At 69.6% G+C, this 115,343-nt stretch carries 87 protein-coding genes and 2 tRNA genes (1 of these 89 only partly in view); 42 read left to right on the plus strand and 47 right to left on the minus strand.

Annotated features, from left to right (window positions below; genetic code table 11):
* Window positions 1–497, plus strand: partial view of a hypothetical protein gene (locus H521_RS20530; RefSeq protein WP_156891223.1) — the 3' portion only. 25 nt of this gene lie to the left of the window's left edge; 497 of the gene's 522 nt are visible here — the last part of the coding sequence; its start codon lies beyond the left edge, outside the window; the stop codon is at window positions 495–497.
* A gap of 25 nt (window positions 498–522) precedes the next feature.
* On the opposite strand, the gene H521_RS0100280 is transcribed toward H521_RS20530, so the two are convergent.
* From H521_RS0100280 to H521_RS20535, 3 genes are read right to left on the minus strand one after another with little or no spacing between them, the layout of a single operon-like run.
* Window positions 523–1,320, minus strand: coding sequence for an amino acid ABC transporter ATP-binding protein (locus H521_RS0100280; RefSeq protein ID WP_022891031.1), 798 nt, complete (start codon window positions 1,318–1,320; stop codon window positions 523–525).
* A 10-nt stretch (window positions 1,321–1,330) separates the two neighbouring features.
* Window positions 1,331–2,137, minus strand: coding sequence for an amino acid ABC transporter permease (locus H521_RS0100285; RefSeq protein WP_022891032.1), 807 nt, complete (start codon window positions 2,135–2,137; stop codon window positions 1,331–1,333).
* Between the two features lie 44 nt (window positions 2,138–2,181).
* Complete coding sequence (locus tag H521_RS20535; RefSeq protein WP_169513951.1) at window positions 2,182–3,042, minus strand: ABC transporter substrate-binding protein; 861 nt, start codon at window positions 3,040–3,042, stop codon at window positions 2,182–2,184.
* A gap of 143 nt (window positions 3,043–3,185) precedes the next feature.
* Between H521_RS20535 and H521_RS20540 the strand changes: the two genes are divergently transcribed.
* The 3 genes from H521_RS20540 to H521_RS0100305 are packed head-to-tail and all read left to right on the plus strand — an operon-like array spanning window position 3,186 to window position 6,352.
* Complete coding sequence (locus tag H521_RS20540) at window positions 3,186–3,953, plus strand: FadR/GntR family transcriptional regulator (RefSeq protein ID WP_022891034.1); 768 nt, start codon at window positions 3,186–3,188, stop codon at window positions 3,951–3,953.
* Window positions 3,950–5,491 carry a gamma-glutamyltransferase family protein gene (locus H521_RS0100300; protein WP_022891035.1) on the plus strand — a complete coding sequence of 514 codons (1,542 nt, stop codon included), beginning with the start codon at window positions 3,950–3,952 and terminating at the stop codon, window positions 5,489–5,491. Before H521_RS20540 ends, H521_RS0100300 begins: the two co-directional genes overlap by 4 nt.
* 48 nt (window positions 5,492–5,539) lie before the next feature.
* The gene (locus H521_RS0100305) at window positions 5,540–6,352 is read left to right on the plus strand and encodes a sulfite exporter TauE/SafE family protein (protein ID WP_022891036.1); all 813 of its coding nucleotides are present in this window, start codon (window positions 5,540–5,542) and stop codon (window positions 6,350–6,352) included.
* A 25-nt stretch (window positions 6,353–6,377) separates the two neighbouring features.
* Here H521_RS0100305 and H521_RS0100310 read toward each other — a convergent pair whose 3' ends face one another.
* From H521_RS0100310 to H521_RS0100350, 9 genes are all read right to left on the minus strand, one after another.
* A complete protein-coding gene (locus H521_RS0100310) occupies window positions 6,378–7,817 on the minus strand; it encodes a rhamnulokinase (protein WP_022891037.1) in 1,440 nt (479 codons plus the stop codon).
* On the minus strand, window positions 7,814–9,850 hold the full coding sequence (locus H521_RS0100315) for a bifunctional rhamnulose-1-phosphate aldolase/short-chain dehydrogenase (protein ID WP_022891038.1): 2,037 nt from the start codon (window positions 9,848–9,850) through the stop codon (window positions 7,814–7,816). Before H521_RS0100315 ends, H521_RS0100310 begins: the two co-directional genes overlap by 4 nt.
* Window positions 9,847–10,761 carry an alpha/beta hydrolase gene (locus H521_RS20545; protein WP_022891039.1) on the minus strand — a complete coding sequence of 305 codons (915 nt, stop codon included), beginning with the start codon at window positions 10,759–10,761 and terminating at the stop codon, window positions 9,847–9,849. The genes H521_RS0100315 and H521_RS20545 overlap by 4 nt, the downstream gene beginning before the upstream one ends.
* A 113-nt stretch (window positions 10,762–10,874) precedes the next feature.
* Window positions 10,875–12,041: an L-rhamnose isomerase gene (rhaI, locus tag H521_RS0100325; protein ID WP_022891040.1), complete on the minus strand. Its 1,167-nt coding sequence runs from the start codon at window positions 12,039–12,041 to the stop codon at window positions 10,875–10,877.
* A complete protein-coding gene (locus tag H521_RS0100330) occupies window positions 12,038–12,451 on the minus strand; it encodes an L-rhamnose mutarotase (protein ID WP_022891041.1) in 414 nt (137 codons plus the stop codon). The genes rhaI and H521_RS0100330 overlap by 4 nt, the downstream gene beginning before the upstream one ends.
* A gap of 195 nt (window positions 12,452–12,646) precedes the next feature.
* Window positions 12,647–13,687 (minus strand): rhamnose ABC transporter substrate-binding protein, encoded by a 1,041-nt coding sequence (rhaS, locus tag H521_RS0100335; RefSeq protein ID WP_022891042.1) that lies wholly within the window; start codon window positions 13,685–13,687, stop codon window positions 12,647–12,649.
* Between the two features lie 65 nt (window positions 13,688–13,752).
* Window positions 13,753–14,817, minus strand: a complete 1,065-nt coding sequence (locus tag H521_RS0100340; protein WP_022891043.1) for an ABC transporter permease — start codon at window positions 14,815–14,817, stop codon at window positions 13,753–13,755.
* Complete coding sequence (locus H521_RS0100345) at window positions 14,817–15,842, minus strand: ABC transporter permease (protein ID WP_022891044.1); 1,026 nt, start codon at window positions 15,840–15,842, stop codon at window positions 14,817–14,819. The genes H521_RS0100340 and H521_RS0100345 overlap by 1 nt, the downstream gene beginning before the upstream one ends.
* Window positions 15,839–17,365, minus strand: coding sequence for a sugar ABC transporter ATP-binding protein (locus H521_RS0100350; RefSeq protein ID WP_022891045.1), 1,527 nt, complete (start codon window positions 17,363–17,365; stop codon window positions 15,839–15,841). The genes H521_RS0100345 and H521_RS0100350 overlap by 4 nt, the downstream gene beginning before the upstream one ends.
* Window positions 17,366–17,692: 327 nt before the next feature.
* Here H521_RS0100350 and H521_RS24750 point away from each other — a divergent pair, with 327 nt between their 5' ends.
* The 6 genes from H521_RS24750 (at window position 17,693) to gdhA (ending at window position 45,037) form a co-directional block, all read left to right on the plus strand.
* Window positions 17,693–23,803, plus strand: coding sequence for a family 78 glycoside hydrolase catalytic domain (locus H521_RS24750; RefSeq protein WP_022891046.1), 6,111 nt, complete (start codon window positions 17,693–17,695; stop codon window positions 23,801–23,803).
* Between the two features lie 77 nt (window positions 23,804–23,880).
* Window positions 23,881–30,504 carry a family 78 glycoside hydrolase catalytic domain gene (locus tag H521_RS24755; RefSeq protein ID WP_022891047.1) on the plus strand — a complete coding sequence of 2,208 codons (6,624 nt, stop codon included), beginning with the start codon at window positions 23,881–23,883 and terminating at the stop codon, window positions 30,502–30,504.
* 43 nt (window positions 30,505–30,547) lie between these two features.
* Window positions 30,548–35,191, plus strand: coding sequence for an SGNH/GDSL hydrolase family protein (locus H521_RS25305; protein WP_022891048.1), 4,644 nt, complete (start codon window positions 30,548–30,550; stop codon window positions 35,189–35,191).
* A gap of 47 nt (window positions 35,192–35,238) precedes the next feature.
* Window positions 35,239–42,426 carry a family 78 glycoside hydrolase catalytic domain gene (locus tag H521_RS24760; RefSeq protein WP_156891224.1) on the plus strand — a complete coding sequence of 2,396 codons (7,188 nt, stop codon included), beginning with the start codon at window positions 35,239–35,241 and terminating at the stop codon, window positions 42,424–42,426.
* Between the two features lie 136 nt (window positions 42,427–42,562).
* Window positions 42,563–43,576 (plus strand): LacI family DNA-binding transcriptional regulator, encoded by a 1,014-nt coding sequence (locus tag H521_RS0100375; RefSeq protein ID WP_026481725.1) that lies wholly within the window; start codon window positions 42,563–42,565, stop codon window positions 43,574–43,576.
* A gap of 102 nt (window positions 43,577–43,678) precedes the next feature.
* Window positions 43,679–45,037, plus strand: coding sequence for an NADP-specific glutamate dehydrogenase (gene gdhA / locus H521_RS0100380; protein ID WP_026481726.1), 1,359 nt, complete (start codon window positions 43,679–43,681; stop codon window positions 45,035–45,037).
* Window positions 45,038–45,068: 31 nt separating this feature from the next.
* On the opposite strand, the gene H521_RS25650 is transcribed toward gdhA, so the two are convergent.
* The 6 genes from H521_RS25650 to H521_RS20570 all read right to left on the minus strand — a co-directional run bounded on the left by H521_RS25650 (window position 45,069) and on the right by H521_RS20570 (window position 53,378).
* Window positions 45,069–45,959 (minus strand): hypothetical protein, encoded by an 891-nt coding sequence (locus tag H521_RS25650; RefSeq protein ID WP_156891225.1) that lies wholly within the window; start codon window positions 45,957–45,959, stop codon window positions 45,069–45,071.
* Complete coding sequence (locus tag H521_RS0100390) at window positions 45,949–46,506, minus strand: RNA polymerase sigma factor (RefSeq protein ID WP_022891053.1); 558 nt, start codon at window positions 46,504–46,506, stop codon at window positions 45,949–45,951. The genes H521_RS25650 and H521_RS0100390 overlap by 11 nt, the downstream gene beginning before the upstream one ends.
* Window positions 46,507–46,556: 50 nt before the next feature.
* A complete protein-coding gene (locus H521_RS0100395; protein WP_022891054.1) occupies window positions 46,557–48,026 on the minus strand; it encodes an MFS transporter in 1,470 nt (489 codons plus the stop codon).
* Window positions 48,027–48,031: 5 nt separating this feature from the next.
* On the minus strand, window positions 48,032–48,454 hold the full coding sequence (locus H521_RS0100400) for a MarR family winged helix-turn-helix transcriptional regulator (RefSeq protein WP_022891055.1): 423 nt from the start codon (window positions 48,452–48,454) through the stop codon (window positions 48,032–48,034).
* Between the two features lie 128 nt (window positions 48,455–48,582).
* Window positions 48,583–49,227 carry a hypothetical protein gene (locus H521_RS0100405; RefSeq protein ID WP_022891056.1) on the minus strand — a complete coding sequence of 215 codons (645 nt, stop codon included), beginning with the start codon at window positions 49,225–49,227 and terminating at the stop codon, window positions 48,583–48,585.
* A gap of 41 nt (window positions 49,228–49,268) precedes the next feature.
* A complete protein-coding gene (locus H521_RS20570; protein ID WP_022891057.1) occupies window positions 49,269–53,378 on the minus strand; it encodes an NPCBM/NEW2 domain-containing protein in 4,110 nt (1,369 codons plus the stop codon).
* Window positions 53,379–53,572: 194 nt separating this feature from the next.
* Between H521_RS20570 and H521_RS0100415 the strand changes: the two genes are divergently transcribed.
* The gene (locus H521_RS0100415) at window positions 53,573–54,421 is read left to right on the plus strand and encodes an alpha/beta hydrolase (RefSeq protein ID WP_022891058.1); all 849 of its coding nucleotides are present in this window, start codon (window positions 53,573–53,575) and stop codon (window positions 54,419–54,421) included.
* A gap of 131 nt (window positions 54,422–54,552) precedes the next feature.
* Here the strand turns inward: H521_RS0100415 and H521_RS0100425 are convergent, their stop codons facing one another.
* A complete protein-coding gene (locus tag H521_RS0100425; RefSeq protein WP_022891060.1) occupies window positions 54,553–55,197 on the minus strand; it encodes a histidine phosphatase family protein in 645 nt (214 codons plus the stop codon).
* 98 nt (window positions 55,198–55,295) lie between these two features.
* Between H521_RS0100425 and H521_RS0100430 the strand changes: the two genes are divergently transcribed.
* The 4 genes from H521_RS0100430 to H521_RS24765 are packed head-to-tail and all read left to right on the plus strand — an operon-like array spanning window position 55,296 to window position 58,050.
* On the plus strand, window positions 55,296–55,976 hold the full coding sequence (locus H521_RS0100430; protein ID WP_026481728.1) for a TetR/AcrR family transcriptional regulator: 681 nt from the start codon (window positions 55,296–55,298) through the stop codon (window positions 55,974–55,976).
* Complete coding sequence (locus H521_RS0100435; protein ID WP_022891062.1) at window positions 55,973–56,596, plus strand: hypothetical protein; 624 nt, start codon at window positions 55,973–55,975, stop codon at window positions 56,594–56,596. Before H521_RS0100430 ends, H521_RS0100435 begins: the two co-directional genes overlap by 4 nt.
* A gap of 10 nt (window positions 56,597–56,606) precedes the next feature.
* Window positions 56,607–57,656 carry a lipoate-protein ligase LplAB gene (gene lplAB, locus H521_RS0100440; protein WP_022891063.1) on the plus strand — a complete coding sequence of 350 codons (1,050 nt, stop codon included), beginning with the start codon at window positions 56,607–56,609 and terminating at the stop codon, window positions 57,654–57,656.
* 58 nt (window positions 57,657–57,714) lie between these two features.
* Window positions 57,715–58,050: a hypothetical protein gene (locus tag H521_RS24765; RefSeq protein ID WP_022891064.1), complete on the plus strand. Its 336-nt coding sequence runs from the start codon at window positions 57,715–57,717 to the stop codon at window positions 58,048–58,050.
* Window positions 58,051–58,055: 5 nt separating this feature from the next.
* On the opposite strand, the gene H521_RS0100450 is transcribed toward H521_RS24765, so the two are convergent.
* Window positions 58,056–58,667 carry a TetR/AcrR family transcriptional regulator gene (locus H521_RS0100450; protein ID WP_022891065.1) on the minus strand — a complete coding sequence of 204 codons (612 nt, stop codon included), beginning with the start codon at window positions 58,665–58,667 and terminating at the stop codon, window positions 58,056–58,058.
* Window positions 58,668–58,771: 104 nt separating this feature from the next.
* Between H521_RS0100450 and H521_RS0100455 the strand changes: the two genes are divergently transcribed.
* From H521_RS0100455 to H521_RS0100465, 3 genes are all read left to right on the plus strand, one after another.
* Entirely contained in the window at window positions 58,772–60,262 is a 1,491-nt protein-coding gene (locus tag H521_RS0100455; RefSeq protein ID WP_022891066.1) for an APC family permease, read from the plus strand.
* On the plus strand, window positions 60,259–61,962 hold the full coding sequence (locus tag H521_RS0100460) for an amidohydrolase (protein ID WP_022891067.1): 1,704 nt from the start codon (window positions 60,259–60,261) through the stop codon (window positions 61,960–61,962). Before H521_RS0100455 ends, H521_RS0100460 begins: the two co-directional genes overlap by 4 nt.
* Before the next feature lie 80 nt (window positions 61,963–62,042).
* Window positions 62,043–62,933, plus strand: coding sequence for a DNA-methyltransferase (locus tag H521_RS0100465; RefSeq protein WP_022891068.1), 891 nt, complete (start codon window positions 62,043–62,045; stop codon window positions 62,931–62,933).
* A 126-nt stretch (window positions 62,934–63,059) separates the two neighbouring features.
* Here the strand turns inward: H521_RS0100465 and idi are convergent, their stop codons facing one another.
* The 14 genes from idi to H521_RS0100530 form a co-directional block, all read right to left on the minus strand.
* The gene (gene idi, locus H521_RS0100470; protein ID WP_022891069.1) at window positions 63,060–63,617 is read right to left on the minus strand and encodes an isopentenyl-diphosphate Delta-isomerase; all 558 of its coding nucleotides are present in this window, start codon (window positions 63,615–63,617) and stop codon (window positions 63,060–63,062) included.
* Window positions 63,614–65,044, minus strand: coding sequence for an alkaline phosphatase family protein (locus H521_RS0100475; RefSeq protein ID WP_022891070.1), 1,431 nt, complete (start codon window positions 65,042–65,044; stop codon window positions 63,614–63,616). Before H521_RS0100475 ends, idi begins: the two co-directional genes overlap by 4 nt.
* Window positions 65,041–66,231, minus strand: a complete 1,191-nt coding sequence (gene eboE, locus H521_RS20580) for a metabolite traffic protein EboE (RefSeq protein WP_022891071.1) — start codon at window positions 66,229–66,231, stop codon at window positions 65,041–65,043. The genes H521_RS0100475 and eboE overlap by 4 nt, the downstream gene beginning before the upstream one ends.
* Window positions 66,231–67,109: a TatD family hydrolase gene (locus H521_RS0100485; RefSeq protein ID WP_022891072.1), complete on the minus strand. Its 879-nt coding sequence runs from the start codon at window positions 67,107–67,109 to the stop codon at window positions 66,231–66,233. Before H521_RS0100485 ends, eboE begins: the two co-directional genes overlap by 1 nt.
* Window positions 67,110–67,111: 2 nt before the next feature.
* A complete protein-coding gene (locus H521_RS26195) occupies window positions 67,112–67,768 on the minus strand; it encodes an EboA domain-containing protein (RefSeq protein ID WP_211215454.1) in 657 nt (218 codons plus the stop codon).
* Window positions 67,765–68,607 carry a sugar phosphate isomerase/epimerase family protein gene (locus tag H521_RS26200; protein WP_211215455.1) on the minus strand — a complete coding sequence of 281 codons (843 nt, stop codon included), beginning with the start codon at window positions 68,605–68,607 and terminating at the stop codon, window positions 67,765–67,767. The genes H521_RS26195 and H521_RS26200 overlap by 4 nt, the downstream gene beginning before the upstream one ends.
* Window positions 68,604–69,533 (minus strand): SCO3242 family prenyltransferase, encoded by a 930-nt coding sequence (locus H521_RS0100495; protein ID WP_026481731.1) that lies wholly within the window; start codon window positions 69,531–69,533, stop codon window positions 68,604–68,606. The genes H521_RS26200 and H521_RS0100495 overlap by 4 nt, the downstream gene beginning before the upstream one ends.
* On the minus strand, window positions 69,530–70,876 hold the full coding sequence (locus H521_RS20590; protein WP_022891074.1) for an inositol-3-phosphate synthase: 1,347 nt from the start codon (window positions 70,874–70,876) through the stop codon (window positions 69,530–69,532). The genes H521_RS0100495 and H521_RS20590 overlap by 4 nt, the downstream gene beginning before the upstream one ends.
* Window positions 70,873–72,054, minus strand: a complete 1,182-nt coding sequence (locus H521_RS20595) for a polyprenyl synthetase family protein (RefSeq protein WP_022891075.1) — start codon at window positions 72,052–72,054, stop codon at window positions 70,873–70,875. Before H521_RS20595 ends, H521_RS20590 begins: the two co-directional genes overlap by 4 nt.
* Window positions 72,055–72,400: 346 nt before the next feature.
* Window positions 72,401–73,417 carry a LacI family DNA-binding transcriptional regulator gene (locus H521_RS0100510; protein WP_022891076.1) on the minus strand — a complete coding sequence of 339 codons (1,017 nt, stop codon included), beginning with the start codon at window positions 73,415–73,417 and terminating at the stop codon, window positions 72,401–72,403.
* Window positions 73,418–73,443: 26 nt separating this feature from the next.
* Window positions 73,444–74,937 (minus strand): glycoside hydrolase family 1 protein, encoded by a 1,494-nt coding sequence (locus H521_RS0100515; RefSeq protein ID WP_022891077.1) that lies wholly within the window; start codon window positions 74,935–74,937, stop codon window positions 73,444–73,446.
* Window positions 74,934–75,764, minus strand: coding sequence for a carbohydrate ABC transporter permease (locus H521_RS20600; RefSeq protein ID WP_051159143.1), 831 nt, complete (start codon window positions 75,762–75,764; stop codon window positions 74,934–74,936). Before H521_RS20600 ends, H521_RS0100515 begins: the two co-directional genes overlap by 4 nt.
* A gap of 119 nt (window positions 75,765–75,883) precedes the next feature.
* Complete coding sequence (locus H521_RS0100525) at window positions 75,884–76,927, minus strand: carbohydrate ABC transporter permease (RefSeq protein WP_022891079.1); 1,044 nt, start codon at window positions 76,925–76,927, stop codon at window positions 75,884–75,886.
* An 80-nt stretch (window positions 76,928–77,007) separates the two neighbouring features.
* Entirely contained in the window at window positions 77,008–78,309 is a 1,302-nt protein-coding gene (locus H521_RS0100530) for an ABC transporter substrate-binding protein (protein ID WP_026481732.1), read from the minus strand.
* A gap of 251 nt (window positions 78,310–78,560) precedes the next feature.
* On the opposite strand from H521_RS0100530, the gene H521_RS0100535 reads away from it, so the two are divergent.
* The 3 genes from H521_RS0100535 to H521_RS0100545 all read left to right on the plus strand — a co-directional run bounded on the left by H521_RS0100535 (window position 78,561) and on the right by H521_RS0100545 (window position 82,130).
* Entirely contained in the window at window positions 78,561–79,370 is an 810-nt protein-coding gene (locus H521_RS0100535) for a M15 family metallopeptidase (RefSeq protein ID WP_245560907.1), read from the plus strand.
* Window positions 79,363–80,706 (plus strand): MFS transporter, encoded by a 1,344-nt coding sequence (locus tag H521_RS20605; RefSeq protein ID WP_022891082.1) that lies wholly within the window; start codon window positions 79,363–79,365, stop codon window positions 80,704–80,706. The genes H521_RS0100535 and H521_RS20605 overlap by 8 nt, the downstream gene beginning before the upstream one ends.
* A 200-nt stretch (window positions 80,707–80,906) precedes the next feature.
* Complete coding sequence (locus H521_RS0100545; RefSeq protein WP_022891083.1) at window positions 80,907–82,130, plus strand: amidase domain-containing protein; 1,224 nt, start codon at window positions 80,907–80,909, stop codon at window positions 82,128–82,130.
* A gap of 7 nt (window positions 82,131–82,137) precedes the next feature.
* On the opposite strand, the gene H521_RS20610 is transcribed toward H521_RS0100545, so the two are convergent.
* From H521_RS20610 to H521_RS20615, 4 genes are all read right to left on the minus strand, one after another.
* Complete coding sequence (locus H521_RS20610; RefSeq protein ID WP_022891084.1) at window positions 82,138–83,340, minus strand: MFS transporter; 1,203 nt, start codon at window positions 83,338–83,340, stop codon at window positions 82,138–82,140.
* Between the two features lie 225 nt (window positions 83,341–83,565).
* Window positions 83,566–85,194: a phosphoglucomutase (alpha-D-glucose-1,6-bisphosphate-dependent) gene (pgm, locus tag H521_RS0100555; RefSeq protein WP_022891085.1), complete on the minus strand. Its 1,629-nt coding sequence runs from the start codon at window positions 85,192–85,194 to the stop codon at window positions 83,566–83,568.
* 28 nt (window positions 85,195–85,222) lie between these two features.
* Complete coding sequence (locus H521_RS0100560; RefSeq protein WP_022891086.1) at window positions 85,223–86,521, minus strand: DUF445 domain-containing protein; 1,299 nt, start codon at window positions 86,519–86,521, stop codon at window positions 85,223–85,225.
* An 82-nt stretch (window positions 86,522–86,603) separates the two neighbouring features.
* On the minus strand, window positions 86,604–87,593 hold the full coding sequence (locus tag H521_RS20615; protein ID WP_022891087.1) for an LCP family protein: 990 nt from the start codon (window positions 87,591–87,593) through the stop codon (window positions 86,604–86,606).
* A gap of 65 nt (window positions 87,594–87,658) precedes the next feature.
* Between H521_RS20615 and pheA the strand changes: the two genes are divergently transcribed.
* Window positions 87,659–88,615 (plus strand): prephenate dehydratase, encoded by a 957-nt coding sequence (gene pheA, locus H521_RS0100570; RefSeq protein WP_022891088.1) that lies wholly within the window; start codon window positions 87,659–87,661, stop codon window positions 88,613–88,615.
* 28 nt (window positions 88,616–88,643) lie between these two features.
* Complete coding sequence (locus H521_RS0100575) at window positions 88,644–89,459, plus strand: hypothetical protein (protein ID WP_022891089.1); 816 nt, start codon at window positions 88,644–88,646, stop codon at window positions 89,457–89,459.
* Here the strand turns inward: H521_RS0100575 and H521_RS0100580 are convergent.
* On the minus strand, window positions 89,416–90,423 hold the full coding sequence (locus H521_RS0100580; protein WP_022891090.1) for a diacylglycerol/lipid kinase family protein: 1,008 nt from the start codon (window positions 90,421–90,423) through the stop codon (window positions 89,416–89,418). The genes H521_RS0100575 and H521_RS0100580 overlap by 44 nt on opposite strands.
* A 92-nt stretch (window positions 90,424–90,515) precedes the next feature.
* Here H521_RS0100580 and serS point away from each other — a divergent pair, with 92 nt between their 5' ends.
* The 8 genes from serS to H521_RS0100620 all read left to right on the plus strand — a co-directional run bounded on the left by serS (window position 90,516) and on the right by H521_RS0100620 (window position 96,844).
* Window positions 90,516–91,781, plus strand: coding sequence for a serine--tRNA ligase (serS, locus tag H521_RS0100585; RefSeq protein ID WP_022891091.1), 1,266 nt, complete (start codon window positions 90,516–90,518; stop codon window positions 91,779–91,781).
* Window positions 91,782–91,879: 98 nt separating this feature from the next.
* Window positions 91,880–92,683 (plus strand): HAD family hydrolase, encoded by an 804-nt coding sequence (locus tag H521_RS0100590; RefSeq protein WP_022891092.1) that lies wholly within the window; start codon window positions 91,880–91,882, stop codon window positions 92,681–92,683.
* 70 nt (window positions 92,684–92,753) lie between these two features.
* Window positions 92,754–93,989 (plus strand): LCP family protein, encoded by a 1,236-nt coding sequence (locus H521_RS20620; protein WP_022891093.1) that lies wholly within the window; start codon window positions 92,754–92,756, stop codon window positions 93,987–93,989.
* Between the two features lie 126 nt (window positions 93,990–94,115).
* Window positions 94,116–94,200, plus strand: a tRNA-Ser gene (locus H521_RS0100600).
* Window positions 94,201–94,282: 82 nt separating this feature from the next.
* The gene (locus H521_RS0100605; protein ID WP_245560908.1) at window positions 94,283–95,518 is read left to right on the plus strand and encodes an LCP family protein; all 1,236 of its coding nucleotides are present in this window, start codon (window positions 94,283–94,285) and stop codon (window positions 95,516–95,518) included.
* A 77-nt stretch (window positions 95,519–95,595) separates the two neighbouring features.
* A tRNA-Ser gene (locus H521_RS0100610) sits at window positions 95,596–95,684 on the plus strand.
* Between the two features lie 86 nt (window positions 95,685–95,770).
* Window positions 95,771–96,316 (plus strand): gluconokinase, encoded by a 546-nt coding sequence (locus H521_RS0100615; protein WP_051159108.1) that lies wholly within the window; start codon window positions 95,771–95,773, stop codon window positions 96,314–96,316.
* 99 nt (window positions 96,317–96,415) lie between these two features.
* On the plus strand, window positions 96,416–96,844 hold the full coding sequence (locus tag H521_RS0100620) for a hypothetical protein (RefSeq protein WP_022891095.1): 429 nt from the start codon (window positions 96,416–96,418) through the stop codon (window positions 96,842–96,844).
* An 80-nt stretch (window positions 96,845–96,924) separates the two neighbouring features.
* On the opposite strand, the gene ku is transcribed toward H521_RS0100620, so the two are convergent.
* Entirely contained in the window at window positions 96,925–97,875 is a 951-nt protein-coding gene (gene ku, locus H521_RS20625; protein WP_022891096.1) for a non-homologous end joining protein Ku, read from the minus strand.
* 67 nt (window positions 97,876–97,942) lie between these two features.
* Between ku and H521_RS0100630 the strand changes: the two genes are divergently transcribed.
* Complete coding sequence (locus H521_RS0100630; RefSeq protein ID WP_022891097.1) at window positions 97,943–100,387, plus strand: ATP-dependent DNA ligase; 2,445 nt, start codon at window positions 97,943–97,945, stop codon at window positions 100,385–100,387.
* 67 nt (window positions 100,388–100,454) lie between these two features.
* Window positions 100,455–101,885 (plus strand): NRAMP family divalent metal transporter, encoded by a 1,431-nt coding sequence (locus H521_RS20630; protein ID WP_169513952.1) that lies wholly within the window; start codon window positions 100,455–100,457, stop codon window positions 101,883–101,885.
* A gap of 16 nt (window positions 101,886–101,901) precedes the next feature.
* On the opposite strand, the gene H521_RS0100640 is transcribed toward H521_RS20630, so the two are convergent.
* Genes H521_RS0100640 through H521_RS0100650 form a run of 3 tightly spaced genes read right to left on the minus strand, consistent with a single transcriptional unit; the run spans window position 101,902 to window position 104,121 of the window.
* The gene (locus tag H521_RS0100640) at window positions 101,902–102,909 is read right to left on the minus strand and encodes a DNA topoisomerase IB (protein WP_022891099.1); all 1,008 of its coding nucleotides are present in this window, start codon (window positions 102,907–102,909) and stop codon (window positions 101,902–101,904) included.
* 9 nt (window positions 102,910–102,918) lie between these two features.
* On the minus strand, window positions 102,919–103,185 hold the full coding sequence (locus H521_RS0100645; protein ID WP_022891100.1) for a DUF7218 family protein: 267 nt from the start codon (window positions 103,183–103,185) through the stop codon (window positions 102,919–102,921).
* A gap of 51 nt (window positions 103,186–103,236) precedes the next feature.
* Window positions 103,237–104,121, minus strand: coding sequence for an SDR family oxidoreductase (locus tag H521_RS0100650; protein ID WP_026481736.1), 885 nt, complete (start codon window positions 104,119–104,121; stop codon window positions 103,237–103,239).
* Window positions 104,122–104,381: 260 nt separating this feature from the next.
* Here H521_RS0100650 and H521_RS26030 point away from each other — a divergent pair, with 260 nt between their 5' ends.
* Window positions 104,382–104,546, plus strand: a complete 165-nt coding sequence (locus H521_RS26030) for a hypothetical protein (protein WP_169513953.1) — start codon at window positions 104,382–104,384, stop codon at window positions 104,544–104,546.
* A gap of 74 nt (window positions 104,547–104,620) precedes the next feature.
* Entirely contained in the window at window positions 104,621–105,013 is a 393-nt protein-coding gene (locus tag H521_RS20635; protein ID WP_022891103.1) for a DUF7882 family protein, read from the plus strand.
* 17 nt (window positions 105,014–105,030) lie between these two features.
* Here the strand turns inward: H521_RS20635 and H521_RS20640 are convergent, their stop codons facing one another.
* Window positions 105,031–105,576, minus strand: a complete 546-nt coding sequence (locus tag H521_RS20640) for an SRPBCC family protein (protein ID WP_022891104.1) — start codon at window positions 105,574–105,576, stop codon at window positions 105,031–105,033.
* A 120-nt stretch (window positions 105,577–105,696) separates the two neighbouring features.
* On the minus strand, window positions 105,697–106,020 hold the full coding sequence (locus tag H521_RS0100670; RefSeq protein ID WP_022891105.1) for a DUF7882 family protein: 324 nt from the start codon (window positions 106,018–106,020) through the stop codon (window positions 105,697–105,699).
* Window positions 106,021–106,123: 103 nt separating this feature from the next.
* Between H521_RS0100670 and H521_RS0100675 the strand changes: the two genes are divergently transcribed.
* On the plus strand, window positions 106,124–107,299 hold the full coding sequence (locus tag H521_RS0100675) for an alcohol dehydrogenase catalytic domain-containing protein (RefSeq protein ID WP_022891106.1): 1,176 nt from the start codon (window positions 106,124–106,126) through the stop codon (window positions 107,297–107,299).
* A 42-nt stretch (window positions 107,300–107,341) separates the two neighbouring features.
* Here H521_RS0100675 and H521_RS0100680 read toward each other — a convergent pair whose 3' ends face one another.
* Both H521_RS0100680 and H521_RS0100685 read right to left on the minus strand, forming a co-directional pair.
* Window positions 107,342–107,566 carry a hypothetical protein gene (locus H521_RS0100680; protein WP_022891107.1) on the minus strand — a complete coding sequence of 75 codons (225 nt, stop codon included), beginning with the start codon at window positions 107,564–107,566 and terminating at the stop codon, window positions 107,342–107,344.
* Between the two features lie 92 nt (window positions 107,567–107,658).
* The gene (locus H521_RS0100685) at window positions 107,659–108,366 is read right to left on the minus strand and encodes a DUF6766 family protein (RefSeq protein ID WP_022891108.1); all 708 of its coding nucleotides are present in this window, start codon (window positions 108,364–108,366) and stop codon (window positions 107,659–107,661) included.
* 126 nt (window positions 108,367–108,492) lie between these two features.
* On the opposite strand from H521_RS0100685, the gene H521_RS0100690 reads away from it, so the two are divergent.
* The 6 genes from H521_RS0100690 to H521_RS0100715 all read left to right on the plus strand — a co-directional run bounded on the left by H521_RS0100690 (window position 108,493) and on the right by H521_RS0100715 (window position 115,330).
* Window positions 108,493–109,500, plus strand: a complete 1,008-nt coding sequence (locus tag H521_RS0100690) for a LacI family DNA-binding transcriptional regulator (RefSeq protein ID WP_022891109.1) — start codon at window positions 108,493–108,495, stop codon at window positions 109,498–109,500.
* 194 nt (window positions 109,501–109,694) lie between these two features.
* Complete coding sequence (locus tag H521_RS0100695) at window positions 109,695–111,377, plus strand: glycoside hydrolase family 13 protein (RefSeq protein ID WP_051159145.1); 1,683 nt, start codon at window positions 109,695–109,697, stop codon at window positions 111,375–111,377.
* A 76-nt stretch (window positions 111,378–111,453) separates the two neighbouring features.
* Entirely contained in the window at window positions 111,454–112,812 is a 1,359-nt protein-coding gene (locus H521_RS0100700; protein WP_022891111.1) for an ABC transporter substrate-binding protein, read from the plus strand.
* A 116-nt stretch (window positions 112,813–112,928) separates the two neighbouring features.
* Complete coding sequence (locus H521_RS0100705; RefSeq protein ID WP_022891112.1) at window positions 112,929–113,906, plus strand: carbohydrate ABC transporter permease; 978 nt, start codon at window positions 112,929–112,931, stop codon at window positions 113,904–113,906.
* Complete coding sequence (locus H521_RS0100710; protein ID WP_022891113.1) at window positions 113,906–114,868, plus strand: carbohydrate ABC transporter permease; 963 nt, start codon at window positions 113,906–113,908, stop codon at window positions 114,866–114,868. Before H521_RS0100705 ends, H521_RS0100710 begins: the two co-directional genes overlap by 1 nt.
* A 63-nt stretch (window positions 114,869–114,931) precedes the next feature.
* The gene (locus tag H521_RS0100715) at window positions 114,932–115,330 is read left to right on the plus strand and encodes an MmcQ/YjbR family DNA-binding protein (protein ID WP_026481740.1); all 399 of its coding nucleotides are present in this window, start codon (window positions 114,932–114,934) and stop codon (window positions 115,328–115,330) included.
* Window positions 115,331–115,343 lie beyond the last annotated feature (13 nt).

Below are 115,343 nucleotides of genomic sequence, written 5' to 3' on the forward strand. Positions count from 1 at the left end.
CCGGCCGAACGATGGAAGACGACGGCCAGGCCGTCAAGGAACGCGTCTACGCGGCGTACACGGGTCTGGCCATCGTGCTCGTGCAGCACTCGCACCTCGAACACATCGACGCGACCCGTGCGACGCTCACCCTGTTGATCGGCATCGTCGCGATCACGTCTGCGGGGTACGTCGCCGATATCGTCGCGCACCTCTCCGTGCGAGCGGCGTTTCCGAACCGCGTCGAGATGGGCCGCATGCTGCGGACCGCGGGCACGGCGATCGCGTCGGCGGGCGTACCGCTCGTGCTGCTCGCGCTCGCCGCATTCGGGGTGTTCAGCCTCAACGCCGCGCTGTGGGCGGCGTCGATCGTCTACGTCGCGACCCTCGGCCTGATCGGCTACCTCGCGGTGCGGCGCACCGGGGTGGTCTGGTGGCAGCAGGTGTTCGCCTTCGGCACCCTCGTCGCGCTCGGGCTCACGGTCGTGGTGCTGCAGCAGTACGCCCACGACGCGTGACCGGCCGCGCGCGGTCGCCGTCGTGTCACAGCACCTTCGACAGGAACTGACGTGTTCGCTCGTGCTGCGGCGCGGTGAAGACCTGGTCCGGATAGCCGGACTCGATGATCCGGCCCCCGTCCATCACGATCACCCGGTCGGCGACCTCTCGCGTGAAGCCCATCTCGTGGCTCACGACGATCATCGTCATGCCGGCAGCGGCGAGGTCGCGCATCACCGCGAGCACCTCGCCGACCATCTCGGGATCGAGCGCGCTCGTCGGCTCGTCGAAGAGCATCAGCGCGGGGCGCATCGCGAGCGCGCGTGCGATGGCGACCCGCTGCTGCTGGCCGCCCGACAGCGACCGCGGGCGAACGTCGGCCTTCTCGGCGAGGCCGACGCGGGCGAGCAACTCGTTCGCATAGGCGACGGCGGTGGCCTTCGGCTCGCGCTTGACGTGAACTGGGGCATGCCAGATGTTCTCGAGCACCGTCATGTTCGGGAACAGGTTGAAGTGCTGGAACACGAATCCGATCTCGGCCCGCTGCTGCGCGAGCTCGCGCACCGAGCGTTCCACGAGCCGCCCTCGCTGATTCGTGCGCTGCCCGATGCGCTCGCCGCGCACCGCGATCTCGCCGGCGTCGATGGCTTCGAGGCGGTTGAGCGTGCGCAGGAAGGTCGTCTTGCCCGCACCCGACGGGCCGACGAGCACGACCACTTCGCCGCGCGCGACCTCGAGGTCGACGCCGGTCAGGATGTGCTTGTCGCCGAAGGACTTGTGCACGCCGACGGCTCGCACGATGGGCTCGATGTCGATCGTGTTCGGGGCGGTGTAGAGAGTCATTGCTCGCTCCTCACGCGGCGTCGACGGGCTGGAGGACCGGGGCGGCCACGGCAGCGGCCCTCCGGCTGCGGAGGCCGAAGAGTCGCTTCAGCACTGGCTCGGCACGGGGAAGGCCGGCTTGGGCATTGAGCATGTTCTCGATTCCGGTCTGCGCCAAGGTCCACACGGTCGTGAGGAGCAGGTAGTAGAGGGCGACCACGATGTAGATCTCGAACACCTTGAAGGTCGAGGCGCTCATCGTGCTGCCGATCTGGAACATCTCGGCCACACCGATGATCGAGAGGATCGATGTGCTCTTCATGAGGCCGTTGAAGGAGTTGCCGAGCGGCGGCACCATCACGCGGATCGCCTGCGGCACGATGATCCGGCGCATCGCGCCAAGCGGGGTCATGCCGAGTGAGAGCGCCGCCTCGTTCTGCCCGCGGTCGACGGACTCGAGACCCGAACGGACGATCTCGGAGATGTACGCACTCTCGTTGAGCATCAGGCCGACGATCGCCGCTTGCACGGCGCCCTTGATGAGGGCCCCGAACAGGTCGACGTCCTCGAAGCGGAACAGCCCTGCTGCGGCGAATCCGGTGTAGATGATCACGAGCTGCACGAGCAGCGGCGTGCCGCGGATCACCCAGATGTACAGGCTCGCGAAGATGCGCAGTGGCAGGAAGCGACTGCGGCCCATGAGCGCGATGAGGAGTCCGACCACGAGGGCGAGCGCCATCGCCACCACGGAGATGACGACGGTCAGCGCGAGCCCGTTGAGGAACTGCGGGCTCGGCGTGAGCAGACTCTGCCAGAAGTACGTCCAGTCGAACGCCATGATGACTCCTTCGGTGTTCGGGTGCGGATTTCCGGGCGGCGCGACTATGCGCCGGCAGCGATGTCGGCGCTCTGCACGCCCCACTGCTCGAGAATCTCGTGGTAGCGGCCGTCATCGAGCACGGTCTGGAAGGCCTCGTCGAGCGCCTCGTTGAGCGCGGCGTTGTTCTTCAGGGTCGCCGCGCCGATCTCGATCTTGCCGAACGGCTCCCCGGTCATCTCGAAGTCCCCGTCGGATTCGCGGTGGTAGAAGTCGACGATCTCCGAGGTGTCGATGAATGCGTCGGCCTGTCCGGCGAGCACCTGCTGGATCGCGTTGGTGCCCTCGTCGACGAGCGTGATCTCGATCGGCGCCTCGCCGGAATCGGTGCACTCCTTCGACCGGTTCTCGGCCTCGACGGCGCCCGTGGCACCGGTGATGGCCACGACCTTCGTGCCGCAGAGCGACTCGTCGAACCCGCTGACGTTCTTCGGGTTCGCCTTCGCGACGCCGACCGCGGTGCCGGAGTAGAGGTACGGCACGAAGTTCGCGATCTCCTCGCGCTCGGGCTTGATGTAGAGCGAGCCCATGATCACATCGCACTGCTGAGCCTGGAGCGCCGGGATGAGGCCGGCGAACGCGTACTCCGAGAGCTTCAGTTCCAGGTCGAGCTCGGTTGCGAGTGCACCGGCGATGTCGATCTCGACGCCGGTCAACTCGTTGTTCTCGTCGTAGAAGATGTTCGGCGGAGAATCGCCGGTGCAGATCGTCAAGGCTCCGGGGGAGACGAGCTTGATCGAGTCCGCCGACGAATCCGTCGATCCGGCGCCGGAAGCGCCGGACCCCGCGCATGCGGCAAGCGAAAGAGCGACCGCAAGGGCCGCGGTCACGCCGATGGAACGGTGAAGATAGAACGAACGTGCCACGATCACTCCTAGGTTCGGGGGGTCACTGCGCTGTGTTCGGAGAGTTTGACAGCTGGTAGGACCAACTGTCAATCTGTTCAGTGGGAGGATTCTTCTCGCATCGAGAGACACTCCCGCTCAGGCATCCAACGAAGGGGCGCGACATGGAATGGGCATCGCTTCGGAGATCGGAATCGCTCTCCCTGCCCGATCGACTCTCCGTCGACCTCGAACGACTCATCATCGACGGGCAGCTGAAACCCGGCGATCGGCTCCCTCCGGAGCGCGAGCTCGGTGAGCTCCTCGGCGTCTCTCGCGTGTCGATCCGGCAAGCGCTGCACGAGCTCGAGAGCCGGGGCCTCATCGACCGGAGACCGGGTCGAGGCACGATCGTCGTTTCCGCGGCGTCTCGCGGCGGCCACGCCGGAGACGCGCTCTCGGCGCTCATCGATGCGACGGCGGCGGGCAACACCGAGCTCGCCCGCATCATGGAGCTGCGGGCGGTGATCGAGCCGCCGATCGCGGCACTCGCCGCGACCCGGGTCACCTCCAGAGACATCGCGCAGCTCCGCGCGCTCGTCGAGGAGATGGAGGTCGAGACCGACCTCGAGCACTACGCCGTGCTCGATCGCGCGTTCCACCAGGCCATCTCGCAATACACGCACAACCCCCTGCTCGCCCAGCTCACCGAGCTCATCGCCTCCGAGATCGCCCCGAGCCGGCGACGCGCCCTGCAGACCCCCGAACGACGGATCGCGTCGAGTGCGGCGCACCGTCGCATCTTCGAAGCCATCGCCGCGCACGATGGACCCACCGCGGAGTCGGAGGCGCGGGCCCACGTCGAGTCCGTGCTGCTGTCGGCACTGCGGGCTTCCTCGACGGATCCGGAAACCGCCGCCTCGTCGTCGGTCACCGAGTCGACGCCCGCATGACGCCCGAGAACACCGCCCGCGGCGCGGTGGCCACCTCTCACTACCTCGCCACCGAAGCCGGCGCCGATGCGCTGCGCAGCGGTGGCAACGCGATCGATGCGGCGATCGCCGCCGCGGCGATGCTGTGCGTCGTGTACCCGAACAACGTCGCCCTCGGAGGAGATCTCGTCGCCCTCGTGCGCAGCCCCGACGGCGTCGTGCGCTTCGTGAACGCGACGGGCCGGGCGCCATCGGCAATGAGCCTCGCCGAGCTTCGCGAGCGTCACGGTGACGCGCTACCCGCACGTGGTATCGACACGGTCACCGTGCCGGGTGGTGTTCGCGGCTGGCAGGCGCTCGCCGAACTGGGTGGCCGGCTCAGCTGGGAGCAGCGGCTCGACGGAGCGCGAGCCGCCGCGCGCGATGGTGTTCCGGTCGCACGATCCGTCGCACGTGCCGTGCGCATCGACCGGCGTGACCTGGCAGCCGATGCCGGCTGCCGCGGCCTCTTCCTTCCCGGCGGCTCGCCGATCGGCGAGGGTGACACGTTGCGCGAGCCTGCGCTCGCGCGCACGATCGCGCAGCTCGCCGTGCACGGCCCGGACGAGTTCTACACGGGTCGCATCGCGTCGCGATGGATCGCCGGGCTTCGTGCGCTCGGCAGCCGCATCAGCGAGGCGGATGTCGCCGCATACCGTGCGGTCGTCGAACGACCCGTCTCGATCGAGGCGCTCGGCGTCGAGGTGTTCACGAGCCCGCCGAACACGCAGGGCTTCTCGCTGCTCCGCACACTGCGCTTCCTTGCGCACCAGGGCGTCACCGACCCGCTCGGCGTCGACGCCGGACGCCTTGCGGCCGTCTTCGGTGAGAACAACCGCGTGCGCGCCCGTTGGCTGGCCGACCCCGACACCGCGCCGATCGGCGTCGACGAGCTCGTCGGCATGGATGCACCCGAGTTCATCGGTGCCGATTCGCGACCGGCATCCGGCGACACGGTCGGCCTCACCGCTGTGAGCGCCGATGGCTGGGCCGTCTCACTCGTGCAATCGGTGTACTGGGCGTTCGGAGCCTGCGTGCTCGAGCCCGAGACCGGCATCCTCTTCCAGAACCGCGGAACCTCGTTCTCGCTCGATGCCGCGCATCCCGCGGCGTTCTCGCCGGGCCGCCGGCCGCCACACACGCTCATGCCCGTGCTCGTGCAACGCGACGGCGAGCTGGCATTCGCCGCGGCGACCATGGGCGGGCAGGCGCAGCCGCAGATCCACGCGCACCTGCTGCTCAACTCGCTCGCCGGGGCATCCGCGATCGAGGCGACGAGCGCACCTCGCTGGGTGGTGGGCGTGCAGGACGACGGCGACACCGCGAGCACGGTCACGGTCGAAGCGGATGTGCCGAGGCGGGCGCAGGAGGCGCTTCGGGAGAGCGGGCTGCGTGTGAAGACCGTGCAGCCTCGTGACGAGGGGCTCGGCCACTCCAATCTGATCCGCGTTCTGCCCTCGGGTTACGACGCCGCCAGCGATCCGCGCTCCGATGGGTCCGCCGTCGTCGTCGCCGACTGACCGCATCCGCATCGAACACCTCCTGAACCGACGAACCGAGACCTGAAGATGACGCGCCACCTCGAATCCAACGCAACCCCCGCCGATGCCACGCGGTACCCGGCTGTCGCCCTGATCGCACTCGGTCTCGCTGCGGGATACCTCTCCGGCCTGTTCGGTGTCGGAGGCGGCATCGTCGTCGTGCCGGCGCTCATGCTGCTCGGCTTCTCCCAGCGCCTCGCTGCCGGCACCTCGGTCGCCGCGATCCTGCCGACCGCCGTGGTCGGAGCGATCAGCTACGCACTGTCGGGCAATGTCGACTGGATCGCCGGCGCCCTGCTCGCGGTCGGAGTTGTGGGGGGCGCGCAGATCGGCACCTACCTGCTCGCGAGGATCCCGAAGGGGCCGCTCTTCTGGTCGTTCATCGGGTTCCTCGTCATCACGGTCGTGAGCCTCTGGATCGTGGTGCCGCAACGAGACGACGTGATCGCGCTCAACCCGTGGACCGCCATCGCCCTCTGCGTCGTGGGCGTCATCACGGGCGTGCTCTCTGGCCTGCTCGGTGTCGGTGGCGGCATCGTCGTCGTGCCGGTGCTGATGTTCTTCTTCGGCGCCAGCGACCTCGTCGCGAAGGGCACATCGTTGCTCATGATGGTGCCGGGATCCGTCTCGGCCACCATCGGAAACGCACGCCGTCGGAACATCGACGTGCGGGCAGCCGCGTTCGTCGGCATCACCGCGTGCGTGGCATCTCCGCTCGGGTTGCTGACCGCGACGGCCATCACCCCGTTCTGGTCGAATGTCGCATTCTCGGTGCTCATCACGGGCGTCGCCATTCAGCTGCTTGCGAAGCACCTGAAGAGCCGGCGCGCGGCGGCCTGAGTGTGCCGATCGTCGCGCCTCCGGGTCAGCGCGCGCCGGGCTGGAAGCGCCGCGGTGTGAACGCCGCCGCGACGAGCGCCCGCAGCGACTCGAGGTCACCGCTCGCGAAGCCCTGAGCGCGAGCCTGCACGAGCACGTTGCCGATCGCGGTCGCCTCGACGGGGCCCGCGAGCACGGGGATTCCGGAGCGGTCGGCCGTGCGCTGGCAGAGCAGCTCGTTGAGCGCGCCGCCGCCGACGACGTGGATCGTCTCGACGTCGACCCCCGAGAGGATCGACGCCGTGCGCACGGCACCGGCGAAGGCCTCTGCCAGGCTCTCGATGATCGACCGGGCGAACTCGGCTCGCGTCGCCGGCGCGGTGACGCCGTGCTCGGCGCACCACTCCGCGATGCGACCAGGCAGGTCGCCCGGGGCCATGAAGCGCGGGTCGTTCGCGTCGAACACGGTGACGGGCGAGGTGACGGATGCCGCGGCAGCGAGCAGACTCGACAGGTCGATCGGATCGCCGTCGCGCTCCCACCACCGCACCGACTCCGACAGCAGCCAGAGCCCCATGACGTTGTGCAGCAGGCGCACGCGCCCGTCGACGCCGCCCTCGTTCGTGAAGTTCGCCTCGCGCGCGGCATCCGTCAGCACCGGTCGCTCGAGCTCGACGCCGACGAGTCCCCAGGTGCCGCACGAGATGTAAGCGGCGGACTCGGCGCGCATCGGCACCGCCACGACCGCCGAGGCGGTGTCGTGCGATCCCACGGCCACGACCTCGACGTGCTTCGGTGCGCCGAGCTCTGCGGCGGCACCGGCCCGCAGACCGCCGAGCGAGTCGCCGGGTGAGACGAGCGGTGCGAAGACGGATGCCGGGTAGCCGAGTCGCTCGATGAGCTCGTCGTCCCACTCCCGCGACTCGACCCCGACGAGTCCCGTCGTCGACGCGTTGGTGTACTCGGCGACGCTCGCCCCGGTGAGCTGGAAGCCGATCAGGTCGGGCACGAGCAGCAGGGAATCGGCGAGATCGAGGTAGCCGGCCGGGGCGTTCAGCTCGGCGGCCAGCTGGTAGACGGTGTTGAACGGCAGGAACTGCAGTCCGTTGCGCCGGTACAGCTCGCCGAACGGCACAACCTCATGCACGGACTCGACCGCTGCGGCGTTGCGCTCGTCGCGGTAGTGGAACGGCTCACCGAGCACCCGCCCGCCGCGCAGCAGCGCGTAGTCGACCGCCCACGAGTCGACGCCGATCGAGGCGACCGCGGCGTCGCGGCGGAAGGTCTCGGCGAGCCCGCGTGAGAGCGCGCCGTACAGGCCGGTGAGATCCCAGTGCAGGCCCGACGCGAGGCGCACCGGCTCGTTCGCGAACCGCGCGACCTGATCGAGCTCGAGGGTGCCGGCACGCTGGTCGACCCGGCCGAGGATGACCCGTCCGCTCGTCGCCCCGAGGTCGACCGCCGCGACCGAGCCGGCCCCGCTCATCGCAGGAAGGCCGCAGCGACGCCCGCGTCGACGGGGATGTGCAGGCCCGTCGTGTGCGAGAGCTCGGGGCCGGTGAGCACGATCACGGCGTTCGCGACGTGCTCGGGAAGCACCTCGCGCTTCAGGATCGTGCGCTGGGCGTAGAACTTGCCGAGGTCGTCCTCTTCGATGCCGTAGGTCTTGGCGCGGTTCGCACCCCAGCCCGACGCGAAGATGCCCGAGCCGCGCACGACGCCGTCGGGGTTGATGCCGTTGACCTTGATGCCGTACTCGCCGAGCTCGACGGCGAGCAGGCGCACCTGGTGCGCCTGGTCGGCCTTGGTCGCCGAGTAGGCGATGTTGTTCGGGCCGGCGAACACCGAGTTCTTCGAGGAGATGTAGATGATGTCGCCGCCGAGGTTCTGGTCGATGAGCACGCGGGCCGTGGCCTTCGACACGAGGAACGAGCCCTTGGCCATGACGTCGTGCTGCAGGTCCCAGTCGGCCTCGGTGGTCTCGAGCAGCGGCTTCGACAGGGAGAGCCCGGCGTTGTTGACGACGAGGTCGAGCCCGCCGAAGGCGAGCAGGGCGTCGTCGATCGCGCGCTGCACCGCCGCGGCATCCGTCACGTTCGCCTGAACGCCGATCGCGACATCCTCGCTGCCGAGTTCGGCTGCCGCCGCCTGTGCCTTGTCGAGGTCGAGGTCGGCGATGACGACGCACGCGCCCTCGGCCGCGAGGCGGGTGGCGATGGCCTTTCCGATGCCGGATGCCGCGCCCGTGACGAGCGCGATGCGGCCCGCGTGCGGCTTGGGCTTCGGCATGCGCTGGAGCTTGGCCTCCTCGAGCGCCCAGTACTCGATCGCGAACTTCTCGGCATCGCTGATGGGGGAGTAGGTCGAGAGTGCCTCGGCGCCGCGCATCACGTTGATCGCGTTGATGTAGAACTCGCCGGCGACCCTGGCTGTCTGCTTGTTCGCGCCGTAGCTGAACATGCCGACGCCCGGAATGAGCACGATGAGCGGGTCCGCGCCGCGGATCGCGGGGCTCGAGGCATCCGCGTGCGCGTCGTAGTACGCCTGGTAGTCGGCGCGGTAGGCCTCGTGCAGTTCCTTCAGGCGGGCGACGGATGCCTCGACGTCGGCGTCGGCCGGCAGGTCGAGCACCATCGGCTTGACCTTGGTGCGCAGGAAGTGGTCGGGGCAGCTCGTGCCGAGCGCGGCGAGGCGCGGGTGCTCGGCGCGTGCGAGGAAGTCGAGCACCTCGGGGGCATCCGTGAAGTGGCCGACCATGGGCTTGTCGTGCGACGCGAGCCCGCGGATCGTCGCCGCGAGCGCGGCCGCCTTGGCGCGCCGTTCGGATGCCTCGAGCGGCGCGTAGCCCTCGAGCTCCGCGCCGAACGGGTCGGCCGCGCCGTGCTCGGCGATGTACGCCGCGGCCGTGTCGATGATCCAGAGCGAGTTGCGCTCGGTCTCCTCCGACGTGTCGCCCCACGCCGTGATGCCGTGCCCACCGAGGATGCAGCCGATCGCCTGCGGGTGCTCCGCCTTGATCGCGGCGATGTCGAGGCCGAGCTGGAAGCCCGGGCGGCGCCACGGCACCCACACCACCTTGTCGCCGAAGATCTTGCCGGTCAGCTCTTCGCCGTCGGCCGCGGTCGCGATCGCGATGCCCGAGTCGGGGTGCAGGTGGTCGACGTGCGCCGCGTCGACCAGGCCGTGCATGGCGGTGTCGATCGACGGCGCAGCGCCGCCCTTGCCGTGCAGCGTGTAGTCGAACGCGGCGACCATCTCGTCTTCACGCTCGACGCCGGGATAGACGCCGACGAGCGCGCGCAGGCGGTCGAGGCGCAGCACCGCGAGGCCCTGCTCGGTGAGGGTGCCGAGGTCGCCGCCCGAGCCCTTGACCCACATGAGCTCGATGGGTTCGCCCGTGACCGGGTCGGTCTCGGTGCCCTTGGCCGACGTGTTGCCGCCCGCGTAGTTCGTGTTCTTCGGGTCGGCGCCGAGGCGGTTCGACCGCGCGATGAGGTCGGCTGCTGCCTGGTTCGTCATGATGGGAGTCCTTCGGTGGTGCGGAGGGTGGTCGGGGTGGTGGTCGGTGCCGCGTCGGGAATGAAGCCGCGCGCGATCCAGCGCATGATGCGCTCGATCGAGTCGGATGCCGCGCGCTCACCGGGCCGGTTCAGATGACCGTGCAGTGCGCCCGGCTCGGTGAAGAGCTCGAGCGGCACGCGGGCCTCGGCGAGCGTGTCGGCGAAGACCTCGCCGGAGACGCGAAGGTGGTCGATCTCGCTGTTGATCATGAGCACGGGCGGGAACTCGGCGAGGTCGGATGCCGCGGCGCGGCCGGGGGCGACATCGAGCGGGGCGTCGACGACCGGGGCTCCGAAGTAGTTCTCGTACATGTCGTGCACGTACGACGGGCTGCGGTCGGCCTCGGGGTTCGCGTCGAGCAGCGCGCGCAGCGAGGCATCCGGCGCCGGCTGTGCGTCGAGGAGGGTCGGGTAGGCGAGGAACACCCCCGCGGGCAGCGGCCGGATTCGCTCGGTGGTGGTGGTGGTGGCATCGGCGAGCAGACGCAGCACGGCGCCCGTCACGAGGTTGCCGCCGGCGCTCGCGCCGCCGATCGCGAGGCGCGCGGGGTCGATGCCGAGCTCGTCGGCGTGGTCGAGCGTCCACCGCCACGCGGTCAGCACGTCGTCGGACGGCACGGGGTAGCGGAAACCGTGTCCGGCGTGACGGTAGTCGACCGAGACCACCGTGATGCCGCGCTCGGCGAGGCTGCGCGCAACCCAGTCGGCCTCGGGCATGCCGAGGTCGCCCCCGGCGAAACCGCCGCCGTGCGCCCAGACGAGCGCGGAGCGCGGTGCAGCCTCGGCGGCGTCAGGCGCGGCATCCGTGCCCGCCGGGTACACCCGCACGAGGCCGTCGGCCGCTGCGTACGGCATGCTCACCTGCGACATCCGCTCACCTTCCCTGCTCGTTCATCGATCGGTCTCACGTCGAGTGGGCGATCCCGGCGCGGGTTCGGCTTCGTGTTCGCCATGTTCGCCCACTCGACCTCCGTGCGGAGATGTCAGGCGCCCCAGCCGGCCTGCACGCCGCCGACGCGATCGGCGGCGATCTTCGCAAGGTAGCCGGATGCCGCGAACGCCGCCATCGGGTCGGCGGGGAGGCCGCGCGACTCGCGCCATTCGGCGAGGGCCGGGCGCACATCGGTGTAGAACGCATCCATGAAGATGCGGTTGGCCTCGAGCACGTCTCCGCTGCGCTGGGCCGCGGCGAGGGCCGAACCGTCGACGAGCAGTGCGCGTGCCGTCATCTCCTGCACGTTCAGCACCGAGCGGATCTGGCCCGGCACCTTGTCTTCGACGTTGTGGCACTGGTCGAGCATGAACGCGACGTCGGGGTTGTTCAGGCCGCCGCCGCGGATCACCTCGAAGATGATGCGGAAGAGCTGGAACGGGTCGGCCGCGCCCACGATCAGGTCGTCGTCGGCGTAGAAGCGCGAGTTGAAGTCGAACGAGCCGAGCTTGCCGAGGCGCAGCAGCTGCATGACGATGAACTCGATGTTCGTGCCGGGCGCGTGGTGGCCGGTGTCGAGGCAGACCATCGCCTTGTCGCCGAGCGCGGCGACCTGCACGTAGCTCGTGCCCCAGTCGGGAACGTCGGTGTGGTAGAACGCCGGCTCGAAGAACTTGTACTCGAGCACGAGCCGCTGCTCGTCGCCGAGCCGCGCGTAGATCTGCTGCAGCGACTCGTGCAGGCGGTCCTGACGGCCGCGAAGATCGGCCTGGCCCGGGTAGTTCGAGCCCTCGGCGAGCCAGATCTTCAGGTCGCGCGAGCCGGTCGCGTGCATGATGTCGATGCACTCGAGGTGATGATCGATCGCCTTGCGGCGCACCGCGGCGTCTTCATGGGTGAGCGCGCCGAACTTGTAGTCGTCGTCTTGGAACGTGTTCGAGTTGACGGTGCCGAGGGTCACTCCGTGGTCTTCGGCGTGGGCGCGCAGCACGCCGTAGTCGTCGACCTTGTCCCACGGGATGTGGAGCGCCACGGTCGGCGCGAGCGCCGTGAACTTGTGCACCTGCGCGGCATCCGCGATCTTCTCGAACGGGTCGCGGGGCGTGCCCGGCGTCGCGAACACCTTGAAGCGGGTGCCCGAGTTGCCGAACGCCCAGCTCGGCAGTTCGATGGCCTGCTGCTCGAGTTGGCCGAGTGCTTCAGTGGAGAGGATGCTCACGATGGCTCTTTCTGGTTTCTGGTGCGTGTTCTGTCGTGCGTCGCGGAGTGCTCGGAGCCGAGCGCGGCGAGTTGGTCTTCGAGGTGGAACACCTCGGAAAGTCGTGGGGCGGACTGGTCGGGGCGACCGCCGAGTGAGACGAAGAACCGGGCCATGTCGGCCTCCCACGCTGCAGTGCGGGGGTCGACCTCGAGCGCGGCCTGCGACGCGGCATCGTCGTCGGTCTCGTAGTAGCCGATGAGCAGGCCGTCGGCGCGGAGGAAGAGCGAGTAGTTGCGCCGACCGGATGCCTCGATGGCACGCAGCATGTCGGGCCAGACGGCCTCGTGGCGGGCGCGGTACTCGTCGAGCCGAGCAGGGTCGACCTGCAGCTGGAAGCAGATTCGCCGAGTGGCGTTCATCTCGCTCATGGTCTGCTCCGGTCTCCAGCGATCCGCGGCTCTTCCCGCTGAATGAATCGTTTCAATACTAGATCTTGGCGTGAGATTCCGCAACTGCTGGAAGCAGGGGAACCGGCACTTCACCCGTTGCGGCGGTGGGGCTCGGGGCTCGGGGAAGGTATGGGGCTCTGCACGACGAACCGCCGCGCAGAGCCCCGCGAGCGACTAGAAGTCGAAGTCGCCGATGTTCTCCGCGTCGAACACGTAGGGGTCGCCGAGGAGCACGACGCCGTCGGCCCCGACCGTGTACTCGCCGAGCTTGCCGGCTTCGAAGGTGTCACCCTCGGCGCCGGTGATGTCGCCCTCGATGAGCGCCTTCGAGGCGAATGCGGCCAGGTAGCCGAGGTCGGCCGGGTTCCACAGGGCGAACGCCGTGACGGTGCCGTCCTCGACGTATTCGCGCATCTGGTTCGGGGTGCCGAGGCCGGTCAGTGCAACCGCGCCCTTGTACTCCGAGGTCTGCAGGTAGCGCGCAGCAGCGGCGATGCCGACCGTGGTCGGCGAGACGATGCCCTTGAGGTTCGGGTGCGTCTGCAGCAGCGCCGCGGTCTTGTCGAACGAGGTCTGGTCGTCGTCGTCGCCGTAGACGACCTCGACGAGCTCGATGTCGGGGTGGCTCGCGGCGAGCTCTTCCTTCATGAGCTCGATCCAGGCGTTCTGGTTCGTGGCGTTGGCCGAAGCCGAGAGCACGGCGATCTCGCCGGCTCCGCCGATCTGCTCGGCGATGAGGTCGACCTGCACCTTGGCGATGCCCTCGGAGTCAGCCTGGTTCACGAACAGGTCGCGGCAGTCGGCGTTGGTGTCCGAGTCGAACGTGACGACCTTGACCCCGGCGTCGCGCGCCTCGTTCAGTGCGTCGCAGATGGCCTTCGGGTCGTTCGCCGAAACGGCGATCGCACCGACGCCCTGCTGCGTGAGGGTGTTGATGTAGCTGACCTGGCCGTCGGGTGTCGCCTCGGCGGGGCCGACCTCGGCGAACGTGCCGCCGAACTCCTCGATCGCCTCCTCGCCACCGGCGTTCGAGGTGTCGAAGTACGGGTTGCCGAGGTTCTTGGGCAGGAAGGTGATCGACAGGTTGCCGCCGTCGCCCTCGCCTTCGCCGCCGCCGGAGCCCGAGTCGCCGGCAGCACAGCCGGTCGCCACGAGCGCCACGCTCACCGCGAGTGCAGCGAGTGCCGCGACGCGGGTCTTCTTGTGAAACAACATCGTTGTTCGTCCCTTCATATGGATGGCGTCGATGAGCTGTTCGCATCGACGGTGGTGCGGTCTGGTTATCCGGCTGCGCCGGATTCGGCGCTCGGCTTCACTGCCGGGGTCTGACGCTGCGTGCGCAGCCAGGCCAGGAGGCTCGAGGACACCACCGAGATGACGAGCAGGGCCCCGGTGATGATGTTGATGACGTCGGAGGTGACGTTGGCGAGGCGCAATGCGCTCGCGAGCACGCCGATGAGCAGCACGCCGGCGATGACACCGTGGAGCGCCCCGCGGCCGCCGAACACGCTCACCCCGCCGAGCACGACGGCGGCGATGACCTGCAGCTCCATGCCCGTCGCGTTGTCGCCGCGGGCGCTGCCGAAGCGCAGCGTGTAGTAGATGCCGGCGAGCGCGGACACCAGGCCGGCGAGCACGAACAGGATGAACTTCGTGCGTCCCACGTCGACGCCCGAGAACGCCGCAGTCTCCTTCGAGAGGCCGATCGCGTAGATGCCGCGGCCGAAGGGCGTGAAGTGCAGGAGCACTGCGAAGATCGCGAGCAGCACGAGGAACGGGATGATCGCGAGCGGGATGCTGGTGGCTCCGAGCTTCGCCTTGGCGAGGTCGGTCCAGAACTCCGGGAAGTCGGTGACCGCGGTGGTGCCGAGGAGACCCACGGCGAGGCCGCGGAACAGCGCGAGCGTGCCGATCGTGACGGCGAGCGACGGCAGGCCGACGACCGTGACGAGGAAGCCGTTGATCGCACCGCCGATGCCGCCGACGAGGAGCGCGACGACCGCGGCGATCTCGAAGGGGACACCGCCGTTGATGAGCACGCCGGTCACGACGCTCGAGAGCCCGACGACGCTCGCGACCGACAGGTCGATCTCGCCCGTGATCATGATGAGCGTCATGGGCAGCGCGATGAGGAGGATGGGCGTGACGTCGAGGATGAGGTACGTCAGCGTGATCGGCTGGCCGAAGCCGCGGATCGTCATCGTCGCGATGATCACGACGACGACGAGCAGGGCGATGATGGCCATCTCGCGCGTGAGCAGCACGCGCTTCCAGAGCGGCTGGTCGTAGTCGCGGTACCGCCGCACCGATGCCGGAGCGGGCGTGGTCTCGGTGATGCTCGACATCAGCTGTCGTCCCTTGCTTCGATGAGCTTGCGTTTCTGCCGCACCGCGAGCACGCGGTCGAGCACGATGGCGCCGATGATGAGCACACCCACCACGGCGCGCTGCCAGAAGTCGGGGATGCCGAGGATCGGCAGTGCCCGGTTGATCGTGAGCAGGAGCACCGCTCCGATGGCCGCACCCCAGACCGAGCCGACGCCGCCGACGATCGCGACGCCGCCGATGACGGCAGCGCCGACGGCGTCGAGCTCCCAGCCCGAGCCCGCCTGCGAGTTGATCGTGCCGTAGCGGGCGGCGTAGAGCACGCCGCCGAGGCCGGCGAGCGCCCCGGAGAGCACGAACGCGGTGAGCAGGCGGCGCGTGACCCTCAGGCCGTAGAGCTCGGCAGCCGCGGGGTCGGAACCGATCGCGTAGAACTCGCGTCCGCCGCGGGTGTTCTTCATGTACCAGCCCGCGATGACGAGCACGACGAGCGCGATGATCGTGAGGATCGGGATCGTGAGGAACTGCTCGGTGCCGAGCGCGAGGAAGCTCTTCGGCAGGTCGGAGGCGTTGACCCGGTCGCTGCCGGTCCAGAGCACGTTGATGCCGCGGTAGGCGTAGAGCGTGCCGAGCGTGATGACCATGGCCGGCACCTTCGCGAACGCCACGAGTGCGCCGTTGATGAGGCCGAGCGCTCCGCCGAAGGCCACTGCGATGACGAAGACCACGATGATCGGGATGCCGGGGAAGTCGATGAACAGTCGTCCGGTGAGGTACGCCGTCAGCCCGAGCACCGAGCCGACCGAGAGGTCGACGTTGCGGGTGATGAGCACGATCGCCTGGCCGACCGCCACGAGCACGAGGATCGACGGGGTCAGCAGCAGGTCGCGCCATCCGTCCGCGCTGAACAGGAAGTTCGGGTTCGCAGCGGTCGCCGCGATCACGACGATGACCAGCGCGAGCAGGATGCCGAGTTCGCGGGCCTTGCCGATCGCGCCGAGGCGCTTCGTGACGTTGGAGGTGGGGGTGGTGGTCGCGGTGCTCACGAGTGCTGCTCCTCGGCGTGGGTCGCGGCGAACATGACGTTCTCGGATGTCGCGTCGGATCGGTCGATCTCGGCGGTGATGCGTCCCTCGCGCATCACGAGCACGCGGTCGGCCATGCCGAGCACCTCTGGCAGTTCGGACGAGATCATGAGGATGCCCATGCCCTGCCCCGCGAGCTCGGAGAGGAGCCGGTGCACTTCGGCTTTCGTGCCGACGTCGATGCCGCGGGTGGGCTCGTCGATGATGAGCACCGTCGGCTCGGTCGCGAGCCACTTGCCGAGCACCACCTTCTGCTGGTTGCCGCCCGAGAGCGTGCCGGCCACCGTGCTGAGTGCGTTCGTCTTGACCTCGAGGCGGCTCGCCCAGACACGTGCGGCGCGGTTCTCGAAGCCCGAAGTGATGATGCCGAACTTCGCGAGCTGCTCGCGGATCGCCAGCGTCGTGTTGCGAGCGACGCTCGAGTCGAGCACGAGGCCCTGCTTCCGGCGATCCTCGGGCACGAGTGCGAGGCCGAGGCGCATCGCCGCGGTCGGGCTCTTCGCGGGAACCGGCTTGCCGTTCAGGTGCACCGTGCCGCTCTGGTAGTGGTCGACCCCGAAGATCGCGCGGGCGACCTCGCTGCGCCCGGCACCGACGAGGCCGGCGAGGCCGACGATCTCGCCGGATCGCACGGTGAGGGAGATGTCGTGGAAGACGCCGGCGCTCGTGAGCCCCTCGACCTCGAGCAGCGGGCCGCCGATCGTGGTCTCCTGTTTCGGGAAGAGCTCGGTCACGTCGCGGCCGACCATCTGCCGCACGATCTCGTCGACGCTCGTATCGACGATGCGGCTCGTGGAGATGTAGGCGCCGTCGCGCATGACGGTGACGGTGTCGCAGAGGTCGAAGACCTCGTCGAAGCGGTGCGAGATGAAGATGATGGCCCGGCCCTCGTCGCGCAGGCTCCGGGCGATCTGGAAGAGCCGGTCGACCTCGACGCCCGAGAGCGCGGCGGTCGGCTCGTCCATGATGAGCACCTTCGCATCGAGCGAGATGGCCTTGGCGATCTCGATGACCTGCTGATCGGCGATGGAGAGGCCGTCGGCCGGTCGATCCGGGTCGATCCGAACGCCGAGTCGCTGGAAGAGGCCGTCGACCTCCGTGCGCATGGCATTGCGGTCGATCCGGCCGAACCGCCCGGTCGGCTGACGCCCCATGAAGACGTTCTCGGTCACGGAGAGGTCGGGGAAGAGAGTCGGCTCCTGGTAGATGACGGCGATGCCCGCGGCCTTGGAGTCGGCGGTGGACGTGAAGTCGACATCTGCGCTCTCGAGCCGGAACTCGCCGGCGTCGCGGCGGTAGAGGCCGGCGATGATCTTCACGAGGGTCGACTTGCCCGCGCCGTTCTCGCCGACGAGGGCGTGGATCGAGCCGGCGTGCACCTCGATGGTGCCCGAGCGAAGGGCCACGACGGCGCCGAACGACTTGCGGATGTCGCGAAGCTCGAGCGCCGGAGCGCGGTCGGGAGCACCGGGGGGAATCGTCATTGATCTGGACCTCAATTGCGGCGAACCGCCGCATCGGGGAAGCGAATCGTTTGAATCGTTTCACGTGAACGTTAGAAAATGTACGTCCAAGGCGCGGTGGTGTCAAGTCGCGCCGGTTCCCGGCGAAGCCTCGGCAACGTCGCGTCGTCGACCCCGTGGACCGGCTCGCTGTCGACTGCAGATGAGCCGCCCGTGAGCCCGCCTCTCGCCGATGTGATAGATTTCTCGAACCGACACTTTTTGAATCGTTTCAAAACTTGTCGGGGTTCACCGGCGAACGGCGGGTGACACTTCACTGCCCTCTCAAAGACGAGACCGGAGACCTCAATGTCGCTGCCGAACCTCACCGGTGTGCGCCCGCGCCGCAACGCGCTCGACACGCGTCGGGTCGTGTCGGCCGCTCTGGCGTTCGCACTCGTGACGGGCTTCGTCGCGTTCGACGGCGCCATGACTCCCGCGTATGCGGCCGCGACCGCCGAGGTCACGGCGCTGAAGACCGACAGCACGGTGAACCCGCTCGGCATCACCTCCCTCGAGCCGAGCTTCAGCTGGCAGCTCGCCTCCACCGCACGCGATGTCATGCAGTCGAGTTACGAGGTTCGCGTCGCGGCCTCGGTCGACGAGCTCGGTTCGAACGACGTCTGGAGTTCCGGCGTCGTCGGCTCCGATCGCTCGATCGACGTCGCCTACGACGGTGCCGCGCTCGAGCCGTCCACCCGCTACTTCTGGCAGGTGCGCGTCACGACCGCCGATGGGGCATCCACCGACTGGAGTGCGGCGGCCTGGTTCGAGACGGCCCTCGCCTCCACCGACGACTGGGAGGCCGAGTGGATCGGCGTCGCGCCGCCGGCACCGTGGGGCGACTTCGAGGCCGAGATCGACTTCACGCTCAAGCCGGGATCGGCCTTCGGGGTCTACTTCCGGGGCGACGACGCCTTGCGCAACACCTACATGTGGCAGTTGAACGACGAGACGGCGGGAACGCCGAAGCTCCGCCCGCACGAGAACACCAACGGTTCGTACGCCGTTCTCGGCGAGATCCCGCTGCCGGCCGAGCTCGGCGCAGACGTGCTCAAGCAGCGCGGAACACTGCGCATCGTGGCATCCGGCTCGCAGATCACGACCTTCGTCAACGACGTGCAGGTCGACCGGCGCAGCGACTCGAGCTTCGCGACCGGCGGCTTCGGCATCCGCACGAGCGGTGCCGAGCAGGTCACGATCCACCGGGTCTCAGCCACCGCGGGAGAGGCGACCCTGCTCGACGCCGACCTCGCGGTCGACGTGAACCCGTTCACGGCGGGCACGAGCGTCGCCGGTTCGGGAGTCGTCGTCGCCGGCGGCACGAACGCCGTCATCCGCAGCGCAGCATCGTCACCGATGATGCGCGACGAGTTCACCGTCGACAAGCCGGTGGCGAGCGCCCGGCTCTCGGCATCCGCGCAGGGCGTCTACGAGTTCAGCCTCAACGGAGCGCGCGTCGGCGATCACGAGCTCGCGCCGGGCTTCACCGACTACAACCTCCGCACGCAGTACCAGACGTACGACGTCACCGATCAGATCCAGCAGGGCGGCAACGCGATCGGCGTGATGGCCGGACCCGGCTGGTACGCCGGCAACCTCGGCTGGTTCGGCCCGGGCCAGTACGGCTCGCTGCCGAGCGTCACCGCGCAATTGTCGGTCGACTACGAAGACGGCACTCGCGAGACCTTCGTCACCGACGACAGCTGGCAGAGTGCACCGAGCCCGATCATCTCGAGCGACCTGCTCATGGGCGAAAGCTATGACGCCCGCCTCGAGCAGGAGGGGTGGAACACCGCGACGTTCAGCCCGAGCGGCTGGAGCGACGTCGTCGTCGCCGACGGTGGCACCGAGACGCTGGTTCCCCAGGTCGACCCGCCGGTGCGAGTGACGCAGGAGGTCGTGCCGCTCAGCATGACCGAGCCGACGGCCGGCCGATACGTCTTCGACCTCGGCCAGAACATGGTCGGCAAGGTGCGCCTGCAGATCAGCGGCGTCGCCGGGCAGACCGTGACGCTGCGGCACGCGGAGGTCGTGCACGCCGACGGCACGATCGCCCCCGAGAACCTGCGGTCGGCCAAGGCCACCGACACCTACACATTCGCGGCGGACGGAACGATCAGCTATGAGCCGCGCTTCACGTTCCACGGCTTCCGGTACGTCGAGTTGAGCGGTCTCTCCGCACCGCCGACGACCGCTGCGGTGACGGGCCTCGTGATGAACACCGATGCCGAGTTCAGCAGCACTTTCGAGACCTCCGACAGCATGGTCAACCAGCTGCAGTCGAACATCGTCTGGGGGCAGCGCGGCAACTGGCTGTCGATCCCGACCGACACCCCCGCTCGTGACGAGCGACTCGGCTGGACTGGCGACATCAACGTCTTCGCCAGCACCGCGACCTTCAACATGGACTCGCAGACCTTCCTCACCAAGTGGATGAGCGACATGCGCGATGCGCAGCTGCCGAATGGTGCGTACCCCGAGGTCGCCCCGCAGTTCTGCAAGAACCCCGCCGTGCACTCCTCGTGCGGCGGCGGCTCCACCGGGTGGGCCGACGCCGGCATCACGGTGCCGTGGACCCTCTGGCAGAGCTACGGCGACACCGATGTGATCGAGGAGAACTACGACTCGATGGTCGACTACATCGACTACCTCGAGGGCATCGCACCCACCGGCATCCGCCCCGGGTACGGCACGTGGGGCGACTGGCTGAACCTCGGTGACCCGACGCCCGCCGACCTGCTCGGCACGGCGTTCTACGCCCAGAGCGTGAACCTCATGGCGCAGATGGCCGAGGCGATCGACCGACCGGGGGACGCCGCCCGCTACCGCGCGCTGTTCGACACGATTCGGGCCGCCTATCAGGACGAATTCATCGCGGACGACGGCAGCATCGCGGGTGACAGCCAGACGGCGTACACCTCGAGCATCGCGTTCGGCCTCGTGCCCGACGACCTGATCGACGAAGCGGGCGAACACCTGGCGGCTGCCGTCGCGGCCCGTGGCGGCCATCTCGCCACCGGCTTCCTCGGCACCTTCAACCTGCTTCCGGCGCTCAGTGCCGGCGGGCAGTCGGATGTCGCGTATCAATTGCTGCTCAACCGCAGCTACCCCTCGTGGGGCTTCCAGATCGACCGCGGCGCCACCACCATGTGGGAGCGCTGGGACTCGATCCGCGAAGACGGCAGCTTCGGCGACCTGGCGATGAACTCCTTCAACCACTTCGCCCCGGGCGCCGTCGGCAACTGGATGTACCGCACGATCGGCGGCATCCAGCAGCTCGAGCCCGGCTACAAGAAGACGCTGATCGCGCCGACTCCCGGCGGCGGGCTGCAGTACGCGAAGGTCGGCTACGACTCGGTGTACGGGCACATCTCCTCCGACTGGAAGCTGACCGACGACGGACTCGCGCTCACGGTCGAGGTGCCGGCCAACACCACTGCCACCGTCGAACTGCCCGCGGGCAACACGCTCGCCGTGCTGGAGTCGGGCGTCGCCGCAGCGGATGCCGACGGCGTGCACTCGCTGAGCGTCGAGGCGGGCACCGCGAGCATCGAGGTGGGCTCGGGCCGCTACGAGTTCACGGTCGACGCCGACCGCGGCCGGTTCGGCGACCTGATCGCCGCGATCGAGGCGCTGCACGGCATCGTCGACGACGTCGAGAGCGAGATCGGCGGCGACGCGGCCGCCGCACTCACCGCAGCGGGCGAAGCGCTGACCACCCTCGCGGCGAGCGGCCTCGAGCACTACACGGCCGGGGAGCTCGCGCAGAGCGCCTCCGCGGTGCACGCGGCGCTCGGCGAGCTGTCGGCGGCCGACGAGACGGCCGATGCCGCGGTTGAGCCGGCGCGCGCCGCGCTGCAGGGGGCGCTGAGCGACATCCGCTCGGAGCTCGGTTCGCTCTCGGCCGGCCTGCTGGGAGTCACGGCGGTGCTCGAGACGCCACTGCAGAGCGCCTTCCCGGGCGAGACGGTGGCGATCCCGGCACGGGTCTCGAGTACGGGTGAGCTCGGCGTGGAAGGCGTGACGTTGACCCCGAGCGCGCAGGATGGCTGGGTCTTCGAGCCGAGTGCCGTCGAACTCGGGGGGCTCGGCGCCGGGGCATCGCTCGCGGGCAGCTACACCGCCCTCGTTCCCGAGCGCCAGAAGAGCGGCGCCGTCACCGTAAAGGCTGTGCTCGACTACACCTTCGAGGGCACGGCGGCGAGCATTCCGGTGTCGGTACCGCTCATGGTCGACTCCCCGCTCGTCGTGGCGAACCTGACGGCGACCCCGTCGACGGCCGCTCCCGAGAACGTCGTTCGCCTGAGCGTCGACGTCGTCAACGACTCGGCGCGCGACGTCATGGCGTCGGCCAGGGGCGGGTTCGACGGCGCGACGCCGGTGCTCGGCGAGCAGACGGTCATCGCGGCCGGCAGCACTTCGGTGCTCGGCGTCGACGTGGTCGTGCCGCTCGCCACCACCGCCGGAGCGAACGCGGTCAGTGTCTCGGTCGTCAGCGGCGAGGTCGTCTACGGCACCGCGAGCGGCACGGTCGCCGTGGCGCTGCCCGCAGTGACGGGCGCATTCGATCACGTCGATCTCGGCAACACCGCCTCGGAGACGGCGCACGCCCTGACGGCCTCTGCTCGATCGGGCACGAACACCGAGGCGGGTCTCACCCGTCGCTACGCGAACCGCGAGGACCCCGACGGGTTCTTCGAGTTCGATCTCGCGGTCACGCCCGGCGAGCCGTTCCTGGTGCGCACGATCGAGACGTTCGACCGCGCGCAGACGAAGGAGTACGACGTCTTCGTCAACGGCGAGCTCGTGCACCAGCGGTTCTACGAGCACACCGGTGGACTCGGCACCGTCGCCTACCAGTTCGTCGTCGACGACGTGGCCCTGACCGAGACCGGCACGGTCCGCATCCGCTTCCAGAACAACGAGACCGGGCGCAACTACGACGCCTCGCTCGCCGACCTCTGGTCGCTCCCGGTCGCGGCCGATCAGCTGGCACCGAGCGTCGCGCTCGAGGCGCTCGCTCATGGCGCTCGCGGCAACGGCGGCTGGTTCACCGGTGCGGTCGATGTCTCGCTCACCGCGAGCGACGAACGCCAGGGCACGGTGACGAGCGAGTACCGCATCGACGGCGCCCAGTGGACGGGCTACACCGCTCCCTTCACGATCGAGGAGGAGGGCGAGACCGCCATCGAGTACCGGGCGACGGATGCCGCGGGCAACGTGAGCGAAGCGAAGCAGGCCACGGTGCGCATCGATGCCACCGCACCGGCTGCCGCCCACACCGTCAGCGCCGATGCCGTCGGCGGCTGGCTGGCCTCGGGCACCACCCTCGACATCACGGCGAGCGATGCGGGCAGCGGTGTCGCCGCGATCGAGTACCGCCTCGGCGCCGGCGCCTGGACCGCGTACACGAGCGCGATCGGGCTTCCGCTCGGCTCGACGGTCATCGAGTACCGTGCCCGCGACATCTCCGGCAACGGCGGTGCGGTGACCTCGGCGGAGTTCGCCGTCGACGGTGTCGGCCCGATCGTGACCGCCGAGCGCAGCTCGGAACCCGCAGCGAGCGGCTGGCATCTCGTCTCGCCCACGGTCGAGCTCGCAGCATCCGACGCCGAAAGCGGCATCGGCGCGGTCGAGTACGCGACCGGCACCGGAGCGTGGACGCCGTACACGGAGGCGATCGGCATGCCCGAGGGCATCAGCGAGCTGCGGTTCCGGGCGAGCGATGCGGTCGGCAACGTCGGCGAGACCATGATCGAGACGATCCAGGTCGACAGTACGCGGCCCGAGGTCGGCGCGAGCATGAAGGGCCGCGCACTCACTCTCATCGGCACCGACGAGGGTTCGGGAGTCGATCGCATCGAGTTCCGCCTCGACGACGCGGAGGAATGGACGCGCTACACCGGCGCGGTCGTGCTCGACAACCGCGCGCACTCGATCGAGTTCCGCGCCTCCGACGTCGCCGGCAACGTCGGAGCGGCCGGAACCCGCACGGTCGTCGGCGGTTCGCTCTCGCAGGCCGCCGCCAAGCCGGGCGACACCATCACGGTGACCGGCGAGGGCTTCGCGCCCGGTGAGACCGTCACGATCGAGTTGCGTTCGGAGCCCGTTCGCCTCGGCCAGGCCGTCGCCGACGACGCCGGTGCGTTCAGCACCTCAGTCACGATCCCGAGCGACACCGCGACGGGTGAGCACCACATCGTGCTCACGGGCGAGGATCCCGAATCGACGATCTCGTTCGCGATCACCGTCGACCCCGACACCGTGATCCTCCCCGGCGGCATCGCGACGACCGGTGCCGTCGTCGCGCCCGCGTTGACGCTGGGACTGCTGCTCGCGGCCGCGGGCGCCGCGCTCGTCATCATCCGCCGCCGCCGGCACGCGAACGGCGCAGCGCCCATGGCCCCGACATCGTGACCGACGGCCACCGGCGCCCCGTGCGCCGCCCACTCCACCCAGACCCCTCCTCTGCAACGGCGATTGGAACCCACCCCGTGCACACCGACACCACACTCCCGGCCGCTCAGTCCGGCGGATCCGGCTCCGGCCGATTCGGCTTCGCCCGTCTCGGCGCCATCGCAGCTGCCTCGGCACTCGCGCTCGCCCTCGTGCTCACCGACGGGGTCACCGCGCTCGCCGCCGGTGCGGCCGACGGCATCGCGGTCGGCACGCTCAAGACCGACAACCGCGCGACCCCGCTCGGCATCGGCGGCGAGGCGCCGGGTCTCAGCTGGCGGCTCGACGCGGATGACGACGCCCGCGGCGTCGTGCAGAGCGCCTACCAGGTGCGAGTCGCCACGAGCATCGACGGGCTCGACGGGTCCACGGTGTGGGACTCGGGCAAGGTCGAGTCCGACCAGTCGGTCGAAGTGGCCTACGGGGGTCCGGCGCTCGAGTCGCAGACCCGCTACCACTGGCAGGTCAGGGTGTGGGACGGCGCCGGCGAGGAGTCGGACTGGAGCGCCCCGAGCTGGTTCGAGACCGGGATCCTCGACAACAGCGAGTGGGCGGGCGACTGGATCGGCGGACCGGACCCCGCCGGCGAGCTGGCCCGATGGACGGACTACACGGTCACGGCCGACGTCACGCTCAAGCCCGGAACCGCCTTCGGCGTGTACTTCCGCGGCACCGGAGTAAGCAGCGGCTCGAACGGCAACGCCTACATGTGGCAGCTGAACGACGAGATGCCCGGCGTTCCGCGCCTGCGGCCGCACGAGAAGACGAACGGCGGCTACAGCACGACACCCGAGGTCAGGCTGACCGAGCGCGGCCTCGCGGCTGACGTGCTGAAGCAGCGTGCCACGGTCGCGATCACCGTCACCGGGTCGACGATCGAGACCCGCATCAACGACGTGCTGGTCGACACCCGCACGGACTCGAGCTTCGCGAAGGGCTACATCGGCTTCCGCACGAGCGCCAGCACGACCGCGCTCGAATCAGTCGTCGTGCATTCGCTCGCCGTGACGACGCCCACCGCGACGTTGCTCGACACCGACTTCAGCACCGGGAATCCCTTGGCCGGCGGAACGCTCGTCGCCGGCGGCCTCGAGGTCAGCGGCAACAAGGACTTCCTGGTCGCCCAGAACACCGATCAGCCGCTGCTCCGCAAGGAGTTCACGGTCGACGCCGACAAGACCGTCGACCGGGTCCGTGTCTACGCCACCGCGCGCGGCATCTACGAGCTCAGCCTCAACGGCGCCAAAGTCGGCGACCTCGAGCTCGCGCCGGGATGGACCGACTACCACTCGCGCATCGCCTTCCAGACCTACGACGTCACCGACCAGATCGCAGCCGGCGAGAACACGATCGGGGCCATGCTCGCTCCGGGCTGGTACTCGGGCCGGCTCGCCCACGTCGGCAACCACAACTACGGCGATCGCAACTCGCTGATCGCTCAGCTGCGCGTCGACTACACCGATGGCAGCCACGAGATCATCGCGAGCGACGACACCTGGAAGACCGCCAGCGGACCGTACGCCGCAGCCGACCTCATCGACGGCGAGTCGTACAAGGCCGCCAACTCCCGTGCCGGCTGGAACGCCAACGGCTACGACGACAGCGGGTGGAGCACTCCCTGGGTCGCCCCTTCCGAGACCGAGAAGCTCGAGCCCCAGACCGAGGAGCCCGTGCGCGTCACTGGCACGCGCCCCGCACTCGAGCGCACCGAACCCACCCCGGGCGCCCACGTCTACGACGTCGGGCAGAACATGGTGGGCGTTGCGAACATGAAGCTCACCGGGCTTGCCGGCAGCACGGTGCGCATCCGTTATGCGGAAGAACTCAACCCCGACGGCACCGTGTACGTCGCGAACCTCCGCAGCGCCAAGGCGACCGACTACTACACCTTCGCCGCCGACGGCACGGTCGAGTACGAGCCGAAGTTCACCTTCCACGGCTTCCGCTACATCGAAATCACCGGGGTGACTGCTGCGCCCGAACTCGCCGACGTCACCGGCGTCGTCTGGGGTTCCGACCTCGACTTCATCGGCGAGCTCTCCACATCGAGCGCCATGCTCAACCAGCTGCAGAGCAACATCACCTGGGGCCAGCGCGGCAACTTCCTCTCCATTCCCACCGACACGCCCGCTCGCGACGAGCGCATGGGCTGGAGCGGCGACATCAACGTCTTCGCTCCCACTGCGTCGTTCAACATGGACTCGCTGAACTTCCTGTCGAAGTGGCTGGTCGACCTGCAGGATGGGCAGGCCGCCAACGGCGATTACCACGGCGTCGCGCCATACACGGGCAATCTCGCCTGCTGCGGCGGCGGCACGGGCTGGTCGGATGCCGGCATCACGGTGCCGTGGGTGCTGTGGCAGAGCTACGGCAGCACCAAGCAGATCCGCGAGGGCTACGCCTCGATGACGAAGTACATGGACTACCTCGCCACGAGCTATCCGACGATGGTGCGCGGCTCGAGCTACGCCGACTGGCTGAACCTCGACGACCCGACGCCCGGTGACGTGCTCGGCACCGCCTACTACGCCTACGTCGCGCAGCTCATGAGTGAGATGGCCGAAGCGATCGGTGAAGACGGCGATGCCGAGCACTACGCCGAGCTGGCCGACCGTGGGGCCGAGGTCTTCGCCGACCGCTTCATCGCCGACGACGGCACCATCTCCGGCGACAGCCAGGCCGGCTATGCCGTCGCACTCGGCATGAAACTGGTTCCGGCCGCGCAGCGCGAAGCGGTCGCCGCACAGTTCCTCGAGACCCTCGAGCGCCGCGATTTCCATCTCGCCACCGGCTTCCTCGGCACCCCGTGGCTGGTTCCCGCGCTCAGCGAGAGCGATCATCTCGACGAGGCCTACCGGCTGCTGATGAACGACACCTTCCCCTCGTGGGGCTACGAGGTCGCCATGGGCGCGACCACCATGTGGGAGCGCTGGGATTCGATCAAGCCCGACGGCAGCTTCGGCGACGTGAGCATGAACTCCTTCAACCACTACGCCTACGGCGCCATCGGCGACTGGATGTACCGCAACATCGGCGCGATCTCCAACGGCAGCCCCGGCTACAAGCACTCGGTCATCGCGCCGAAGCCCGGCGGAGGCCTCAGCTCCGCCACCGGGTCCTACGAGTCGGTCTACGGCACGATCGCCACCGATTGGAAGCAGAACGGCACGGACTTCACGCTCGACGTCACGATTCCGGAGAACACCACCGCCACCGTCGTGCTTCCGTCGGGAACCCCGTGGGCCATCACCGAGAGCGGCCAAGCGGTGACGGATGCACCGGGCGTGACCCTCGGGGGCTCCGAGGCCGGCAGCACCTCGCTCGAGGTCGGCTCCGGCACCTACTCCTTCGCGGTCGACGGCGACGTGCTCGAACTGGGCGCGATCCTCGATGAGCTGGAGAAGACGACCGCGACGGTCGCAGAGCTGCAGGCGGCCGGTGACCTGACGAGCGAGCAGGCGGGCGACATCCGCGACTCCGTCGAAGAACTCACCGCCATCGCGCTCGAGGCCATCGAGCAGTTGGGCGACGGCGACCTCGACGAGGCCGTCGCGAGCCTCGCCGCCATGATCCACGGCGTCGAGGAACTCGAGTCGACGATCGGCGCGCACGAGCACGATGGGGCAACCGAGCAGGCGCTCAGCACGCGCATCGACGCACTCCGCGCCGCGCTGAGCGACGCGGTCGCCTCGATCGCCGGCGTGAGCACCGAACTGCGCGTGATCTCCGAGATCGCCACCCCAGGCAGCACCGTTGCCGTCGAACTCGACGTGCACAACGCGTCGACCGTGCCGCTGCACGACGTCACGGCGGCGATCGTCGCGGCCGAGGGATGGACCCTGACACCGGATTCGGCTGAACTCGAACCCGAGATCGCCCCCGGCGCCACCACCGCACTCGCGTTCGAGGTGACCGTTCCCGACGACGCCGAACCCGGCGACGAGGGATCGCTGCGAGCCACCACCGTCTTCGTGCGCGGTGACGACGAACTGCTCAGCGTCGCGACGACCAGCTTCGCGCTCAGCTCGCCGCTGACCATCGGCACCCCCGTGGTCACCCCGACCCCGGCCTCCGCCGACGGCCTCGCCACGGTCACCGTGCCGGTCACCAACAGCGGCGAATCGCCGGTGTTCACCGCCGTCGAGGCATCCGTGCCCACAGGCTGGAACGGTGCCCCGCGTTCGGCCCAGCAACTGGTGCCGGCGGGCGCGACGCTCGACTTCGTGCTCGACGTCGCGGTGCCCATCACCGTGAGCGCCTACCGCGTCGAACTGCCGCTCACCGCGGTGCGCGGCGATGTCGTGATGGCGACTGGCTCGGCAACCCTCGTGCCCACGTTCGACACGGCCCAGTACGACCACGTCGATCTCGGCGCCGCGGCATCCGAGACCGCTCACAAGCTCACCGCCCACCCGAGCTCCAGCACGAGCACCGAAGCCGGCCTCAGTCGGCGCTACTCGCACGGCGGGGTGCCGGGCTCGTGGTTCGAGTTCGACGTCGCGGTCGAGCCCGGCAAGCCGTTCGCGGTCGAGCTCGTCGAGACCTACGGCTCGACGTCGACCAAGCAGTACTCCATCTCGGCCAACGGTGTGCCCGTGCACTCGCGCGAGCACACCAGCGGCCCGGGCGTCGTCGGCTACTCCTTCACGGTCGACGACGCTGAGATCAGCGCTTCGGGAACCGTTCGACTGCGCTTCCAGCGCGGCGCCGACAACGCAAAGGGCGACCCGTCGATCGCCGACGTGCACGTGCTGCCCGTCAGCGTGATCGACCACGTCGACCTCGGTCACTCCTTCTCCGAGGCGCAGCACGGCATCGCGGCGTCGTCGAGCTCGGGCACCGCGCCCAACGAGGCGGGCCTGACCCGCCGCTACTCCGGTGTCACGACGCCCGGCTCGTACTTCGAGTTCGACGTCGCCATCGAGCAGGGGCAACCGTTCCTGATCCGGGCACGCGAGACCTACGACAAGGCGCAGACGAAGGACTACATCATCACGGTCGACGGCACCGTCGTCGACAACCGCACGATCGTGCGCACCGAGAACACGGTCGGCACCATGGACTACCAGGTGCTCGTCGACGACCCGGCGCTCACCGACGCGACGTCGGTGACCGTGCGCATGCAGAAGACGCAGACGGGCCAGCAACTCTACGACCCCTCGGTCGCCGATGTCTGGATCCTGCCCGTCGCACCCGATGCCCAGGCTCCGGTCGTCTCCGCTTCGGTCGGCACGGCGGTCACCGGTGCAGAGGGCTGGGCGCGCGGTGCCGCCACCGTCGAACTGAGCGCACAGGACAACCGCCCGGGCGCCGTCCAGATCGAGTACTCGGTCGACGGAGCGGAGTTCCTCGCCTACACGGAGCCGGTCGCGATCGGTGACGACGGCGTGCACGAGGTGAGCTTCCGGGCGACGGATGCCGCTGGCAACACGAGCGCCGAGGCATCCGTGCCGGTGCGAATCGACCAGGCGGCCCCCGTCGCCGCGATCGCGATCACGCCGCCGGCGACTGCCGACGGCTGGCTCCCGCTCGGCTCGACGGCCACGCTGTCGGCGACGGACGCCACGAGTGGCGTCGCGGCGATCGAGTACCGCACCGGCGGTGCTGCATGGCAGACCGCCGCCGGCCCGATCGAACTGCCGCACGGCGAGTACGCGCTCGAGTACCGGGCGAAGGATGTCGCCGGTAACGTCTCGGCGATCGCGAGCGAACCGGTGCGCGCCGACACGGCAGTTCCCGCGGTCGAGGCGAAGGTCTCAGGCACACCGGGCACCGGCGGATGGCTCGTGGAGAACGCGCGAGTCTCGCTGCTCGCCTCCGACGACGACAGCGGACTCGCCGCGGTCGAGTACCGCCTGAACGGCGCCGCGTGGCAGGCCTACACCGCGCCGGTCCCGGTCGACGACGGCGTGACGCTGTTCGAGTACCGCGTGAGCGACAAGGCCGGCAATGCGAGCGTGCAGGGCGACGTGACCGTGCGGGCCGACGGCGAGGCGCCCACGGTCTCTCCCGTCGAGCTCTCGGCGCAGCGCCTGCTCACGCTCGGCGGCAGTGATGCGGCATCCGGAATCACCCTCATCGAGTACGCGGCCGATGGCGCCGACGAATGGACCGGCTACGCCGGCCCGGTCACGATCGGCACGCACTCGCAAGAGCTGCGCGTGCGGGTGACGGATGGCGCCGGGCACCGGAGCGAGGAGCTCGCGGTCGTGCTCGTCGGCGGAACCATCTCGGCGGATGCGGTCAAGCCTGGCGACACCGTCGGCGTCACGGGCGCCGGATTCGCTCCGGGTGAGACGGTCCGCATCGAGCTGCACTCCGATCCGGTGCTGCTCGACTCGGTGGTCGTCGACGAAGCCGGCACGTTCGCGGCGACCGTGACGGTGCCGACGACCTCGGCGCTCGGCGCCCACGAGATCGTGCTGCTCGGCTCGGAGTCGGGCAGCGATGTGCGATTCGCCCTGAGCGTCACCGCGAACGGTGTCGCGCCGGGCGCGGGCAGCGACACCGGCGCCGGCAGCACGTCCGACATGGCGAAGACCGGGTTCGACGCGGCACCGATGCTGGTGCTCGGCGGCTTCGCGGCGCTCAGTGGCCTCGTGCTGCTGCTCGTCCGTCGCAGCCGTCGGAACGAGGCACGAGTGCAGGAGACGAATCGATAGGTGCTGTAGAGACGTTCGCTCCATCAACGACGATTGGAATGCAGTGCGCTTCACGACTCCCTCCTTCATCCGGCCGCTCGTATCGGTCGTACTCGCCTCGACGCTCCTGGCCGGCTTCGCCGTGCTCGGTACCACCGCGCCGGCAGCTGCGCTCGCTCCGGCCGCTGTCGACCGCGGGGTGGCCTCGGCCGTCAACGCGGCCGACCCGGCCGCGGCGGACGACGATTGGTTCACCTCGTGGGCGCAGTCGCAGGACCGACGGTCCGGCAACACGTTCACGAATCAGACCTTCCGCATGATCACGCACCTGAGCCAGGGCGGTGACGCGGTTCGGATCCGCCTCCAGAACCAGTACGGCACCGCGCCGATCACGATCGATGCGGCGGCCGTCGCGGTGAGTGCGGCGGGCGCGGCGACGGTGGATGGCACGAACCGCCCCCTGGCGTTCGCCGGCCTGCCCAGCGTGACCATTCCGGCGGGCGGCGAGGTCTGGAGCGACTCCGTCGAGCTCGAGACGATGGCGCAGGACGACATCGCGGTGAGCATGTACCTCAAGGCGCCGACGGTGCCGAGCCTGCACAGCTACCCGTACCGCGACAACTACGTCTCCGCCGCGGGATCGGGCAACCAGACCACCGACGCATCCGGCGCACCGTTCGCCGAGAAGATGGCCTGGACCTACCTCGTGAGCGCCGTCGACGTGCACAACACCGAGCTGCTCGGCACGGTCGTGCCGTACGGCAGCTCGGTGGTCGACGGCGAGGGCAGCCAGAACTGCGGACCAGGATGCACCAGGACCGGCACGGATCGTCGCTGGTCGGATGAGTTGGCGCGTCGCATCAACAGCGAGCTCCCGGCCGATGCGCAGTACGCCGTCGCCAACGCGGGCATCGCCGGCACGACCAGTGCACCGAGCTGCGCAGGCGGCGGCAACGACGGCGTCAACCGTTTGGAACGCGATGTGCTCGCGCTGCACGGAGTGACCGCGGTCATCTTCTACTACGGCACGAACGATCTGTCGAACAACTGCAGCAGCGCGACGATTCTCGCGAGCTATCAGGACATCTTCGCCAAGCTCAGAGACGCCGGAATCAAGGTGTACGTCACCCCGATCACCCCGCGACCCTCGTACACCGCCCCGCAGAACGCCGTGCGGAGCGCCGTCAACGCCTTCGTCAGGGAGTCGGGCGACTGCAGCGGCACGTGCGACGGCGTGCTCGACTTCGATGAGGTGCTGAAGGATCGGGCGAGCCCGAACATCATCTTCCCGCCGTACGACACGGGCGACGGCACGCACGCCAACGTCGCGGGTCAGCAGGCCATCGCCAACAGCATCTCGCTGCCGCTCATCGCCTCGCCGGCGACCAAGACGTTCTCGATCTACGACTTCGAAGACGGATTCCAGGGCTGGCGGGCCGGTTCGGGCGTCGGAGCCGTGGAGTGGGCCCGCAGCTTCGCGAACGGTCCGAAGACGCCGTTCTCCGGAAAGCGGGTGATGGATGCGTTGTCGGCCGCCGTCCCCGCGGACACGATGCGATCGGTGTTCGTCGAGCCGCCGCATCCGCTCGATCTCAGCGAGGCGACCGAGCTGGTGGCGCAGCTCGACTCGTGGGGCGGGTTGGGCGGAAGCACCACCTACGAGGCCACGATCACCCTGACCGGCGCCGATGGCGACGAACTCACCGACACCTTCCCGATCACGCCCGATGCGTGGAACACGCTGGCCCTCGACGTCTCCGACTGGGCGCCGCGCACCGCGGTGAGCCGCCTCGAGATCGGGTTCCGTGCGCCCGGCACCTCGCGGCTCTGGGTGCCGCACTTCCAGATCGACGACGTCACCTGGACGACGACGGACACCGGCACGCCCGGCGAATCCGCAGCACCGACCTCGTGCGACTCGGCCGCCGTGGCCGATGGTCAGCAGCCGGTGCTGCAGCTGCAGCTCGGCGTCGACTCGACGTGGCCGGGCAGGCGCCCGGACTACGCCTTCGACGGTCTCGACGCCGTGCAGAACGGTTTCGACCGAGTGGGGTACTGCCTCGAGACGGCCGGCGGCACCGGCGATCGGTGGGCCTGGGCGGGGATGGATTCGTTCACCGACGATCCGAGCCTGCTCGGTCTGCACACCATTCCGGGGCAGGTCTCGCAGCAGCGCGTCACCGATCTCGACGTCGCCTCGAACGTCGCCGGCGTGGCGACCGGTGAGAACCTCACCGGGTGGCTCGAGCACTGGCCGAACACCTACCTGACCCACCGCAGCGGTCAGGTGCAGGGCGCGACGAGCGGGCGATACGACGCCGATGACCAGCCGATCACCGGGTGGCACGGCTCCTTCCAGATCCACCGCGTGAATGAGCAACCCGGGGATGACGAGACGCCGCGCACCATCATGGCGGTCAACAACTTCACCGGCCCCGGAGCCCTCGCGGTCGGCCTCGGCGACGCCCCGGCAGGCGGACCGACCGAGGCGGACTGGACCTTCGCCGCGAACGCCGGCGATTTCTCGAGTCGCACCCTGACGGTGTTCGCGCGTCCTGCGGTGGTCACCCTGACCGATGCGCCGCAGGATCGGCAACTGATCGCGCGCGACGCCGACAACGGCGCGAACGTGCTGATCGCGGGCGCCGCGGATGCCGCCGTGGATTCCGTGCGGTTGTCGTCGACCAGCGAGGGCGAGACCGTGCAGCAGGAGAGCTCGGAGTCGTCGTTCTCCTTCGACACCCGCATCACGGCGGGCCTGCACGACTACGACTTCCTCTTGGAGGCGCAGGTCGACGGCGACTGGCGCGAGGTCGGGCGCTGGACGCACGTCGTCTCGGGCGATGTCTTCGTGATCCAGGGCCAGTCGAATGCGGAAGCCGCTGCCTGGGAGAACGGTTCGGATTCCAGTACCGGCAACCAATCACCATGGGTGCGCTCGTTCGGCACGACGTCGTGGAATTCCGACACGTCTCGCGGCAACCGCGCCTGGCAGTACGCCTACGGCGACATGACGTCGCCGAACAAGGGCGAGGTCACCAATGCGGGAATGGTCGGTCAGTGGGGCATGCGCATGGGCGGCATCCTCTCGCAGGAGCTGCAGGTGCCGGTCGCGATCTTCAACGGTGCGCACGGTGGCCAGCGGATCGGGTTCTTCCAGCGCAACGATGCCGATTCCAACGATGCCGGCACGAACTACGGCCGGCTCCGCGAGCGACTCGAGGCCGCGGGCGTGCTCGCGGACGTGAAAGCGGTGCTCTGGTACCAGGGCCAGGCCGAGTACGGCGACACCGCCACCCACATCGCAGGCTTCACGTCGCTGCTCGAGGATTGGAAGAGCGAGCTGGGCTCGAACCTGGCAGACGGGTCGAAGTACTACGCATTCCAGATCCGAGGCTCGTGCAGTGGCGCCGGAGATGCCGCCCGCGAAGACGACATCGGCCTTCGCGAGGCGCAGCGGAACCTCTCGCGCACGCTCGGCGTGACGGTGCTCTCCACCACCGGATTGTCGAACCACGACGGGTGCCACTTCGGATATCAGGACGGCTATGAGAAGCTCGGCGAACAGGCCACTTCCGTGCTGCTTCGCGATCTGTACGAAGGCCCGAATGATGGAGTGGCCGCTCCCGACCCGGTCGCCGCGGCTGCGTCATCCGCATCGAGCACCGAATTCACGATCCAGCTCGACTCGACGACCGATGCTCTGACCGTCGACGCTGCGATCAACTCGAAGGGCGACTTCGTCCTGCGCGGTTCCGCAGCGCGGGTGAAGGACGTGACGTACGTCGACGGAGGGAAGCTCCTCGTCACGCTGACGGGAGCGATCGGTGCCCAAGGCACGATCTCCTACCTCTCCCACTACGGCTCGGGCCCGATGATTCGAACGTCGCGCGATGTCGGACTGCTCGCCTTCGACCGGCTGCCCGTCGCGGTCGGCGCCGCCGCGCCGCAATTGCTGGATTCGCTTCCTGCAGCGGTCGCCGGCGTCGCGTACTCGACCCCATTGGGTGCCGCGGGAACGGATGGCGCGCGGTACACCGTGACGGATGGCGCTCTCCCGGCCGGCTTCGCACTCGACCGGATCACGGGGGAGTTGGCCGGCACCTCGACGGTTGCCGACTCGACGACGTTCACGATTCGGATGGACTCGGCGGCAGGCACGAGCAGCCGAGAACTCGCATTGGTCGTCGCACCGGCGCCTGCTGCCGAGCTGAAGGTGTCAGCGGATTCGCTGACGTCGACGGTGGGCGGCAGCGTTCGGATCAGCGTCACCGGTGACGACGCGTTCGGCAACGATCTCGGGGATCTCACGACCGAGGCCGTGTTGACGAGCGACCAGCCGGGCGACGTGATCGCCGGTGACCGGGTCACGTTCACCCACGCCAGCCCGCACGTGATCACCGCGACGGTGGGCGAAGCGTCCGCATCGGTCAGCATCGAGGTGTCCGAGGCAGGTCCCGGTGACCCGGGCGGTCCCGGTGACCCCGGCGGTCCCGGTGACCCCGGCGGTCCCGGTGCTGGATCCGGTGATCCCGGTGTGAAGCCGGGTGCACCGACCACTGGCGACGGGGGCACGTCCGATCTTGCGACGAGCGGAGTCGACGCGACACCGTTGCTGGTGCTCGGCGGCCTCGTCGCCCTCGGCGGGCTCGTGCTGCTCGTCGTTCGCCGCCGCCGCGGCGACTCTGTTCCGGGCGACCTCCGATAGGCCGCGGTCGCCCCGTTTCTCCCCGTTTGATGATTGGACAACCGCTCGTGCCTGGTACCTCTCCCTTCCGTTCTCGTCTTCGCCGGCGTGGCACCGCGGTCATCGCCGCGGTGCTCGGCATCGGCCTCGCCGTGAGCGGGCTCAGTGCCACGATCGCTCCGGCGGAGCCGGCGTCTGCAGCTCCGGCCGCCGCCGCGGCGCCGGGGCTCGCCCTGTCGACGCTCGAGGTCGAGAACCGCTCGGAGCCGCTCGGCATCGATGTCGAGAAGCCCCGCTTCTCGTGGGTCGTCGAGAGTGACGAGCGCGACGTGGAGCAGACGTCGTACCGTCTGCGCGTCGCGCCGGCCGGCGCCGACATCGACGACGACGCCGTCTGGGACAGCGGCGTCGTGGCGTCCGCCGAGTCGACAGCGGTCGAGTTCGGCGGCGAGCGCCTCGCGCCTGCGACCGACTACCGGTGGCAGGTCGACGTCGAGACGAACGTCGGGGAGGCGAGCGCCGGGTCGACCTTCAGCACCGGCCTCTTCGCCGAAGACGACTGGGCGGGCAGCGCCTGGATCGGGCGGGACCGACCGCAGAGCACGACCGGCATGGAGCTCTCGCTCGCCGGCGCGAGCTGGATCCACCCCCCGTATCCGGGCGGCAACACTCCGCCCGGATACTTCAGGAAGACCTTCGACCTGCCGAGCGACAAGATCGTCGACCGCGCGGAATTCGTGATGTCGGGTGACATGGGGTTCTCGGCGCACCTGAACGGCACGCAGATCGCGAGCGGCGCCTCGGTCTCCGACGCCTGGAAGACCGCGACCCGGGTGCAGGCGTTCCCGCTCCTCGGCGAGAACGTGCTCGCCGTGCGGCTCGACAACGCCGCCAAGGCGTACGGCGCGGTCGTCGGCAAGCTCGTCGTTCGATTCACCGACGGCAGCGTGCAGGAGATCGTGACCGACGGGAGCTGGCTCTCGAGCGAATCGGCGAAGACCGGCTGGCAGGCGAAGGGCTACGACACCTCCGGCTGGGTGGCCGCGACCGCACGAGCGCCCTACGGCGGCAGCCCGTGGGGCGAGCAGGTGACCGTGCCGGTGCAGCCGTCGGCCGACACCCGCAATTCCTTCGACACGGCGTCCTGGATCATCCCGCCGATCGGCACCCCCTCCGCCGCCAACCCGATCCCGTCGACGCTCTTCCGCACGACCGTCACCGTCTCCGAGACGAAGGAGGTCGCTTGGGCGCAACTCGCCATGACCGGCGACCAGCAGGTCGACGCGTACTGGAACGGCACGAAGGTCACGGCCAACACCGGCGGCAACAACGACTGGCAGACGGCGCGCGTCGTGAACCTCTCGACCGTTCCCGGCGAGAACGCGCTCGCCTTCGCGCTGACCACGCCCGGCACGAGCCAGAACGGCGGGGTACTCGCCTCGCTCCGCATCGGCTACACCGACGGCACGACCGAGCAGGTGGTCACGAACAGCGGCTTCAGTTCGCTCATCTCGAGCGCTGCGGATGCCCCGAGCGGATGGAATCTCGCCGAGTTCGACGACTCGACGTGGCAGAACGCCCAGGCGAACTTCCTGTACCGGAACGGCGTCTACGGCGGGCGGGTCACGATTCCCGAGCTCGACGCCGGTGGCGACGTCCTGACCTTCGACGGCGCGAACTGGATCTGGACCCCCGAGGCGGGCGCACCGGTCGCACCGGCCGAGGACCGCGCATTCCGAACCACGCTCGAGACGCCGAGCGGCACGGAGGCTGTGAAGGCCGAGATCATCCTGACCGCCGACGACTCGTTCAAGCTGTGGGTCAACGGCGCGCTCATCGGCCAGACCGAAGGCGCGACGAACGAGTGGCAGGGCTCGAAGCGATTCCGCGTCGATCTCGAGGACGACGACAACGTCTTCGCGGTGCGCACGACGAACGGTCCGGGCTCCCCGGCCGGGCTCCTCGCCGTGATCCGCGTCGCCTACGCCGACGGGTCCGAGCAGCTCTTCCGCACGGATGCCGCGTGGAAGGCCTCGAAGGTCATCCCGGCCGGGTTCGAGGAGCCGGACTTCGACGACTCCGCGTGGGCTCCGGCCCGCGTGCAGGCGGTGTACGGCACCGGCCCATGGGGCGCCGGCGTGCGACTTCCCGTCGAGCCCACTGCGGCGGCACCGTTGCTGCGCAAGGAGTTCACGGTCGATCGCGCCGTCGCCACGGCGAAGATCTACGTCGCGGCGGGCGGCTACGCCAACCTGAGCCTGAACGGCGCGCCGATCAACGACGAGATCCTCTCGCCGGGGTTCACCGACTACGACGATCACGCCCAGTACACCGTCACCGACCTCACCGATCAGCTCGCACCGGGTGACAACGCACTCGGCATGGAGCTCGGTCGCGGCTTCTACGGCATGACGAATCCCAACGTCTGGAACTGGCAGAAGCCGCCCTTCCACGACGAGCCCGTCGGTCGCGTGCTCCTGCGCATCGAGTACACCGACGGCACGAGTGAAGACATCGTCTCCGACCGCACGTGGAACCTCCACGACGGCCCGACCCTGCTCGACGACCTCTTCGGGGGCGAGACCTACGACGCGAATCGCGTGCAGTCCGGATTCGACACCGTCGGGTTCGACGACGGCGACTGGGTGGCCTCGAGCGAGGTCGCCGGCCCCGCCGGCACGCTCATCAACCAGCAGCAGCAGCCGATCCGCATCACCGAACGCCTCGAGGCGGAGTCCGTCGACGAGGTCGTCGATGGCGTCTACGTCGTGAAGTTCCCCAGGGTGATCGCCGGCACGGTCGAGTTCACGGCCGAGGGCGAGGCGGGCACCACGATTCGTGCGCAGTACGGGGAGAAACTCCTCGAGAACGGCCGCCCGAACTTCTCGAACAACGGCGGTTTCGCGAACGGCTTCCAGACCGACCGGTTCATTCTCGCCGGCACCGACGAGCCCGAGACCTGGGCGGGCCGATTCTCGTACAAGGGCTTCCAGTACATCGAGGTCACGGGCTGGCCGGGTGATTCGGCCCCGCCGGCCGAGGCGTTCGTCGCCGAGGTGCTGCACACGGATGCCGCGGAGACCGGTTCGTTCGAGAGCGCGAACGCGATCATGAACCAGACCCACCGCGCGGTCGTCGACACGATGCTGAACAACATCCACAGCATCCCGACCGACACCCCGATGTTCGAGAAGAACGGGTGGACGGGCGACGCCGCCGTCGGCGCCGAGATGTTCCTCATGAACCTCGACACGCAGAACCTGTTCGAGAAGTGGATCGGCGACATCAACGACAGCCGCGACGCAGCGGGTGCACCGCTCGTCATCGCGCCGAGCTCGGGCCAGTGGGGGCAATGGGGCGTCGCACCGGTGTGGCACTCGGCGTACGTGCTGATTCCGTGGTGGCTGTACCAGTACGGCGGCGACGTGCGCGTGCTCGAGCAGTACTACGACGGCATGAAGGCGTACGTCGATCTCGAGTTCGATCGCTCGAACAACGGCCTCGTGCGCGAGAACAGGCTCGGCGACTGGGTGAGTCCCGAGGCGAGCCCGGCCGGCGGCAACGCTCCGGAGGACGCGCGAGTGAGCGGGACCGCCTACCTCTACACGATGCTCGTGTCGATGGAGAAGACCGCGTCGCTGCTGGGGCAGCCCGGCGACGCAGCCCACTTTGCGACCCAGGCCGAGACCGTGAAGGAGGCGTTCAACACCCAGTTCCTCGACGTCGACGCCGGCCTCTACCGCGGCTCCGGCGATCGCGGCTACCGCCAGACGCACAACGCCCTCGCCCTCGCGTTCGGGCTCACCCCCGATGAGGCGACTGCCGAACGCGTGGCGGCGAGCCTCGCCGCCGACGTCACGGAGAAGGGCGACAAGCTCAACACCGGAACGATCGGGTCGAAGTACCTGCTGCCGATGCTGACGAAGTACGGCTACGAGGATCTCGCCTTCCGCGTTGCCGTGCAGACCGAGTACCCGAGCTGGGGCTTCATGATCGAGAACGGCGCCACCACCATGTGGGAGCACTGGGCGCTCGAGGCACGATCGCGCGGGCACTACTTCCTCGGCACGGTCGACGACTGGTTCTTCCACGACGTCGCCGGCATCCGGAGTTCGGAACTGACGGGCTACCGCGACGTGAGCATCGCCCCGCGGGTGACCGATCAGCTCGACTGGGCGAAGGCGACGACGCCGACTCCGTTCGGCCCGATCAGCGTCGACTGGAAGAAGCAGGGGGAGCGACTCTCGCTCGAGACGCATGTGCCGGTCGGTTCGACCGCGACGGTGCGGCTGCCCGCGTCGAACGTGTGGGCCGTGACCGAAGGCGGCGAGCCCCTCGACGACGTCGTCGACGGGGTACGCTCCGTCGAGCTGGTCGACGGCGAGGTCGTCGTCACGATCGGTTCCGGTGACTACGCCTTCGACGTCGACCCCACCGCGGGTTCGGTCGGTGCGATTCTCGACGCGATCGACGCCCTGCAGTCGCAGGCCGAGATAGAGCGCGATGCCGGTCACCTCGGTGCCGGGCAGTTCGCCGAACTGGCCGAGCTCATCGAGGCGACGCGCGACCGTGCGGAGTCCGCCTACGCCTCGGCGGGCGACGGCACGCCGGCGCAGGTCGCGAAGGGCCTCGCCCGCGTGCTCGAGGAGCTCGACGCTATCGACGCGTGGATCGCCGCGCTCGCCGACGCCGTTCCGGCACTCGGCGAACGCGCCGGCACGGTGCGTTCGGTGACCAATGCGACCCTCACGGGGCTGCTCGGCATCTCGGTCGCCGTCGCGAACGACGCTCCCGGCTACAAGCCGGGCGCACCGATCACGATCACCGGCACGGCCAGGAATGGTTCGGTCGCGGCGATCGATGCGGTCACCGCGCAGGTCACCGGCCTCGCGGATGGCTGGGCGGCGATGCCCGAAGCGACAGAGCTCGCTGAACGGCTGAAGGCCGACGAGACCGGCTCCGTCGACCTCGGGCTGCAGGTGCCCGCCGATCAGGTGCCGGGTCCGGTTCCGGCGACCGTGAGCTTCGGGTACACCTTCGAGAAGCAGCGTGTCGAGACATCCGCTGCCCTGTCGATCGTCGTCGACTCGCCGGTCACGATGACGGTGCAGGCTGAGCCCGCGACCGTCTTCCCCGGCGGCGCGACCGCGCTCCGCGCGATCGTCGTCAACGCGGGTGAGCAGCCGGCCGTCGGTCGGATCGAGGCGACCGTGCCCGATGGCTGGGTCGTGCCGCTGCCCGGTGAGACGGTGATCGTGGCGCCCGGGGCATCCGCCCAGCTCGAGGTGCCGGTGTTCGTGCCACTCGGCACCGATCGCGCACCGAACGACGTCGAACTCTCGGCAGTGTTCGCCCATGACGGGGTGACGTTCGCGCAGGCGTCGACCGTGCTCACCGTCGGACTCGAGCCGATCACGAGCCCGCCTGCCGGGTACGACCATGTCGACCTCGGCGATTCGGCGTCCGAGCAGGCGCACGGGCTCACCGCGTCGAGCTCGTCGGGCACGAATACCGAGGCGGGACTCACCCGCCGGTACGCGGGTCACCTGACCGACTTCTCGTACTTCGAGTTCGACGCGGCCGTCGTCGAGGGTGAGCCGTTCGTGCTCCGCGTGACTGAGACGTACGACCGGGCGCAGACGAAGAAGTACAAGGTCTACGTCGACGGCGTCGAGGTGGCCGAGCGACTCTTCAGCCACACGGGCGGTGTCGGCACCGAGACCTACGAACTCGTCGTCGACGCCGGGCACGCCCCCGACGGGCCGGTTCGGGTGAAGTTCGAGAACCTCGACGATCACGGCTTCTACGATCCGTCGATCGCCGACGTCTGGACGCTCCCAGTCGCGGCCGATGTCACCGCACCCCAGGTCACTGCGACCCTCGACCCGGCGGCGCCCGACCGTTCGACCGGCTGGTATCGCTCGGCTCCGGTGGCTGCCGTCATCGAGGCGCGCGACGACCGGACCGGCGAACCCGGCGTCGAAGCGGCCGTCGGAGACGAGAACTTCACCGAGGTCGACGGCCCGTTCGCCTTCGATGCGGAGGGCAGCACTTCGCTGAGATATCGGGCGACGGATGCCTCGGGCAATCGCAGCGATGAGCGCGAGTTGACCGTGAAGATCGACACCATGGCCCCGGTCACTGAGGCCGTCTTCGGCGACGGCTTCGACGGCGACACCGCGACCGGATCGGGAACGATCGAGTTCAGCGCAGAGGATGCCACCTCCGGCGTCGCGACGACGAGATACCGAGTCGGCGACGGAGCATGGCAGGCAGGGGAGTCCGTCGTGCTCGATCGTGGCGGCGCGTTCACGGTGGAGTACGCCTCGACCGATGCGGCGGGCAACGTGGAAACGGTGCAGTCGATCTCGGGCACTATCGTGATCCCCGACACCACGGCTCCCGCGGTCGCGCACGAATTCAACGATCCCGGTGACAACGGCTGGTTGCGCGGCGACTCGACCGTGCAGCTCACCGCGGCCGACGATGAGAGCGGCATCGACCGGGTCGAGTTCCGTTTGGCGGGCGGCGACTGGCAGCGTTACACCGCGCCGATCCATCCGCCCGCGGGAGTCACGGCGTTCGAGTACCGCGCGATCGATCTCGCCGGCAACGTCAGCGTCGGCGAGCGTGTGGAGCTCAAGGTCGACGGCACCGCGCCGTCGGCGTGGGCGCGCCTCACGGAATCCGGTCGCGTCACCGCCATCGGTTCCGATGGGGGTTCCGGTGTCGACCGCGTCGAATACTCCCTCGACGGCCGCAGTTGGCACTCGAGCCTCACCGCCCTCGTGGCGGTCGACGCCGAGCCGACGCGATTGTCGTTGCGCACGGTCGATGTCGCCGGCAACGTCGGCGGCGCCGGCGAGATCGAACGCGGTGGTTCCAGCGGCACCCTGGCGGTGGAACCGGGAATGCGTCTGCTCGTCGAGGCGAGCGGCTTCGGACCCGGCGCCGTGGTGCGCGTCGAGTTGCACTCCGACCCGGTCGTGCTGGGAATCGCCACCGCCGACGAGCGCGGCGTCGTCGCGTTGCAGGCCGTGGTGCCACCAGGAGTGCCCGCCGGAGCGCACGAACTCGTGCTCGTGTCCGAGAGCGGCGGCGGCAGCGTCACCGTGCCCACCGACGTCATCGCGCACACCGGGTTCGACCCCGCGCCATGGCTCGCGGCGGCGGCAGTGCTCCTGCTGCTCGGCGCGAGCTGGATGGTCATGGGTCGGCGCAGGGGGGCCGTGACGGAGGCCCGGGCATCGAACTGACCTTCCGCTCCGCCGCGCCCGGCCGGCTCCCGCTCGACCGGGCCGACCGAGGCGCGACACGCGGCCGAATGATTCGTTTCAGGCCGCCACGGAGTCGGACATACTTGACGTGGCCCCGATCGAGGAAGAGGAGCGCATGACAGTCAGCGTGCGGGATGTCGCGGCCGCGGCATCGGTGTCGGTGGGAACGGTCTCGAACGTGCTGAATCGCCCCGACAAGGTCGCACCGGCAACCGTCGCCCGGGTGACCGCCGCCATCGCCGAGCTCGGCTTCGTGCGCAACGACGCCGCCCGGCAGCTTCGAGCCGGGCACAGCCGCTCGATCGGGCTCGTCGTGCTCGATGTGCGCAACCCCTTCTTCACCGACGTCGCCCGGGGCGCCGAAGATCGCGCGGCGGAAGCGGGCATGACCGTGCTGCTCGGCAACAGCGACGAGAACACCGATCGCGAGGGCGCCTACCTCGACCTCTTCGAGGAGCAGCGCGTCGCGGGAGTGCTCATCTCGCCGCTGGCCGATGACCTGCCACGCCTGCAGCGCATCAGGGATCGCGGCACGACCGTCGTGCTCGTCGACCGCGAGGTGGCCGACCAGAGCTTCTCGTCGGTCGCCGTGGATGACGTCGTCGGGGGCAGCCTCGCCGTGAGCCACCTGATCGACACCGGGCGACGTCGAATCGCGTTCATCGGCGGGCCGATGGGCATCCGCCAGGTCGTCGACCGGCTCGACGGCGCGAGGCGCGCCGTCGCCGCCGCCGATGCCGAGGGCGTCAGCCTCGAGGTCATCGAGACCGAGTCGCTCACGGTGCTCGCGGGCCGGGCCGCCGGTGAGGCCATTCGCGAGCGCGCGGCATCCGATCGCCCCGATGCGATCTTCGCCGCCAACGACCTGCTCGCCATGGGGGTGCTGCAGGCGCTCATGATGCAGGGCAGCATCGACGTGCCCGGCGAGATCGCGCTCATCGGCTACGACGACATCGACTTCGCCGCCGCAGCGGTCGTGCCGATGAGCTCGATCAGGCAGCCCGCCGCGCTCATCGGCTACACGGCGGTCGACCTGATGCTGAAGGAGGCCGACGGCGAAACCGCCCGCGAGCGCGTCGTCTTTCAGCCCGAACTCGTCGTGCGCGAGTCGACCTCCAGCCGCTCCTGAGCCCTCGCAAACGCGTCGGGTGGCTTCGTCGACACTGGGTACTGTGGAGAGGCCGCGCGCGACATGCACCACGTGGCATCCGTTCGACTGAAGGGCCGCGCGTTGGCGAACCGCACCACCATCGAAGACGTCTATGCCGAGACCCTGCGCCGCAATCCGGGTGAGGTCGAGTTCCACCAGGCCGTGCGCGAGGTCTTCGACTCGCTCGGGCGAGTGATCGACAAGCACCCGCAGTACGTGCAGGCCTCCATTCTCGAGCGCGTGTGCGAGCCCGAGCGGCAGGTCATCTTCCGTGTGCCGTGGGTCGACGACGCGGGCCGGGTGCGCATCAACCGCGGCTTCCGCGTGCAGTTCAACTCGGCCCTCGGTCCGTACAAGGGCGGCCTGCGCTTCCACCCGACCGTGCTGCTCGGCACCGTGAAGTTCCTCGGCTTCGAGCAGGTCTTCAAGAACGCGCTCACCGGCATGCCCATCGGCGGCGGCAAGGGCGGCAGCGACTTCGACCCGAAGGGTCGCTCCGACGGCGAGATCATGCGGTTCTGCCAGTCGTTCATGACCGAGGCGTACCGGCACATCGGCGAGTACACGGATGTCCCTGCGGGCGACATCGGCGTCGGTGCGCGCGAGATCGGATACCTCTTCGGCCAGTACAAGCGCATCACCAATCGCTACGAGTCGGGCGTGCTCACCGGCAAGGGCATCACCTGGGGCGGCTCGCTCGTGCGCACCGAGGCGACCGGCTACGGCGCGGTCTACTTCACCGAGCACATGCTCGCGACGCGCGGGCGCTCGTTCGACGGGGCGCGCGTGCTCGTCTCGGGCTCGGGCAACGTGGCCGTCTACGCCATCGAGAAGGTGCACGCCCTCGGCGGGCGGGTCGTCGGTGCCTCCGACTCGTCGGGCGCCATCCACGACCCCGACGGCATCGACCTCGAGCTGCTGCGCGACGTCAAGGAGCGCCGACGCGAGCGCATCTCGGTCTACGCCGACGAGCGCGGCGGTCGGGCGAAGTTCCTGCCCGGGGCATCCGTGTGGGACATCGAGAGTGCCGAGCGCATCGACGTCGCCCTGCCGTGCGCGACCCAGAACGAGCTCTCCGAGGCGCAGGCCGTGCGCCTCGTCGCGGCCGGGGTCGTCGCGGTCGCCGAGGGCGCCAACATGCCCACGACGCCGGGCGCGATCCGGGTGTTCCGCGACGCCGGCGTGCTGTTCGCGCCCGGCAAGGCCGCGAACGCCGGCGGAGTCGCCACCTCGGCCCTCGAGATGCAGCAGAACGCGTCACGCGACTCGTGGGGCTTCGAGCACACCGAGGAGCGCCTCGCCGAGATCATGGCCGGCATCCACGAGCGCACCGCCGCGACGGCCGATGAATACGGCGTGCCGGGCGACTACGTCGCCGGAGCGAACATCGCCGGGTTCACGCGAGTGGCCGACGCGATGCTCGCCCTCGGGGTGATCTGAGGCGAGCGGCGCCCGGCGAGCGGCTGGGGCCTCACGGCCCCCAGTTCGGGCTCGGTGCTCCGAAGCGTTCGATAAGTCCGGTGTCGGTGTAACTCGTGACGCCGACCCCGAAGTTGTACGGGCCTCCCGGAAGGTCATCCACTGGTGGGAGCGGGTCGGTGATTCCGATGCGCGTCCAGTGCGTGACTCGTCCGGTTTGATACTCGGTCGACTCGGAGCCGTCTTCGACGCCGATGGTGAGTTCGGCTGCCGGATCTCCGATCGAGATCCCGCCGCTCGAGCCGACCCCTGGTGCCGTGCGAATGGACAGGCCCGCGACAGCGGCACGGAGTACGGACACATGGAAATCCGGATCGTGCGGAACGGTACCGGGCGAGGTGTCGTCGTTGACGCTGATCCCGTCCCAGTCGTAGCGGGTGCCGGTGAAGCCGTCGCCCCGTGAGACGAGTTCGGTCACGACCGGCGGACCGAACAGTGAAGTGAAGGTGGCGACGATCTCGTCGGCCGGCTGGAAGTAGTCGAATACGGCGAGCTCTGCACCGTTCTCGGTGAGCACGGTGACCGCTGTTGCGGAGATCGTGATCGACGTCGCAATCGGCACGGGCGCGGGTTCGACGAGGTACTCGCTCGCCGGCGGGGTCGGCGTCGGCGTGACCGACGGAGTCGCGGTCGGTGTCGCGGTCGTGGTCGCCGGCGCGGACTGCGTGCCGCCAGGGCCGGGCACGAGCCCGAGCGCGAATGCCGCGCCGGCTCCGATGCCGAGCAGGACGCCCGCGCCGAGGAGCACGGCGAGCAGGCGGTCGACCAGCGACGAGCGCCCGGTCCGTGCGGGGCGCTCAGCGGCGGTCTGTTGGAGCACGTTCTGCTTCATCGACGCCAGCAGGCGTCCCAGGTCATCACCGGTCGGGGGTTCAGTTCTCATCGGCCGTCACCGCCTTCCTCAGCTTCATCCGACTCCGCAGAACTCGTTGTTTGACCGCTCCAACGCTCAATCCGAGCTGTCGAGCGGCATCGGCGTACGGCACTCCATCGACCAGGCAGAGCTCGCAGACGCGGCGGTCGATCGGGTCGAGTGCCGCGATCTCGTCGAGGACCCACCGCAACTGCTCCCGCGCCTGTTCCGCATCGCGTCGCGCATGCGCCGTATGGTCGCTTGCGGACTCTTCGGGCAGTTCGTCGGCGCGGTTCCGAAGGTGCCTGCGAGCAAGGTTCGCGGCGACGTTGCGGCACGTCACGAGCAGCCATGGCAGCACGGACACCTCGGGGACGTTGACTGCATCCGCCCTGCGCCAGAGCGTCATGAATGTGTCCTGAACGATCTCCTCGACGTCCTGACGGCTTGGTGCCAGGGCCCAGGCATATCTCGTCACAGCCGCCGCGTGCCGATCGAACAGGATCGACAATGGTCGTTGGTCGCCCCTCACCAAGCCTTGCAGCAGCTCAGTGTCGGTGCCATCACTCTGGTCCACACGCACCTCCTTACCTGAGAGATGTCGGAGAATGCGCGAAGGTCACAGATTCAGGAGAAATCAGACCGCGCCGGCACGAACTCGCGCGGTGCGAGCTTCGGCAGCCGTATCGGCGACGTCAGTGCCACTTGCTCCGAGAAGTCGGCGGGCACGAGACGGTCGTTCGGCACGGTCGGCAGGAGAGGGCCACGGCGTTCGGCCGCGCGCTCGTCGGTGCCGTCACGAACGACCGGCACGGCCTGCGTCGCGACCACGGCGATCGCGGCCGTCGGAGCATCCGAGAAGCGTACGACCGGCCGCCATGCGAACTCGGGATGCCGCGCGAGCCGCATTCCCCTCGACACCACGAGCCAGCCGAGGCCGATGAGCGCGGCGACGGCCGCCGCGACGGCGGCGAGCCCGAGCGCCCAGCGCGGACCCATGCCGTCGGCGACGGCGCCCACGATGGGCGCCCCGATCGGCGTGCCGCCCGCGAGCACCGCCATGTAGAGCGCCATCACCCGTCCGCGCAGTGCGGGCTCGGTCGTTGTCTGCACGTACCCGTTCGCGGTCGTGAGGATCGTCACCGCGCCGAGGCCGATGAGGATGGTCGAGGCGGCGAACGTCCAGTAGGTGGGCATGAGCGCGGCGGCGAGCGTCGCGAAGCCGAGGAACGCGCACGCGAGGATGATCACCCGGATGCGTGCCCGCTCGCGGCGTGCAGCGAGGAGGGCTCCGGTGAGCGACCCGATCGCGAGGATCGACGACAGCAGCCCGTATTCGCCGGCGCCGCGCCCGAACTCGACGGCCATCGTCGACGAGAAGATCGGGAAGTTCATGCCGAACGCGCCGATGAGGAACACCATGACGAAGACGACCACGAGATCGGGGCGCCCCGCCACGTAGCGGAAGCCCGCGACGAACTGCCCTCGGGCGCGCGGGGCGCGAGGCATCCGCTTCAATTGCCTGCCGCGAAGCATCGCGAGCGCGCCGAGCACGGCGAGGAACGTCACGGCGTTGATCACGAAGACCCAGCCCGAGCCGACGAGCACGATGAGGAAGCCCGCGACGGCCGGACCGATCATGCGGGCGGTGTTGAACGACGCCGAGTTCAGGGCGACCGCGTTGGACATGTTCGAGCTCGACACGAGATCGGAGACGAAGGTCTGCCGCGCGGGGTTGTCGACGGCGTTCACGAGGCCGAGCGCGAGCGCGAAGAGATAGAGGTGCCAGAGTTCGGCGTGGCCGAGGATCAGCAGCAGGCCGAGCCCGAGGCCGAGCAGCATGAGCGCCGTCTGCGTGACCATGAGGATCTTGCGGCGGTCGAAGCGATCGGCGATGAGGCCGGTGATCGGCACGAGCAGCAGCTGGGGCGCGAATTGCAATGCCATGGTGATGCCGACGGCGAAGGCGTCGTTGTCGGTGAGTTCGGTGAGGACCACCCAGTTCTGGGCGGTGGCCTGCATCCAGGCGCCGATGTTCGAGACGAGGGCGCCGATGAACCAGATTCGATAGTTGCGGTGGACGAGGGAACGGAACATGGCACTCACTGGGTGGCGAGTCCTCCCATCAGTTCTGCGGCACGGGCGAGGGTGGCGCGGTCGTCTTTCGACAGCTCGCGCAGGCGGTTGGTGAGCCAGGCATCTCGCTGCGAGATGGTGGCCTTGACGACGTCGCGGCCGGCGTCGTTCAGGGTGAGATTGGTCTTGCGTCGGTCGACCTCGTCGACGGTGCGCACGAGGTAGCCCGCCTCTTCGAGGCAGTTGACCGTGCGGTTCATCGACGGGGCCGAGACCTTCTCGCGGTCGGCGAGCTGGGTCAGGGTCAGGCTGCTGTGCCGGTAGAGCTCGCCGAGCACGGCGAGCTGGGCGTCGGAGAGGGCCTGGTCGGCCTTCTGCGCCCGGAGGCGACGCGCGAGCCTGAAGGTCGCCAATCGCAGGACGCTGCTCTGTTCTGCGATGGTGGCCATAGGGTAGTTAGCTTAGCTCATTAGCCTTGCTAAGCAAAATCGCTGCGGGCCACAGTCGACGAACCGGCAGAACAGCGGATGCCCCGGGCCGCATGTGCGGGCCCGGGGCATCCGGTCTCTGGTGCGGGCTACTCGAACAGTGACAGCGTCAGCGTCGAGGTGTAGTTGCCCGCCGCGACCGTGCTCTCGGTGCGGAGGAACAGCCCGGCGTTCGCGGTCCATGCTCCCTCGGTGGCGATCTCGCCCGAGTTCCACGCCGAGGCGAGCAGCTCCTGGTCGACGAGGCCGACGTTGTTCGCCGGGTCGGCGTCCTGATCGACCACCGTGTCGACCTCGTCGCCGGCGGCGACCAGGCCCGACTCGCCGCCGTCGATCAGTGCCGGGGCCCAGCCGAGGTGGCCGGCGCCGATCGCAGGCTGACCGGCGTCGCCGACGAAGTCGGTGCTGGAGCCGAGCACGTACCAGGCGGCACCCTCGGGGATCTCGTCGGCAGTACGGGTGTCGGTCACCGTGACGGTGGGGAGCGTGCCCGTGAACTGGCGCACGAGCTCGGTCGAGCCCGACTCGGCCAGCGACACCGAGGTGCCGCCGACGGTCATCGCGAGCACGCCGGGCTCGGTCAACTCGGTGACCTCGACGCTCACGTCGACCGAGCTGTCGTCGCCGACGGGGTCGGCTGCGTTCGCCGCGGCGGCGCCGGCCGCGGTCAGCATGAGTGCGCCGAGCGTCACGGCGGTGGCCCGCAACGCGGTGGAAGTGGTGATGCTGCTCATATCAGTTCCTTACTCGGTGGGGTTGGCCGGGGTTTCGGTGATCATCCGCAGGTGCGGGCGTCGTACGGCACGACACGGGGGGTGACCGTGCCGTCGGAGATGCGGGTCGCCTCGACGGTGACCTCACCCGCCGCGACGCTCACCGCCCGGGAGTTGAACGTCGCGACCGCGTTCTTGCCGGCAGCGACCGTGGCGAACGACTTCTCGCCGTAGGCGCTCGTGGTCTTCACCGCGATCGCCTCGTCTTCGCGGTTCGTCGCCTTCACCGTGACGTACGCCTTCGAGGCGATGCACCGGGTCTCGGCGACGACGTCGACGTCGACTTCGGGAACGGCCGATCCGCACTCGAATCGGGCGTCGCCCCAGATGCCGTGGGCGCCGTTGATGCTGCCGGGCGCCTCGACGATCAGGTCGAGGTACTGCACGCCCGTCAGGTCGACGTTCACCGACTCGGGCGCGAAGCCCGGCGTGAAGGTGCGCGACTGGTAGCGGTTCACGTCGTCGACGTTCACCTTGAAGATGACGTTGCCGCCGAAGCCCGACTCGAGCCCCACCTCGGCGGTGAACGCCGTGCAGGCGCCGCCGACGAAGTAGGTGATCTTCGACTGGGCGTGGACGCCGAGCCCCTTCTCGTAGACGGGCGAGGTGCCCGTCGCGGGGTCGGTGTAGTTGATCTTCAGGGGCAGGTCGGGCGATGACGCCGAGTCCTTGTTCGCGACATCCTTGCCGATGACGCCCCAGCCGTTGGTGGCGCTCAGCCACTGCAGGTCGGAGACCCACGCCGAGCCGGTCGGCACCGGCGGCTGCGGCTGGTCGACGACCTGCCAGTCGAAGATCTTCATGCTGGCCTGGTTCGGCAGCACGATCGAGGCGAGCTCCTTCGACGGGTTGAGGCGTACGAGGTTCGAGTACACCTGGTACTTGCCGGTGGGGTACTCGTAGACGTCGGGGTTCGAGGCGCTGTTGCGCCCGAGCGACGTGATCGCCACCGACGAGCCCTGCAGGCCGGAGGCCTGCAGCAGCCAGTTCGGGAAGTACACGCTCTGCGTGCTCGACGTGCCGTCGGTGTAGTTGAGCGTGAGCTCGGGCTTGACGCCGGCGCCCGTCGCCGCCGAGGCGAGCACCGCGAGGTGCGTGCCCTGACCCGAGACGGCGATGGTCTGCCCGGCCGGTGTCACCGAGTTCGGCGTGCCGACGGGCTCTGGCCAGTTGTAGGCGATCGCCGAGTCACCTGTTCCGACGGTGACCGTGCCACCGGGGGTGACACCGGCGGTCTCGAGGGCAGCCTTCGAGAAGGAGTTGCCGCCGCCGTCGAAGTTGCCGGCGGTCGCCGTCGTGAGATCGGTGATCGACACCGCGTTGAAGGCGCCCTGCAGCGAACCGTAGGCGACGTAGAGCTGGTTGGCTCCGGCCACCTCGACCTGCTGGTTCGAGGCCGACGTGTAGGCGGCCTTCACCGTGAGGGTCTGCAGGTCGGCACCCGATTGCTCGGTCACCGCGATGACGAACTCGGCGGTGATCGACGCACCCGGTTCCACCCGGTCGGCGCTGTCGCCGGTGGCCGACGCGAGGGTCCATCCCTCAGGCAGCACGGGGGTGAGCGCAACGCCGGTCTTCGCAGCCGAGCCGGTGTTCGTGAAGGTCGCGGTCGCTGTCGTCTGCTCGCCCTGGAACACGCGGTCTTCGAGGGTGACATCGACGGATGCCGCAGCGGCATCCTGATCGCGACCGCCGACGGCGCTCGTGCCGGTGAGCTCGACGTGAGCCGTGGCATCCGATGCCAGCGTGCCCGTCGACACGACCACGACGCCGCCGGTGCGATCACCGTCGTAGGCCCAGCCCGTGCGACCCTCGAGCGCGGCGACGTCGTCGACCTGCTCGAGCGCCTCGCCGTCGAGGTTCACCGCGTCGGGCTCGGAACCGGTGTGCACCTCGAGGTTGTAGGCGCGATCGGCGGCCTTGCCGTCGTAGTCGCCTTCGCGCTCGCCGAGGTCGATGGTGACCGTGCCCGCTTCGGCCGCTTGCGGCGCCGTGACCTCGAACACCTGGTGGCTCGCCTCGCCGGTGGTGTGCGAGCGGGTGACCTTGTCATCCTCGTAGAGCGTGAACGAGGAGTCGCCCTGCGGGTAGGCCGTCAGGGTGATCGCCGAGTCCTCGGGAACGAGTGAGGCGTTGCGGGCGGTGATGCCCTGCGGCACCACCGCGCCGGCGCGCACGAAGATCGGCAGCTTGTCGAGCGGAGCGGGGTGGCCGTTGATGACCTTGCCGCCCTCGTGGACCTTGCCCGTCCAGAAGTCGACCCATCGGTCGCCCGCCGGAAGGTAGATGCCGTTGCGCACATCGGAGTCGGTGAAGACCGGCGCCACGAGGTAGTCCTCGCCGAGCAGGAACTCGTTGTTCGCCTCGACGCTGTAGGCGCCGGGGTCGCTCGGGTACTCGAGCGCGATCGATCGCATCATCGCGACACCGGTGCGGTGCGACTCCTCTGCGAGCGTGTAGATGTAGGGCATGAGGCGCTGGCGCAGCTGCAGGTACGACCGGTTGATGTCGGTCGCCTCTTCACCGTAGAGCCAGGGCCGCTTGTCGGTCTGCGCCCAGCCGCTCATGGAGTAGAGCGCGGGGGCGAAGGCCTTCCACTGCAGGTCGCGCACGTAGCTCTCAGGCGAACCGCCGAAGATGCCGTCGACGTCACCGGTCGTGAAGGGCATGCCCGAGTTGCCGGCACCGGTGAGTGCCGAGACCTGCCAGCGCACGGCGTCGAGGTTGCCCGAGTGGTCGCCGGTCCACTGCATGCCGCAGCGCTGCGATCCGGCCCAGCCCTCCACCATGAGCGAGGTGCCGCGGGCGTCGGAGTACTGCTCGATGCCGCTGTGCGCAGCCTCGCAGCCGGTGAGTGCCTGGCGGTAGCCCTGGCCGACCCAGGCGACGTCGAGCTTGCGCAGGCGCACGCCGGCCTCGCCGACCTCGAACTCCTGGTTGGTGAGCGAGCGCTGGGTCCAGAGGCCGACCTTGAGGCCGGTCTCGGCCTCGATCGCGTCGACGGTCGCGGGCAGCTCGGTGTACTCGCAGCCGTAGCCGTCGTTGACGAGCATCCAGCCGCCGGGCATGTCGTTCGTGACGAAGTCCTTGGCGAAGTTCAGCGCCTGCGGCGTCTGCAGCTTGGTGGGGTCCTTGAATGCCGTGTACGTCGCGTTCCCGCGGTTGTAGCAGTCGGCGTCGCCGTACTCGAGTCCGTAGACCGGCGGCATCATCGGGCGACCCGTGAGCTGGGTGTACGACTCGAGCGACTCCTTGTAGTCGCCGACGAAGTAGTACGCGTCGAACCGCTTCTCCTCGTGCGTCGTCGTGTGCGCCGCGAAGTCGTAGCTGCCGCGGGCGAAGGTGTTGCGGAGCACGCCGTAGCCGTTGGACGACATGTAGTAGGGCACCGCGTTGGGGTAGCCGTCGTCGTCCCAGTCGAAGTTCTTGGCGATGTTGACGGTGGCGCCGGTGTGCACCGAGCGGCCGTTCTGCATGCCGCCGCCGATGAACTGCTCGCCGGCGATCGGGGCGAGGTGCTGCGTCGCGCTCGACGCGCCGAACGTGATGGGCGCCGATTCCGACCAGATGACCGAGCCGTCGGCCCGTGTCGCGGTCGATGCGCCCGTCGCGCGGTCGATGACGAGCGAGACGGCCTCGGTCGCGATGGTGATCGTGTCGCCCTCGGTCACCGTGACGGCCGGGGCATCGAAGCTGTCGGCGCCGACGACGATGTTCGCCGTGCGGGCCGGGTCGTTCTGGGGGGTGTTGGCCGGGTCGGTGAAGCTGCCGCTCGGGTCGGCCTCGAGCCGGAACGTGCGGTCGTCGAGGAACGAGACCCGCATCGCGCCGGCGGCGGCCGTGAGCGTGACGCTCGCACCGTCGTGCTGCACTGCGCTGATCGCGCCCAGGGGAGTGCCTGCGGCGTCGACGCCGACCTCGGGGGTCACGGGCTTCGGCGTGATCGGCGTGGTTGAGGCGGTGGCAGCGGTGGCAGCTGCCGCCGCCGGAGGCTCAGGTGCGGCGAACGCGGGCGAGATGCCCGTCGTCGCCAGCACGGCGATGGCTGCTGCCGCGACGATCGCCGGGGCGCGTTGGCCCCGTCGTGCGCGGCTCGTGCGTTCGGGGGTCATCAGTGCTCGCTTTCACCATTGATTGCAGTTGACGTGAAGAAGAGCCAAACGCTCATATAAGATCACTTCTTCGTCACTCCGGTCAAGTACTTCCGGAAACGAATCGGTGATTTGCTCGAGAGCTCGGCGACACGGGCGACGGATGTCTCGCTGCTCGACGCCCGCGGCGGCCCGACGCCTGCCACAATGACGGCATGCCCACGTTCACCGATGCGCACGGGGTCCACATCCACTACGAGTCGTGGCGGGTGCCCGATGCAGCGGCCGTCATCCAGCTGGCGCACGGCGTCGGTGAGCACATCGGCCGCTACGCCGGGCTCATCGAGGCGTTGAACGCCGCCGGGTACTCGGTGTGGGCAGACGACCATCGCGGTCACGGGCAGACGGGCTTCGAGCAGCACGGCGGCGACCTCACGCGAATGGGTCGCCTCGGCCCCGGCGGGCTCAGGGCGGCGGTCGATGCGGTCGCAGCGTTCACCCGCGTCATCCGCGAGGCCGAGGGCGACGAGCTTCCGCTCGTGCTGCTCGGCCACTCATGGGGCTCGCTCCTGGCGCAGATCATCGTGAACCGCAGTGCCGGCGACTACGACGGCGTCGTGCTCACCGGCACGGCCTATCGCACGCTGTTCGACATGAACGGCGGCGACCTCAACGCCCGCCACCGCCACCTCGGACCGACACCGGTCGAGTGGCTGAGCCGCGACCCCGCGGTCGCAGCGGCGTTCATGGCCGACCCGTACACGACCGAGGTGCCGCTGCGAAAGCTGTTCGGCACGATCGATGCCGCGCGACTGCTCGGGCGGCCGGCCCGCGGGCTGCCCGCCGAACTGCCGCTGCTCATCATGGTCGGTTCCGACGACACGCTCGGCGGCGAGGCGAGCGCGGTGAAACTCGCCAACGCCTACGCCCGGCGGTCGCGACTCGTCGACGTCGAGCTCATCGTCTACGAGGGCGCGCGCCACGAGGTCTTCAACGAGACGAATCGCGATGAGGTGCTCGCCGATCTCGCTCGCTGGCTCGACGAGCGCTTCGCCGTCGACTGAGCGTCGCGCTGCGCTGCGCGGCGCTGCGCGGCGCTGCACTGCGGCGGCCGACGCCTGCGCGAAATGATCATTCGATCATCGCGAGTGATCGAAGTGATCGAAGTGATCGAAGTGATCGTTCTGGTCGCGCGCTACAGGCCGGCGTGCCACGGCGGCACGTCGTAGCCGAGCAGGCGGATCCGCGGGTGGTGGGCGGCGCGCGACTCGGTCGCCCACGGGTAGACGATCGTCGTGACGTTGCAGTTGCCGAGCACGGGCAGCAGGTCGCGATAGCCGTCGGGATCCATGCCGGCGAGCTCGCAGAACAGCAGCCGGATGAGCGTCGCGTGCGCCACGATCAGCACCCGGCCGTCGGGGAACTCCTCGACGAGTTCGTCGAGGGCCGGCAGTGCACGCGCGATGCCGGCCCGGCCCGACTCGCCTCCCGGGAACGCGTTCGTCGCCGGCGCCTCACGGAACGCCGCCCACTCGGCGGGATACTGCTCGGCGAGCTCGTCGGGAGTCAGCCCCTCGGCTGCGCCGAAGTCGATCTCGACGAGCCGCGCCTCGCTGCGCAGCGGCAGTCCCGTCGTCTCGGCCGAGGGTGAGGCCGAGCGCTGGGCTCGGCTCAGCGGCGACGCGACGATCGCGTCGAGGTGCGCGTCGACCGCCCACGCACCGAGCGCGGCGGCCTGTCCGAGCCCGTGGCGTGTGAGTGGCACATCAGAGTTGCCCGCGTAGCGATGATCGGCGTGCCACGTGGTCTCGCCGTGCCTGGCCAGGAAGAACGTCGTCATGCGGCCAGCGTACGCAGGCCACCGTGGATTGAGCAGGGAGCGCGGCGACCGTCTCGAAACCAGTGGTGAACTGCTCGCGATCCCGCTATGTTTTGAACATGTTCGAAAATGAGACGGATGCCCCGCGTATGAAGTCCGAACGCACGCGAGCGCTCATCCGCGACACGGCCCTCGCGTCATTCCGCGAGCGCGGCTACGACGAGACGACCGTGCGGCTCATCGCGCACGAGGCGGGCATCTCGCTCGGAAACGCGTACTACTACTTCCCGACGAAGAACCACCTCGTGCAGGAGCTCTACGTCGAGGTGCAGCGCGAGCACCGTTCGGTCGCCGTGCCGTTGCTCGAGACTTCCGATGAGCTCATCGAACGGCTGGGCATCGTCTACCGATCGGGCCTCGCGACGCTCGAGCCGTTCCACGCCTTCGCTCCGGGCTTCCTGTCGGCCGCGGTGTCGCCGCGTTCGCCCATCAACCCCCTCGGCGACGACTCGACCGAGGCCCGCGAACTGTCCGTCGGACTCTTCCGTGACGCAGTGGGCGGGGCGCGGCACTCGCTGCCCGATGACCTCGCCCGTTCCCTGCCCGAGGTGTTCTGGCTCGGCTACCTGCTGCTCGCCCTCTTCTGGGTCTACGACTCGTCACCCGGGCGCGAGCGCACGCTGCGACTGCTCGATCGCGGGCTCAAGCTGCTCGGCATCGCCCTGCCGCTCGCCAGGCTGCCGCTGCTGCGCAAGCCGCTGCGCGAGCTCGTCGAACTGATCGGCGAGGTGCGGGCATGAGCGGGGCAGCCGAGCCGGCCGACGCATCCGACCGTGCCGACGGTCCTGATCCGCGAGACCTCCGCCTCGCCTCGCGCTACGGCATGCTGCTGCGCACACCCGAACTGCCGATGGAATTCAGCTTCAGCGAGTTCGCCCGCGGCGCGGGTCTCGGGTGGTTGGGCTTCCACGCGCTCTTCTCGGTCGGCTATGCCTCAACGGGCCTGGCGATGGCCTTCGCGTCCTTCGCCCAACCCGATCCATCCGGGTCGTTCGGGTCGGCGATCGGGTACGTACCCCTGATGCTCGTCTTCTCGTTCGGCTACGCGATGCCGTGGTCGATCGGGGCGCTCATGCTCTTCGGTCCCGCGGCATGGCTGCTCGGCCGTTCGCTGCGCCGGGTGAGCGCGATGCGATGGCATCTCATCGCCTTCGCCCTGCTCGGGCTCGTCGTGGGTCTCGCGACGAGCGTGATCGCCACCGCGACGATGCAGCTTCCTGGTTCGCAGAGCTCATTCTTCGTGCTCATCGCGACGCCGGCCACGATGATCGCCGTCGCGTTCGGCTGGTGGCGCACCGCATCGTGGGCGCTGCGCGATGATGTCGGCTCCCGGGCGGCGTTCGTGGCGCGGCATCCGTAGGCTGTACCGCATGCACGGTGAATACAAGGTGCCCGGCGGCAAGCTCGTGGTCGTCGACTTCGACGTGACCGACGGCGTCATCCGCAACCCGCGCGTCGCGGGCGACTTCTTCCTCGAGCCCGACGAGGCGCTGGGCGACCTCGACGCCGCGCTCGACGGCCTCTCCGCGGCATCCGACGCCAAGCAGATCGCCGCGGCGCTCACCGCCGGCCTTCGCCACGACGCGGTCATGCTCGGCTTCTCGGCCGAGGCGATCGCGGTCGCGGTGCGCCGGGCGATGACGGATGCCACGAGCTGGGCCGACTACGAATGGGAGATCGTGCACGACGCGGCCGTGCCGCCGCGCACGCACCTCGCCCTCGACGAGGTGCTCGCCACGAGGGTCGGCGAAGGCCGGCGCAAGCCGACGCTGCGGTTCTGGGAGTGGGACGAGTCGGCGGTGGTGATCGGCAGCTTCCAGTCGGTGAAGAACGAGGTCGACCCCGAGGGCGCCGAGAAGCACGGCTTCGAGGTCGTGCGCCGCATCTCGGGCGGCGGGGCGATGATGATGGAGCGCGGCAACGTCGTGACCTACTCGCTCTACGTGCCGGGCGAGCTCGTGCAGGGCATGAGCTTCGCCGACTCCTACGCGTACCTCGACGACTGGGTGCTGCAGGGGCTGCGCGGTCTCGGCATCGAGGCGAGCTATCAGCCGCTCAACGACATCGCGAGCCCGCTCGGCAAGATCGGCGGGGCGGCGCAGAAGCGGCTCGGCTCCGGCGGGGTGCTGCACCACGTGACCATGGCCTACGACCTCGACAACGAGAAGATGCTCGAGGTGCTGCGCATCGGCCGCGAGAAGATCAGCGACAAGGGCATCGCCTCGGCGGCGAAGCGCGTCGATCCGCTGCGCTCGCAGACCGGCCTGTCGCGGGCCGCGATCATCGAGAGCCTGAAGCAGACGTTCACGGCGCTGTACGGTGCGACGCCCGGCACGGTGTCGGCCGATGAGCTCGCCGAGGCCGAGCAGCTCGTCGAGTCGAAGTTCTCGACCCGCGAGTGGCTCTACCGCGTGCCCTGAGCGCCCGGTGAAGCGGCACGCGCGAGGAGTGCTCAGCGATCACCGTTAGAATCGCCGGGTGGATTGGTGGATCTGGCTCGGCATCGCCGTGCTCGTCGCCGCTTTCGTGGCGGTCGCGGTGCGACGAGGCTGGATCGACCTCTCAGACAAGACGAAGCGCGGCGGCGGCGGTGGCGGCGTGATGATGATCGGCGACGAGGTCTTCGCGCCGCGCAAGCACGAGGCGCAGGTCGAGCTCGACCGTCAGAGCCGTCTGCCTGCGCCTGCGCCCGCGCCAGGAGACGGCGACAAGGGCATCGCCTTCGCCGACGACGGGTCGGATGCCTCGCGGCCCGAGCCCGCTCGAGCCGACCGGTTCCGCGGCACCATCCGCATCGACGTCGACCGCGGCTGAGTTCGTCAGGCGCGCGGGAGGCCCGCCGGACAGCCGAGCTGCCCGGCCACCGCGCGCATCGCGGCGGCCGCCTTCTCGACGGTCATGAGCGCGTTGCCGCCGACGATGTGCAGCCCGTAGGCATCTTCGAGCGCGACGAAGGTCATCGCCAGGTCGTCGTCTGAGAGGCCGGGGGAGAAGACGCCCGATGCGCGGCCGGCGGCGATGATGCCGCGGTACGTCTCGAGCTGGCGCAGGTAGAGCTTCTGCACGAGTTCGTCGTGCAGCGTCGAATTGCCGGCCAGCACGTCGAACTCGTAGAGCAGGCTCATCAGCGCATCGTCGGGCCCGCTCGGCAGGCCGGCGTCGATCGCAGCCGCGAGCTGCTCGCGAGGGTCCGCGAGCTCGGCGATCGTGGCATCGCGCACGTCGCAGAACCGTTCGACTCCGGCCGCGTGCGCCTCGACGAGGAGCGCGTCGAGGTCTTCGTAGTAGTAGAGGATCGCCCCGCGGGTGAGGCCGGCTTGCGCCGCGACATCCGTCAGCGACAGCGAGCGCAGCCCGTGCGTGCGCCCCGCCTCATACGTCGCTTCGATGAGGGCCGCCCGCCGTGCTTCCTGCGTGCGTGGGCGTGCCATGTCGTTGACACTATCCGATCGTCGTGCCACACTGCAGGAGTTATTTGACTCAATCGTCAAAAAACCACCGAACGCCCGGATCCCCGACGAAGAGAGACCGAAGCATGTCCAGCCCGAACCCCGCGAGCGGCGCTTCCGCCGCCGCACCGCCCGCACTCGACGCCGCCGCGACGACCACCCACGGCGGGCAGCTCTCGCGCTCGCTCGGCGTGGGCGGCAACGTGCTCATCACGCTCTCGGGCATCTCGCCGGCCTCGAGCGTCTTCATCCTCGGCGGCGCGGCGCTCGCCGGCTACGGCACCGGCGTCTTCTGGGGCTTCGCGCTCGCCGGCGTCATCAGCATCCTCATCGCGTTCTGCTACGCCGAACTCGCGTCGCGGCATCCGATCGCGGGTGGCGACTACTCGCTCGTCAGTCGCGTGCTCGGCCCGGCGGCCGGCGCGGCCGTCTTCTTCATCGGCCTCGTGAGCCTGCCGCTCATCATCGCCATCTTCGCGCTCGGCGTGGCCGACTACCTCGGGGTCGCCATCGCGGGGCTCGACCCGCTCGCGACGGCGCTCATCGTGATCGTGCTCGCCACGGCCACGGCGTGCTTCAACATCCGCACGAACGCCTGGGTGACCGGCGTCTTCCTGATGATCGAGCTCGCTGCCCTCGCCCTGCTCGCCGTGCTCGGCCTCGTGCACGTCGAGCGGCCGATCACCGAGCTGTTCGACCCGCAGGCCCTCGACGCCGCCACCGGCGGGCTCGCGCCGCTCGGCATCGCCGGCCTCGTGCTCGCAGTGACCCAGGGCATCTTCTCGTACAACGGCTACGGCGGCGCCGTCTACTTCGCCGAGGAGACCAGGAACGCCAAGCGCGCGATCGCGCGTGCCGTGCTCTGGAGCGCCGTCATCACGGTGATCGCCGAACTCGTGCCGCTCACCGCCGTGCTGCTCGGCGCCGAGTCGCTCGAGGAGCTCTTCGGTGCCGGACTGCCCGTCGAGAGCTTCCTCGCCGCCCGTGCGGGTGACACGCTGACCGTCGTCGTGCTCATCGCGATCGCGCTCGCCATCATCAACGCGATCATCGCGATCGCCCTGCAGTCGGGCCGGTTGCTCTTCGCCGCCGCCCGCGACCAGGCGATGCCGGCGGCACTCGCACGGCCGCTCGGCCGAGTGTCGCCACGCACCAGCATGCCCGTCGTCGCGACCATCGCCATGGGCGTCATCGCGCTGGCGGCATGCTTCGTGCCCTTCGACGTGCTGCTGAACGCCACCGGTTCGACCCTGGCCTTCAGCTACGGCTTCATCGCGCTCGCGGCGTTCGTCGTGCGACGCACGCCGGCCTCGCCAGGTGCGTACCGCATGCCGTTCTGGCCGGCGCCGCCGGTGCTCGCACTCATCGCAATCGCCACGATCTTCGTGATCGGCATCCTCGACCCGGCGCAGTGGCTCAGTCTCGCGATCGCGTTCGGCATCGTCGCCGCCGGCTTCCTGTACTTCGTGCTGTACCTGCGGCAGCGGCCCGGCGTGCTGCACCTGCTCGCGGCATCCGACGACCCCGACGGCGTCGACGACACGACGGCCTCCACCCCTGAAGGGCGCGACGCATGACGATCGACCTCCTGATCACGGGCGCTCGCGTGCGCACCTTCGACCCGGCGATGCCGTGGGCCGGCGCCGTCGGCATCGAGGGCGATCGCATCGCCTTCGTCGGCGCGGCGACGGATGCCCCGGCGGCGCGCCGAACGATCGACGCGACCGGGCGGCTGGTGACTCCGGGCGTCATCGACAGCCATAATCACCTGCTGCTCGGCTTCGATGCCGACGCCGTCTCGCTCGAGGGCGCCCATGACCTCGTCGAGGTGCGCCGGCGCATCGCCGAGTTCGGCGGGCGCCGGCCCGAGCTCGACTGGGTCTGCGCCGAGAATGCGGTGTACTCGATCGTCGGCGGCCGGCGGCCGAACGCGGCCGACCTCGACGGACTCACCGAGCGGCCGATCTTCGTCACGACGTACGACCAGCACTCCGTCTGGCTGAACCGCGCCGCGCTGCGAGCGCTCGGCATCGCCGACGGCGGAGACATCCCGTGGGGCCGGCCCGAACGCGACGCGCGCACCGGCGAGCCGACCGGCTGGGTGACCGACTTCTACACGAGCGCGATGACCGAGGCGGGTCTCGCTGCGCTGCAACGCGACATCCCGATGTATTCGCCGGAACGCCGCTACCGCAAGCTGTGCGCGAGCATGCGCATGGCCACCTCGCTCGGCATCACGACGGTCGTCGAACCGCAGGTGCCGCTCGCCGAGCTCGGACTCTTCAGTCGGGCGAGCAACGAGGGACGCCTGAGCTCGCGGGTCATCGCAGCGCTCTTCCACCCGGTCGGGGCGGATGCCGCGTTCCGCGCGCAGCTCCGCGAAGCCGTCGACTCGGCGCGCGCCGACGACCGCTTGCGGCTCGGCCCGGTCAAGCTCTACGCCGACGACGTGATCGAGCCGCACACGGCCCTGATGCTCGAGGACTACGCGAACCGACCCGGGGCGCGCGGGCGGCCGAGCTATCCCGGCCGAGAGCTCGTGGGCGTCATCGGCGAGCTCGACCGGCTCGGGTTCCAGACCCACACGCATGCCACCGGCGATGGTGGCATTCGGCTCGCCCTCGACGCGATCGAGCAGGCGGCGCGCAGCAACGGCACCCGCGATCGGCGGCACGGCATCGTGCATGTCGAATGCCTGCATCCCGACGACCTTCCCCGGTTCCGCGAGCTGGGCGTGACGGCGGCCATGCAGCCGCGGCATTGCTCGCCCGACCTCGTGGCCGGCACGTGGATGGAGAACGTCGGCGACGAGCGGTGGGATCGCGCCTGGCGATTCAGGAGCCTGCTCGAGTCGGGCGCAACGGTCGCCTTCTCGAGCGATTGGCAGGTCGGCGAGATGGATCCGCTCGTCGGGCTCTACTCGGCGGCCACGCGCGCCGGTCTCGACGGTTCGGCCGCGTGGACTGCTGGCGAGCGCGTCGGCGTCGATCGCTCGCTCGAGGCGTACACGGTGCATGGAGCCCGGGCCTGGCACCTCGAGCACTCCCTCGGCCGCATCGCACCCGGCATGCTCGCCGACCTCGCCGTGTGGTCGGGCGACCTGACGGCCCACGATCGCGACCCTGCCGCCCTGCTCGACGAGCACGCCGAGCTCACCATCGTCGGCGGCGAGGTGGTGTACTCGGCGGGCGGTGTCGTGGAGGCGCTGGGCCCGGCCGATCTCGACCCCGTCGCGGTCGCGGGCGGTGCTGCCGACGGACACGTGCACGACCACTGATTGCGGCCGGCGGTGCTCGGCGCCGGCGCGGCCACCGCCGGCCGCGTCGGGCAGCCGGCCGTGCCTGCCAGACTGAGCGGGTGAGCTTCGACGAACCCGACCGCATCATCCATGCGGACAACCTCGCCGTGCTGCCGACCCTGCCCGACGGCCGGTTCACGCTCATCTACCTCGATCCGCCGTTCAACACCGGGCGCGCACAATCGCGACAGTCGACCCGCCACGTGCGGCTGGCCGAAACGGATGACGCCGAGCCCGCGCCAGGTTCCGTGGGCGCTGTCGGAACCATCACGGGCTTCGCCGGCAAGCGGTACGAGCGCATCCGCGGCGACCTGCTGCGCTACGACGACCGCTTCGACGACTACTGGGGGTTTCTCGAGCCGCGGCTCGTCGAGGCCTGGCGGCTGCTCGCCGACGACGGCACGCTCTACCTGCACCTCGACTACCGCGAGGCGCACTACGCGAAGGTGCTGCTCGACGCGCTCTTCGGGCGCGAGTGCTTTCTCAACGAGCTGATCTGGGCCTACGACTACGGCGCGAAGGCGAAGCGCAAGTGGCCGACGAAGCACGACACGATCCTCGTCTACGTGAAGAACCCCGCCGCGTACTGGTTCGACTCGACGGCGGTCGACCGCGAGCCGTACATGGCGCCGGGCCTCGTGACACCCGAGAAGGCCGTGCTGGGCAAGCTGCCGACCGATGTCTGGTGGCACACGATCGTCTCGCCGACCGGTCGCGAGAAGACCGGCTATCCGACGCAGAAGCCCGAGGGGATCCTGCGGCGCATCGTGCAGGCGTCGACGCGCGAGGGCGACTGGGTGCTCGACTTCTTCGCCGGCTCGGGCACGACCGGTGCCGTCGCGGCGACCCTCGGCCGGCGCTTCGTGCTCGTCGACGAGAACCCCGAGGCGATCGCCGTCATGAAGGGCCGGTTCACGGATGTCGCGGGGGTCGTGTTCGAGCAGGCGTGATCGAATCCGCCCGACGGAGTACCCGATGAGCGCGGGAGTGCGCGTTCCTGTGAGCATGCAGGGGCCTCGCACGCCGATCGGGTACTCCAGCGAGCGCTCCGACCGCGCGCATGCGTGCGCGCGGGGTCAGCGAAGAACGCCTGCGTCGAGCAAGCCGCGAACCTGCAGCACGCTCCACGGGCTGAGCAGGAAGGGGGCCTCGACGGTCGTGCGGGCGAATGCCGCAGGGTCGACCCACTGCCAGTCCATGACCTCGTCGGGATCGGGCACGGGGTCACCCGTGAGCTCGGCGAAGTACACCGGGCAGACCTCGTTCTCGACGATGCCGTCGGGCGCGACCGCGCGGTAGCGGAAGTCGGGCAGCACCGGTCGCAGCGCGATCGGCGTCAGGCCGAGCTCGGTGGCCAGCCGACGCCGAACGGCCTCCTCGATCGGCTCGCCCGGAGCCGGGTGGCCGCACGCCGTGTTGGTCCAGACCCCGGGCCACGTGCGTTTCAGCAGCGAACGGCGAGTCAGCAGCATCCGCCCGCGCTGGTCGAAGGCGTAGCACGAGAACGCGAGATGCAGCGGGGTGTCGGCGGTGTGCACCTCGGCCTTGTCCATCACGCCGACCGGTTCCCCTGCGGGGTCGAGCAGCACCACCTGCTCGACCGCGGGCGGCGCACCGAGCGGCGACGCGCTCACGGCGAGACCCGCGCCGCCGGCGCCGAGGTTGACGCAGCCGCCGACACCACGCCCGACGCCTGCAGCACGAGGTCGCGCACGCTCGCCGCCGGCACGACCTCGCCCGCCGACCCCCAGAACGGCAGGTTCGCATCCGAGCAGAGCAGCAGTGGCGTGTCGGCGGCGCTCTCGGGCAGCCGCCCGTGCGTGCCGCGTACCCACGAGGGGTCGAGCGGCACGACGTTCATCGCGTACCGCAGGCCGAGCTTCTTACGCGCGAGGCCGAGCCCGGCCTTCGCCTTCGCGAACCGGTCGGCCGGGTCGAAGAACAACTCGGCCGGGTCGTAGCCGGGCTTGCGGTGGATGTCGACGCCGCGCGCGAACTCGGGAGCCCGGTCGTCGTCGAGCCAGTAGTAGTACGTGAACCATGCGCCGGGCTCGGCGACCACGACGAGCTCGCCCGAACGCTCGTGGTCGAGGCCGTAGCGTGCCTGCGCGGCGCGGTCGAGCACCTCGTCCACCCCGGGGAGCGCCTCGATCACCTCGCGCACCCGGCGCAGGTCGGCGTCGTCGGCCACGTAGACGTGCGCCACCTGGTGATCGGCGACGGCGAACGCCCGAGAGGTCCACGGGTCGAGCTGCTCGCGGCCGTCTTGCGTGTAGACCTCGAGCAGCCCCTCTCGGCGCAGGGCGCGATTGATGTCGACCGGATGCCGCGCCTCGGCGATGCCGTACTCGGCGACCGCGATCACGGTGACGCCCGATGCGGCCGCATCGTCGAGGAGGGGAGCGAGCGCCGCGTCGAGTTCGGCGGCGGCGGCGTCGGCTTCCGGCCCGTCGGGGCCGAAGCGCTGCAGGTCGTAGTCGAGGTGCGGCAGGTAGGCCATCACAAGGTCGGAGCGCTGCTCGCGCATGATCTTGCGCGTCGCCTCGACGATCCACCGGGTCGAGGCGATCGTGGCGGTCGGGCCCCAGTACTGGAAGAGCGGGAACTCGCCGAGCGCGCCGACGAGTTCGTCGTGCAGCGCAGGCGGTCGCACGTAGGCGTCGGGCGACTTGCGACCGTCGGCGTGGTAGATCGGTCGCGGGGTCACGGTGATGTCGGTCGTGGCGCCCATCGCGTACCACCAGCCGACGTTCGCGGCGGTGAACCCGGGCCGTGCCTTTCGCGCTGTCTCCCAGACCTTCTCGCCCTGCACGAGCCTGTTGTGCTGGCGCCAGAGATGCACCTCGCCCTGGTCGCGGAAGTACCAGCCGTTGCCGACGATGCCGTGCTGTGCGGGAGCGAGGCCGGTGAGCATCGTCGACTGCACGCTGCAGGTCACGGCGGGCAGCACGGTGCCGAGCCGGGTCTGGGCGCCCGACGCGGCCATGGCGCGGAGCCTCGGCATGTGCGAGAGCGCGCGCGGGGTCAGGCCGACGACGTCGAGCAGCAGAACGGATATCACGAGAGCACCTCCGAGGATGGGCGAACGGTGGCCGGGGCACTGCCCGGAGCGGATGCGGGCGAAGCTGGAAGCGAGGCGCCGAGCAGTTCGTCGGCCGCCCAGCGCACCTCGGCGGCGATGCCGGCGACGAGGTCGTCGACGCCACCCGGCAGCACGCTCCAGGTGTAGGTCTCGACGTCGAGGTGCGCCTCGTCGCCGTGGGGGATGCCGCGAACGGCCGCGACCGCGGCACGCAGCACCTCGGTCGTCGCCGAGATCGGCGCGCTCGGCGCGAGGTGCAGGGGCACGTGGAAGTGCACGCGCCACGGGCCGTCGGCCGGCAGCTCGGCGAGCGCCTCGGGCAGGTCGTCGACGGCGAGCACCGTGCCGTCGGGCGAGAGCTCGCGGGTCTGGTGCAGGTAGCGCTGCTCGACGAAGGCGGCGACGGCCTCGCGGTTCGCCGGGTCGCCCGGGTGCTCGACGTGCAGCGCGGCCGAGGCCTGCACCTTCACGACGCGGAGGCCCGCTTCGGCGATCTGCCGCACGGCGGCGACGGGGTCGGCGAACGAGACAGCCAGGTGGCACGTGTCGAGGCAGATGCCGATGAACTCGGGGTCGACGCCCTCGGCCACGCGCGGCGAGAGCCAGCGCACGACGTCGTCGACGGTGTCGAGCGTGCAGCCGGGCTCGGGTTCGATCGCGAGGCGCACGGTGCGGCCGGTCTCGTCGCGGAGCGCACGGAGCTCGCGCGACACGTGCACGAGCGCCTCGGTCGCGCGCGCGTCGTCGTCGGCGGTCCACGGCTCGCGCCAGCCGAGCGGCAGCGTCGAGATGCTGCCGGATGCCCCGGCGGGCAGCAGCTCGGCGAGCACGCGCGCGCAGTCGAGGGTGTAGGTGGCGCGGCGCGGGTCGGTCCAATCGGGACGGTACACGTCGAGCTTCACGACCTCGGCGTGGAACGCGCTGTACGGGAATGCGTTGACCGTGCGGAGTTCCAGCCCGTTGGCGTCGAGCCGTTCGCGCAGCCGCTCCCGATCGGCCTCGCTCGACGCGAGCCGGAGGGCCAGCTCGGCGGGCAGCCAGAGCCCGACACCGAGTCGATCGAGACCGGCCTGGCCACGCACCGGGCCGGCGAAGGCGTCGAGCTGCTCGAGCACTCCCTCGAGGTCTTCGGCGGGGTGCACGTTGGTGCAGTACGAGAGCTCCATCAGGCCCTCGCCCCGCGCAGCACGGAGTTGCCCTCGAACGTCGCGCCCGAGACATCCGTCGCCCCGTCGTCGAACCCCGGCACGGGGTCGAGGTGCAGTCGCCCGCTCTGACAGTAGAAGGCGACCGGGTTCTGCCACAGCACCACGTCGACCTCGTGCTCGGTGAAGCCGGCGTCGAGCATGGCCTGGCCTGTCTTGCGGGTCTTCAACGGGTCGGAGTTGCCCCAGTCGGCGGCGGAGTTCACCAGCATGCGCTCGGTGCCGTGCTCGCGCAGGATCGCGACCATGCGCGCCTCGTCCATCTTCGTGTCGGGGTAGATCGAGAAGCCCATCCAGCAGCCGCTGTCGGCGACGGCCGCGACCGTGGTCTCGTTGAGGTGGTCGACGACGACCATCTCGGGGGCGATGCCGGCGTCGCGAATGACGTCGAGGGTGCGCAGTGTGCCGGCCGCCTTGTCGCGGTGCGGGGTGTGCACCATCGCGGGCAGCTCGAAGTCGCGGGCGAGCGCGAGTTGGGCGATGAAGACCTCGTCTTCGGCGGCGGTCATCGAGTCGTAGCCGAGTTCGCCGACGGCCACGACCCCGTCTTTCGAGAGGTAGCGCGGCAGCACGTCCAGCACCTCGCGGCAGCGCGGGTCGTTCGCCTCCTTCGGGTTCAGGCCGATCGTGCAGTGGTGGCGGATGCCGTACTGCGCCGCGCGGAACCGCTCCCAGCCGATCAGCCCGTCGAAGTAGTCGACGAAGCTGCCGACGTTCGTGCGGGGCTGCCCGAGCCAGAACGACGGCTCGACGACCGCGCGCACGCCGGCGAGGTACATGGCCGCGTAGTCGTTCGTCGTGCGCGCGCTCATGTGGATGTGCGGGTCGAAGATGCGCATGGTCAGCCTCCCGGCGTGGTCTGGATCGTGGCGAGTCGGGTCATGTCGGCGTTGATGTCGCGGCCGGCGGCACGGCGCTCGGCGATCAGGGCGGCGGCCATTCGCGCGAGCTCGGCGTCGCCGCGCTCGTCGATGCCCGCGGCCGCCTCGAGCGGGATACCCATGAAGAGCGCCTTCAGCACGCCGTGACGCCAGCCGTGCTGGTCGAGGTGCGCCGCGGCGAAGGCGCCGAGGGCCGCGGCGACGAGGCGCGGGTCGTTGGTGCGGAGGGCATCGGCGACGAGTTCGCGACCGGCCGCGGCGATGGGTTCGGCGAGGGCTGGTTCGGCGAGGGCCGGCTCGGTGCGGGCCGGCGTTGCAAGCGCGGCCTCGGCGTTCAAACCGCAGAGCACGCCGCGTCGCTCGGCGTCGTCGCCGTGGCGGTACAGGTCGGTGAGGGCCGCGCCCGCAGTCTCGGCGTCGACGGCGGCGATCAGCGCCTGCACGAGCGCGGCGCGGGCGGCATCGTCATCGGTGCCGTGCACGAGCCCGAGCGGGTCGGCGTCGGGCTCGATGGGATCGCGGCCGACCGAGCGCCCGGCGGCGGGGAACAGCGCCGAGATGCGCTGGGGTTCGGCGGTCACGTCGTCGACCGCCGCGATCGTCCATGGGTGCGTCATCGTTCCTCCAGTGCGTCGCGAATGGCACGGATGCCGCGGGCTGCAGCGCCCGGCGCATCGTGCGAGTGCCGGGGCAGCTCGATGGCGGCGACGCCCCGGTAGTCGATCTCGTGCAGGGTGGCCAGAGCCGCTGCGAGATCGAGCTGCCCGTGCCCGAGCTCGAGGTGCTCGTGCACGCCAGGCAGCATGTCGTCGACCTGCACGTTCACGAGCAGCCCGCCCGCGGCGCGGAGCGCACCGACGACCCCCTCGGGCTCGACCGCGACGCAGTGGCCGAGGTCGACCGTGATGCCGAACGCGGCGGGCGCGCCGAGTTCGCCGCGTAGGCGCAGCGCGTCGGCGACGGTCTCGACGAGCATGCCGGGCTCGGGCTCGAAGCCGAGGCGCACCCCGGCGGTGTCGGCGAGTTCGACGATCCCGCCCATGCGCTCGACGAGCATCGACCAGGCATCGGCCGGACTGACGTCGCCCGGCACGACGCCCGACCAGAGCGAGACGCAGTCGGCGCGCAGCGCGGCGGCCAGTTCGATGGCGCGGGCGAGAAACCGCAGCCGCGGCTCGGCGTCGAGGTCGACGAGGGTCGGCCGGTGCTTGACGAACGGGTCGAGCAGGTAGCGACTGCCGGTCTCGACGACGACGGGCCAGCCGAGCTCGTCGAGGTGGGTGCGCAGCCGTGCGGCACGCTCGAACGCGTCGTCGGCGAACGGGTCGAGGTGCGGGTGGCCGAGCGTCAGGGCGAGCGCGCCGTAGCCGTTGGCCTCGAGCACCGTGAGCGTGTCGTCGAGGGTGTGGTCGGCGAAGCCGTTGGTGCCGTAGCCGATGCTGAAGCCCGTGCTCATGTCACGTCGCCCCGCTTGCGACGTGCAGAGAGGGCGCGTCGGGCCACGTCGACACCCGCGAGCACCGCAGCGGGACCGAGGGCTCCGGTACGGGCGACGAGGGCGGTCTGCAGCGGGATCATCGCGCCGATGCCCGATCGGGTCGCCGTGCGCACGTTGCCGGCCGACGGGTCGTCGAGCGAGCGCAGCTGCGTCGGCAGCGTGGCCGCGAGATAGGCGGCGGTCGCCGTGATCGTCGCGAGCGTCGATCCGATGCGCCAGGCGGTCGACGGCTTTCCCGAAGCATCCGTGCCCCTCGCCGCGGAGCGCGCCGTGACGGCCCCGGGGTCGCCGGCCACGGCCGCCGCGGCGCTCGCCGCCGTGATCGCGAGGTTCGCGCCGGCGACGCCGACGGATCCGCCGTGCACCTCGCCGCGCGACTGCAGCGTGAGGCCGGCCGTGTGCAGGGCGACCGTCGCGGCGGCGGGAAGCGCCCGACGGGCGCCGCCCGCGCCCATCATGACGTCGAGACCGCGACACGCGGCCATCGACAGCGGCCCGAGCGGCGTCGACTTCGCGGCGGTGTTGTAGAGCACGATCGCGCCGACGAGGGGAACCGCGACGCCGAGCCCGCGCCGCCCGCCGCCTGCGCCCGCGAGCACGAGGCCCGCCGCGAAGCATCCGCTGACGACCGCGATCGCCTGACCCGCAGAGACCCGTCCCGACGGAATCGGGCGCTCGGGGCGCTCCTCGGCGTCGAGCTCGCGATCGGCGTAGTCGTTCAAGGCCATGCCGCCGCTGTAGAGCAGCACGGATGCCGCGGGCAGGAGCCAATGCCGACCGGTGAAGCGAGCGCCGCCCGCGTGGCCGCCCGCCAGGGTGTCGCCGATCACCGTCAGTGCGGCGGGCGCGCGAACGAGGTCGAGGATGTCGGCGAACGACGTCATGCCGGCGTCACGGCCGACCGGGTCGTGGCGAGCAGGTGCGCCCCCGTGGCGTGCGCCCACTCGCGCAGCGCGATCGTCTGCTGCGAGAAGTCGTGCACGTCGCTGCCCCAGGGCTCCTTGAAGAAGAAGCCGAGCTCGGCGACGACGCCGCGCTGGCCGGCGGCCGCTGCGAGCGTGAGCAGGCGCGAGATGTCGAGGATGAGCGGTGCGGCGAGCATCGAGTCGTAGGCGGTCCAGATCGTCTGCATGGTGATGCGCGACGAGAGGAAGCCCTCGGCGTGGATGTGGTCCCACGCCGTCTTCACATCGCCGAGGTCGGGCACGTTGTCGATGTGCAGGGGTGCGACGACGTGGTCGCCGACGAGGCTGACGAGCCCGCGGGTCTTGGTCGCGAGCTTGCTCTGCACGGCCTCGGGGTCGGCGAGCGTCGCGCCGTCACCGCCGCCGAGGAGGTTCGAGCCCGCCCACGAGAGCACGCGCATGCCCCTCGCGTTGAACATCGGGGCGAGCGCCGTGCGCAGCAGCGTCTCGCCGGTCTTGCCGTCCTGGCCGGCGAAGGCGATGCCGCGCTCGGCAGCGAGGGTGCGAAGGGCGGGAAGGCCGATTCCCGCCGACGGCGTGAAGCACGCGTAGGCGCTGCCCGACTCGATCGCGGCGAGTGCGGCGACCGAGCTCGCGGGCAGCAGGGCGAGCTCGGGGTTCTCGATCGCCGCGAGCAGCAGGGCCGGGTCGTGGAACTCGACGTGGTCTTCGGGAATCGGCTCGGTCGACGACACGTCGATCACGACGACGCGGCCGAGGTCGTGGCGCTCGCGGAAGTCGGCGATGTCGGCGGCCATGCGGCGCACCGCGTCGGCCTGCGAGCCGGTGTGGCTCCGGCGGTCGTAGCCGTGGCGGATCTCGGCGTCGGTACGCGCGAGCGTCTCACTCGTGCCTGCCACGAAGCGGTGGGCGAGCATGCCCGAGTCGACCATCGACTGCGCCCGATCGACGAGCGGCGTCGTGCTGACGTCGTGGCCACCGATCACGAGGTCGGTGAACGCCGGCAGCGGAACGCCGGCGAAGGCCGCACCCGCGGTCGTGCAGCCGGTCGGCGGGGCGAGCTCGGCGACCATCGCGTGCAGGCCCACGGCGACGACGGTGCCGATCGAGCCTCGTGCGCCGATCAGCCAGACGCCGACCCGGCCGCCCTGCCACACGTCGTCGTTCATGGCGTTCGCTGCGGTCTCTGAGTGCGTCACGTCGTTCCTCCAGGTCGTGTCTTCGGTCGTGTCGGTCGTGCTCGTCGTGTCGGTGGTGTCGTTCGAGTCGGTGGTGCGGCTCGGGTCGGTGGAGTCGTTCAACTCGTGCGCCCCCGCAGGGATCGCGCGAGATCGGTGAGGTAGCCGGCGAGCCGAGCGGGCAGCCCGGCCTCGGCGAGACGGATGCCGCGAGCGACGTGCTCATCGATCGTGCGCGAGACCGCCTCGCGTGCTCCGGTGCGCGCCACGATGTCACGCACCGCGTCGACGTCGGCCTCGCTCGCCGCAACCGCCCCGAGGGTCGCCTCGAGCACCGACCGTTCGGCGGCCCCGGCGCGGCCGTACGCGAGGCGCACGTGCTCGGTGCGCTTGCCCTGCCGCACGTCGGAGAGCACCGACTTGCCGGTCGCCGCGGCCGTCCCGAACAGGCCGAGCTCGTCGTCGGCGAGTTGGTAGGCGATGCCGAACGCGATGCCGATCTGCTGCAGGCACGTCAGTTCGGCGGGCGAGGCGCCGCCGCTCGCGATCGCCCCGAGCCGCAGCGGGAGCGCGACGCTGTAGACGGCGGTCTTCAGCTCGGCGACGAGGAGCGGCGACGAGTCGCCCGGCCCGACGAGCTCGGATCTGACATCGAGCAGCTCGCCCGCAATCGTCAGCTCGAGGGCGGCGGATGCCTCGGCGGCGAGTCGTTGCTGCACCGCCGCGGGCGCCGGGGCCCCGAGCAGCGCGAGGTTCGCTGCGTTGAGGGCGAGATCACCGGCGAGTACGCCAGCGGTGAGCGCCTGTCGCTCGGCCGCACGCTCGGAGAGACCCGCGCGGAGGCCGGCGTCGGCGTAGCGCGCGATGAGGTTGGGCACGCCGTGCCGCACGCGATCGCCGTCGATGATGTCATCGTGCATGCAGAGGCCGAGGTGCAGCAACTGCTGGGCGCCGGCGACCTCGGCGAGCAGCGCGTCATCGGTGCCGCCGAGGCCGAGGAAGGCCGCAGCGACGAGTCGCGGCCGCATGTGCTTGCCGCCGTCGGATGCCCGGGCCTCGGTGATCAGCTCGCCGATGGCGGGATCGATCGGGGCGCACCGTGCATGCACTCGCTGCCAGTGGGCGGCGGTGATCGCCGGTGCCCGGCGGGCGAACTCCTCGACCCGGGCCGTCAGCGACGCGCTCGTCTCGACCGCTGACGCGGTCAGCGATGCGTTCGTCTCTCTCACCGACGCAGTGTCGAGCACCGCCGTGACCGCACCTGCGCCGGGCGCGAATGCCGTTGTCGGGGTGGGCTTCATTGCTGCTCCTCCGTCGACGTTGACAGGCGGTTGTGGCGGGATCTCTTCACGCGATCTGATCGCGCATTGCGTCATCATACGTCGATGCCAACGGCAAGTGTGACCTGTGAGTTACTGAAGATCAGCATACGACGCGCAGAAGTTGGCCGTCAATCGACAGAACTTCCGGATGCACCGTGAAAACTCGGCTGAGATCGCTTCCCGCGCCGCGCACTCTTCTCGTCACCGACGATGTTTCCCGCCCGGGAGGTCATGCGCCGCGCATCCTCCCGGGCGGGAAACGTCGTCGGAACGAGGCGCATGGCGGGAGGAGAGGAGGCGCGCAGCGGGGAGCGCTGGAGGCGGCTCAGCTCGACTGGCGCACCACGAGCTTCGTCGGCAACAGGGTCGTCGGCGGCACGTCGTCGCCCTCGATGAGGCGCACGAGCGTGCGGGCCATCTCGGTGCCCATCTCGATCGACGGCTGGTGCACCGTCGTCAACGGTGGCATCGCGGTGGCCGCGTAGCGGTCGTCGTCGAAGCCGACCACGGCGATGTCCCCCGGCACGGTCAGGCCCGCCTCGGCGATCGCCGAGTAGGCGCCGATCGCCATCTGGTCGTTGGCCGCGAAGACCGCGTCGAGCGACGCATCGCGTTCGAGCAGGCGGCGCATCGCGGTGGCACCCGAGGCCGGGCTGAAGTCACCGAACTCGACGAGGTCCGCCGAGAGACCCGCTCGCTCGAGCACCGAGGTGAAGCCGCGCAGGCGGTCGACGCCGGGTGGCATGTCTTGCGGCCCCGCGATCGTGGCGATGCGCGAGCGGCCGCGGTCGACGAGGTGCTGGGCGGCCAGCTCGGCGCCGTGCAGGTTGTCGACGTCGACCGTGTAGTTGACGCTCTCGGTGGGGTCGAGCGGCCGCCCGCCGAAGACGACGGGCAGCGAGAGGCTGACGTTGGCGTACGAGTGGTCGCCCGTGTGGTGAGAGGCGACGAGCGCCCCGTCGACGTTGCCGCCGAGCAGGTATCGCCGGGTCTTCTCGCTGCCCGTCTCGCTCTCGATGAGCATCGAGAGCGTGTACTCGGTGTTCGCGAGGGCGAGGCCGACGCCCTGCACGAGGGCCGCGAAGAAGGGGTCGTTGAAGACGCGCGAAGTGGACTCGGGCACGACGAGCGCGATCGCCTGCGTGCGCCGGCTCGCGAGCGATCGTGCGGCGCGGTTCGGCACGTAGTTGAGGGCGGCGATCGCCTGCTGCACCACTTCGACGACGTCGGGGCTCACCTTCGGCGACCCGTTCACGACGCGCGAGACGGTCGCACGCGAGACGCCCGCGCGGGCCGCCACCATCTCGAGGGTCGGCGCCTGGCCGGCCGGCACTCCCGTCATGGCGAACCCCCTCACAGTGTTCCGGTTCACCCCACGATAGTCGTCGCGACGGCACCCGCCACGTGCGCCGTGGGCTCGGCCGAAGTCGCCGCGATCAGCGCCGCGAAGGCTCTCGCGCTGTCTTTCGGCGTGCGCTCGAAGGTGTCGTAGTCGACGCGCACGATGCCGAAGCGCTTCTCGTAGCCCCACGCCCACTCGAAGTTGTCGAGCAGCGACCACACGAAGTAGCCGCGCACGTCGGCACCCTGCTCGATCGCCGCGCCGATGGCGTCGACGTGGTCGAGGATGTACGCCGTGCGCTCCACGTCGTGCACGGCGCCGTCGGCCGACACGACGTCGTCGTAGGCGGCACCGTTCTCCGTCACGTACAGCGGGGGCAGATTCGGGTATTCCGCCCCCAGCCGTACGAGCAGGCGAGTGAGACCCGCGGGATTGACCTCCCAGTCCATCGCGGTGCGCGGCAGCCCTCGCGACGGCGTCGAGACGTACTCGCTGCCGGGGAACGGCGAGCGGCCGGGCCGGTCGGTCGGCCGGAGCGACGCCGCGGCATCGGCGGGCAGCGGATGCCCCGAGACGTTGTCGTCGTGATAGTGGTTCACGCCGAGGAAGTCGATCGGCTGCGAGATCTGCTCCAGGTCGCCGGGGAGCACCCGCGAGTCGAGTCCGAATTCCCGTACGTCGGCGAGCAGGTCGGCGGGATATGCCCCGAGCAGCATGGGCTCGAGATACATCCGATTCCACAGCGCGTCGATGCGACGCGCGGCTTCGAGGTCGACGGGGTCGCTCGGGTCGTTCGGCACCGCGTTGGTGAGGTTCAGCGTGATACCGAGACGGATGTCGCGCCCCGCTGCATCCGCGAGGCCCCTCAGATTCTCGACGGCCAGACCGTGCGCGAGATGCTGGTGATGCACAGCCGCGAGCCCGGCGACGGGGTCGTTCAGACCCGGGGCGTGCTCGCCGCCGACGTAGGCGATGAGCGAGGAGCAGAGCGGCTCGTTGAACGTCGTCCAGTGCGTCACGCGGTCGCCGAGTGCGCCGTAGACGGCCTCGGCGTAGTCGGCGAAGCGATACGCCGTGTCGCGGTTCGCCCAGCCGCCCCGCTCCTGCAGGGCCTGCGGCAGATCCCAGTGGTACAGGGTGAGCCAGGGCAGGATGCCGGCGCCGAGCAGTTCGTCGACGAGTCGCGAGTAGAAGTCGAGGCCCTCGTGGTTGACGCTGCGCCCGCCCGGCACGACGCGTGCCCAGCTCGTCGAGAAGCGGTAGGAGTCGAGCCCGAGCGACCGCATGATCGCCACGTCTTCGGGCATGCGCCGGTAGTGGTCGACGGCGCGGTCGGGGGTGTCGCCACCGGCGATCGCCCCGGGCATGCGTGCGAAGGCGTCCCAGATCGAGTCCTCCTTGCCGCCCTCGTGCGCGGCACCCTCGATCTGGGCCGCGGCGGTCGCCGAGCCCCAGATGAAGTCGGCGGGCCAGGTGCGGCCGAACGCCGGGTGGTCGGTGGGGGTGTTGGTCTCGTTCAACCCTTCACAGCTCCTTGCATGATTCCCGAGATGAGTTGCTTGCCCGCCACGATGAAGAGCACGAGCAGCGGCACGGTGGCGAGGATCGCGCCCGTGAGCACGACCGAGTAGTCGACGTAGTAGCCCGACTGCAGCTGGCTGAGTGCCGTCTGCAGCGTCGGGTTGGTCGGGCTCAGCACGATGAGCGGCCAGAGGTAGTCGGTCCACGCCATCATGAACGTGAAGAGGCCGAGGATCGCCATCGCCGGGCGGGCGGCGGGCAGCGCGACGTTGAAGAAGGTGCGGATCTGGTTCGCGCCGTCGACGCGGGCCGCTTCGATGAGCTCGTCGGGAATGACGTCGACGAGGTACTGGCGCATGAAGAAGACACCGAACGCGGTGACCAGCGTCGGCACGATGACGGCGCCGATCGTGCCCGTCCAGCCCAGCTCGCGCATCACCATGAAGAGGGGGATGATGCCGAGCTGCGTCGGGATCGCCATCGTCGCGATCACGAAGACCATGAGGCCGTCGCGCCCGCGGAAGCGGAGCTTGGCGAACGCGTACCCCGCGAGCGTCGAGAACGTCACGACCGAGATCGTGATGACCGCCGAGATGATGATCGAGTTGCCGAGCGCGAGCCAGAACGGAATCGCGTCGAGCACCTTGGAGGCGTTGACGAAGAAGTTGCCGCCGGGGATGAGGGGGAGCGTCTCGCCTCGGGTCGCGTTCGTGCCGCTGCCCACGACGACCGACCACCAGAGGGGGTAGGCGCCGCCGATGATGAAGGCGGCGAGCAGTCCATAGGTGAGGAAGCCCGGGCGGCTTCCGATGCCTGCGGTGCCCATTGCGCGTCGGCGGCGGCGGCCGGGGGTGCCGCTGCCGTCGTCGTAGCGGGGCCGCGCCGGCCGGTCGGGCTCCACGTCGTCGACCATCACTGCGGGGATGGGTTCTGGGGTCAGGGTGCTCATGCCGCTCCTCCTCGGGTGGCGCGCTCGCGCGCTCGGCGGGTGCGGCGGTTGGGCCGGTCACCGCCCGTGGCGATACGGCGGGAGATCAGGAAGTTGACGAGGCCGAACGCGACGATGAGCAGGAACAGCAGCCAGGCGACGGCGGCGGCCTCGCCGAAGTCGCGGCGGAAGAAGGCGAGCTCCCACATGAACAGCACAGTCGTCTGGAACTGTCGGTCGCTGCCGCCGATGCCGCCGGCGGTCGACACGTCGAAGAGGCGCGGCTCGGCGAAGATCTGCAGGCCGCCGATGGTCGCCGTGATGATCACGAAGATGAGCGTCGGCCGAATGGAGGGGATCGTGATCGAGAAGAAGCGGCGCACGGCACCGGCGCCGTCGATCGCGGCCGACTCGTAGAGGTCGCGCGGCACCGACTGCATCGCCGCGAGCAGGATGAGCGCGTTGTAGCCGGTCCACCGGAAGTTCACCATCGTGGCGATCGCCACGTGGCTGAGGAAGGTGTCGTGCTTCCACTGCTGGTCGGCGATGCCGAAGACGTTCAGCAGGTTGTTCACGAGCCCGTCGGCCTCGTTGAAGGCGCTCGAGAAGATGATGGCCACGGCGACGGGGGTCACGATGTAGGGCAGCAGCACGCTCATGCGCCAGAAGGTCGGGGCGCGCAGGCCCTGATCGAGCAGGTAGGCGACGATGAGGGCGATCGTCAGCTGCGGGATCGACGACAGCAGGAAGATGCTGATCGTGTTGCCGATCGAGTTCCAGAACATGCTGTCGCCGAGGATCTCGACGAAGTTCTCGAAGCCGACGAACGGCCCCTGGCCCTTCAGCAGGTCCCACTCGTGCATCGAGACGACGAGCGTGTAGATGAGCGGGAAGAGCCCGACGAGGGCGAAGAGGATGAAGAACGGCGAGACGTAGAAGTAGGGGCTCGCCTTGACGTCGAAGCGCGAGAGGCGCTGACGGAAGGTCAGGGGTTCGGATGCCGCGGCTCGGCGCTGTGGCGTGGGGGTCCCGCTCGCGGGGGGCCGAATGGTCGTGGTCATGCGAAGTCCAGTCGTGGGAGATGGCGGGGGAGGGATGTCCCTCGGGCGGCGTGCCCGAGGGACATCCGTTCCGTTACGGGTTACTCGCCGACGAGCTCGTGCAGCAGCTCGATCGCCTGGTCCCAGGCGACGGTGCCATCGGCTTCGCCGCGGTCGAGCGCCGACAGCGCCGGGCCGAAGACGTTCTCCTGGATCACGGAGTCGTCGGGGCCCTTGAACTGGGCGACGACGCCTTCAGCGCGAGCGGCGAGGATGGCGCCGGTGGGCGCGCCGTTGAAGAACTCGTTCGGCGTCGCCTCGGAGGCGAGGGTCTCCTGCGCGCCGAGCGTGCTCGGGAAGTTGCCGGCCGCTGCCGACTGCTTCACCTGCTGCTCGGGTTGCGTGAGCCAGTCCGCGAGCTTCGCCGCTTCTTCCTTGTGCTCCGACGACTCGGGCACCGAGAGGAATGCGCCGCCCCAGTTGGCTGCGCCACCGGGGAAGACGTCGGCGAAGTCCCAACCGGTGGAGGCGTCGCCGCCGCCGGTCTCGACCTGGCCCTCGACGACACCGAGCATCCAGCCCGGGCAGACGAAGGTGGCGAAGGTGCCGTCGACGAACGACTTGCCGCCGTTCCAGTCCCAAGCGGCCTGCGCGGCCGAGAGGCCGTCGCCGACAGCGCCCGAGAGCAGGTCGAAGTTCGCCTTGAGGTCGGCGTTGTCTTCGACGTTCAGCTCGCCGTCGCTCGTGTAGTAGCCCTCTGGCATCTGGTTGACCATCGAGTTCCAGACGAAGCCCGAGTGGTCGAACCAGGCCTTGCCGGTCGCCTGCTGGTACTGGCGTCCGACGTCGAAGTAGTGCGCCCAGTCGCCGTTCAGCAGTTCGGCGACGCTCTCGCGGTCGCTCGGCAGGCCGGCGGCCTCGAGTGCCGGCCCGTTGTAGCAGATGCCGCTCGGGCCGATGTCGGTGCCGTAGCCGATGACCCGGCCGTCGGCGTCGGTCGCCTGCTCGTACTTCCAGTCGACCCAGTCGCTCTTGCGGTCGGCGATGCCGTAGTCGGTGAGGTCGACGAACTGGTCGGAGACCTCCATGATCGCGCCGAGCCAGCCCTCTTCGATCGCGACGACGTCGGAGAGGCCGGAGCCCGCTGCGAGCTTGGTGAAGGCGTCGGTGCGGGCGTTGCCGCCCGTGTCGATGTTGGTCGCCTCGATCGTGACGCCCGGGTTGGCTTCCTCGTACTCGGTGTAGAGGTCGTCGTATCCGAATGTTCCGAACGTGGTGACGGTCAGTGTGATGTCGCCGTCGCCTTCTTCGCCGCCGCCGGTGGAGCAGGCGGTGGCGAGGAGGGCGATGGATGCCGCGCCGGCGATGGCGACAGCGACCTTCGTGTGGCGTGAGAGCTTCACGGTCACTCCTTTGTGTGTGCGTGGACGGGAATGTGCGCAGTGTGAGAGCGCTCTCTTCGCGTCGCGTGAGAGCGCTCTCACGGTTCGAGATGCGACTCTATGCAGTCGAGCGGTCCGTTGTCAAGAGAGCGCTCTCACGGGCGTCGTTCGTTACTGAGCCGTGACCTCTTCCACTGCCGGAACCGGGGCGCCTTCCACTGCCGGAGCCGAGCGCCGTCGGGCTCCCGACCCGCCCGGCGTAGACTCATCGGGTGTCATCGAGTGAACGTCGCGAGCCGTCCGATCAGGTGAGGCAGCGGCGGCGTCTCGTCATCGCGGGCTCGCTGAGCCTCGCGCTCGTCGCGGTCGCCGTCGTCGTGATCGGCGCCGTTTCGAGCAGTTCGCCCGGCGGGCAGGCTGCAGGCGGGGCATCCGCTACGCCCAGTGAGTCGCCTCGCCCGGCGCCCGGCGCGACTCCGCCGCCGGCGAGCGTCGACACCTTCGATCGCACCGCCCACTCGCTCGACGACCCCAACAGCATCTGGGTCGTGGTCAACAAGCTCCGGCCGCTGAACCCGCAGGACTTCGAGCCCGGCGACCTCGTCGACGTGCCGGTGCCGCACACCTGGGATCCGCTGCTGCGCCAAGAGGCCTCCGATGCGATCGTCGCGATGTTCCAGGCTGCAAGCGATGAGGCCGACCTCTCGCTCGCCTCGAACAGCGCCTTCCGCTCGTACTCCGCGCAGGAGTCCGTCTACGACGGCGACGACCTGCTGACCGCGCGCCCAGGTTTCAGCGAGCACCAGACCGGCCTCGTGATGGACATCGGCGCCGAGAGCGGCGAGTGCTCGCTCGCCGCGTGCTTCGGCGACATCGCCGAGGGCATCTGGGTGCGCGACAACGCGTGGCGGTTCGGGTTCATCCTGCGCTATCCCGCCGACAAGACGCCCGTCACGGGCTACGAGTTCGAACCGTGGCACTTCCGCTACGTCGGCGTGCCGCTCGCGACGGAGATGCACGAGACGGGCGTCACCACGCTCGAGGAGTTCTTCGGCCTGCCGGCGGCGCCCGAATATGAATGACCGGCGTGCGCTGAGCCCTGCCACGCCGCCGCGGCGCGGCGTCTCGCTCACCGTGCTGGTCGTCAACCAACTGCTCGCTGGGGTCGGCGTCGCATCGGGCATCGCCGTCGCCGCCCTGCTCGTCGATGAGCTGACCGGCGCCGTCGCGCTCGCGGGCCTCGCCCAGTCGTCGAGCGTGCTCGGCGCCGCCGTCACCGCGATCCCGCTCGCCCGCCTCGCCGTGCGCTCGGGCCGGCACGTCGCCCTCGCGACGGGGTACGCGCTCGCGCTGGCCGGCGCCGTGCTCGTGGTCGCCGCGGCCGCGAGCGGCTGGGTGCTGCTCGTCTTCCTCGGGCTCGCCGCGTTCGGGGCGGGCGCCGCCGCTGGACTGCAGGCGCGATTCGCCGCGACCGAGATCGCCGCGGCAGGGTTCGAAGCGCGATCCATGTCGCTCGTGCTGTGGGCGACGACGCTCGGCTCGGTGGCGGGCCCGCTGCTCGCAGCCACGGGCGATTCCGTGGGCATCGCGCTCGGCCTGCCGCCGCTCGTCGGCCCGTTCCTGTTCTCGGGGGTGGCGTTCGCGCTCTCGACCCTGCTCGTGGCGACGCTCCTGCGGCTGCCGAAGCCGGGCACCATGGCGACGGATGCCGCCGCTCCACCTCTCGATTCCGCATCGGTCGCTACGCCCGCCGAAGAGTCCCCGGCGCCGTCCCTCGAGCCCGGCGAAGGAGCCCACGCCGCTCCCGAACGACCGATCGGCGCCTGGCAGGCGCTCCGCACGGCTGTGCGCGATCCGCGTGCCCTCTTCGCGATCCTCGCCATCGTCTGCTCGCACACGGTGATGATCGGCGTCATGGTGATGACGCCCGTGCACATGACCGCGCACGGCCTCTCACTCTCGCTCGTCGGCGTCGTGCTCAGCATCCACATCATCGGCATGTACGGCGCGAGTCCACTCGTCGGCTGGCTCGTCGACAAGATGGGGCCGCCACGCGTGATCGCCACGGGCGCCGGCATCCTCATCGTCGCGGCGCTCATCGGCATCCTGTCGCCGGCCGACGACATGCTGCTCATCCCGCTCGCGCTCGGCCTGCTCGGGCTCGGCTGGTCGTGCGGGCTCATCGGCGGTTCCACCCTGCTGACGACCTCCGTCGAACCCGAGGTCCGGGTGCCGCTGCAGGGCGCGACCGACGCTGCGATGAATCTCGCGGCCGCGGCATCCGCTGCCCTCTCCGGAGTTGTTCTCGGCGCCGCCGGATTCGCGGGAGTGAACGTCGTCGCACTGCTCGTGCTCGTGCCGCTCGGGGTGGCAGCGGTGCGCGCGATGCGAGCGAGTCGGGTGGTTGCGGCGTCCTAGCCGCGTGATTCGGCCGAGAGCGCGCTCTCACCGGCTTCCCAGTGGTTCAGAGGGTTCCTCACAATTTGGCGTGATGTGGTGTCGTATCCCCCCTGAATGCCGACCCGGAATCCCCCATACCTGTGCGCCTCAACTTCTTCACGCCTGCCTCCAGCTCTTCTGAACTCCCCGCGAGACGCCGTTCGACCTTTCGAGCACCGGTGATCGAGGGCGCCCTCGACTCCGTCGCGGCCGTCGACGCCGAGGTGAATCGGAGTGCCGATATCGCCGACACGGTCGCGACGTCCGATGCCACAGTCGCGGCCGGAGCGGCCGCAGCAGACGCAGCAACCGAACGTCTCGACGCACGCGTCGCCCGTCACCGCGCCGAGCGAGTGCGCAACCGGCGCCCGTCGAGCGGTGCCCCGCGCCGGGTCGTGGCGCTCAGTTGCGCCACCGCGATCCTCGGTGTGAGCGCGTTCGGCGCCGTGGCCGCGGCCTCGGCCGACGACAAGGCCTCGCTCACGGCGGCGAGCGACCTCGCCGCGGCCCCGCAAGCCGCGGCATCAGCCGGCGACGAGATCACCTCGTCGATCGAGATCGCCGAGCGGCCCGCCGTCACGAGCGCGCTCTCGACCGCGGCGGCGCCGTTCACCGGGGGCACCCAGGTCACCGTCACCGGTGACGCACTCGATCAGGTCGGCCATGTCGTCGTCGGCGGCGTCGAAGCGCCGATCGTGGCCGCGGTGCCCGAGCAGCTCACGTTCCAGGTGCCCGCCGTCGCCGAGTCGGCACTCGGGGGTGTGCCGGTCGCATTCACGGATGTCGCGGGCGAGCCGGTCGCCGTGACGGCGCCCGGCACCGCGACCGTCGCCGGTGCCTCCGCGCCGGTCTCGCTCGCCACGCAGCTGACCGAGATCGACGAGGCGGCCGTGCACGCGGCGACGCAATCGCTCGTGCTGACCTACACCTCGAACCCCGCGATCGACGCGCAAGTGGGATATGTGCTCACCTACTGGAGCGGTTACAACACGGCGGAGTACACCGTCTTGAGCGGTGTCGACTGCGCGAACTTCGCGAGCCAGTCGCTCGTGGCCCGCGGCTGGGCGATGGATGCCGGCTGGTACTACGACCGCGCGACGGGCGCGATGTCACCCAGCTGGGCGAGCTCGACGGCGATGCGCGATTGGCTGTACGGCCGCCCCGACCTCGCGACGCCGCTCGACGACTCGCAGCGCGGGCTTGTGAAGGTCGGCGACATCGCCCAGTTCGACTGGGACGGCTCGGGCGACCGCGACCACACCGCGATCGTCACGCGGGTCGAGCACACCGCCTCCGGCACGAATGTCTGGGTCGGCGGTCACACGAAGGACGCCGACTACTGGAACGTCGATGAGGCCCTCGCCTCGGGCGGCGGCGCCGTCACCTACTTCTCGCTCGAGTAACCGCGCGTCACGACCGTGTGTTCCGCGAACGGAGCAGGAACGGCGCGCAAAGCGCGATGACGACGACACCGATGATGGTGCTGATCGCGAGGGCGTGACCCGGCCCTGCGGTGTCCGCGAGCGCCCCGAAGACGGCCGCGCCGAGCGCCGCGCCGAGGTTCACCGCGGTGTCGATCCAGCCGTTCGCCTCGGTGCGCACTCGCGGATCGGTGCGTGAATCAGCGGCGAGGTAGCCGACGATCAGCACGGGTGCGAGGCAGAGGCCGCCGAGCGTGAAGCCGATGAGCGCTGCGATGCTGCCTCCGACGAGTCCGGTGACGGCGAGCACCGCGAGCAGGGCGAGGCTGAGCACGATGAGCTGGCGTTCCACCGCCGGTCGCACATGCACGCGACCGTAGAGCAGGCCGCTGACCGCACTCGCACCCGCGAAGAGCGCGAGCAGCACGCCGGCGAGCACGGTGTTCGACTCGGTGACGGCGAGAGCGGGAGCGGCGATCTCCACGATGCCGAGCACCAACCCGGGAACAACCATGGCGAGCACCATGGGCGGAAACCCTCTGGAGCGCAGCGGCGAGAGGCCGACCGGCTCAGCACGCTCGACCGCGCGTGAGCCGCGCTGCCGGCGGGAGAGCGGACTCGAGACGAAGAGCGCTGCGCCGGCGAGCACGCACCCGGCGGAGAGCAGCAACGCCGCGAGGGGATCGATGATCACCGCCAGCAGTGCCGCGACCAGCGGGCCGACCGCGAACGTCACTTCCCCGGCGACGGCATCGAGGCTGAGCCCGCGCACGCGCAGTCCGCCGGGCGGCAACGCCGCCGACCACAGCACTCGCATGCTCGCGGCGAAGGGCGGTGAGGAGGCCCCGGCGATCACGCTCAGGCACAACAGGATCGGCAGCCCCGCGTGCGGCGCGAGCCCGAGTGCGACGAGCGATGAGGCGTGCAGGAGTCCGAGCGAGGTCAGCACGAGCGCTTGACCGCGCCGGTCGATGAGTCGCGCGCGCCACGGGGTGACCACGACGTTCGCGATGCCGAGCGTCGCCGTGACCGCACCCGCGATCGCGAACGAGCCGGTCGCGCGTTCGAGCAGCAGCACGAGTGCGAGCCCCGACGTCGAGAGTGAGAGACGGCCGATGATGCTCGGGAGGAAGGCACGAGCGATGTGTTCCGTGCGCAGCACGGCTCGATAGGACGGTGGTTCGGTGGACATCAGGATCTCCGGTGCGATGAGGCCTCGCCGCTCGTCGATCGGATGAGCGGAGGGCGGTGCAAGCTGGGTCTGCACACCTGGAACGGCGTGCTGCAATCGCCCCGCGCCGGCGAGCGACGAGGGGCGGAACGCGCGGAAGCGTTAGATGCGGGACACCGTGAACCTGACCATCCGGGTCAGCATAGCGGGCGCCGTTCGCTCTGCCCTCGTTCGCCTCGACGGCGATCAGCCGGCGAGCGCAGCGTCGACGATCGCCTTCGCCTCGGCTTGCACCTCGGCGAGGTGCTCGGGCCCCCTGAACGACTCGGCGTAGATCTTGTAGACGTCTTCGGTGCCGCTCGGCCGGGCCGCGAACCACGCGTCGGCCGTCTCGACCTTCACTCCGCCGATCGCCGCGTCGTTGCCCGGTGCGTGCGAGAGCTTCGCCGTGATCGGCTGGCCGGCGAGTTCCGACGCCGAGATCGCGTCGCCGTCGAGCTTGCCGAGTGCGGCCTTCTGCGCAGTGGATGCCGCGGCATCCGTGCGCTCGTAGGCGGGGTCGCCGAACCGCTCGACGAGGTCGGCGTAGAGCTCCGACGGGGAGCGTCCGGTGACCGCGCGGATCTCGGACGCGAGCAGGCACAGCAGGATGCCGTCTTTGTCGGTCGTCCAGACGGTGCCGTCGAAGCGCAGGAAGGAGGCACCGGCGCTCTCTTCGCCGCCGAAGCCGACCGAACCGTCGATGAGGCCGGGCACGAACCACTTGAAGCCGACCGGCACCTCCCAGAGGCGGCGGTCGAGCGCCTCGGCGACCCGGTCGATCATCGAGCTCGACACGAGGGTCTTGCCGATCGCGGCATCCGCTCGCCAGTTCGGCCGGTGCCCGAAGAGGTATTCGATCGCGACGGCCAGGTAGTGGTTGGGGTTCATGAGGCCGCCGTCGGGCGTGACGATGCCGTGCCGGTCGGCGTCGGCGTCGTTGCCCGTGAGGATGTCGTAGTCGCCCGCGTGCGAGAGCACCGAGGCCATGGCGCTCGGCGACGACGGGTCCATGCGGATCTTGCCGTCCCAGTCGAGGGTCATGAACGACCAGGCGGGGTCGACGCGTTCGTTGACGACCGTGAGGTCGAGGTCGTAGGCGTCGCGGATCGCGCCCCAGTACGAGACGGACGCCCCGCCGAGCGGGTCTGCTCCGATGCGGATGCCCGACTCGCGAATGGCGTCGAAGTCGATGATGTTCGCGAGGTCGGCGACGTACTCGCCGCGGAAGTCGTAGGTCTCGACGCCGCTCGGCTCGGCCTGCTTGACGTCGCGAAGGCCGCCGGCGATGAGTTCGTTCGCCCGGTCGGCGATCCACTTCGTGGCGTCGGAATCGGCGGGACCGCCGTGCGGCGGGTTGTACTTGAACCCGCCGTCTTGGGGAGGGTTGTGCGACGGGGTGATCACGATGCCGTCGGCCTCGCCCTCTACGCGCTTGGCCGGGTCGTTGTTCCACTTCAGGATCGCGTGCGAGAGCGCGGGAGTCGGCACGTAGTCGTCGAACTCGTCGGCGAGCACGCGCACGCGGTTGGCGACGAGCACGTCGAGCGCGGTCGTCTGCGCGGGGGCGCTCAGCGCGTGCGTGTCGGCGCCGATGAACAGCGGACCGGTGATGCCCTGCGCCGTGCGGTACTCGACGATCGCCTGCGTGATGGCGAGGATGTGGTGCTCGTTGAAGCTCGACGTGAACGCCGACCCGCGGTGCCCCGAGGTGCCGAACGCGACTCGCTGCGCCGGCTCCGAGGCATCCGGCTGCCGCTCGTAGTACGCCCTGACGAGCGCCTCCACGTCGATGAGGTCGGATTCGGTCGCCGGGGTGCCTGCGCGCTCGTGCATGCCTCCCAGTCTGGCACTCCGCCGCGGCTCACACGAGGGCGTGCACGCCCGTCGCGATCGTGAAGATGGCGAGGCCCGCGAGTGCGCCCACGACCGTGCCGTTGATGCGGATGAACTGCAGGTCGCGGCCCACTTGCAACTCGAGCTTCTCGGTCGTCTCCCGAGGATCCCAGCGCTCGACGGTCTCGGTGATGACCCCCGCGATCTCGTGGCGGTAGTTGCGCACGACGTAGGCCGCGGCATCCGTCACCCAGTCGTCGACCTTCATGGCGAGGCCCTCGTCGGCGGTGAGTCGCGCCCCGACCTCCACGACCGCCGAGGTCAGGCCCGCCCGCAGCTCGCTCGTCGGGTCGACGAGCGCCGCCTCGAGGCTCGCCTTGACCGATGCCCATGCCTCACCGGCGAACTCGCGCACGCGCGGGCTCTCGAGCAACTCGGCCTTCAGCGTCTCGACGCGCGCGATCATCGCGGGGTCGTGCTGCAGGGCGTCGGCGAGCTCGGCGAGGTAGCGGTCGATCGCGATGCGCAGCGGATGTTCCGGATCGGTTCGCACGGCCTTCACGAACGCGAGCACCTCGCGAGAGGCGCGGTCGTCGACGATGCGGTCGACGAAGCCGGGCAGCCAGCGGGGCAGCCGGTCGGAGACCATGCTGCCGAACGCCTCGGGATGGGTCTCGAGCCAACCTTCGGCCTTCTCGAGCACGGCGTCGACAGCGCCGCGCTGCTGGTCGGCGGCCACGAGCCGCGCACCGACCCGGCCGATCGCCGGGGCCCACTCGGGCTCGAAGAGGTGGCGGCGGGCGAGCCGCTCGATCACGTCTTCGACGTCGTCGTCGCCGAGCAGGGTGAGCACGCCGCGGGCGGCGACGGATGCCTCGGCGGTCAGTCGCTCGGCATTGGCCGGCGTCGCGAGCCAGCCGCCGAGCCGGCGGGAGATGCCGATCGAACGGAGCTTTCCGAGCACGACGTCGTCGGAGAGGAACTCGTGCTCGACGAACGCGCCGAGGGTCGCGCCGATCTCGTCTTTGCGGTTCGGGATGATCGCGGTGTGCGGAATCGGGATTCCGAGCGGATGCCGGAACAGCGCGGTCACCGCGAACCAGTCGGCGATCGCGCCGACCATGGCGCCTTCGGCGGCGGCGCGCACGTAGCCGAGCCACGGCACCTGCTCCTGCAGGGCGAACGACACGGCGAACACGATCGCGGCGACGATGAGCAGCCCCGCCGCGACACGCTTCATGCGGCGAAGCGCGACGAGCCGCTCGGCGTCGGTGGGCACTCGTGCCCGCTCACCGGTCGACGCCCGCTGCTCGTTGATCGTGGTCACGAGGCCCCCTCACGCTCGGCAGTTGCGCTCGTTGTCGACGTTAGCCGCAACCGGACGGTGAGAGGCCGACCCCGCCCTGCAGTCACTCGGCGAATGCGGCCGCGTCGAGCGTGTCGCTCGCGAAGCCTGCGCGTACCTGGTCGAGTCTCGCCCAGTCGACGAGCACGATGGATTGCCCGTCGTCCGACGTGCCGGTGCCGTTCGTCGGCATGGTGAAGAACGTGATGTTCTCTCGGCGCACCTCGCGGAGCTCGACCGCGAGGCCGGCGACGTATCCGCTCGTGAACCCGGCGTCGACCTTGAGATAGGGGGTGATGGATTCGAGGATGGAGCTCACCCGGCCGGGGTTGACGGCGGTGTCCGAGCTCAGCACCTTGTCGAGCAGCGCCGCGATGAAGGCCTGCTGATTGCGCACGCGGGTGTAGTCGCCGTCGACGAAGGCATAGCGTTCGCGGGCGAAGGCGAGGGCCTGGGATCCATCGAGGTGGAGCCTTCCCTGAGGGAAGGTCATGCCGCGCAGGTGGTAGCTCTCGAACTCGGTCGGATTGTCGATGTCGACGCCGCCGACGGCATCGGTCAGCCCGACGAATCCCTTGAAGTCGAAGATCGCGACATGGTCGATGCGGGCACCGATGAGCGACTCCACGGTCTGCACCGCGAGCGGGACTCCGCCGTAGGAGAGCGCCGCATTCACCTTGGCCATGCCGTGGCCCGAGATGTCCACCCAGCTGTCGCGCATGATCGACATCACGGTGATGCCGTGCCGGTCGGCGGGGATGTGGGCGACCATGATCGTGTCGGAGCGCTGCCCGGCCGCATCGTCGATGCTGTCGAGGTCGGCGCGCGAATCGGTGCCGAGCAGCAGGATGTTCTGGGCGGATGCCGCCTGGCCGGTCGGCTCGGGCGGCCGCATCGTTGCATCGGGGAACGCTTCGACGATCTTCTCGGTGCCCTGGTCGAACCGCTGCGCAACCGAGCTCACGAAGATGGCGCTCACGCCGACGAGCGCGAGCACGAAGACGCCGATCGCGGCGAGCGCGATGACGACGGGCCGACTCCATCGACGTGCCACGCCCTCATGGTACTCCCGTGCTGCGCCCGCGGCTCGGCCGGTGCGCGGTGGCTAGGCTGGCCTGCATGACGGATGCCGCGCCCACACCGCCCGAGGAGACCTACTCCTACCTGGGGCCGGCCGGCACCTTCACCGAGGCGGCGCTCAAGCAGGTGCCAGAGGCGGTCGGCAAGCACTGGCGCGGCGTGAACAACGTCGGCGAAGCGCTCGCGGATGTCACGAACGGCCGTTCGATCGCCGCGATGATCGCGATCGAGAACTCGGTCGACGGCGGCGTCTCCGCCACGCAGGACGCCCTCGCGACCGTGCCGGGGCTGCGCATCCTCGGCGAGTACCTCGTGCCGGTGAACTTCGTGCTCGTGGCCAGGCCGGGCACCGCGCTCGCCGACGTGCGCATCGTCAACGCCCACCCCGTCGCCTACGCGCAGTCGCGCGGCTGGCTCGAACGCGAGCTGCCCGACCACGGGCACATCCCGGCGACGAGCAACGTCGCCGCCGCGGCATCCCTCTTCGAAGGCAGCCAGGCCGACGCGGCCGTCGCGCCGCCCGGCATCACCGACCACCTCGACGTCGACGTGCTCGCCCGCGACATCGGCGACAACGCCAACGCCGTCACGCGCTTCGTGCTCGTTGGCCGCTCGCGTGTGCTGCCGGAGCCGACCGGGGCCGACAAGACGAGCATCATCGTCGAGCTGCCCGACGACGAGCCCGGCGCGCTGCTCGCCATGCTCGAGCAGTTCTCGACCCGTGGCGTGAACCTCTCGCTCATCCAGTCGCGGCCGATCGGCGACGCCCTCGGCCGCTACCGATTCGTCGTCGACTTCGACGGCCACGTCGCCGACGAGCGCGTCGCCGACGCCCTGCTCGGCCTCCGCCGCACGAGCCCCAAGGTGATCTTCCTCGGCTCGTACCCGCGGGCCGACCAGCAAGAGGTGGCCTACCACTCGAAGTACGATGACGGCATCTTCATCGAGGCCCGCGACTGGCTGCGCGGCCTGCTGAGCGGCGAGCCCGACGCCTGATCGCGTCGCCCCGAACCGAGGAGCACACGTGAGCGACGGCGCGACCGCAGGCATCGACCCGCGATTCGATCCGCGGTACCAGCGCGGGTACTCGGGCGAGAGTGCGGTCGACCGCGAGGGTGCAGTGGATGCCGCGCCGCCGGCCCGCCCGTCGGTGGTGCGAGTGCCCGACCCGCCGAAGTCGATCACTGCGGCTCCGGTGGTCGTCGGGCAAATCGTCGACGTCGAGACGAACGACGATGTCGACGTGCTCGAGCAGTCGTTCCAGCGGTCCGACCCGCAGCCCCAGGACGGCGCAATCGGCGATCGCGTGCGACCGTGGCTCATCGGAGCGTGGTCGGTGCTCGGTGCGTCCCTGCTGATCGGCACGTCGATGATCTGGTCGCTGAACAACGATCCGAAGTACTACATGGGAATGGGTGACGTCAACGGGCTTCGCGAGATCACGTGGGTGGTTGCACCTGCGCTCGTGCGAGTGGCTCTCGTCAGCACCGTCGCGCTCATCGTGGCGATGGGGGTGCGGCGCGCATGGCCCGATCCCGTACCGCCGGAGCGGGAACGGCCGCCGGTGACCCGCACTCCGGCGTTCGTCGCCCTGCTCACCGTGATCATCGGTGCAGCCATCATCGTCGCCTGGTACGCGACCATCGCCGGTGCGACTCGCCTGGTCGCGGTGAGCGGTCCTCCTGAGGGCGACCAGGTGATGTTGATGGCGCTGCAGGCCACGGTCAGCACGGTGTCCAACGCGATCGTCGAGGCGGCAGTGTGGGCCGTGCTCGGCATTCTCGTGCTCGGAGCGGTCAGCGCGGAACGCGCACGATCAGCGCGGCCGGATCGACCGTGAATCGCGCAGACACCACGAGGCCGAACTCGTCGCCGTCGATCTCGAACTCCTCGGCCGCTCCCTCGATCTCGAGCTCGACCGATCGCCCCCGCAGGTAGACGATCTCGCTGCGGCGCTTGCCGCCCGTGAGGTCGAGGAACTGGCGACCCAGCGCCGATTTCCGCAGCACCCGGTTCTCCCAGGTGACCTTGCGCCAGATGAGCAACCACCCGAGCAGGTTTCGCGGCTGCAGCACGACGACGTCGAGCCGGCCGTCGTCGATCTCGGCGTCGGGGATCAGCTCGATGTTGCCCGGCAGGTAGCCGAGGTTCGCAACGAGGATGCTCGACACCTTCGATCGGTGGTGGCGCCCCATGTCGACTCGATGGGTCACGCGATAGGGCTTCGACGCAGGGATCGCGCGAAGGCCGGCATCGACGTAGGCCAGCCAGCCGACCCGCTTCTTCAGGTCGTCATTCGTGTTCGAGATCATGGCCGCGTCGATGCCGATGCCGGCCATCACGAGCGAAACGTGCGTCTCTTCACCGCCGTCGGGCCTGACGACGTCGGCGGCGATGACGTCGACGGCGCGGTCCATGCCCGAGAAGGCGAGCACGACGGCGTCGTCCTGATCGTTCACGGGGATGTCGAGATTGCGGGCGAAGAGGTTGCCCGTGCCGATCGGCACGAGGCCGAGTGGAACGCCGCTGCCGCGGAGGCCGGCCGCGACCGAGCGCACGGTGCCGTCGCCGCCGGCGGCGATCACGAGGTCGACGCGGGCATCGAGGGCTTCGTGCGCCATTCCCTTGCCCGGGTCGTCGGCGGTGGTCTCGATCCACAGCGAGGGAGCGAAATGCTGGCGCGCCTCGGCTGCGGCGACGGCCGTGCGCAGGGTGTCGACGCCCTGCTTGGTCGGATTGAAGATCACGGCCGCGCGCTGGCGCCGGCCCGCGGCATCCGTCGTCACCTGCTCGTCTGCCGTCACGCAGCCCACGGTATTGCATCCACGCTGGAAACCGCCGTTCACGCGCGCAAGCCCCGATCAGGCGGTCGGATGCCGCGGCTAGACTTGCTCGGGTGATCGATCCCGTGCTGCTTCGCGAGAACCCCGACCTCATCAAGCGTTCGCAAGAGCTCCGCGGCGAGTCCGTGGCGCTCGTCGACGCGGCCGTCGAGGCCGACGCCGCTCGGCGCACCGCGATCACCGTCTTCGAGGCCCTGCGCGCCGAGCAGAACGCCTTCGGCAAGCAGGTCGCCCAGGCGCCCAAAGAGGCCAAGGCCGCCCTCGTCTCCGAGGCGCAAGAGCTCGCAGCCCGAGTCAAGGCTGCGAGCCAGACCGCGCACGACGCCGAGGCCGAGTTCACGCTCGCCGTGCAGCGGCTCGGCAACATCGTCATCGACGGCGTGCCGGCGGGTGGCGAAGACGACTTCATCGTGCTCCGCGAGGTCGGCGAGATCCCGGCGTTCGACTTCGAGCCGCGCGATCACCTCGAGATCGGCGAACTGCTCGACGCCATCGACATGCAGCGCGGCGCGAAGGTGTCGGGCGCGCGCTTCCACTACCTCAAGGGCATCGGGGCGCGGCTCGAGCTCGCCCTCATGAACATGGGCCTCGACCGGGCGCTCGCGGCGGGCTTCACGCCGCTCATCACGCCCACGCTCGTGCGGCCCGAGATCATGCAGGGCACCGGGTTCCTCGGTGCGCACTCCGACGAGGTCTACTACCTGCCCGAGCAGGAGCTCTACCTCACGGGCACGAGCGAGGTCGCACTCGCGGGCTATCACGCCGACGAGATCATCGACGTGTCGAAGGGCCCCATCCGCTATGCGGGCTGGTCGACCTGCTACCGCAGCGAGGCCGGCAGCCACGGCAAAGACACGCGCGGCATCATCCGGGTGCACCAGTTCAACAAGCTCGAGATGTTCACCTACATCGACCCCGCCGACGCCGCGGCCGAGCACGAGCGCCTGCTCGGCTGGCAAGAGGGCATGCTGCAAGACCTCGGCCTCTCGTATCGCGTCATCGACACCGCCGCGGGCGACCTCGGCTCGAGCGCTGCGCGAAAGTACGACGTCGAGGCCTGGGTGCCCACGCAGAACGCCTACCGCGAGCTCACCTCCACCTCGAACTGCACGACGTTCCAGGCGCGTCGCCTCAACATCCGCCACCGCACCGAGAGCGGCAAGACGGCCCCGGTCGCGACCCTCAACGGCACGCTCGCGACGACCCGGTGGCTCGTCGCCATTCTCGAGACGCACCAGCAGGCCGACGGCTCGGTCGTGGTGCCCGAGGCGCTGCGGGGCTACCTCGGCGGCCTCGCGGTGCTCGAGCCCGTCGCATGAGCAGTCGAGTGCCTCGTCGGTCGAGCAGCGACGAAGGAGCGTATCGAGACCACGAGACGGGGTCTCGATACGGCGCTGGGGCGCCTACTCGACCGGCGGTGGTCGACGAACCGTGGTTCGTCGCCCTCGACGTCGACGGCACGATCATGCACGAAGACGGTTCGATCGACGACGTCGTCGCCGACGCCGTCGCCGCGGCCCGCGACCGAGGCCACGTCGTGACGCTCGCGACCGGACGCTCGTGGGCGACGACGGAGCCCGTGCTCAGTCGGCTCGGGCTCACGCCCGAGTACGTCGTGTGCGCCAACGGCGCCATCACGATGCAGCGCGACGACGCGGCATCCGACGGCTATATTCGTCGGCACGTCGAGACCTTCGACCCGACGCCCGTGCTGGAGCGCATCCGTTCGTTCCTGCCGGCCGGCAAGTTCATGGTCGAACTGCCCGACGGCTATCGCCTCTACACCGAGGGCATGTCCGAGTGGAACCTCGACAACGCGCGCGAGGTGCTGTTCGAAGAGCTGCTCGACCACCGCGCGACCCGCGTCGTCGTCACGAGCCTCGAGCACGGTCTCGACGAGTTCTTCGGCATCGTCGACCAGATGGGCCTGCACCACGTCAGCTACGCGATCGGCTGGACCGCGTGGCTCGACATCGCCCCCGATGGCGTCAACAAGGCGACCGCGCTCGAGCGCGTGCGCGGCTGGCTCGACCTGCCGATCGAGCGCGTGCTCGCCGCCGGAGACGGGCGCAACGACCTCGAGATGTTCGCGTGGGCCGGTGCCGGCGGCCGATCGGTCGCGATGGGCCAGGCGCCAGACGAGGTGCGCGCGGCGGCGCTCGAGATCGGCGCATCGGTCGCCGACGCCGGGCTCGCTGCGGTGCTCGACTCGCTGCCGTGACGTCACCGCCACGCGCATCCCGCCGAGGTTCGCCAGCCCGACATAGAATCGGCGGATCGGAGGGGGTTCGGTGAGCAGCGCGAATGAGCAGGTCGACACGGAGCCGACCGAGGTGCCACGACACGGGCGGATGCCGCGGCACGGCGCCGCGTCGACGTACCTGAAGCTCGCGGCATCCGTCGTCGCCGTGCTCGCCGTCGCTGCCACGTCGATCGTGGCGTACGCGGCCGTCGACCTCATCGGGGACGCGAAGCCGCCGGTGGAGCTCGCGGGCGAGCAGATGCTCGAGGGTGTGCCCGACATCGGTGCGATGGAAGGCGGCCTCAACTTCCTGCTCGTCGGCAGCGACAAGCGCCCCGCCGACGGTCGCTTCGGCGACCCCGAAGAGGACTCGGCTGAACTCAACGACGTGACCATGCTGCTGCACGTGTCGCAAGACCACTCGCACGTCGAAGTGGTGAGCTTTCCGCGAGACCTCGTGGTGCCGGTGCCCGAGTGCATCGATCCGGCCGATCCCGAGGGCGAGCCGCTCTCGCCGCTCTCAGGTGTGAAGATCAACACCGTGCTCGCATACGGCGGGCTTCCGTGCGTCGCACTCACCGTTCAGCAGCTCACGGGCGTGGAGATCCCCGTCGGCGGCATCGTGGAGTTCTACGGCGTCGCCGCGCTCAGTGAGGCCGTCGGCGGCGTCGAGGTGTGCCTCGTCGACCCGATCGACGACCCCGATGCCGAACTGCAGCTCGATGCCGGAAAGCATTCCCTCTCGGGCATGCAGGCGTTGGCGTACCTGCGCACGCGGCATGCGGTCGGCGACGGCAGCGACCTCGGCCGTATCTCCAATCAGCAGGCCTTCCTCGCGTCGCTCGTGCGCACGCTGCAGAGCAGCGGCACCCTCAGCGACCCCGTGAAGCTCTACTCGATCGCCAAGGCCGTGCTGTCCAACATGACGCTCTCGACCGCGCTGCAGAATCCGACCCAGCTCATGGCGATCGCGCGTACCCTCGCCGACGTCGACCTGTCGAAGATCGTGTTCCTGCAGTATCCGACCGTCTACACCGATGACCGCAGCGGCGTCGAACCCTCCGATTCTGCGGCGTCCGTCAACGCTGCGCTGCAGGCTGATCAGCCGATCGTGCTCGATCCGTCGGCGACGTCGGAGTCGGAGTTCGGCACCGAGGCGGACCCGAACACCCAGGCGCCAGTACCCGACCCGGCCGCGACCGAAGCGCCCACCACGCAGGCGCCGCCGGATGTCACGGGGCAGCGTGGCGACGAGGTTCGTTGCGCGACGGCCAACGAGGGCTGACGCGTCGCTCGATCGTGCGCCTCAGCACCTTTTCAGGGTGGCCTGCGACCCTTGTCGGAGCATGCTTCCGCTAGAATCGGGGCCTGTCCGCAGCAGCCTCGTCGACCGACGCGGCGTTGCAGGCATGGAGGGCTGTCCGAGCGGCCGATGGAGCTGGTCTTGAAAACCAGTGGGCAGTGATGTCTCGTGGGTTCGAATCCCACGCCCTCCGCGCGAAAACGACCAGACGAAAGGACACCGTGGCAGACGAGCTTCGTAGCAGTGCCCGGCGGGCCGCGTCGTCGACCCCAGTGGTGCGTCACGGCCGACTGAAGCGACGCAACGCCTGGAGGTCGGTCGCGAAGATCACTGCCTCCATCGTCGGCGTCGCGCTCGTCTCGGGCACCGCCGTCGCGGCGTACGCCGGCTGGGACCTGGCGAACACCGCGAAGCCCACCGTCACGCTCGGCAACGAAGACGTGCTCGAAGGCGTGCCCGATGTCGGCGCCATCGAGGGCGGCGTGAACCTGCTCCTCATCGGCAGCGACAGCCGCGAGGGGCAGGGCGGCGGGTTCGGGGATCCCGACGAAGAGACGGCCGTGCTCAACGACGTCACGATGCTGATGCACATCTCAGAAGACCACTCCAATGCGTCGGTGCTCAGCTTCCCGCGCGACATGCTGGTCGACGTGCCCGAGTGCGCCGACCCGGCCGACCCGACCGGCGAGCCGCTCAGCGAGCAGTACGGCGTGAAGATCAACTCCGTGCTCTCACTCGGCGGCATGGCCTGCGTCGTGAAGACGGTCGAGCAACTCGTCGGCGTCACGATTCCGTTCGCGGGCACCGTGCAGTTCATGGGCGTCGCGGGTCTCTCCGAGGCCGTCGGCGGTGTGCCGGTGTGCGTGGCCGAGCCCATCGAAGACGAGCACACCGATCTCTACCTCCCGGCCGGCATGCACGAACTGTCGGGCCTGCCGGCGCTGCAGTTCCTCCGCACCCGTCACGGCGTCGGCGACGGCAGCGACCTCGGCCGCATCTCGAATCAGCAGGTCTTCATGTCGGCGCTCGCTCGCACGCTGCAGTCGAACGGCACCCTGACCGATCCCGTGAAGCTCTACTCGATCGCGAAGGCCGCTCTCGCGAACATGCAGCTCTCCGACAGCCTGATGGACCCGACGCGCATGATCTCCATCGCGAAGGCGCTGAAAGACACCGATCTGAACAAGATCGCGTTCGTGCAGTACCCGACCGGCTACGTCGATGGCGGTGCCGCGCTGCTGCCGACCGATTCCGCCGACGCGATCAACTACGCCCTGCAGAACGACCTCCCGGTCGCATTCGACCCGACCGCCCAAGACACCTCGTTCGCGTCCGTCGGCGACCCCGCCGCCGTCGCGCCACCGGCTGAAGAAGCGCCAGCCGAAGAGGCGCCGGTCGACCCGGCGGCTCCCGCTCCAGCGCCCACCGTCGAGGCCCTGCCGAGCGACGTCACCGGCCAGACGGCGGCCGAGACCCGGTGCTCCGCCGGGCGAACACTCGACGACCAGTAGCCGTCGCCCGCCCGAATCGTCATCCGCGGCATCTGCGGGTTATGATGGCTCTCGCGTGTGCGTGCAAACGTTCACGAGGAGACGTCGCATAGTCCGGCCGAGTGCACCACCCTGCTAAGGTGGAGTCCCCGTAAGGGGACCAGGGGTTCAAATCCCCTCGTCTCCGCTCTTCAGATCAGCTTCCTGCACCGTGCGTGCAGCGCTGCGCGTGCGACACTCGAATGCTCGCCCGGAGACCGAGACCGAGAGCACATGACCCACGGCACGCAACCCGACACGACCATCCCGCTCATCGTCGTCTGCGGCGTCTCGGGCAGTGGCAAGTCGACCATCGGTGCCCTGCTGGCGGCGCGTCTCTCGGTGCCGTTCATCGACGGGGATGCCCTGCATCCCGCCGAGAACGTCGCGAAGATGTCGGCCGGCACCCCCCTCGACGACGACGATCGTCGCCCGTGGCTCGATCGCATCGCCGATGAGATCTCCGCGGCGCGCGAGTCCGGCACCGGCCTCGTCGTCGCCTGCTCGGCACTCAAGTCGGCGTATCGCGAGGTCATTCGCCGTGGCGCCGACGACGTCTTCTTCGCGCAACTGCTGCTGAGCGCCGACGTGCTGCTCGAGCGGGTGTCGAGCCGGCCGGGGCACTTCATGCCCGCGGCGCTCGTGCCGTCGCAACTCGCGGCACTCGAGCCGTTGGCCGAGGCCGAGTGCGGTGTCGAGCTCGACGCGGCAGCCGCACCCGATGACCTCGTGGCCGAGATCATCGCCGGGCACGCCGACTCGGCCGCTCGCGACGACTGACGAGCGTCGTCGAAGACTGCCCGCTCGACGAGTGTCGGCGGCCCTCAGTAGACTTCTCTGGTTACACGATCAGGGGGAATTGCCACCATGCAACGAATCATGTCTTCCACGGCGCTCGTCTTCGCGGGCGCGCTGCTCCTCTCGGGCTGTGCCGCCGGCAGCGACACCGGTGCCGAGGCATCAGCCGACTCGTGCGAGGTCGTTCGCGTCGAGGTGCGCGACATCTCCAACGGCGCGCAGAACGCGATCCTGACGGCGAGCGACCCGGCCGAGCTGCAGAGCTACCTCGACGGGCTCTCCGAGCGCGTCGATGCCCTGGGTGAGGAGGCCGCAGACGATTCTGCGGTCTCCGATGCGCTCGACGCGCTCGACGAGAAGCTCGACGCGGCCAGCGACTGGGCCGAGACGCTGCCGAGCGAGGCCGACGTCGAGGCCGGCGCCGAGATCGACGCCGAGGCGCAGTCGGCTCAGACCGAGGGCATCCAGGCGGCTGCCGTCAAGGTCACTGAGGTCTGCAAGGCCGAGTGATCATCGTCGGCTGAGTCGTGCGCCGTTCGCCGGTGCAAGACTCGGCCGGCGCACGCACGAGACGAGCGCGCGGCATCCGATCATTCGGAGGCCGCGCGCTTTCTCGTGCCTGCCGACTTCGCGGCCGACTTCGACGCCGACTTCTCGGTTGACGCCGACGATGCCTTCGCACCCGACTTCTTCTTCGCCGCGCTCGACGACCGCTTCGAACCGCCGGCTGACGTGCCGCCGGTCGACTTGCCGCCCCCGTCGCGCTTGGACGCTATCGATTGGCGCAGCGCCTCCATGAGGTCGATGACCTCGCCGCCCTTCTCTTCGGGCTCCTCGCCGAAGGTCGCCGCCGTGTCGACGCCCTCGCCCTGCTCGAGCTTCGCCGTGATGAGGGTGCGCAACTCCTGCTGGTACTCGTCGACGTACTGCTCGGGGTCGAAGTCGGAGACGAGGCTCTCGACGAGCTGCTTCGAGAGGTCGAGTTCCTTCGCCGAGATCTTCACGGGGTCGGAGAGCGAGGCGAAATCGGCCGCACGCACCTCGTCGCTCCAGAGCAGCGTCTGCACCATGAGCACGTCGCCGTGCACACGCAGTGCCGCGAGCCGGGTCTTCTGGCGCAGCGCCATCTGCACGATCGCGGTGCGATCGGTCGACTCGAGCGTCTCGCGCAGCAGCACGTAGGCCTTCGACGAGGCCGAGTCGGGTTCGAGGTAGTAGCTGCGGTCGAACATGATCGGATCGATCTGGTCGCTCGGCACGAACTCGACGACCTCGATCTCGCGGCTGCGCTCGGCGGGCATCGACTTGAGGTCTTCGTCGGTGATGATGACGGTCTGCTCGCCGTCGTCGTAGGCCTTGTCGATGTTCTTGTAGTCGACGACCTTGCCGCACACCTCGCACTTGCGCTGGTAGCGGATGCGCCCACCGTCTTCGTCGTGCACCTGGTGCAGTGACACGTCGTGGTCTTCGGTAGCGCTGTACAACTTGACGGGCACATTGACGAGGCCGAATGTGACCGCCCCCTTCCAGACGGCTCGCATGGGTCAAGTACACACCAGCCACACGCCCTCGCGATAGTCCCCGATGCGGGTGCGGCATGATGGGGGCATGGCTGAGGGCGCGCGCCAGCTCGTCGAGGTCGACGGCCGCCGCCTGCGGTTGACGAACCTCGACAAGGTCATGTATCCCGAGACGGGCATGACGAAGGGCGAGGTGATCTCCTACTACGCGGAGATCGCCCCCGTCATGGTGCCCCTCGTCGCAGGGCGCCCGGTCACGCGCAAGCGGTGGGTGCACGGCGTCGGCACGGCGGATGCCCCTGAGCCGCCGTTCTTCGAGAAGAACCTCGCCGAGCATGCTCCCGACTGGGTGCGCCGCGGCATCCAGCACCACTCCGATGGCGACAAGGCGTACCCCATCGCCGGCGACCGGGCGACGCTCGTGTGGCTCGCACAGCAGGCGTCGCTCGAGGTGCACGTGCCGCAATGGCGATTCGATGCCGCGGGGGAGCCGGCGAACCCCGATCGCATGGTCTTCGACCTCGACCCGGGCGAGGGAATGGGCCTTGCCGAGTGCGCCGAGGTGGCTCGTCTCGTGCGCTCGCTGCTCACCGGAATGGCGCTCGAGGCGGTGCCGGTGACGAGCGGCAGCAAGGGTATTCACCTCTATGCGGCGCTCGACGGCTCGCAGGGTTCCGACCAGGTCTCGGCGGTCGCGCACGAGCTCGCGCGAGCACTCGAGGCCGACCACCCCGAACTCATCGTGTCGAGCATGCGCAAGACACTGCGCACGGGCCGCGTGCTCATCGACTGGAGCCAGAACAACGCCAAGAAGACCACGATCGCGCCGTGCTCGCTGCGTGGGCGACCTCGCCCGACGGTCGCCGCGCCGCGCACGTGGGAGGAACTCGACGATGCGGATCTGCGTCAGCTCGAGGCATCCGAAGTGCTCGAACGGGTGGCGCAGTCGGGCGACCCGATGCGCGCCATCACCGAGCGCTCGCACGGCGGGCCGCTCGCCGAATACCTCTCGATGCGGAAGACCGGAGCGACTCCCGAGCCCATGCCCGCGTCGGCATGGGGCAGCCCGAGCGCGGGCGCGCCGATCTTCACCATCCAGGAGCACCACGCCCGGCGCCTGCACTTCGACCTGCGCCTCGAACGCGACGGGGTGCTGAAGAGCTGGGCGGTGCCGAAGGGGGTGCCGGAGACCTCGGGCACGAACCACCTCGCCGTGCAGACCGAAGACCACCCCATGGAGTACGCGACATTCGAGGGCACCATCCCCAAGGGGGAGTACGGCGCCGGCTCGATGACGATCTGGGACACCGGCACCTACGACACCGAGAAGTGGCGCGACGACGAGATCATCATCGACCTCGACGGGCAGCCCGGCGGCCCACTCGGCGGGCGGGTGCGGCTCGTCCTGATCAGAACCGACGGGCAGGGCGAGAAGAGCTCGTGGCTGCTGCATCGCATGAAAGATCAGTCGCCTGGTGGCGGACACGGGGGCGCGGGTTTCGAGACGCGTCCTCCTTCGTCGGGCGCTCCTCAACCAGCTGGGGGTGGGGGTGCGTCGGTCGCTCCTCAACCCGCGGTGGAGGAGCGACCGATGCTCGCGACAGCGGGCACCCTCGGCATGCTCGCCGGCGAGGAGTGGGCCCTCGAGTGGAAATGGGACGGCATCCGGGTGCTCGCTCGCGTCGAGGCGGGCGGCATGAGGCTGCGGAGCCGCAACGGCGTCGACATCACCGCGCGCTATCCCGAGTTCGCGTCGCTGCCGAGCGTCGTGCGCGGCGACGCCCTGCTCGACGGCGAGATCGTCGCGCTCGACGCCGACGGGCGGCCCGACTTCGGGCGGCTGCAGCAGCGGATGAATCTCACGAAGCCACGTGAGATCGAGCGGGTCGCGGCATCCGTGCCGGCCCGCCTGCTGGTGTTCGACGTGCTCGAGGTCGCCGGCGCCGCGGTCATCGACGAGCCGTACCGCGAGCGTCGCGCGCGCCTCGCGGGGCTCGTGCGCATGAAGCGCGGCGTTCCGGTCGAGGTGCCGGCGCCCGCGACCGGCGCCGCCGAGGAGGCCCTCGAAGAGAGCCGACGGCTCGGGCTCGAGGGTCTCCTGGCGAAGCGCCCCGGCTCCCGGTATCGGCCCGGTGCTCGCACCGCCGACTGGCTGAAGCTGAAGCTGACCCTCACGCAAGAGGTCGTGATCGGCGGGTATCGTCGCGGCAGCGGCACTCGCACCGGCCGCATCCGCTCGCTGCTGCTCGGCATCCCCGGTGAACACGGGCTCGAGTACGTCGGTCGAGTGGGGTCCGGCCTCGGCGAGATCGCGCTCGACCGGCTGCTCGCGGCGCTGCAGCCGCTCGAGCAGCGCGAGTCGCCGTTCGTGCAGGTGCCGGCCGCCGACGTGCGCGACGCGGTGTGGGTGCGCCCCGAACTCGTCGGCGAGATCGAACTCGGCGACTGGACGAACAGCGGCATGGCGCGGCACCCGCGCTGGCGGGGGTTGCGGCCCGACAAGTCGCCGTCCGAGGTCGTGCGCGAGGCCTGAACAGCACGCCGGTCGAGGCGAAGTCAAGCCGTTGGCTTGTCTGGGGCCGCGTCATACGGTGATGCCGATGAGCGAACACGGGCTGCGAGACGCAGATGCGGGCGACGACGACTCCGGCGACCGCCTGACGGCCGGCGACGACGCCACAGCGGATGCCACCGATGAAGCCACCGATGAAGCCACCGATGACGCCGGCGAACGCCCCAGCGGGGTGAAGCGGGTTCTGCGCCTACTCGGCCCGGGCCTCATCACCGGCGCCTCCGACGACGACCCATCGGGCATCGCGACCTACGCCCAGGCGGGTGCGACCTACGGGTACGGCACCCTCTGGACCGTGCCGTTCGTGCTGCCGCTCATGATCGCGGTGCAGGAGATCTGCGACCGCACCGCTTCGGCGACGGGCAAGAGCCTCGGTGCGCTCGCCCGCGACCGGTTCACCGGGGCCGGTCGGTTCGTCGTGCTCGTGTTGCTGCTCGCGCTCTTCGCCGCGAACGGCCTGAACGTGGCCGCCGACCTGCTCGCCGTCGGGGAGGGAATGGAGCTGCTGCGCGCGGGCCCGGCGCACCTGTGGAGCGCCGTGGCCGGTCTCGGCATCGGCGCCGTGCTCTTCTTCGGGTCGTTCGCGATGGTGGCGAAGGTGATCCGCTGGCTGTGCCTCAGCCTGTTCGCCTACGTGGGCGTGCTCGTCGTCGCGAACGTCGACTGGGGCGATGTGCTGATCGGCCTCGCCGGTTTCGAGTTCTCGTTCTCGCCCGCGTACCTCGGCATGATCGTCGCGATCCTCGGCACGAGCATCTCGCCGTATCTCTTCTTCTGGCAGAGCGAAGACCGGCTCGAGGAGATGCGCGATGCACCCGAGGGGGGCGACGACCCGGTGCCGCTCCGGCGACGGAGTGGGCGGAGCGCACGGCGACAGCTCGTCGACAGCCGCCTCGACGTCGTCATCGGCATGGTCTTCTCGGTGCTCGTGATGTTCGCGATCATCGTCGCGACGGCGGCGACGCTCGGTGCGGAGGGGAAGAAGATCGAGACCGCAGCGGATGCCGCGGCAGCCCTCGAGCCGATCGCCGGCCCCGCGGCATCCGTGCTGTTCGCCCTCGGATTCATCGGGTCGGGCCTGCTCGCCGTGCCCGTGCTGATCACGGCCGGCTCGGCCGCGCTCGCCGCGATGCTCGGCAAGCCGTGGAGCCTCGCCGCGAGCCCGCGCCGCGACCCGTTCTTCTACACGCTCGTCGGCGTCGGCACGATCGGCGGCGTCGGGCTCGCCCTCATCTCGGCCGATGCGGTGACGCTGCTCGTCTTCAGCGCGCTCATCAACGGCATCGTGGCGGCGCCGTTCCTGATCATGCTGATGATCATCGCCCGGAACCGCCGGATCATGGGCCGGTACCGGGTCGGCCGGCTCGCGGGCACCTTCGGGTGGATCACCGCCGGCGTGATGTCGGTGGCGAGCGTCATCGGCATCGTGCAGACGTTCACCGGTGGGCTCGGCATCTGAGCTGGGGGCACGGCGTTCATACGTCGTCGTCGGCAGGGCCGAGCAGCTCGAGCAGCCGGCGTTCACGATCGGGGCCGGATGCCACGACGATGCCGCGCTCGTAGGCGGCGAGCACTCGCGGGTCGACGTAGCTGGCCCGCGCTATCGATGGCGTGTTGCCGAGCACGCGCGACGTCTCGTCGATCGCCTCGCGGATCGCGGCCCGCCTCGCCCGCTCGGTGCCTGCCGGCCCGAGGGCGGCGAGGTGATCGGCGGCGACGACCGTGCCTCGCAGCGTGCGGAAGTCCTTGGCGGTGAAGTCGCCGCCGGTGCGCTCGCGGATGTCGCCGTTCACGTCGACCGGAGCGGCTGCGCGCATTGAGCGGCCCTCGGCCCAGGCGTAGAGCCGAGCGCCTGCCGAGCGAACGCCTGCGCGTTCGACGAACGTGGCGAGCGAGGCATCCGTCACCCGCAGGTTCTGTGCGATGCCACCTTTCGCCCGGAAGCGGAACCGCACCGTCTCATCATCGTCGAGCAGCGCGTTGCGCACCAGGAGCGTCGTGAGGCCGCGGCTGCGGAAGCCCGCGAGTGACTCCTCCGAACCGATGCGGATCGCTCCGAGATCGAGCGTGCGGAATGCGGCGGCCAGCACTCGCTCGCGAGTGAGACCATCGGATGCCTCGCGCCCATCGAGCCCGTCGAACGCGAGATCGCGCGCGACGCCGCGCCGGGCGCGCGGCAGTGCCTCGGCGAGCGCGGTCATGCGCAGGAACTTCTCGGCGTCCTGGCGCTCGCGCCACGCGGGATGGTAGAGGTACTGCCGCCGGCCCGCGGCATCGACGCCGACCGCGAGGATGTGCGCGTTCGGCGCATCCGAGATCCAGACCTCCTGCCACGCCGGCGGAATGGCGAGTTCGGCGATACGAGTCCGCTCGGCGCGCCCGGCGATGCCGCCGTCGAGGTGCACGTAGCCGAAGCCGCGACCGCGTCTCACCCGGGTGAACCCGGGTGAGACGTACGGCTCGACCCGTTTGAGGCGCGGCACCGGCGGCGCTCAGTGGTTGCGCAGCGCCGAGATGAGCTCGGCCTTGCGCTTGCCGCTGTAGCCCGTGATGCCGAGCTCCTTCGCACGCTTCTTCAGCGCGTCGACGGTCCAGTCGTCGTAATCGCCGTGCTTGCCGCCTTTGCGACCGACGGCGCTTCGACCCTGCTTGGCCGCCGCGTTCGAGATGCGGGCCGCCTTCTCCTTCGAGGCTCCGTCGTCGCGAAGCTCCTCGTAGAGCTCCGGGTCCTTCAGCGATGCGTTCTTGCGTCCGGGCATTTGTACTCCTCTCGTTCCTGGTTCTCCGACCCGCGTTCTCCGACTCGCGTCCTACAACCCGCGTCCGCCGGTGACCGGCAGCACGGCGCCTGAGACGTACGACGCGTCATCCGACGCGAGGTAGACGTAAGCACCGGCGAGCTCGGCAGGCTGGCCGGCGCGCCCGAGCGGGGTGTTGCGCCCGAACTCCGGCAGCTTGTCGGGCCACCCGGTGGCGGGAATCAAGGGAGTCCAGATCGGGCCGGGCGCGACGGCATTGACCCGGATGCCCCGTGGCCCGAGCTCTTCGGCGAGCGCCTTCGTGAACGCCACGAGCGCGGCCTTCGTCATGGCGTAGTCGACGAGGGCCGACGAGGGGTCGAAGCCCTGGATCGACGTCGTGGTGATGATGCTCGACCCGGCCTCCATGAGCGGCACCGCCGCACGGGCCAGGAACACCGGCGCGAACAGGTTCACGCGCACGACCGATTCGAAATCGTCGGTCGGGATCTCGTCGATGCCGCCGCGGTTGCGCTGGTGTGCGGCGTTCAGCACGAGCAGGTCGATGCCGCCGAACGCCTGCTCGGTGTGCTCGATGAGCTCCTTGCAGTGCGCCTCGCTGCGCAGGTCGCCGGGCAACAGCAGCGGATCGGTGCCGGCATCCGACACCCATTTGGCAGTCTCTTCGGCATCTGCCTGCTCGCTCGGCAGGAAGGCGATCGCGACGTGCGCACCCTCCCTCGCGAAGGCGATCGCGACAGCTCGGCCGATCCCCGAGTCGCCGCCCGTGATGAGCGCACGCCGGCCCTCGAGCCGGCGACTTCCGCGGTAGCTCTGCTCGCCGTGATCGGGCAGCGGTGACATCCGATCGGTCAGCCCTGGCGGCTGTTGCTCCTGTTTCGGGAACGGGTCGGTCGTGTGCTTCGTGGTCGGATCGATCAGCTGGTCTTCGGTCATGTGCATCCTCCTCGAATCACCGGCCACGGTACGCGTCGGCACCGCACCGTGGCAGGGGATTGACAGGCATTGGTGCAGCGCTCGGCGAGCACGCTCGGGTACCACGCCCCGCGAACGAGGGTCAACCCCTAGCCGCGCGATCGCGGCCTCCCATAGCGTCGAGGGCACGAGGCGTAGCCCCGCCTCGAGGTTCTGCCTACCGGGTGCGAACCGTCCTCCGTACCCGTCGATCACGGGGCGGAACACCTGAAGGAGTGATCATGAACATCCTCGTCGCCATCATCGCCATCGCCGCGGTCGTGCTGCTGATCACCGGCGGCGTCGTGCCCACGCTGAACTTTCTCATCTGGGTCGGCATCGCTTTGGCAGTCATCGCCGTGATCGTCTTCCTCGTGCGGTACATCGGCGGGAACCGCACGGTCTGACTCCGCGCAGCTTCGCACCGGACGGGCGGCCATCTGGCCGCCCGTTTCGTGTGTCCAGCCCGTATGCTGTCAGGGTGGGCACCCTGTATTACGGAGATTCCGGCACCCCGATCGGCATCGAGGACCGCGCTCTCGCGCACCTGAAGATCGCCATCACGACAAGGCTTCGCCGGGGCGAGTCATTCACGCTGTCGTGGAAGCATGCCGAAGATCAGCCTCGGGGTCGCAGCACGCTGTGGCTGCACGCCTCCATTCCGTTGCGATTCGTGTTCGACGAGCCCGAGGGCCCCGAACTCAGCCGGCAGTGGATCGAAGACCTCATGCGGTCTGCGAACAGCACCGGCGGCATCAAGCTCGTGCCCGAGCAGCTCGACACCGACCCGATCCCGACGAACGATGGCCAGCCGGTGCAGGTCGGTGTCGATGTGCAAGAGGTCGAGAGCGGCAGCGCGTCGGTCAAAGCCTGACGACGCGGCCGCGTCGCCTACGGGCGCAGGTCGGGATCGGTTCCGAATACCGCATCGTCCGACGGCATCGCTCCACCTGCCGAGAGACCACCCGTCGGGGTCGTGTCGCCCCCGTGGATCTCGCCTCGCCACGCTCCGGTCGCGCGGTCCCGATCCTCGATGAAGTCCTTGAACCGAGCGAGGTCGCGCTTGACCTGCATGTCGTCGAGCTGCAGGGCGGCGCCGGCCGCCTCGACGAAGCCCTCGGGCTCCCACTCGATCTCGAGGTCGATGCGGGTGCGATCGGCACTCACCGGGGTGAAGCGCACGCGTCCGCGGTGCACCACCTCCCCGATGCTCGACCACGCCACGTGGTCGTCGGGCACCTGATCGCCGATCTCGGCGTCGAACTCGCGCTTCACCCCGCCGATCGAGACGACCCAGTGCGTGAGCGCGTCGTCGATCTGCCGAACCTCGTCGACGCCGCCGAGGAACTCGGGGAAGGACTCGAACTGCGTCCATTGGTTGTATGCGACCCGCACCGGAGCCTCGACCTCGGTCGTCGCGGTCACTGTGGTGCTCATGGTGTGCCTCCTCGTTCGGGCGCGCGTTCGGCGCCCACCCAGTCACGGTAGGCAGGCCGTTCACGAGCCGCGAGGGGCTTGCCCCGTGCTGGGGCGGCTGCTATCAGAGCGGGCCGTGGGCTACTCGCCCTCGAACTGCTCGCTCTCGGCGGGCTCGGGAACGAAGTGCAGACCGGCGGTGCTGTTGGCCGAGAGCAGCATCTGCTCGACCCAGAGCCGGTTCAGCACGGGCGGCCGATTGCCGCTGAAGACGAACTGCAGCGGGATGGACTCGTGCAGCCAGATCGTCGTGCGACCGCTGCCGTTCTCGACCCCGTGTTCCCAGGTCATCGCGAAGCTCTCGGAGCGCCGGAGCTTGTTGAGGATGGCCACGCGCAGGTGGGCGAGCGTACGGTCGTCGATCTCGATCTCGCGCGAGGAGGAGTTGTAGATGAACTTGCCCATGCCCGAACTCTAGCCGCCGCCGGCATGCCCATGCACGGCGGCATCCGACTGTCTCGCTGTCAAGCCCCTGCAGTTCGCGCGGGGTCGCGACTAAGAACAAGGCATGAGAGCCGTCACCTGGCATTCCGCCCGTTCCGTCGAGGTCGACGAGGTTCCCGATCCGACGGTGGTCGAGCCCACCGACGCGATCGTGCGCGTCACCTCCACGGCGATCTGCGGTTCCGACCTGCACCTCTACGACGTGTTCGGTCCGTTCATGCACCGCGGCGACATCCTCGGCCATGAAGCCATGGGCGTCGTCGAAGCGGTGGGTTCGGCGGTGCAGCACGTGCTGGTCGGCGATCGCGTGATCGTGCCGTTCGTGATCGCGTGCGGCACCTGCAGCATGTGCGCCCGCGGCCTGAGCACGCAGTGCGAGACCACTCAGAACACCGAGCACGGCACCGGCGCCATGCTCTACGGGTACACCGAGTTGTACGGGCGCGTGCCCGGCGGTCAGGCCGAATACCTGCGGGTTCGGCTCGCCGACGCGAACGCCCAGGTCGTGGGCCGGGACCTGCCCGACGAGCGCTACCTCTTCCTCACCGACGTGCTGCCGACGGCGTGGCAGGCCGTGCGCTACGCGAGCGTGCCATCCGGCGGGTCGGTCGCGGTGCTCGGTCTCGGACCCATCGGTCAGATGGTCGTGCGCATCGCGGTGCACGAGGGTCTGCAGGTGATCGCGGTCGATCCGGTTCCCGAGCGACGGCTCATGGCCGAGCGCTACGGCGCGGCCGTGCTCGATCTCGACGACGAGACGCTGAGTCGCATCCGCGAGGCGACTCGAGGCCGGGGGCCCGACGCGGTCATCGACGCCGTCGGGCTCGAGGCGCACGGCAACCCCGCGACCGCGTTCGCGCAGAACGCCGTCGGGGCGCTGCCCAGCGGCATCGCGAAGCCGCTGATGACGAAGGCCGGCGTCGACCGCCTCGCGGCCCTGCACCTCGCGATCGAGGCGGTGCGCCGCGGCGGCACGGTGTCGGTGGTGGGGGTCTACGCCGGCAATCTCGACCCGATGCCGCTCATGACGATCTTCGACAAGCAGCTGACGATGCGGTTCGGGCAGGCGAACGTGCAGCGCTGGCTGCCCGAACTGCTGCCGCTCGCCGAAGCCGACGACGACCCGCTCGGCCTCGAGGATCTCGCCACGCATCGGGTGCCGCTCGCCAAGGCGCCCGAGATGTACGAGCAGTTCAAGGCCAAGGCCGACGGATGCATCAAGGTCGTGCTGAAGCCCTGACCCTGTTCTCTCGGAGCTGAAGGGGAGCGGCCCGTCGCCGGTTCAGATCACATGGCCATCGGGATCGAGCGGATCGTCGCGCTTCAGGCCGGGCTTGTGCGCGTCCAGCGGGTCGCCGTCACGTCGGCGTGCGTCGGGATCGCTGAGCGACGGGCCCTCGCCGCTCGAGGGCGGCAGGTCGCGGATGCGTCGGCGCACCACGTCGTCGTAGTCGGTTCGGTCGGGATCGGTGAGGGTATCGGGGGTCCGCCCTCGCGGCTCGCCCATGAGGGGCTCCTTTCGGGTGTGCGGGTGCAGCGGCATCCGCTCGTCTCACGTTAGGCACGCCCGTGCGGCCGCCGCCAGGGGATTGACCCGGCTCAGGCGCCCGTCTCATGATGGGCGGTCGCCACCGGCTTCGACTCGGGAGAACCGCGCTGACGCAGGTAGACCGACGCCCCGACGATCGCCGCCACCGCGAGGAATTCGCTCTGCCAGTTCTGCATCGACTCGAACCAGAACTGGGTGGTACCGAGGTACTCCCAGACGCCCACGCCGGGCAGGCCGTGCTGGATCTGTTCCTCGGAGTACACCTCGGCGCCGCCGACGGCATGCAGCCAGAACGAGAGCCCGAAGAGCACGAAGAAGAAGATCGCGAGCGAGTTCTCGTAGAGCACGAGGATGAATCCGCCCTTGCGCACCGGCCAGGGGGTGTCGGGGTGGATCCTCGCGTGCCGGGGGTCCTCGTCTTGCTCGGTGCGCTCGCCGATGGGCTTCGATTCCGACGACCCCTTCTGGAAGAGGAACACGGTGAGCACGACGTAGGCGCCCATCTGCAGGAACTCCGACTCCCAGTTCTCGAAGGTCGCCTCGATGAAGTGGCCGGAGCGCAAGTAGTCGCTGAACGGGATCGCCGTCGCGCCGTGTTCGAGCTGCTCCTCGTTGTAGACCTGCAGCCCGGTCACGGCCATGCCGGCGAGGCACAGCACGAAGATCGCCATGCACACCAGGAACAGGGCGTGCTCGTGGAACCAGCGCCCCACGCCCGGAGCGGGAGCGGTACGTGTCTCGGTGCGGGTTCTCGACATCACGCCTCCTCGGTGCACGCTTCGATCGTGGCGCCGCCCGCGCGGCCGCGACAAGGGCTTGACACCTCGGAAGAGGCATCCGGTCCGCTTGTCGAGTTCTTGCGTTCGCTCCCGTAGCATTTGGGCATGTCGAGAAGACTCGCGGATGTCGCGCGCAAGGTCGGGGTCAGCGAAGCCACCGTCAGCCGGGTGCTGAACGGCAAGCCCGGCGTCTCGTCCTCGACGCGCGATGCCGTGCTGACCGCGCTCGACGTGCTCGGCTACGAGCGGCCCACGAAGCTCCGCGGTGAGCGCGCGCGACTCGTCGGACTCGTCATGCCCGAGCTGCAGAACCCGATCTTCCCCGCGCTCGCCGAGGCGATCGGCGGCGGCCTCGCCCAGAACGGGTACACCCCGGTGCTCTGCATCCAAACGGCGGGCGGCATCTCGGAGTCCGACTACGTCGAGCTGCTCCTGCACCAGCAGGTCTCGGGGGTCATCTTCGCGGGCGGCGCCTATACGCAGGCCGACGCGAATCACGAGCACTACGAGCGGCTGCGCGAGCTGAAGCTGCCGACGGTGCTCGTGAGCGCGCCGGTCGACGGGCTCGGGTTCGCCACGGTCTCGTGCGACGACGCGACGTCGATGGAGCAGGCGTTCGGGCATCTCGTGCAACTCGGCCACGAGCGCATCGGCATCCTCCTCGGCCCGCGCGACCACATCCCGTCGCAGCGCAAGCACGAGGCCGCCCTGCGCATGGCCGAGCGGCACGGCATCGAACTCGGCGACGACCGTGTCGTGCACTCGCTCTACTCGCTCGAATCGGGACAGACGGCGGCGACGAAGCTGCTCGCGGCGGGCGTCACGGGCATCGTCTGCGCGAGCGACCCGATGGCGCTCGGCGCGATCCGCGCGGTTCGGCGGGCGGGGCTCCGGGTGCCGGACGACGTCTCGGTGATCGGGTACGACGACTCGGCGCTCATGAACTGCACCGAGCCGCCGCTGACCACCGTGCGTCAGCCCATCGAGGCCATGGGCAAGACCATCATCGAGCTGCTCATGCGGCAGATGTCGAGCGAGCGCACGATCGGCGACGAGGTGTTCTTCGCTCCCGAACTCGTCGTGCGCGGGTCGACGGCCCCGGCGCCACGCTGAGTCGCCGCGCGCCGCTTGCGTGATTCAAGCAAGCCGATGCCGCAATTCCACGCAAATCATCGCAAACTGATGTCGATTTGTTGAATAGTTGCATCATTCTGTTGCTCTCATTACGTTGACGGACATCGACGCTGTTGTCTCCCCTCGACACGGCGCCTCCGCCCCGTCGACTCGAGGAGACACGCAGCGTGACCATGCACCTCACGGAAGCCTCCGCCCCGGTTCCCGCCGCACTCGTGGAGGACCCGCTCTGGTGGCGCAGCGCCGTGATCTACCAGGTCTACGTGCGCAGCTTCGCCGACTCCGACGGTGACGGCACCGGCGACCTCCGCGGCGTGCGCAGCCGGCTCGGCTACTTGAAGGAGCTCGGTGTCGACGCGCTCTGGTTCAACCCGTGGTACCCGTCGCCCCTCGCCGACGGCGGCTACGACGTCAGCGACTACCGCGACATCCACCCGACCTTCGGCACCCTCGACGACGCCGAGCAGCTCATCGCCGAGGCGCTCGAGCTCGGCATCCGCACGATCATCGACGTCGTTCCGAATCACGTCTCGAGTGAACACCCCTGGTTCCAGGCCGCGCTCGCGGCGGGCCCCGGCTCGGCCGAGCGCGAGCGCTTCTGGTTCCATCCCGGCAAGGGGCCGAACGGCGACCTGATGCCCACCAACTGGGTCTCGAACTTCCAGGGCGACACGTGGACCCGCACGACGAATCCCGATGGCACGCCGGGGGAGTGGTACCTGCACCTCTTCACCCCCGAGCAGCCCGACCTGAACTGGAACCACCCCGACGTGCGCCGCGAGCACGAGGAGATCCTGCGGTTCTGGTTCGACCGCGGCGTCGCGGGTGTGCGCATCGACTCGGCGGGCCTGCTCATCAAGGATCCGGCACTGCCCGAGGTGCCGGTCGACGTCGCGCCCGGTGGGCACCCCACCGAGGACCGCGACGAGGTGCACGAGGTGTATCGCGCGTGGCGGCGCATCGCCGACTCCTACGAGGGCAGCCGGGTGCTCGTCGGCGAAGTGTGGGTGCCGGATGCCGCCCGCTTCGCGGCCTACCTCAGGCCCGACGAGATGCACACGGCGTTCAACTTCGACTTCATGTCGCGGTCATGGGATGCCGCGGAGCTCCGCGACTCGATCGACCTGATGCTCACGGCGCATGCGCCCGTCGGCGCGCCGAGCACGTGGGTGCTCTCCAACCACGACGTCACCCGCCCGGTCACCCGGTACGGCCGCGAGGACTCCTCGTTCGCGTTCGCGAAGAAGCGATTCGATACGCCGAGCGACCTCGACCGCGGCATCCGGCGCGCGCGGGCGGCCGCCCTGCTCACCGCAGCCCTGCCCGGCTCGCTGTACCTCTACCAGGGCGATGAACTCGGCCTGCCCGAGGCCGAGCTGCCCCGTGATGTGCTCGAAGATCCCATGCACTTCCGCTCGGGCGGCATCGACCCGGGGCGAGACGGATGCCGCGTGCCCCTGCCCTGGCGCGGCACCGAGGCGCCGTTCGGGTTCAGTCCGCCCGAGCCAGGTCTGAACGGCACCGTCGACGCGCCCTGGCTGCCGCAGCCCGCCGAGTGGGCGAAGCTCACCGTGCAGGCACAGGAGGCCGACCCGGCCTCGATGCTGTGGCTGTACCGGCAGGCGCTCCGGCTCCGCAAGCGCGAAGCCGCGCTCGGCGACGGCGCGCTCACCTGGCTCGAGACCGAGCCCGGCGTGCTCGCCTTCCACCGCGGCGAACGCTTCGTCAGCGTCACGAACCTCGGTGACCGCTCCGTCGCACTTCCCGAACACGAGAGCATCCTGCTCGCGAGCGCCCCGCTCGACGGCGGGCTGCTGCCCCCAGACTCCACGGCGTGGCTGCACCGCAGCGCCTGACCGTCGAGGCCGCGGCGCCCACCCGCCCGGCGCACCTCCGCAGCACACCTGAACACAGCACCGAAAGGACTGGACAATGAAGTCACCACGCAAGGTCGTGATCGCCGGCATCGCCGCGTTCGCGATGGTCGGCGCGCTCGCCGCCTGCAGCTCCGGGGGAGGCGACAGCGGCAAGGTCGAACTCCGCGTCGCCACGTTCCCGCCCGGCGCCGACCAGGCCGCCTACGACGCGTTCGCCGAGCAGGAGAAGCAGTTCGAGAAGCAGAACCCCGACATCGACGTCATCGGCGTCGAATACGAATGGGAGGGCCCCACCTTCGCCGTGCAGCTCGCCGGCGGCAGCCTGCCCGACGTCTTCACGGTGCCGTTCACCGACTCGAAGACGCTGCTCGAGAACGGCCAGCTCATGGACGTGACCGACGAGATCGAGGAGCTCGGCTACACCGACAGCTTCAACCCCGTGCTGCTCGACGGCGTCACCGACGCCGACGGCCGCATCTTCGGGTTCCCGCGCCAGGCCTACGCCATGGGCCTGCACTACAACCGCACGCTCTTCGAGGCCGCCGGGCTCGACCCCGACAGCCCGCCCACCACGTGGGACGAGGTTCGTGACGCGGCGAAGACCATCGCCGAGAAGACCGGCAAGGCCGGGTACATGCAGATGACCCAGAACAACACGGGCGGCTGGCAGCTCACTGCGGCATCCGCGGCGCGCGGCGGCAGCATCCAGGAGGACAACGGCGACGGCACGTACACCTCGACGATCGCGAACGACGGCACGAAGGAATCGCTCGAGTTCCTGAAGGCGCTGCGGTGGGAGGACAACTCGCTCGGGTCGAACTTCCTGCTCGACTGGGGCACCATCAACCAGGAGTTCGCGGCCGGCAACATCGGCATGTACACGACCGGTTCCGACATCTACACGGCGCTCGTTCGCGACTTCTCGCTGAACCCGGACGACTACGGGCTCACGGTGATTCCGATCGAGAACGAGGGCGGAACGCTCGGCGGCGGCGACATCGCGGTCGTGAGCCCGACGGTCGACGAGGGCACGAAGTCCGCGGCGATCACGTGGATCGACTGGTTCTACATGCAGAAGCTCCTGAACGAGGATGCAGCGGTGCTCGACGCCGAGACGCTCGCCGCGAGCGACCAGGCCGTCGGCACTCCGCTGCTGCCGGTGCTGAACCGCGAGGCCTACGAGCAGTCGCTCGTCTGGATCGAGCCGTTCATCAACGTGCCGCGCGACCAGATGACACCGTTCATCGACGGCATCTGGGAGCAGACCCCGGTCGGCGAGCCGAAGGGCAAGACGCAGGAGATCTACGCGCTGCTCGACCCCGTGGTGCAGGCGGTGCTCACCGACCAGAACGCCGACATCGACGCCCTGCTCGAGCAGGCCGACGCCGAAGCGCAAGCCCTGCTCGACGAGTAGCTCGATACTCGCCGGTCGAGTAGCGCCCGACGAAGGAGGACGCGTATCGAGACCTCCCCCCGGGTCTCGATACGCGCTCCGCGCTACTCGACCGGCGACTCTCTCGAAGGAACCTGATGACCATCACTGCGAAACCGCCCGCTGCGGCTCAGTCCGCAGTCGAGAGCGCTCCTGCCGCGACTCCGCCGCGCCGCACGCGGCCGCGGAACCTCCGCACCTGGGTGCGGGGCGGCGGCCTCTCGACCCTCGTCTTCCTCGCGCCGATGCTCGTCGTCTTCGCGATCTTCAGCTGGTCGCCGATCGTGCAGTCGATCATCATGAGCCTGCAGAAGACGAACCTGCTCGATGCACCCACCTGGGTGGGCCTCGACAACTTCGTCACCGTGCTGAGCGACCCGTTGCTCGGCACCGCCATCTTGAACACGCTGTACTTCGCCGCACTCGCCCTGCTCTTCGGCTTTCCGCTGCCCATCCTCGTCGCCGTGCTGATGAGCGAGGTGCGCCGCGCGAAGGGCTTCTACAGCGCGCTCGCCTACCTGCCGGTCGTCGTGCCGCCCGTCGTCGCGGTGCTGCTCTGGAAGGTCTTCTACGACGCGAGCCCCACCGGCCTCTTCAACACCGTGCTCGGCTGGTTCGGCCTGCCCGCCCAACCGTGGCTGCAATCGTCGGCGACAGCGATGCCGTCGCTCGTGCTCGAGGCGACCTGGGCCGGCGCCGGCGGGGCGATCATCATCTACCTCGCCGCGCTGCTCAGCGTGCCGCCCGAGCTCTACGACGCGGCCGAGGTCGACGGCGCCTCCATCTGGAACAAGATCTGGCACGTCACCCTGCCGCAGCTCCGCGGCATCCTCTTCATCATGCTGATCCTGCAGGTGATCGCGACCGCGCAGGTCTTCCTCGAGCCGTTCCTCTTCACGGGCGGCGGGCCGAACAACGCGACCGTCACCGTGCTGCTGCTCATCTACCGCTACGCCTTCCAGAACAGCCTCGGCGGCGACTACGGCGAGGCGACGGCGCTCAGCGTGATGCTCGCGATCGTGCTGGCACTGCTCAGCTGGCTGTACTTCAGGCTCACCAACCGTTGGAGCAGCTGATGACGACGACACCGACCGCACGGGACATCCGTCTGCCCCGGCTCTCGCTGAAGGGCCGCAGGGCGACGCGACCCGACGACGCGCGCGACCGCGGCATCGTCTCGGACTTCGACGGCAAGAAGCGGGGCGTGCGCCTCGGCATGGGCGGCGTGCACTTCGTGCTCTTCGTCGGCCTCGTCGTCGCCGGGCTCGGCCCGTTGCTGTGGCTCGCGAAGTCCGCGGTGACCCCGACGCAGGACACCCTGCGACAACCGCTCGCGCTCTGGCCCAACGGCATCGACTGGGCCAACCTGCAGTCGGCGTGGGTCGAGGTGCACATCGACCAGTATTTCTGGAACACGATCGTGATCGCCGCCGGGTCGTGGTTGTTCCAGCTGCTCGTCGCGACCACGGCCGGCTATGCGCTGTCGGTGCTGCGGCCGAAGTACGGGCCGGTGCTGAACGGGGCGATCCTCGCGACGATGTTCATTCCCGCGGTCGTGCTGCTCGTGCCGCTCTACCTGACGATCGTGAACCCGCCGCTGCTCGGCGACGTGTCGCTGCTCAACAACTACCTCGCGGTGTGGCTGCCGGCCGCGGCGAACGCCTTCAACATCCTGCTCGTGAAGCGCTTCTTCGACGCGCTGCCGCGAGAGGTGTTCGAGGCGGCGCGAACGGATGGCGCGGGGCCGTTCCGGCTCTTCTGGTCGATCGTGCTGCCGATGTCGAAGCCCATCCTCGGCGTGGTGTCGGTGTTCGCGATCATCGCCGCCTGGAAGGACTTCCTCTGGCCGATGCTCGTGCTGCCCGATCCCGCCGTGCAGCCGCTGTCGGTGCGACTGCCCGCGGTGCAGGGGTCGATCGAGCTCGATGTGTTCCTCGCGGCGCTCGCGATCTCGACGCTCATCCCCGTCGTGCTGTTCCTCCTCTTCCAAGGCGTCTTCCTGCGCTCCGCCGGCCTCGGCGGCGCGGTCAAGGGCTGAACAGCGAGGGCAGCGGATGCTGCGGCTCGCGTGGTGTCGGCGGTGCGGCGTAGCGTGGGCGACGTGGAGCATCCTCGAGTCGTCGATCCGCGGCATCCGCTCGTCGAGCGCGTGCGCGCCCTCTGCCTCGAACTGCCCGAAGCGGTCGAGGTCGAGGCATGGGGGCGGCCGACGTTCCGGGCGGCGAAGCCGATCTTCGTGCATGTGAGCGCGTCGATGGAGCGCCCGCTCTCGATCGTGCTGAAGACCGATCCGGTCGAGCACCTCGCGCTCGTGCAAGACGCGCGCTTCTTCGGCCCGCCCTACTACGACCGCAACCACTGGGTCGGGCTCGACCTCGACGCTCATGATGCCGACTGGGGTCTCATCGCCGAGCTCATCGAGACCTCGTACCGGCAGGTCGCCAACCGTCGTCAACTCACCGCGCTCGACTCGCTGCGGCCCGATCACGTGACCGGGTGAGGCGAGGGCCCTC

This window comes from Agromyces subbeticus DSM 16689, assembly GCF_000421565.1.
Lineage (GTDB): Bacteria > Actinomycetota > Actinomycetes > Actinomycetales > Microbacteriaceae > Agromyces > Agromyces subbeticus.

Bases quoted from the DNA above. Each gene is read 5' to 3' on its own strand.
- H521_RS0100280 (WP_022891031.1), bottom strand. From the start codon at position 1,320: ATGACTCTCTACACCGCCCCGAACACGATCGACATCGAGCCCATCGTG.
- H521_RS0100285 (WP_022891032.1), bottom strand. From the start codon at position 2,137: ATGGCGTTCGACTGGACGTACTTCTGGCAGAGTCTGCTCACGCCGAGC.
- H521_RS20540 (WP_022891034.1), top strand. From the start codon at position 3,186: ATGGAATGGGCATCGCTTCGGAGATCGGAATCGCTCTCCCTGCCCGAT.
- H521_RS0100300 (WP_022891035.1), top strand. From the start codon at position 3,950: ATGACGCCCGAGAACACCGCCCGCGGCGCGGTGGCCACCTCTCACTAC.
- H521_RS0100305 (WP_022891036.1), top strand. From the start codon at position 5,540: ATGACGCGCCACCTCGAATCCAACGCAACCCCCGCCGATGCCACGCGG.
- H521_RS0100310 (WP_022891037.1), bottom strand. From the start codon at position 7,817: ATGAGCGGGGCCGGCTCGGTCGCGGCGGTCGACCTCGGGGCGACGAGC.
- H521_RS0100315 (WP_022891038.1), bottom strand. From the start codon at position 9,850: ATGACGAACCAGGCAGCAGCCGACCTCATCGCGCGGTCGAACCGCCTC.
- H521_RS20545 (WP_022891039.1), bottom strand. From the start codon at position 10,761: ATGTCGCAGGTGAGCATGCCGTACGCAGCGGCCGACGGCCTCGTGCGG.
- H521_RS0100330 (WP_022891041.1), bottom strand. From the start codon at position 12,451: ATGAGCGAGATGAACGCCACTCGGCGAATCTGCTTCCAGCTGCAGGTC.
- rhaS (WP_022891042.1), bottom strand. From the start codon at position 13,687: ATGTTGTTTCACAAGAAGACCCGCGTCGCGGCACTCGCTGCACTCGCG.
- H521_RS0100340 (WP_022891043.1), bottom strand. From the start codon at position 14,817: ATGTCGAGCATCACCGAGACCACGCCCGCTCCGGCATCGGTGCGGCGG.
- H521_RS0100350 (WP_022891045.1), bottom strand. From the start codon at position 17,365: ATGACGATTCCCCCCGGTGCTCCCGACCGCGCTCCGGCGCTCGAGCTT.
- H521_RS24750 (WP_022891046.1), top strand. From the start codon at position 17,693: ATGTCGCTGCCGAACCTCACCGGTGTGCGCCCGCGCCGCAACGCGCTC.
- H521_RS0100375 (WP_026481725.1), top strand. From the start codon at position 42,563: ATGACAGTCAGCGTGCGGGATGTCGCGGCCGCGGCATCGGTGTCGGTG.
- H521_RS25650 (WP_156891225.1), bottom strand. From the start codon at position 45,959: ATGAGAACTGAACCCCCGACCGGTGATGACCTGGGACGCCTGCTGGCG.
- H521_RS0100395 (WP_022891054.1), bottom strand. From the start codon at position 48,026: ATGTTCCGTTCCCTCGTCCACCGCAACTATCGAATCTGGTTCATCGGC.
- H521_RS0100400 (WP_022891055.1), bottom strand. From the start codon at position 48,454: ATGGCCACCATCGCAGAACAGAGCAGCGTCCTGCGATTGGCGACCTTC.
- H521_RS0100405 (WP_022891056.1), bottom strand. From the start codon at position 49,227: ATGAGCAGCATCACCACTTCCACCGCGTTGCGGGCCACCGCCGTGACG.
- H521_RS20570 (WP_022891057.1), bottom strand. From the start codon at position 53,378: ATGACCCCCGAACGCACGAGCCGCGCACGACGGGGCCAACGCGCCCCG.
- H521_RS0100415 (WP_022891058.1), top strand. From the start codon at position 53,573: ATGCCCACGTTCACCGATGCGCACGGGGTCCACATCCACTACGAGTCG.
- H521_RS0100425 (WP_022891060.1), bottom strand. From the start codon at position 55,197: ATGACGACGTTCTTCCTGGCCAGGCACGGCGAGACCACGTGGCACGCC.
- H521_RS0100430 (WP_026481728.1), top strand. From the start codon at position 55,296: ATGTTCGAAAATGAGACGGATGCCCCGCGTATGAAGTCCGAACGCACG.
- H521_RS0100435 (WP_022891062.1), top strand. From the start codon at position 55,973: ATGAGCGGGGCAGCCGAGCCGGCCGACGCATCCGACCGTGCCGACGGT.
- lplAB (WP_022891063.1), top strand. From the start codon at position 56,607: ATGCACGGTGAATACAAGGTGCCCGGCGGCAAGCTCGTGGTCGTCGAC.
- H521_RS0100450 (WP_022891065.1), bottom strand. From the start codon at position 58,667: ATGGCACGCCCACGCACGCAGGAAGCACGGCGGGCGGCCCTCATCGAA.
- H521_RS0100455 (WP_022891066.1), top strand. From the start codon at position 58,772: ATGTCCAGCCCGAACCCCGCGAGCGGCGCTTCCGCCGCCGCACCGCCC.
- H521_RS0100460 (WP_022891067.1), top strand. From the start codon at position 60,259: ATGACGATCGACCTCCTGATCACGGGCGCTCGCGTGCGCACCTTCGAC.
- eboE (WP_022891071.1), bottom strand. From the start codon at position 66,231: ATGGAGCTCTCGTACTGCACCAACGTGCACCCCGCCGAAGACCTCGAG.
- H521_RS0100485 (WP_022891072.1), bottom strand. From the start codon at position 67,109: ATGCGCATCTTCGACCCGCACATCCACATGAGCGCGCGCACGACGAAC.
- H521_RS26195 (WP_211215454.1), bottom strand. From the start codon at position 67,768: ATGACGCACCCATGGACGATCGCGGCGGTCGACGACGTGACCGCCGAA.
- H521_RS26200 (WP_211215455.1), bottom strand. From the start codon at position 68,607: ATGAGCACGGGCTTCAGCATCGGCTACGGCACCAACGGCTTCGCCGAC.
- H521_RS0100495 (WP_026481731.1), bottom strand. From the start codon at position 69,533: ATGACGTCGTTCGCCGACATCCTCGACCTCGTTCGCGCGCCCGCCGCA.
- H521_RS20595 (WP_022891075.1), bottom strand. From the start codon at position 72,054: ATGAAGCCCACCCCGACAACGGCATTCGCGCCCGGCGCAGGTGCGGTC.
- H521_RS0100510 (WP_022891076.1), bottom strand. From the start codon at position 73,417: ATGACGGGAGTGCCGGCCGGCCAGGCGCCGACCCTCGAGATGGTGGCG.
- H521_RS20600 (WP_051159143.1), bottom strand. From the start codon at position 75,764: ATGGGCACCGCAGGCATCGGAAGCCGCCCGGGCTTCCTCACCTATGGA.
- H521_RS0100525 (WP_022891079.1), bottom strand. From the start codon at position 76,927: ATGACCACGACCATTCGGCCCCCCGCGAGCGGGACCCCCACGCCACAG.
- H521_RS20605 (WP_022891082.1), top strand. From the start codon at position 79,363: ATGAATGACCGGCGTGCGCTGAGCCCTGCCACGCCGCCGCGGCGCGGC.
- H521_RS20610 (WP_022891084.1), bottom strand. From the start codon at position 83,340: ATGTCCACCGAACCACCGTCCTATCGAGCCGTGCTGCGCACGGAACAC.
- pgm (WP_022891085.1), bottom strand. From the start codon at position 85,194: ATGCACGAGCGCGCAGGCACCCCGGCGACCGAATCCGACCTCATCGAC.
- pheA (WP_022891088.1), top strand. From the start codon at position 87,659: ATGACGGATGCCGCGCCCACACCGCCCGAGGAGACCTACTCCTACCTG.
- H521_RS0100615 (WP_051159108.1), top strand. From the start codon at position 95,771: ATGACCCACGGCACGCAACCCGACACGACCATCCCGCTCATCGTCGTC.
- H521_RS0100620 (WP_022891095.1), top strand. From the start codon at position 96,416: ATGTCTTCCACGGCGCTCGTCTTCGCGGGCGCGCTGCTCCTCTCGGGC.
- ku (WP_022891096.1), bottom strand. From the start codon at position 97,875: ATGCGAGCCGTCTGGAAGGGGGCGGTCACATTCGGCCTCGTCAATGTG.
- H521_RS0100630 (WP_022891097.1), top strand. From the start codon at position 97,943: ATGGCTGAGGGCGCGCGCCAGCTCGTCGAGGTCGACGGCCGCCGCCTG.
- H521_RS20630 (WP_169513952.1), top strand. From the start codon at position 100,455: ATGAGCGAACACGGGCTGCGAGACGCAGATGCGGGCGACGACGACTCC.
- H521_RS0100645 (WP_022891100.1), bottom strand. From the start codon at position 103,185: ATGCCCGGACGCAAGAACGCATCGCTGAAGGACCCGGAGCTCTACGAG.
- H521_RS0100650 (WP_026481736.1), bottom strand. From the start codon at position 104,121: ATGACCGAAGACCAGCTGATCGATCCGACCACGAAGCACACGACCGAC.
- H521_RS26030 (WP_169513953.1), top strand. From the start codon at position 104,382: ATGAACATCCTCGTCGCCATCATCGCCATCGCCGCGGTCGTGCTGCTG.
- H521_RS20640 (WP_022891104.1), bottom strand. From the start codon at position 105,576: ATGAGCACCACAGTGACCGCGACGACCGAGGTCGAGGCTCCGGTGCGG.
- H521_RS0100670 (WP_022891105.1), bottom strand. From the start codon at position 106,020: ATGGGCAAGTTCATCTACAACTCCTCCTCGCGCGAGATCGAGATCGAC.
- H521_RS0100675 (WP_022891106.1), top strand. From the start codon at position 106,124: ATGAGAGCCGTCACCTGGCATTCCGCCCGTTCCGTCGAGGTCGACGAG.
- H521_RS0100680 (WP_022891107.1), bottom strand. From the start codon at position 107,566: ATGGGCGAGCCGCGAGGGCGGACCCCCGATACCCTCACCGATCCCGAC.
- H521_RS0100685 (WP_022891108.1), bottom strand. From the start codon at position 108,366: ATGTCGAGAACCCGCACCGAGACACGTACCGCTCCCGCTCCGGGCGTG.
- H521_RS0100690 (WP_022891109.1), top strand. From the start codon at position 108,493: ATGTCGAGAAGACTCGCGGATGTCGCGCGCAAGGTCGGGGTCAGCGAA.
- H521_RS0100695 (WP_051159145.1), top strand. From the start codon at position 109,695: ATGCACCTCACGGAAGCCTCCGCCCCGGTTCCCGCCGCACTCGTGGAG.
- H521_RS0100700 (WP_022891111.1), top strand. From the start codon at position 111,454: ATGAAGTCACCACGCAAGGTCGTGATCGCCGGCATCGCCGCGTTCGCG.
- H521_RS0100705 (WP_022891112.1), top strand. From the start codon at position 112,929: ATGACCATCACTGCGAAACCGCCCGCTGCGGCTCAGTCCGCAGTCGAG.
- H521_RS0100710 (WP_022891113.1), top strand. From the start codon at position 113,906: ATGACGACGACACCGACCGCACGGGACATCCGTCTGCCCCGGCTCTCG.